General features: G+C 70.0%; 73 protein-coding genes, 1 tRNA gene and 1 riboswitch. Of the genes, 21 read left to right on the top strand and 53 right to left on the bottom strand.

The genetic code is table 11. From position 1 onward, the window contains the following. Positions 1-660 precede the first annotated feature (660 nt). The 3 genes from IWX63_RS07380 (at position 661) to IWX63_RS07370 (ending at position 3,210) form a co-directional block, all read left to right on the top strand. Positions 661-1,437, top strand: coding sequence for a CHRD domain-containing protein (locus IWX63_RS07380; protein WP_199277505.1), 777 nt, complete (start codon positions 661-663; stop codon positions 1,435-1,437). A 372-nt stretch (positions 1,438-1,809) separates the two neighbouring features. Further along, on the top strand, positions 1,810-2,247 hold the full coding sequence (locus IWX63_RS16770) for a sortase domain-containing protein (protein ID WP_334685711.1): 438 nt from the start codon (positions 1,810-1,812) through the stop codon (positions 2,245-2,247). A 210-nt stretch (positions 2,248-2,457) separates the two neighbouring features. Continuing rightward, positions 2,458-3,210: a GAF domain-containing protein gene (locus tag IWX63_RS07370; protein WP_199277503.1), complete on the top strand. Its 753-nt coding sequence runs from the start codon at positions 2,458-2,460 to the stop codon at positions 3,208-3,210. A gap of 79 nt (positions 3,211-3,289) precedes the next feature. On the opposite strand, the gene IWX63_RS07365 is transcribed toward IWX63_RS07370, so the two are convergent. The 4 genes from IWX63_RS07365 to IWX63_RS07350 all read right to left on the bottom strand — a co-directional run bounded on the left by IWX63_RS07365 (position 3,290) and on the right by IWX63_RS07350 (position 6,261). Continuing rightward, positions 3,290-4,066 (bottom strand): ANTAR domain-containing protein, encoded by a 777-nt coding sequence (locus tag IWX63_RS07365; protein WP_334685710.1) that lies wholly within the window; start codon positions 4,064-4,066, stop codon positions 3,290-3,292. A 184-nt stretch (positions 4,067-4,250) separates the two neighbouring features. Further along, positions 4,251-4,814: a recombinase family protein gene (locus tag IWX63_RS07360; RefSeq protein ID WP_199277502.1), complete on the bottom strand. Its 564-nt coding sequence runs from the start codon at positions 4,812-4,814 to the stop codon at positions 4,251-4,253. A 430-nt stretch (positions 4,815-5,244) separates the two neighbouring features. Further along, positions 5,245-5,418 carry a hypothetical protein gene (locus IWX63_RS07355; protein WP_199277501.1) on the bottom strand — a complete coding sequence of 58 codons (174 nt, stop codon included), beginning with the start codon at positions 5,416-5,418 and terminating at the stop codon, positions 5,245-5,247. Between the two features lie 69 nt (positions 5,419-5,487). Next, entirely contained in the window at positions 5,488-6,261 is a 774-nt protein-coding gene (locus IWX63_RS07350) for a trans-aconitate 2-methyltransferase (protein WP_199277500.1), read from the bottom strand. A 47-nt stretch (positions 6,262-6,308) separates the two neighbouring features. On the opposite strand from IWX63_RS07350, the gene IWX63_RS07345 reads away from it, so the two are divergent. From IWX63_RS07345 to IWX63_RS07335, 3 genes are all read left to right on the top strand, one after another. Beyond that, a complete protein-coding gene (locus IWX63_RS07345; RefSeq protein WP_199277499.1) occupies positions 6,309-8,852 on the top strand; it encodes a DEAD/DEAH box helicase in 2,544 nt (847 codons plus the stop codon). A gap of 58 nt (positions 8,853-8,910) precedes the next feature. Continuing rightward, a complete protein-coding gene (locus IWX63_RS07340; RefSeq protein ID WP_199277498.1) occupies positions 8,911-9,387 on the top strand; it encodes a GNAT family N-acetyltransferase in 477 nt (158 codons plus the stop codon). Positions 9,388-9,473: 86 nt separating this feature from the next. After that, a complete protein-coding gene (locus tag IWX63_RS07335; RefSeq protein ID WP_199277529.1) occupies positions 9,474-10,760 on the top strand; it encodes an alpha/beta fold hydrolase in 1,287 nt (428 codons plus the stop codon). 32 nt (positions 10,761-10,792) lie between these two features. Here IWX63_RS07335 and IWX63_RS07330 read toward each other — a convergent pair whose 3' ends face one another. The 5 genes from IWX63_RS07330 to coaE form a co-directional block, all read right to left on the bottom strand. After that, complete coding sequence (locus IWX63_RS07330; RefSeq protein WP_199277497.1) at positions 10,793-12,493, bottom strand: DUF5671 domain-containing protein; 1,701 nt, start codon at positions 12,491-12,493, stop codon at positions 10,793-10,795. After that, positions 12,490-12,954: a hypothetical protein gene (locus IWX63_RS07325; protein WP_199277496.1), complete on the bottom strand. Its 465-nt coding sequence runs from the start codon at positions 12,952-12,954 to the stop codon at positions 12,490-12,492. The genes IWX63_RS07330 and IWX63_RS07325 overlap by 4 nt, the downstream gene beginning before the upstream one ends. 200 nt (positions 12,955-13,154) lie before the next feature. Next, a complete protein-coding gene (locus IWX63_RS07320; protein ID WP_199277495.1) occupies positions 13,155-14,243 on the bottom strand; it encodes a TerC family protein in 1,089 nt (362 codons plus the stop codon). Positions 14,244-14,502: 259 nt separating this feature from the next. Next, the gene (uvrB, locus tag IWX63_RS07315; protein WP_199277494.1) at positions 14,503-16,578 is read right to left on the bottom strand and encodes an excinuclease ABC subunit UvrB; all 2,076 of its coding nucleotides are present in this window, start codon (positions 16,576-16,578) and stop codon (positions 14,503-14,505) included. Positions 16,579-16,659: 81 nt separating this feature from the next. Beyond that, a complete protein-coding gene (coaE, locus tag IWX63_RS07310) occupies positions 16,660-17,631 on the bottom strand; it encodes a dephospho-CoA kinase (protein ID WP_199277493.1) in 972 nt (323 codons plus the stop codon). Positions 17,632-17,685: 54 nt separating this feature from the next. Here coaE and IWX63_RS07305 point away from each other — a divergent pair, with 54 nt between their 5' ends. After that, positions 17,686-18,825, top strand: a complete 1,140-nt coding sequence (locus tag IWX63_RS07305) for a class I SAM-dependent methyltransferase (RefSeq protein WP_199277492.1) — start codon at positions 17,686-17,688, stop codon at positions 18,823-18,825. A 179-nt stretch (positions 18,826-19,004) separates the two neighbouring features. Here IWX63_RS07305 and rpsA read toward each other — a convergent pair whose 3' ends face one another. The 3 genes from rpsA to polA form a co-directional block, all read right to left on the bottom strand. Further along, a complete protein-coding gene (gene rpsA, locus IWX63_RS07300) occupies positions 19,005-20,483 on the bottom strand; it encodes a 30S ribosomal protein S1 (protein ID WP_199277491.1) in 1,479 nt (492 codons plus the stop codon). Between the two features lie 287 nt (positions 20,484-20,770). Continuing rightward, positions 20,771-22,093: a GNAT family N-acetyltransferase gene (locus tag IWX63_RS07295; RefSeq protein ID WP_334685709.1), complete on the bottom strand. Its 1,323-nt coding sequence runs from the start codon at positions 22,091-22,093 to the stop codon at positions 20,771-20,773. Between the two features lie 83 nt (positions 22,094-22,176). Beyond that, the gene (gene polA / locus IWX63_RS07290; RefSeq protein ID WP_442859111.1) at positions 22,177-24,825 is read right to left on the bottom strand and encodes a DNA polymerase I; all 2,649 of its coding nucleotides are present in this window, start codon (positions 24,823-24,825) and stop codon (positions 22,177-22,179) included. A gap of 184 nt (positions 24,826-25,009) precedes the next feature. On the opposite strand from polA, the gene IWX63_RS07285 reads away from it, so the two are divergent. From IWX63_RS07285 to IWX63_RS07275, 3 genes are all read left to right on the top strand, one after another. Beyond that, the gene (locus IWX63_RS07285) at positions 25,010-25,498 is read left to right on the top strand and encodes a hotdog fold thioesterase (RefSeq protein ID WP_199277489.1); all 489 of its coding nucleotides are present in this window, start codon (positions 25,010-25,012) and stop codon (positions 25,496-25,498) included. Positions 25,499-25,630: 132 nt separating this feature from the next. Further along, on the top strand, positions 25,631-28,255 hold the full coding sequence (locus tag IWX63_RS07280; protein ID WP_199277488.1) for a phosphatidylglycerol lysyltransferase domain-containing protein: 2,625 nt from the start codon (positions 25,631-25,633) through the stop codon (positions 28,253-28,255). Continuing rightward, positions 28,252-29,547 (top strand): alpha/beta hydrolase, encoded by a 1,296-nt coding sequence (locus tag IWX63_RS07275; RefSeq protein WP_199277487.1) that lies wholly within the window; start codon positions 28,252-28,254, stop codon positions 29,545-29,547. The genes IWX63_RS07280 and IWX63_RS07275 overlap by 4 nt, the downstream gene beginning before the upstream one ends. A 44-nt stretch (positions 29,548-29,591) precedes the next feature. Here the strand turns inward: IWX63_RS07275 and IWX63_RS07270 are convergent, their stop codons facing one another. The 3 genes from IWX63_RS07270 to IWX63_RS07260 form a co-directional block, all read right to left on the bottom strand. After that, complete coding sequence (locus IWX63_RS07270) at positions 29,592-29,975, bottom strand: response regulator transcription factor (protein ID WP_334685708.1); 384 nt, start codon at positions 29,973-29,975, stop codon at positions 29,592-29,594. 48 nt (positions 29,976-30,023) lie between these two features. Then, positions 30,024-31,046, bottom strand: coding sequence for a non-homologous end-joining DNA ligase (gene ligD, locus IWX63_RS07265; RefSeq protein WP_199277486.1), 1,023 nt, complete (start codon positions 31,044-31,046; stop codon positions 30,024-30,026). Positions 31,047-31,409: 363 nt separating this feature from the next. Beyond that, positions 31,410-31,491, bottom strand: a tRNA-Leu gene (locus tag IWX63_RS07260). 144 nt (positions 31,492-31,635) lie between these two features. Here IWX63_RS07260 and IWX63_RS07255 point away from each other — a divergent pair. After that, entirely contained in the window at positions 31,636-32,238 is a 603-nt protein-coding gene (locus tag IWX63_RS07255; protein ID WP_043445123.1) for an ANTAR domain-containing response regulator, read from the top strand. Between the two features lie 92 nt (positions 32,239-32,330). On the opposite strand, the gene pyk is transcribed toward IWX63_RS07255, so the two are convergent. The 11 genes from pyk to hisI all read right to left on the bottom strand — a co-directional run bounded on the left by pyk (position 32,331) and on the right by hisI (position 47,990). Beyond that, the gene (gene pyk, locus IWX63_RS07250; protein ID WP_199277485.1) at positions 32,331-33,821 is read right to left on the bottom strand and encodes a pyruvate kinase; all 1,491 of its coding nucleotides are present in this window, start codon (positions 33,819-33,821) and stop codon (positions 32,331-32,333) included. A 47-nt stretch (positions 33,822-33,868) separates the two neighbouring features. Then, on the bottom strand, positions 33,869-35,326 hold the full coding sequence (locus IWX63_RS07245) for a glutamate synthase subunit beta (RefSeq protein ID WP_199277484.1): 1,458 nt from the start codon (positions 35,324-35,326) through the stop codon (positions 33,869-33,871). Further along, complete coding sequence (gltB, locus tag IWX63_RS07240; protein ID WP_199277483.1) at positions 35,319-39,950, bottom strand: glutamate synthase large subunit; 4,632 nt, start codon at positions 39,948-39,950, stop codon at positions 35,319-35,321. The genes IWX63_RS07245 and gltB overlap by 8 nt, the downstream gene beginning before the upstream one ends. A gap of 331 nt (positions 39,951-40,281) precedes the next feature. Continuing rightward, complete coding sequence (gene lgt, locus IWX63_RS07235; protein ID WP_199277482.1) at positions 40,282-41,445, bottom strand: prolipoprotein diacylglyceryl transferase; 1,164 nt, start codon at positions 41,443-41,445, stop codon at positions 40,282-40,284. Then, positions 41,442-42,278: a tryptophan synthase subunit alpha gene (trpA, locus tag IWX63_RS07230; protein ID WP_199277481.1), complete on the bottom strand. Its 837-nt coding sequence runs from the start codon at positions 42,276-42,278 to the stop codon at positions 41,442-41,444. Before trpA ends, lgt begins: the two co-directional genes overlap by 4 nt. Continuing rightward, positions 42,275-43,597, bottom strand: coding sequence for a tryptophan synthase subunit beta (gene trpB, locus IWX63_RS07225; RefSeq protein ID WP_199277526.1), 1,323 nt, complete (start codon positions 43,595-43,597; stop codon positions 42,275-42,277). Before trpB ends, trpA begins: the two co-directional genes overlap by 4 nt. 220 nt (positions 43,598-43,817) lie before the next feature. Next, complete coding sequence (gene trpC / locus IWX63_RS07220; RefSeq protein ID WP_199277480.1) at positions 43,818-44,645, bottom strand: indole-3-glycerol phosphate synthase TrpC; 828 nt, start codon at positions 44,643-44,645, stop codon at positions 43,818-43,820. Then, entirely contained in the window at positions 44,646-44,894 is a 249-nt protein-coding gene (locus IWX63_RS07215) for an HGxxPAAW family protein (protein WP_442859110.1), read from the bottom strand. Positions 44,895-45,131: 237 nt separating this feature from the next. Beyond that, positions 45,132-45,977, bottom strand: a complete 846-nt coding sequence (locus tag IWX63_RS07210; protein ID WP_199277478.1) for a Trp biosynthesis-associated membrane protein — start codon at positions 45,975-45,977, stop codon at positions 45,132-45,134. After that, positions 45,974-47,527 (bottom strand): anthranilate synthase component I, encoded by a 1,554-nt coding sequence (locus tag IWX63_RS07205; RefSeq protein WP_199277477.1) that lies wholly within the window; start codon positions 47,525-47,527, stop codon positions 45,974-45,976. Before IWX63_RS07205 ends, IWX63_RS07210 begins: the two co-directional genes overlap by 4 nt. A 4-nt stretch (positions 47,528-47,531) precedes the next feature. Then, positions 47,532-47,990: a phosphoribosyl-AMP cyclohydrolase gene (gene hisI / locus IWX63_RS07200; RefSeq protein WP_199277476.1), complete on the bottom strand. Its 459-nt coding sequence runs from the start codon at positions 47,988-47,990 to the stop codon at positions 47,532-47,534. A gap of 83 nt (positions 47,991-48,073) precedes the next feature. On the opposite strand from hisI, the gene IWX63_RS07195 reads away from it, so the two are divergent. Further along, a complete protein-coding gene (locus IWX63_RS07195) occupies positions 48,074-48,715 on the top strand; it encodes a TIGR03085 family metal-binding protein (protein ID WP_199277475.1) in 642 nt (213 codons plus the stop codon). A gap of 47 nt (positions 48,716-48,762) precedes the next feature. Here IWX63_RS07195 and hisF read toward each other — a convergent pair whose 3' ends face one another. From hisF to aspS, 9 genes are all read right to left on the bottom strand, one after another. Further along, the gene (gene hisF, locus IWX63_RS07190) at positions 48,763-49,533 is read right to left on the bottom strand and encodes an imidazole glycerol phosphate synthase subunit HisF (protein ID WP_199277474.1); all 771 of its coding nucleotides are present in this window, start codon (positions 49,531-49,533) and stop codon (positions 48,763-48,765) included. 13 nt (positions 49,534-49,546) lie between these two features. Further along, positions 49,547-50,392, bottom strand: a complete 846-nt coding sequence (hisG, locus tag IWX63_RS07185; protein WP_199277473.1) for an ATP phosphoribosyltransferase — start codon at positions 50,390-50,392, stop codon at positions 49,547-49,549. Positions 50,393-50,465: 73 nt separating this feature from the next. Then, positions 50,466-50,729 (bottom strand): phosphoribosyl-ATP diphosphatase, encoded by a 264-nt coding sequence (locus IWX63_RS07180; protein ID WP_199277472.1) that lies wholly within the window; start codon positions 50,727-50,729, stop codon positions 50,466-50,468. Positions 50,730-50,800: 71 nt separating this feature from the next. After that, a complete protein-coding gene (gene ribH, locus IWX63_RS07175) occupies positions 50,801-51,286 on the bottom strand; it encodes a 6,7-dimethyl-8-ribityllumazine synthase (RefSeq protein ID WP_199277471.1) in 486 nt (161 codons plus the stop codon). 60 nt (positions 51,287-51,346) lie between these two features. Next, the gene (gene ribB / locus IWX63_RS07170; protein WP_199277470.1) at positions 51,347-51,994 is read right to left on the bottom strand and encodes a 3,4-dihydroxy-2-butanone-4-phosphate synthase; all 648 of its coding nucleotides are present in this window, start codon (positions 51,992-51,994) and stop codon (positions 51,347-51,349) included. Continuing rightward, positions 51,991-52,644 (bottom strand): riboflavin synthase, encoded by a 654-nt coding sequence (locus tag IWX63_RS07165; protein ID WP_199277469.1) that lies wholly within the window; start codon positions 52,642-52,644, stop codon positions 51,991-51,993. The genes ribB and IWX63_RS07165 overlap by 4 nt, the downstream gene beginning before the upstream one ends. Before the next feature lie 38 nt (positions 52,645-52,682). Further along, the gene (gene ribD, locus IWX63_RS07160; RefSeq protein WP_199277468.1) at positions 52,683-53,774 is read right to left on the bottom strand and encodes a bifunctional diaminohydroxyphosphoribosylaminopyrimidine deaminase/5-amino-6-(5-phosphoribosylamino)uracil reductase RibD; all 1,092 of its coding nucleotides are present in this window, start codon (positions 53,772-53,774) and stop codon (positions 52,683-52,685) included. Continuing rightward, the gene (gene pnuC, locus IWX63_RS07155; RefSeq protein ID WP_199277467.1) at positions 53,771-54,454 is read right to left on the bottom strand and encodes a nicotinamide riboside transporter PnuC; all 684 of its coding nucleotides are present in this window, start codon (positions 54,452-54,454) and stop codon (positions 53,771-53,773) included. Before pnuC ends, ribD begins: the two co-directional genes overlap by 4 nt. Positions 54,455-54,571: 117 nt before the next feature. Continuing rightward, positions 54,572-54,713, bottom strand: a riboswitch (FMN riboswitch). Between the two features lie 173 nt (positions 54,714-54,886). After that, positions 54,887-56,659, bottom strand: a complete 1,773-nt coding sequence (gene aspS / locus IWX63_RS07150; protein ID WP_199277466.1) for an aspartate--tRNA ligase — start codon at positions 56,657-56,659, stop codon at positions 54,887-54,889. Between the two features lie 136 nt (positions 56,660-56,795). Here aspS and IWX63_RS07145 point away from each other — a divergent pair, with 136 nt between their 5' ends. Further along, positions 56,796-58,064: an APC family permease gene (locus IWX63_RS07145; RefSeq protein WP_199277465.1), complete on the top strand. Its 1,269-nt coding sequence runs from the start codon at positions 56,796-56,798 to the stop codon at positions 58,062-58,064. Positions 58,065-58,098: 34 nt separating this feature from the next. Here IWX63_RS07145 and hisS read toward each other — a convergent pair whose 3' ends face one another. Next, complete coding sequence (gene hisS, locus IWX63_RS07140; protein WP_199277464.1) at positions 58,099-59,427, bottom strand: histidine--tRNA ligase; 1,329 nt, start codon at positions 59,425-59,427, stop codon at positions 58,099-58,101. 357 nt (positions 59,428-59,784) lie between these two features. Here hisS and IWX63_RS07135 point away from each other — a divergent pair, with 357 nt between their 5' ends. Further along, on the top strand, positions 59,785-61,548 hold the full coding sequence (locus IWX63_RS07135) for a DUF349 domain-containing protein (RefSeq protein ID WP_334685707.1): 1,764 nt from the start codon (positions 59,785-59,787) through the stop codon (positions 61,546-61,548). Between the two features lie 100 nt (positions 61,549-61,648). Further along, positions 61,649-62,302 (top strand): hypothetical protein, encoded by a 654-nt coding sequence (locus IWX63_RS07130; protein ID WP_199277462.1) that lies wholly within the window; start codon positions 61,649-61,651, stop codon positions 62,300-62,302. Positions 62,303-62,390: 88 nt separating this feature from the next. On the opposite strand, the gene IWX63_RS07125 is transcribed toward IWX63_RS07130, so the two are convergent. The 8 genes from IWX63_RS07125 to IWX63_RS07090 all read right to left on the bottom strand — a co-directional run bounded on the left by IWX63_RS07125 (position 62,391) and on the right by IWX63_RS07090 (position 71,771). After that, complete coding sequence (locus tag IWX63_RS07125) at positions 62,391-64,808, bottom strand: RelA/SpoT family protein (protein ID WP_334685706.1); 2,418 nt, start codon at positions 64,806-64,808, stop codon at positions 62,391-62,393. Between the two features lie 155 nt (positions 64,809-64,963). Further along, positions 64,964-65,962 (bottom strand): protein translocase subunit SecF, encoded by a 999-nt coding sequence (gene secF, locus IWX63_RS07120; protein ID WP_199277461.1) that lies wholly within the window; start codon positions 65,960-65,962, stop codon positions 64,964-64,966. Beyond that, positions 65,959-67,704: a protein translocase subunit SecD gene (gene secD / locus IWX63_RS07115; RefSeq protein WP_199277460.1), complete on the bottom strand. Its 1,746-nt coding sequence runs from the start codon at positions 67,702-67,704 to the stop codon at positions 65,959-65,961. Before secD ends, secF begins: the two co-directional genes overlap by 4 nt. Before the next feature lie 85 nt (positions 67,705-67,789). Further along, the gene (gene yajC, locus IWX63_RS07110) at positions 67,790-68,374 is read right to left on the bottom strand and encodes a preprotein translocase subunit YajC (RefSeq protein WP_334685705.1); all 585 of its coding nucleotides are present in this window, start codon (positions 68,372-68,374) and stop codon (positions 67,790-67,792) included. A gap of 100 nt (positions 68,375-68,474) precedes the next feature. Further along, positions 68,475-69,590 (bottom strand): Holliday junction branch migration DNA helicase RuvB, encoded by a 1,116-nt coding sequence (gene ruvB, locus IWX63_RS07105; protein WP_199277459.1) that lies wholly within the window; start codon positions 69,588-69,590, stop codon positions 68,475-68,477. After that, on the bottom strand, positions 69,587-70,216 hold the full coding sequence (ruvA, locus tag IWX63_RS07100) for a Holliday junction branch migration protein RuvA (RefSeq protein ID WP_199277458.1): 630 nt from the start codon (positions 70,214-70,216) through the stop codon (positions 69,587-69,589). The genes ruvB and ruvA overlap by 4 nt, the downstream gene beginning before the upstream one ends. 203 nt (positions 70,217-70,419) lie before the next feature. After that, positions 70,420-70,785, bottom strand: coding sequence for a hypothetical protein (locus IWX63_RS07095; RefSeq protein WP_199277457.1), 366 nt, complete (start codon positions 70,783-70,785; stop codon positions 70,420-70,422). Beyond that, positions 70,782-71,771 carry a hypothetical protein gene (locus IWX63_RS07090; protein ID WP_199277456.1) on the bottom strand — a complete coding sequence of 330 codons (990 nt, stop codon included), beginning with the start codon at positions 71,769-71,771 and terminating at the stop codon, positions 70,782-70,784. The genes IWX63_RS07095 and IWX63_RS07090 overlap by 4 nt, the downstream gene beginning before the upstream one ends. Positions 71,772-71,822: 51 nt before the next feature. Between IWX63_RS07090 and IWX63_RS07085 the strand changes: the two genes are divergently transcribed. Continuing rightward, positions 71,823-72,398, top strand: coding sequence for a TetR/AcrR family transcriptional regulator (locus IWX63_RS07085; protein WP_199277455.1), 576 nt, complete (start codon positions 71,823-71,825; stop codon positions 72,396-72,398). 69 nt (positions 72,399-72,467) lie between these two features. Here the strand turns inward: IWX63_RS07085 and ruvC are convergent, their stop codons facing one another. Genes ruvC through pdxT form a run of 3 tightly spaced genes read right to left on the bottom strand, consistent with a single transcriptional unit; the run spans position 72,468 to position 74,563 of the window. Then, positions 72,468-73,037, bottom strand: a complete 570-nt coding sequence (ruvC, locus tag IWX63_RS07080) for a crossover junction endodeoxyribonuclease RuvC (RefSeq protein WP_199277454.1) — start codon at positions 73,035-73,037, stop codon at positions 72,468-72,470. A gap of 36 nt (positions 73,038-73,073) precedes the next feature. After that, entirely contained in the window at positions 73,074-73,832 is a 759-nt protein-coding gene (locus IWX63_RS07075) for a YebC/PmpR family DNA-binding transcriptional regulator (RefSeq protein WP_199277453.1), read from the bottom strand. A gap of 2 nt (positions 73,833-73,834) precedes the next feature. Next, entirely contained in the window at positions 73,835-74,563 is a 729-nt protein-coding gene (pdxT, locus tag IWX63_RS07070) for a pyridoxal 5'-phosphate synthase glutaminase subunit PdxT (RefSeq protein ID WP_199277452.1), read from the bottom strand. Between the two features lie 101 nt (positions 74,564-74,664). On the opposite strand from pdxT, the gene IWX63_RS07065 reads away from it, so the two are divergent. Next, a complete protein-coding gene (locus IWX63_RS07065) occupies positions 74,665-75,936 on the top strand; it encodes a MurT ligase domain-containing protein (RefSeq protein WP_199277451.1) in 1,272 nt (423 codons plus the stop codon). Further along, positions 75,936-76,706, top strand: coding sequence for a type 1 glutamine amidotransferase (locus IWX63_RS07060; protein ID WP_199277450.1), 771 nt, complete (start codon positions 75,936-75,938; stop codon positions 76,704-76,706). Before IWX63_RS07065 ends, IWX63_RS07060 begins: the two co-directional genes overlap by 1 nt. 111 nt (positions 76,707-76,817) lie before the next feature. On the opposite strand, the gene IWX63_RS07055 is transcribed toward IWX63_RS07060, so the two are convergent. Next, positions 76,818-78,380 carry an alpha/beta hydrolase domain-containing protein gene (locus IWX63_RS07055; protein WP_199277449.1) on the bottom strand — a complete coding sequence of 521 codons (1,563 nt, stop codon included), beginning with the start codon at positions 78,378-78,380 and terminating at the stop codon, positions 76,818-76,820. A 205-nt stretch (positions 78,381-78,585) separates the two neighbouring features. Between IWX63_RS07055 and IWX63_RS07050 the strand changes: the two genes are divergently transcribed. After that, complete coding sequence (locus tag IWX63_RS07050) at positions 78,586-80,595, top strand: M3 family metallopeptidase (protein ID WP_199277448.1); 2,010 nt, start codon at positions 78,586-78,588, stop codon at positions 80,593-80,595. A gap of 28 nt (positions 80,596-80,623) precedes the next feature. Beyond that, positions 80,624-81,337 carry a GNAT family N-acetyltransferase gene (locus tag IWX63_RS07045; RefSeq protein ID WP_199277447.1) on the top strand — a complete coding sequence of 238 codons (714 nt, stop codon included), beginning with the start codon at positions 80,624-80,626 and terminating at the stop codon, positions 81,335-81,337. Between the two features lie 107 nt (positions 81,338-81,444). Here IWX63_RS07045 and pdxS read toward each other — a convergent pair whose 3' ends face one another. After that, a complete protein-coding gene (gene pdxS, locus IWX63_RS07040; protein ID WP_199277446.1) occupies positions 81,445-82,359 on the bottom strand; it encodes a pyridoxal 5'-phosphate synthase lyase subunit PdxS in 915 nt (304 codons plus the stop codon). Between the two features lie 272 nt (positions 82,360-82,631). Between pdxS and IWX63_RS07035 the strand changes: the two genes are divergently transcribed. Then, positions 82,632-83,456 carry a sigma-70 family RNA polymerase sigma factor gene (locus IWX63_RS07035; RefSeq protein ID WP_199277445.1) on the top strand — a complete coding sequence of 275 codons (825 nt, stop codon included), beginning with the start codon at positions 82,632-82,634 and terminating at the stop codon, positions 83,454-83,456. 29 nt (positions 83,457-83,485) lie between these two features. Here IWX63_RS07035 and IWX63_RS07030 read toward each other — a convergent pair whose 3' ends face one another. The 4 genes from IWX63_RS07030 to thrS all read right to left on the bottom strand — a co-directional run bounded on the left by IWX63_RS07030 (position 83,486) and on the right by thrS (position 87,601). Beyond that, on the bottom strand, positions 83,486-84,211 hold the full coding sequence (locus tag IWX63_RS07030) for a DUF4386 family protein (RefSeq protein ID WP_199277444.1): 726 nt from the start codon (positions 84,209-84,211) through the stop codon (positions 83,486-83,488). Positions 84,212-84,360: 149 nt separating this feature from the next. Beyond that, the gene (pgsA, locus tag IWX63_RS07025; protein ID WP_199277443.1) at positions 84,361-84,981 is read right to left on the bottom strand and encodes a phosphatidylinositol phosphate synthase; all 621 of its coding nucleotides are present in this window, start codon (positions 84,979-84,981) and stop codon (positions 84,361-84,363) included. Further along, on the bottom strand, positions 84,981-85,607 hold the full coding sequence (locus IWX63_RS07020) for an HIT family protein (RefSeq protein ID WP_199277442.1): 627 nt from the start codon (positions 85,605-85,607) through the stop codon (positions 84,981-84,983). Before IWX63_RS07020 ends, pgsA begins: the two co-directional genes overlap by 1 nt. After that, positions 85,607-87,601: a threonine--tRNA ligase gene (gene thrS, locus IWX63_RS07015; RefSeq protein WP_442859109.1), complete on the bottom strand. Its 1,995-nt coding sequence runs from the start codon at positions 87,599-87,601 to the stop codon at positions 85,607-85,609. Before thrS ends, IWX63_RS07020 begins: the two co-directional genes overlap by 1 nt. Positions 87,602-87,732 lie beyond the last annotated feature (131 nt).

The following is an 87,732-nucleotide window of genomic DNA, read 5'->3' as shown; positions in this document are numbered from 1 at the left end:
TAGGAACTTCCATCATCGGAAGGCCTCGACCTCTATCCCGCGACCGCCGCGCCCACCCCGACCACTCCGCCCGCACTCTCAATTACGAAGAGCCCCCAAACCTGCGAGTCACCCGCACGAGTCAATACGCTGGCAACAAACCGCCAACGCGTTGGCCCAGGGGTGGCTCACTGCCAGAAATGCGGTACTGGACACATTCCGGCACCAGCACTAGAAACAAGGGCCCTCTGTTCCTGCCAAATGCCCGCGGATTTCCTGCGGGCGGTTGACGGGTGTCTTGGATCAGTATTTCCTGCGACGGGTTTGAATTAGCGCCACGAGTTGGATGACTTTCGCGGTCCAAGAGGTAGCCGTGAGTTCTTCGGCAGGAGGCGTCGTTTGAGCCACCGTGTCGGCTACGTCGATCATTCACGTCACCGCACCCAGGCCCGCCTTAGCCGTCCCGGCCAGAGTGCGCAAGATCATGCGCAGACTTCCCATTACGGCTTCTACACCCCTATGGTGAGCAGGTAGCCGAAAAGGCACAATGACGCGCCAAAGTATTTTGGTAGGTATCGGTTTGTGGGCGAAACCATCCGTGCGACGTCGTGCTCCGAACTACGTACAGTGCGCGCCCGGATCCGGGCCCGTTCTCATCGCACCGTGAAGGATATCTATCCCATGAACAAGAAAATGCGCTTCCTCGCCGTACCAGCACTCGCCATCAGCGCCGTCGCTATGGCCGGCTCACCCGCTATGGCCGCCGACGCCACCTACTCCTCGACCTTGGGCCAGCTCAGTGGCACCACCGGCTCCGGCACGATCACCCTGGACGTCACCGGCGACAAGGCCATGGTCAACCTGCAGGTCTCCGGCCTCGCCCAGACCTTCATGGACGCCCCGTACCCCCACGTCCAGCACATCCACGGCGGAGCCAAGGGCACCTGCCCCACGACCGCCGACGACGCCAACGGCGACGGCATCCTCAGCACCACCGACGGCGCCGCGTCCTACGGTGGCATCCAGACGACCCTCACCACCTCCGGCGCTACCACGCCTGCCGAGGGCCTGAACCTGGCGCTCGGCGGCCAGGGTGGCAGCTACACCATCGAGCGTGAGATCACCCTCGACGCCGCAACCAAGGCATCCCTCGAAGCCGGCACCGCCGTCGTCGTCGTCCACGGCCTGGACCCCGCCACCGTCACCGGCACCCCTGAGGCCTTCAACGCACCCAGCGACCTCGACCCCAAGCTCCCCCTCGGCGCCACCTCGCCCGCACTGTGCGGCACCCTCGTGAAGGGCCAGATGGGCGCCATGCCTAACGGTGGCGCCGACACCGGTGTAGCCACCGAAACCGGCTCCAACACCGGCGCCCTCGCCCTCGGCGGCGGCCTGCTCCTGGCCGCAGCAGCCGGCGGAACCTACGTCGTCCGTCGCCGTACGGCCGACAACGCATAACAAGCCGGCACCAACCCATCCGCCCCGTAACGGATAACAGCACGCAACAGCAGTCCTAGCAGTACGAGCTGATCGGATCACGGAAGACACCTCATGATCAGCTCACCCAGCGACCGCCGCAGACACCATCTGGTATCTGCGGCGGTCGCTCTGTTACTCCTCACCGGCTGCTCAACCCCCACCAGTACCGGCAACGACACCAACACCGGCACGAGCCCTTCGCTGACCCCCACACCAGCGACAACACAGTCATCACCAGCCGCCCCGGCGACTGCGTCCTCACCTCCGGCGGTCACACCGCCGGCGAGGTCCGCACCAGCTCCCGGGACGGTCGCGCCCGCTCAACCGGCAGTCCTGCCAGCCTCAGCGCCCGTGTCGTTCTCCATTGCCTCCACCGGCGCCACCTCAGAGCTCCTCAGCACCGGACTAAGGGACAATGGGTCCCTGGAAGTACCCCCGGACGGGCCCGGCGCACCAGCGAGCTGGTACAACCAGTCCCCTACCCCCGGAGAACGCGGACCCGCTGTCCTCCTCGGACACGTCAACGCCACCGACGGCGGACCCGGGATCTTCGCTGACCTCCGCTCCCTCACCACTGGCGACACCATCGAGGTGCTGCGCGAAGACGGCAGCACCGCGACCTTTACCTTCGACCGCGGTGAGCAATACCCCAAGAACGAATTCCCCACCCAGACCGTGTACGGCAACACTCCAGGATCCGAACTACGGCTCATCACCTGCGACGGCTACGACCCCGCAACCGGGGAATTCGACGACAACTACGTCGTCTACGCCACCCTCGTCCCCTGACCGAGCCCACCATGTAGAAAAAACGCAGCCCAGACACCCGTCTTTCTTAGAATCCCTGCGTCAGCAGTCGCCCCCCTGCCGCCCGCGAGTAGACTCCATTTACTAATGGGTAGTGATTGTTCGGGTCTCGGCTGCACCTTGCTGGAGGGCCCATTCGATGACTAGGCGGACGGGTGTGAGGCTCTGATGGACGGGCACGTGCAAATCTGGATGACCACCTTCGGCCTGGCAGAAGGCAACCTGAGCATCGACGACGTGTGGGTCCGGTATTACGGGCTGGGAGGTGAGATCTCTGCCTTCGAGCTGCAGGCCTATCTGGCAGGCCTGTTATCTTTGCCACCGAGTGAGCGGAACCTCTTGGCCGAGGCGACCAATGAGTTGCTCGAGCTGACACCGGTACAATTCCGGGTGCCGGTCGACGCCGACGACGCAGCGGCGCAACAGGGTGGGGACTCAAGGCGGGCGCTCGGTGCTGCCGGCGCGTTCCTGTTCAATGCCGAAGAGCAAGAAGATGAGCGCCTGGCCGCCGTGGTGCGAACGCACCTGCTCGATTCCCTTCCTGAGGACCGGTTCGACCGATACACGCAGCAGGCCAGGGACTACTTCCAGGTCAGCTCCTCGACCATCGCCCTGCTCGATGACCGGCGCATGTTCCTCAAATCGGTGCTCGGACCCGTAGCGCAGGGCCTGCCGCGGGACATCACGTTTTGTCATACGACGATCCGCAGCGCCGGGCCTCTGATCGTCAAAGACGCACTCAAGGACGAACGATTCAGTACCAACCCCCTGGTGACCGGGGAGCCCTTCATCCGCTTCTACGCCGGCTACCCGCTGCGGGGCCCACACGGGTGGACCGTCGGCGCGCTCTGCGTCATCGACCAGAAACCCCGTGACTTCACCGCCAAGGACGGACGGTTCCTGCGCACACTGGCCGGCCTCGTGGAAGACGAAATCAACGACTGATCACCACCAGTCCTGCCAGGACGCCCTGCGGGTGCCCCTGGTGTTGCTTCTGCTCCAGTCACTGGGACTGGGACTGGGACTACCCTGAGGCACCGGAGGGGGTTGCGGTGAAGTGCGTGCGGATCGGGTCTGTCTGGCCGAGAGAGACCAGAATGCTCTCGGAGACGTCCTTGAGCTTCACATTCCTCGAGTTCGACGCACGCCGCAGGATGCCGATCGCCTCGTCCTGCCCGCACCGGTTCTGCGCCATGATCGCGCCGACCGCCATATCAATGGCGGTCCGGGACTCCATCGCGCTCTGGCGGTTCCGCGCCTCCTCGCCGAGGCGCGCGATACGCACCGCAAGACGCAGCGACCGCGACGCATCACGCGCGAGTCCCTCAGCGACCAGGATCCCCTTCTCGTCGAAGGTATGGGCTTCGGTGGAGTAAAAATCCAGACCCGCACTGGCTCCCGCATCGAGCCTGATCGGGACACCCAACGCGGACCGGATGCCATTCGCTGCGATGGCCTTCCTGTACTCCGGGAAACGTGGCTCCGTCAGGAAATCAGCGACATGCACGGTTTCACCCTCGCGGGCGGCGCGAAGGCACGGACCGTCATCGAAACCCAGCTGGATCTCGTCCATCCGCTGAGCTTCCTCACTGCTACTGGCGACCGACGCGATAGAGCGCGGCCGCAACAGTGTCACCGCGCAGAACACTTCCCCGTGCTCGCCGGAGAAAGCCTCGGCGGCAACAGTCACCAAACCGGTCAGGAACTCCTGGACGTCATCGCTGTCCATCACCAGGTCCTGCAACAGCGCGGTCACAGTGTCCTGCTCGACTTCGCGAGCAAGCTCCCGTTCATCCGCCACGATAAGCCTCCTGATTCTCCCGGTCCGAAACAACACGTACGCACACCGACACCGGAAAGGCGGAGCCACCCCCAAGAGTACGGGCACGGCATGCGGTGCCGTGGCCGTACCGGGCGCTGCGGGGTCACCGACGCTTCGATCAGCTGACCTCAGCTCGAGCTCTTCTCCACGGCGTCGCTGCGCTTCAAGCCCTGACGTGTTCATCGAGGTGCCGGTAGATGGTGCCGCGAGACACCCCGAAGGTCTCGGCGATCTGCTGCACCGTGTACGTCTTCTGTTCATACATCGCCCGCGCCTGCCGTGCCCTGTTCGGTGTCATCTTCACCCGCCCACCGCCCGTCCGTCCCCGAGCCCGGGCTGCGGCCAGGCCGTCCTTCGTACGCTCCACGATCAGGTCATGCTCGAACTCCGCGATCGCAGCCAACATGTGGAAGAACAGCCGCCCACCCGGGGTCGTCGTATCAATACCCTGCGACAAGGCCTTCAACCCGACCCCCCGCCGCTGCAGCCCGTCGGCGACTTCCTTCAAATTTCGCACCGACCGACCCAACCGATCCAACTTCGTCACGACCAGGGTGTCCCCCGCCCGCAGATACTCCAACGCGTCCTCCAGGGCCGGCCGCTTCGCCAACACACCCGAAGCGTGCTCGATGAACACCTTCTCGCACCCGGCGGCCTCCAGCGCGTCGGTCTGACCGTCCAGATTCTGCTCCCGCGTTGAAACCCGCGCATACCCAACAGCTGCCATGCCCCAAACTGTACCGTGGACGTGCCTAACAGCACGTAGGTCTCGGACACGACCCATAGAACACGACTGTGGGACTGTCCGAAAAACGGTGTATATGATCCGCGGTTCTCATCGGCGAGTGGTTCCTTCGAACGTCCAGCGAAGGGGGAAAGCGAACGCGTCAAGGGCGAGCTTCCATGGGATCACCCAGCGCGCTCTTCCACCGCTGATGGGGTCAAGGGACCGAGCCTCGCGGTCGGATCAACGAACGACTAAATCAGTCAGGGGAAGGAGCCCGTCAACGCCTACTGGGTCCCTGCCAACCCGTGCTCGCGCACGTGGGCGGCGAGCTGGTTGTAGTGCTCCCATTACACCTGCTCCGGGTCCGCCGTCGGTGCTTCTTGTTCGCCGGCCACGCCGGCTGGTCATGGATTACCCAGCACGCATCGAATCAGGATGGCTCCCGTTCGATCTGTCGGTCGACGGCGCGGACCACGCGTTTCACGGCGATCCTGCGCCAGGCGGCGATCACGGACACCGCCACGCCGCGGGAGTACATGAGCAGCCATTCCAGCTTGCCTTCACACGCCTCCGCAGGCAACGCTCGGCGCGGAGCGCGGGTCACTGGCGGAGTGGAAGCAGCGCGGCTGGTAGCCATTCCTACAAGGGCCCTCCCAGGAACCCTGGCTACACGTCAGGCGGGCCGGTGCCCGAAGGCGAAGATGCGGCGGAAACCGAACACCGTCCCGTGCTCCCCGGCAGGGTACGCGCGTCGCAGCAGGTCCCCGTAGCCGGCCTCGAACTCCTCGGCCTCGTCCGCGGACAACGCGTCCAGGATCGGCCGCAGGCCGGTGCCGCGCACCCAACCGAGGACGGCGTCCTCCCCCGGCAGCACCTGCTCGTAGGTCATCTCCCAGACATCCGCCTGCAGTCCCGCGGAGAGCAGGAGCCCGAGGTAGTCGGAGGGCTCACCGACGGCATCGTCATGGCGCAGGACGCCGTCGAGCCGGGAGGCCCACCGCGGGCTCGCCGCGTGGTCGCGCATCAGTGCGTGCGACGGCGCCGAGAAGTTGCCGGGAACCTGCACCGCGAGCCAGCCACCCCCGGGGAGCGCCCGAGCCCACCGATCGAGGAGGCCTGCGTGACCGGGCACCCACTGCAGCGCGGCATTCGTGACGCTCACGTCGTCCCCTCCCGGTGTGTAGTCGCGCAGGTCGCCGACCTCGAACCGCAGGGTCGGGAGCGCCGGCCGCTGCCGCGCGGCGTCGATCATCTCCACACTGGAGTCGATACCGACCACCTGGGCATCCGGCCAGCGGTGAGCGAGCGTCTCCGTCAGATCGCCCGGGCCGCACCCGAGATCGACGACGGTCCGTGGAGCCTCATGTCCCACCCGCGTGACGAGGTCGACGTACGGGCGCCCACGACGACCCGCGTGGCGCGCGTAGAGTCCAGGATCCCAGCGCATGGCCCACCCTAACCTCCACCGAACCGCACCGGTAGGCTGAATAGATCATGACAATCCAAGAACACCTCCCCCGGCACGACGACGGCCGACTCACCGCGGATGCGGTCTACGAGGCCTTCACCGGCTGGGCGACGGCACGCGGCCTGACCCTGTACCCGGCGCAGGACGAGGCCGCGATGGAGCTCGTCTCGGGCAACAACGTCATTCTGGCCACGCCCACCGGCTCGGGGAAATCCCTCGTCGCGATCGCCGCCCACCTGAAGTCCTTCGCCGAGGGGCGTACCAGCTACTACACGGCCCCCATCAAGGCCCTCGTGTCCGAGAAGTTCTTCGCCCTCTGCGACATCTTCGGACCGGAGAACGTCGGCATGATCACCGGCGACTCGGGCGTGAACCAGGACGCGCCGATCATCTGCTGCACCGCGGAGATCCTCGCGAACATGGCCCTGCGGGAGGGCGCCCAGGCGGACGTCGACACCGTGGTCATGGACGAGTTCCACTTCTACTCCGACCCGCAGCGCGGCTGGGCGTGGCAGGTCCCGCTGCTCGAACTGCCACAGGCCCAGTTCCTCCTCATGTCCGCGACCCTCGGCGACGTCACGCGCTTCGAGAAGGACCTCACGGAGCTCACCGGCCGGGCGACGGCGACCGTCACGTCCGTGGAGCGCCCCATCCCGCTCCACTACTACTACGTCGAGACGCCCATCCAGGAGTCCCTCGAGGAGCTGCTGTCCACGCGGCAGGCGCCCGTCTACGTGGTGCACTTCAGCCAGGCCGAGGCGATCGAGCGCGCACAGAACCTGATGAGCGTCAACGTCTGCACGCGGGAGGAGAAGGACCGCATCGCGGAGCTGATCGCGACCTTCCGGTTCTCCGCCGGGTTCGGGAAGACCCTCAACCGGCTCGTGCGCCACGGCATCGGCGTGCACCACGCCGGGATGCTGCCCAAGTACCGGCGACTCGTCGAGCAGCTCGCCCAGGCCGGCCTGCTCAAGGTCATCTGCGGTACCGACACCCTCGGCGTCGGCATCAACGTGCCGATCCGCACCGTGCTCCTGACCGCCCTGAGCAAGTACGACGGCGTCCGCACGCGCCTGCTCAACGCGCGGGAGTTCCACCAGATCTCGGGCCGCGCCGGCCGCGCGGGCTACGACACCGCGGGCACCGTCGTCGTCCAGGCACCCGAGCACGTCGTGGAGAACGCCAAGGCCATGGCGAAGGCGGTGTCCAAGTTCGGCGACGACCAGAAGAAGCTGCGCCAGGTGGTGCGGAAGAAGCCCCAGCAGGGCTTCGTCTCCTGGGGCAAGCCCACGTACGAGCGGCTCGTGGAGAGCGTCCCGGACCCCCTGACGTCGTCGTTCTCCGTCAGCCACTCCATGCTCCTGAACCTCCTCGAACGCCCCGGCGACCCGTTCACGGCCGCCAAGCGGCTCCTGACGGAGAACCACGAGACGCGCGCGTCCCAGCTCCGGCTCATGCGCCGCGCCATCGGGATCTACCGCGAGCTCGTCACGGCCGGCATCGTCGAGAAGCTGCCCGAGCCTGAACCGGACGGCCGCCGGGTGCGGCTCAAGGTGCACCTGCAGGCCAACTTCGCCCTCAACCAGCCGCTCTCGCCGTTTGCGATGGCGAGCCTGGAACTGCTGGATCCGGAGGCCCCAGGGTATGCGCTCGACGTCGTCTCGGTCATCGAGGCGACGCTCGAGAAGCCCCGCCAGGTCCTCAATGCGCAGGAGAAGAAGGCCCGCGGGGAGGCCGTGGCCGCGATGAAGGCCGAGGGCATCGACTACGACGCCCGGATGGCCCGCCTCGAGGAGGTCAGCTACCCGAAGCCGCTCGAGGAACTGCTGCAGCAGGCCTTCGACGTCTACCGCGCGTCCGCGCCCTGGCTCGGCGACTTCGAGCTGGCGCCGAAGTCCGTGGTGCGGGACATGTACGAGCGGGCCATGAGCTTCGGCGAGTACGTGGCGTTCTACTCCCTCACCCGGTCCGAGGGGATCCTCCTGCGCTACCTCGCCGACTGCTACAAGGCGCTGCGCCACACCGTGCCCGTCGAGGCGCTGCGCGAGGACCTCAGCGACATCCTCGAATGGCTCGGGGAACTGGTCCGTCAGGTCGACAGCAGCCTCCTCGACGAGTGGACGCAGCTGGCGGCAGGCCTCACGCCGGTCGCGGCGGCGGACGCCGTCGACCTGCCGGACGAGCCGCCGTCCGTCACCTCCAACGAACGGGCCTTCCGCGTAATGGTGCGCAACGAGATGTTCCAGCGGGTCAAGCTCTTCGCCGACGAGCAGGATGCGGCACTCGGCGCACTCGACGCCGATTCCGGCTGGACCGCCGACCGCTGGGCCGAGGCCCTGGACGGCTACTTCGGGGACTACGAGGACATCGACGACGGCCCCGACGCACGCGGACCGAACCTCCTGCTGATCACGAAGACCCCCACGGCGTGGAAGGTCCGGCAGATCCTGAAGGACCCGGAGGGCAACAACGACTGGGGCATCAACGCGGAGATCGACCTCGCGGCCTCCGACGAGGCTGGCAGCCCGGTGGTGAGGATCCTCGGCGTCGGGGGTCCGGCGGCCGTCTGACCCGGCCTCCGCGTCAGCCGGTCCTCCTCCGGCCCGGAGCCTTGGCTAGGCTGGAGGAATGACTACCATTCGGGAAGCACGGCCGGCGGACGTTCCGGTCATCCTCCAGCTCATCCACGACCTCGCCCTCTACGAGCGGGAGCCGGACGCCGTCCGGAATACCACCTCGTCGCTCGAGGTGGCCCTGTTCGGTGAGCGGCCCACCATCTACGCCCACGTGGCGGAGGCCCAGGGGGAGGTCCAGGGCTTCGCTCTCTGGTTCCTCAACTACTCCACCTGGGAGGGCGTCAACGGCATCTACCTCGAGGACCTCTACGTGCGCCCCGAGGCGCGCGGATCCGGGCACGGGAAGGCGCTCCTCGCGAACCTCGCCCGGATCGCCACCGAACGCGGCTACGCCCGGGTGGAATGGTCGGTCCTCAACTGGAACGAGCCGTCGATCCGCTTCTACGAGAGCCTCGGTGCGGCGGCACAGTCCGAGTGGAGCACGTTCCGCCTGACGGGCGACGCGCTCGCCGGCGTCGCTGCCCTGTGAGCGGGCAGGCCACCGCGCACGGCACCGCTGATCCCGACCACACCGCGGACCGCACCGCCGATCACGCCGTCGGACGGACGGCCGTCATGCGTGGCCTGCGCACCACCGGCCACATCTTCCGCGTCCCGCTCGACCACACGGACCCGGCCTCTCCCCGCATCGAGGTGTTCGCCCGCGAGTACTCGTCACTGGACCACAGCGACGACGACGCGTCCCGGCTCCCCTGGCTCCTGTTCCTGCAGGGCGGCCCGGGTGGCCGGGGCGTGCGCACCACGCAGCTCTCGGGCTGGATGAAGGCCGCGGCGCGGGACTTCCGCATCCTCATGCTCGACCAGCGCGGCACCGGGCTCTCGACGCCGGCCGACGCCGCCACACTCGGCGCCGTGGGGACACCGCAGGCGCAGGCCGACTACCTCGCGCACTTCCGCGCCGATTCGATCGTCGCCGACGCCGAACTGATCCGTTCCCGGCTCGGTAGCGCGCCCTGGACGGTCTTCGGGCAGAGCTACGGCGGCTTCTGCACACTCACGTACCTCTCCCTGGCGCCGGAGGGCATCGAGCGGGCCCTGATCACCGGCGGTCTGGCCCCCCTGTCGGGCTCGCCCGACCAGGTGTACCGGGCGACGTTCGCACGGGTCGAGGAACGCAACGCCGAGTATTTCGGGTGGTACCCGGAGGATCGGGAGCTCGTCACGCGCATCGCCGCCCACCTGGGCCGCGTGGAGGAGTTCCTCCCGAGCGGCGAGCGGCTGACGGTGCGGCGGTTCCGGATGCTCGGCTCCTTCCTGGGCGGGAACACGCGCGTCCACGGCCTCCACTACCTGCTGGAGGACGCGTTCACCACGACGCCGGACGGCCCCCGCCTGTCGGGGTCGTTCCTCGAGCAGGTCCACGGGCTCGTGAGCCGGGCGGCTCAACCGCTGTACGCGCTGATGCACGAGTCGATCTACTGCCAGGGGTCGGCTTCCGCGTGGTCCGCCCGGCGCGTCCTCGAGGAGTACCCCCGCTTCGGGGACGACGCCGCCGAGGTCCTGCTGACCGGCGAGATGATCTACCCGTGGTACTTCGAGGAGGACCCGGCGCTCCGGCCGCTGCAGGCCGTCGCCGACCTCCTCGCGGAGAAGTCCGACTGGGGTCCGCTCTACGACACGGACGTCCTGGCCACCAACACCGTCCCGGCAGCCGCCGCGGTGTACCGCCACGACATCTACGTCGACAGGGACCTGTCGCTGGCGACGGCTGCGTCGGTCCGGAACCTGCAGGTGTGGGAGACGGACGAGTTCCACCACGACGGCATCGCGGACGACGGCGAGGCGATCTTCGAGCGGCTGCTCTCCATGACGCGGCGCGGAACAGCGGGTTCGACGACGTGATCCGTGGCGCCGGCGTCGCGGGCCTGCTCCCCTTACGAGGCCCTGCCGCCCGGTTCGACGGGTATCACGTGGATCCCGATCTCCTCGTCGGCCGCCGGCGCGAGGACGACCAGCACATGACGGGCCGTGATTCCCGCCAGTGCCTCGGCCACGCGGCGGGCCACTTCATCCCGGGGACTCCCCTCCGCCGCAACCGCGTCCGTGCTGGCGTCGGTTCGTCGCCAGGCGGTGACCTTGGCGCCTGTCGCCTGCGCCACGGAGCGCGACAGCCCATCGTATGCAGGGCCGGCGACGAGTGTGACCCGCTCGATGGCAGGTCCCCTGCCCGGGGAGGCGTCCGCCGGCAGCACCCGTTCGCGCTGCCACAGGGCGAAGTGGTATCCGGCGACCAGGGCCGCTGCGACCAGGAGCCCGAGGGGTCCCCGGATCCGGTCCACCACGCTACCGCCTGACACGTCGCCCAGGACGAACTCGAAGAGCCTGTATCCGATGACCAGCAGCGCAATGAGAGCCACCACGGCGCTGACGCCGAAGACGGCGACGAGGTAGATGCGCCTGCCCGGAGGGATGGACCCGGCGTCCCTGGGCCGGCTGGCAGGCTGCCAGGACAGCCACCAGACCGGGCCTCCCACCGCGAGCGAACTGAGGCCGGCAAGCAGGAGAGTGCGCGATCCGCTGCCGACCAGCGGGGAGACGGTGATCGCCAGGGTTGCGTTGATGATCACGCCGATCCCCGAAGCCGCCGCCGCCAGGGCAACTCCGGAGGTCACCAGGACGCCCGCCCGTCGTGTCCGGATGGAATGACTGTCCGCGATGACCCGGTGATACCGCCAGACAAGAGCACCTATCGCTGCAGCGGCAACGGCTGGACCCAGGGGTGCCAGCACCTCGCCCATCGGGTCGGTCCGGTCGAATGCCGTCCTGAGGAGGACGAAGAGTGCGGTCCCCGCCGCCCCGAGCGCCAGAAGGCCGGCGGTGAAGATGCCTACCCCGACCAGTGCGATCTGCGCCAGGGGGGTGTACAGCCTGCGTCCCCCGCCCGGGTACCAGTGCCACCACCAGACGAGGGCGCCACCGGCCGCCCAGACAAGGGCCCGGAGAACAGGCTGCCACCAGGATCCTGTATCCGGGACCAGGCTGGTGAACCCCCGGAGCGCAACGTCGAGCAGGCCTCCGAGGGCGGCAATCGCGAAGAACGTGCCCAGCAGCAGCCCGTAGACCGATCCGACGACGACCGGGACATCGTCGAGGCTGGTCGGGGACTTCGTCGGATGCCGGAACATCCAGCGGTGCCATGCCCACACCAGGAGCCAGACCAGACCTGTGGACAGGGATGACGACCATCGCGATCCGAGCGGACCGATCAGGGACGCCGCCGTGGCGAGGAGCGCGGTCACGGAAACGATCAGGGACACGGCATAGACCGCTGACAGGTGGAGTCCCCATCCGACAGAGCTCCGCTCCGTCCCGTCGTCGAGCCGCCTCCAGACCACCCACCACAGGAGTGCGGCGAGTGGACCGCCGATCAGGGTGAACGCCAGCGCGCGGGCCAGCTCTGTCACATCGGCTGATACCAGAACGGCGTCCCCGCTGAGCAGGCGGTCCAGCAACCCGCTGAGCCCGACGGCGGTGATCACCACCAGCGCGAACAGCAGACCGTAGAGGATCAGGCGACGGAGTGCGAGTTGGCCCGGACCTGCCCTGGCGGCAGCAGACGCCCCGGGCTGGCTCATGGACCCACCGGCGTCCGCGTGCAGGCCAGGAGCTGATAGGGAGCCTGATCGATCCTCCACACTCCGTCGACCTTCTGCAGCGAGAAGCGGTCCTCCATCTCGTACTCAGAGGGTCCGAACGGGCCTCCCGGTTGGGAGACCACCACGGAGACCCGCACCAGGGCCGAGGTCTCCCGTTCGTTCGTGGAAATCAGGACGACGCGGGACGGAGGAGGTGGGTTGTCGACGACGGCTCGGCACTCGGTCCGTGCCGTCGTCGTCAGATAGGCGGTGGCCGCACCAGTATCGCCCTCCAGAACGGCGGTGCTGTAACGCTGGACGATCCCCGCCGGGGTCGAATCGTCCAGCGCAGGCGGCTCCCCGCGGCTGAAGACCACGGCCAGGGCGACGATCACCAGCACCGCGATCCCTGACACGATGGCAACCAGAAGACGGTCGGTCTGTTTCGCCACGGGGTTCATGCGGTCAGTATGGCCGCACTCCGCCGTGTCGGGGCGGGTCTGTCGGCCTCATTTGCGCGGCAATCCGCTGGTCGGATGATCGCGGCGCCGCGTACGTGACGGGCGAGGTCGGTGATCCGTCCGGTGAAGGGACGCCCGCCGTCCTCATCCCTCAGGACTGCCCCGGCGACGGACGGGCGCCCTCCGCCGGAGCAGGAGGACTAGCGGCGGTGTTCCTCGGCCTCGACCTCGTCGGCGGCCTGGCGGAGTTCGTCGTCGACCTCGGGCTCGGTGTGGGCACCGTCCGTGGTCTCGATCCCTGCCTCGGCCGGGGCTGTGCCGGTGACCCGGGAGCGGATGAGGCTGGCGATCACGGCGACGACGATGGTGGCCACGATGACGGCCAGGGACACGAAGGTCGGGATCTCGGGGGCCCATTCGATGTGCTCGCCGCCGTTGATGAAGGGCAGCTCGTTGACGTGCATCGCGTGCAGGATGAGCTTGATGCCGATGAAGGCGAGGATCACGGAGAGCGCGTGCTTGAGGTAGATGAGGCGCGTCATCAGGCCGCCGAGCAGGAAGTAGAGCTGGCGAAGGCCCATGAGCGCGAAGATGTTCGCCGTGAACACGATGAAGGCGCTCTGTGTCAGGCCGAATATCGCAGGGATGGAGTCGACGGCGAACAGGAGATCGGTCAGGCCGATCGTCACGAAGACGATCAGCATCGGTGTGAAGACCTTCTTACCGTCGACCACCGTGCGGATCTTGTTGCCGTCGTAGGAGTCCGACATCGGCAGGACCGAGCGGAGCTTCGCGATGAGCTTGTTGTCGCCTGCATTTTCCTCGTCCTCACCGGAATCGGTCGCCTGCTTGTAGGCCGTGTAGAGGAGGAAGGCACCGAAGATGAAGAAGATCCAGCTGAAGTTCTCGATCACGGCGGCACCGAGGGCGATGAAGATCCCGCGCAGCACCAGGGCGATGATGATGCCCACCATGAGCACCTCCTGCTGGTACTTCCTGGGCACGGAGAACCTGGCCATGATGATGATGAACACGAAGAGGTTGTCGATGCTGAGGCTGTATTCGGTGATCCAGCCGGCGATGAACTGCCCGCCGTACTCGGGCCCGGTGAAGACGAACATCAGGGCCGCGAACACCAGCGCGAGGCCCACATAGAATGCGACCCAGAGTCCCGCTTCCTTCATCGAGGGTTCGTGCGGCCGCTTGACCACGAGCAGCAGGTCGAACAGCAGGATCAGGCCGAGCACGATGAACGTGCCGACCTCGAACGCTACGGGCAATGCGGGCATGGAATACCTTCCGGGGGTGCTGTGGATCGCCGTGAGTCTCTCCGCCGCGGCTTCGAGCCGGCCGGCCGCTACGCCCGGCGTGGCAACTGTGCCTCGCGTGCTGACGTCCGTAGCGCTTAGGGATACTCCCTCACGTCCGGATAATGCTACCCGCCGAGCGGGAAGGCCGACGAACGGGCGCCCTCGGGTGCTCGTCCGCCGGCCGCCTTGACAGGGTGCACGACGTCCTGCTGGACGCCGGTCGGCGGTCTGCCTGGAATCAGGCGTGCCCTGCCGACTGCATCTGCCGCAGTTCCTTCTTCAGGTCCCCCACCTCGTCGCGCAGCCGTCCGGCCAGCTCGAACTGCAGTTCGGCGGCGGCCGCGTGCATCTGGTCGGTGAGCTGCTGGATCAGGTCCGTGAGGTCCTCCGCGGGTACGGAGGCGAGGCCCTGGTGCCGCCCGGCACCCTTCTTCGGCTTCCGGGACTTGCCGGCTTCCTCGAGCAGCGCCCGTGTGTCGGCGTCCTCACGGTTGATGGTGTCCGTGATGTCCGCGATCCGCTTCCTGAGCGGCGTGGGGTCGATGCCGTGCTCGAGGTTGTGGGCCACCTGGATCTCCCGGCGCCGGTTGGTCTCGTCGATCGCTCGCGCCATTGAGTCCGTGATGCGGTCCGCGTACATGTGCACCTCGCCGGACACGTTGCGTGCCGCACGTCCGATCGTTTGGATGAGCGACGTCGCGCTCCGGAGGAAGCCCTCCTTGTCCGCGTCGAGGATGCTGACGAGCGACACCTCGGGGAGGTCGAGCCCCTCGCGCAGCAGGTTGATGCCGACCAGGACGTCGAAGGTGCCCATCCGCAGTTCACGCAGCAGCTCCACGCGGCGCAGCGTGTCGACGTCGGAGTGGAGGTACTCGACCTTCACTCCGTGCTCGAGCAGGTACCCGGTGAGGTCCTCGGCCATGCGCTTGGTGAGGGTGGTGACCAGGACGCGTTCGTTGATCGCCACGCGCTTCCGGATCTCGTCCAGCAGGTCGTCGATCTGGCCCTTGGTCGGCTTGACGACCACCTCGGGATCGATGAGGCCCGTGGGGCGGATGATCTGCTGCACGAATCCGTCGGCCTTGCCCAGCTCGTACTTGCCCGGGGTGGCGGACAGGTAGACCGTCTGCCCGATGCGGTCCTGGAACTCGTCCCACTTCAGCGGACGGTTGTCCATGGCCGACGGCAGGCGGAACCCGTGGTCCACGAGCGTCCGCTTCCGCGAGGAGTCGCCCTCGTACATGGCGCCGATCTGCGGGATGGTCACATGTGACTCGTCGACGACCAGCAGGAAGTCGTCGGGGAAGTAGTCGAGCAGGCAATGGGGCGCCGAGGCGGGATCGCGACCGTCGATGTGCCGCGAGTAGTTCTCGATGCCGTTGCAGAATCCCATCTGCTGCATCATCTCGAGGTCGTAGGTCACGCGCATCCGGAGGCGCTGCGCCTCGACGAGCTTGTTCTGCGCCTCGAATTCCGTGAGGCGCTGCTGCAGTTCGTCCTCGATGTCCTTGATCGCGCGCGTCATGCGATCCTCACCGGCGACATAGTGGGAGGCAGGGAAGACGTACATCTCCTCCTCCTCGCGGATCACGTTCCCGGTCAGCGGGTCGAGCGTGTAGATGTTCTCCACCTCGTCCCCGAAGAACTCGATCCGCAGGGCGTGCTCCTCGTACATGGGGATGATCTCGACGGTGTCCCCGCGCACCCGGAACGTGCCGCGGTGGAAGTCCATGTCGTTGCGCGTGTACTGCATGCCCACGAACTGCCGCAGCAGTGCGTCCCGGTTCATCTGGTCGCCGCGGCGCAGGGTGACCATCTTGTTGATGTACTCCTCAGGCGTCCCCAGCCCGTAGATGCAGGAGACGGTGGCGACGACGATGACGTCGCGGCGCGTCAGCAGCGCATTGGTCGCGGAGTGCCGGAGGCGCTCGACCTCCTCGTTGATGGAGGAGTCCTTCTCGATGAAGGTGTCCGTCTGGGGGACGTAGGCCTCGGGCTGGTAGTAGTCGTAGTAGGAGACGAAGTACTCGACGGCGTTGTTGGGCAGCAGCTCGCGGAACTCGTTGGCGAGCTGCGCGGCGAGCGTCTTGTTCTGCACCATGACCAGGGTGGGGCGCTGCACCTGCTCGATCAGCCAGGCGGTGGTGGCGCTCTTGCCGGTACCGGTGGCACCGAGCAGGACGACGTCCTTCTCCCCCGCGTTGATGCGCTCCGCCAGTTCCTTGATGGCCGTGGGCTGGTCACCGGCCGGTGTGTACTCGCTGATGACCTCGAACGGGGCGACCACACGCTTGATTTCCTGCGCAAGACTCATGGCTCAACGGTAGTCCCTGCCACCGACACTTCGCCGCCGATCTGCTGGCGGCTGAAAGCCTCCCGATCCCTCCGAACGGGCTCAGGCGGAGGCGGGTGCAACCCCCACCATCACCGTGACGTCGATCGCCGGGTCGGCCGCCCGATGGAGTGCTGCCGGGGGGGTCCGACCGGGGCCGGCGGTGCGCTCGTCCCGCGGGAATCCCGCCGCTGCGACGGCGTCCGACGCCGACTCGAGGCCCCCGGCCTGCGGGACCAGGACATGAAGGCCCGCGCGCACGACGACGTCGGTTCCGGCGGGCGTCCCGCCGGGGCTCCCATCGGGGACCACGGAACAGCCCGGCGGGAGGGCGGCGTCCAGCTTCCCCCGGATGCGGTCCGCCAGCCCGCTCGTCCCTGCGAGGCCCGCGGTCGGCCGTGGAGCGCTCCGACGCGCAGGCGTTCCTGCGGCCAGGTTGTCGCGGAACGGCAGGATGCGCATCCGCCACAGGCCGTCCGTCGACGCGAGGAGTTCGTCGACCCCGCCGTCGTTGAGAATCACGGCATCGGCCGCGCGCAACCGTTCCCCACGGGACGCCTGCGCCGCGATGCGCCGCTCGGCATCGCCCCGTTCCATGCCGCGGTGCTCCACCATCCGCTTGAGGCGCAGGGCGTCCGGGGCGTCGACGACGACGACGAGGTGGAACCGCGCGGCCTGACCGGTCTCGACCAGGAGCGGGATGTCCTCGACGACGACGGCATCCTCCGGTGCCTCCTCGATCAGGGCCGCGGCCGCGGCCCGCACGCGTGGATGCACGATGGCGTTCAGCCGCTCGCGGGCGGCCGAGTCGGCGAAGACGAGCCGGCCCAGGGCGGGCCGGTCGAGCGCGCCGTCGGCTCCGAGGATCTCCGGCCCGAAGGCGGCCACGACGGCGTCGAGGCCTTCCGAGCCCGGCTCGACCGCGGCGCGCGCCAGGACGTCCGAATCGACCAGCACGGCGCCCAGGTCCGCGAGCCGGCGGGCCACCACCGACTTCCCGGCAGCGATGCCCCCTGTCAGTCCGATACGCAGCATGAACCAACCCTAGTCCGCGCCGTGTCCAACGGCACGGCACCTAGGATTGATCCGGTGACCCCGTTCAGCCTCGACCACCTGCGCCGCCGCCCCGACCTGGAAACACCCGAACTCGTCGCCGTGGACGCAGCGGACCGGCTGCTCCTCGACACCGCCGCGGAACGACTCCGCCTCCCCGGTGACATCGCGACCATCAACGACGCCTACGGTGCACTCACCCTCGGCGCCGCCCATTTCTCCGACCGGGGCGGCGTCCGCGCCTTCCAGGACGGTCTGGTCCACGAGCGGGCGCTCGCGCTGAATGCCACCGACCAGGGGCTTCAGGGCGCGTACCGGTCCCTTCCCCTCGACGCCGGACTGCTCGACGGCGTGTCGACGGTCCTCCTGCGCCTCCCCCGCTCGCTCGACGAGCTCGACGAGATCGCGTGGACCATCGCCGCCCATGCCCGCCCGGATGTCGTGGTCCTGGCGGCGGGACGCGTCAAGCACATGTCGGTCTCCATGAACACCGTGCTCGGCCGCTACTTCGGCGACGTCACGGCCGGCCTGGCCCGGCAGAAGGCACGGGTCCTCACGGCGGCGGGTCCCCTGGCGGTGGGCGCGTCCTCCTTCCCACGCAGCGCGCAGCACGACGTCGGGCTGGCCCGTCCGCTCGAACTCCTCGCCTGCGGGGCGACGTTCGGCGGGCCGGCGCTCGATCCCGGCACGCGCCTGCTCCTCCCCCACCTCCGCCGGCTCCCGCCGGCCGGCGCGTCGGGGGCCGCCGACGTCGTCGATCTGGGCTGCGGGAACGGGGCCATCGCAGCCTTCGTTGCGCTGACCCATCCGGACGTCCACGTCCTCGCCACGGACCAGTCCGCCTCGGCGATGGCATCCGCTGCAGCGACGGCGGCGGCCAACGGCGTGGCCGATCGCATCACGGTGAGCAGGGACGACGCGCTCTCGGCACTGCCGGACGCCTCGGTGGGGCTGATCATCCTCAACCCGCCCTTCCACCTCGGCAGCACGGTGCACGCCGGCGTCGCCCATCGGCTCTTCGATGCCTGCGCGCGTGTCCTGAGGCCCGGCGGGGAGCTCGTCACGGTGTGGAACAGCCATCTCCGCTACCGGCCCGTCCTCGAACGGACCATCGGGACCACACGCCAGCTGGACCGCTCGCCCCGCTTCACGGTCACGGTGTCGACGCGCCGGTAGGCCCCTCAGCGGCACGGGGGGATCGAGTCCGGGTCCGGCCTCGAGAGCGCACCTCCGGTGGGTCGTAGCGCCCCGGATCCACCTCACGTACACGCTCGACCGGTCGCCCCCCGCCATACGGAGAAGGCCCCCGTCCAGTGGACGGGGGCCTTCAACGGTACTGCGGTCGACGCGGGAGCTTACGCCCCGGTCAGCTTCTCGCGGAGAGCGGCAAGCGCCTCGTCGGAAGCGAGCGTTCCCGAACCGGAGCCGGAATCGGCGACGACGGGCTCGGAGGAGTAGCTCGTCGAGTTCGACTCGACCGGCTCGTTCGCCGCAGCGGCGTCGTCGGACGCGTGCTGGACGACCTGCTTCTTGTGCGACTCCCAGCGGGACTGGGCCTCCGCGTACTGGGCTTCCCAGGCAGCGCGCTGGTTCTCGTAGCCCTCGAGCCATTCGTTCGACTCGGGGTCGAAGCCCTCGGGGTACTTGTAGTTGCCCTCTTCGTCGTACTCGGCGGCCATGCCGTAGAGCGCGGGATCGAACTCGGTGCTGTCGGCGTCAACGCCCTCGTTGGCCTGCTTGAGGCTGAGCGAGATGCGGCGGCGCTCCAGGTCGATGTCGATGACCTTGACGAAGAGCTCGTCACCCACGGAGACGACCTGCTCGGCCAGTTCCACGTGGCGGACAGCGAGCTCCGAGATGTGCACGAGGCCTTCGATGCCGTCCTCGACGCGAACGAACGCGCCGAAGGGGACCAGCTTCGTGACCTTGCCCGGGACGACCTGGCCCAGGGCGTGCGTGCGGGCGAAGGTCTGCCAGGGATCCTCCTGCGTGGCCTTCAGCGACAGGGAGACCCGCTCGCGGTCGAGATCGACCTCGAGGACCTCCACGGTGACCTCCTGGCCGACTTCGACAACCTCGGACGGGTGGTCGATGTGCTTCCAGGACAGCTCCGAGACGTGCACGAGGCCGTCGACGCCGCCGAGGTCCACGAACGCACCGAAGTTGACGATCGAGGAGACGACGCCCGGACGGACCTGGCCCTTCTCGAGCTTGTTGAGGAACGTGGAGCGCACCTCGGACTGGGTCTGCTCGAGCCACGCACGACGCGACAGCACGACGTTGTTGCGGTTCTTGTCGAGCTCGATGATCTTCGCTTCGATCTGCTGGCCGATGTACGGAGCCAGGTCGCGGACGCGACGCATCTCGACGAGGGACGCGGGCAGGAAGCCGCGCAGACCGATGTCCAGGATGAGGCCACCCTTGACGACCTCGATGACGGTGCCGGTGACGACGCCGTCCTCTTCCTTGACCTTCTCGATGTCGCCCCAGGCGCGCTCGTACTGAGCACGCTTCTTGGAGAGGATCAGGCGGCCTTCTTTGTCTTCCTTGGTGAGAACCAGAGCCTCGACCTGATCGCCCACGGAGACGACGTCCCCGGGATCGACGTCGTGCTTGATGGAAAGCTCGCGGGAAGGAATGACACCCTCGGTCTTGTAACCGATGTCGAGCAGGACCTCGTCGCGGTCGACCTTCACGACGGTACCTTCGACGAGATCTCCGTCGTTGAAGTACTTGATGGTCGCGTCGATCGCTGCGAGGAAGTCCTCAGCGGTGCCGATGTCGTTGATCGCGACTACGGGGGCACCTTGCTTCTCGGTGGTGGTGATGGTCATGTAGTTGGGGCTCCGTTGTGGAAGATTACTTGCTCCGGTCACGCTGGACCCCGCGGTTCCGGCTGCGCCGGATGCGGTTTCCTGTGTCCGGATGTGGACGAAATGGAAAGGACCTCGGTGAGGTCCAGGAAAGGTAGCGCACCCTCATGACCCGCCGGCTCAACACCGGAAGACACCAGAGCGCACCACGCGCCTGTCTAGTCTAGCCCCGGGGTGCAAGACCGTCAAAGCAGCGCCGGGGCCCCGGCGTCCGGCGGTCGGGACGGCACAGGGGGGTGCCGCAAGCCCTAGAAATGCGTGATGCAGTAGGGCTCCTGCGGGCGGCCGAACAGGGTATCGAGCACGTCGACGGCATCGTCCGTGTGCACGGTCAGTCCCCCGGCCGCCGCGAGCGTGGACGCCTGCACCCCGCCGAGGTAGAGCGAGCCCAGCGCGTTGACGGTCGCCGTGATGTCCGGGGTGGCCGAATCCTCCACCCGCTCGACCTCCCCGACGCCGTCGACGACGGTCAGCACGTAGGCGCCGTCGGCGATCCCGTGGTCGTCCAGCACCTCCAGGACGATCCTGCCGCTCCCGCGGTAGGACCGCTTCCCGAGGGCCGCCGGCACGTCCAGCAGCCGGACCCAGAGCACGTCGTCGGTGCCCTTGACCTGGTAGCAGCGCCGGTCCCGCAGCGCCCAGGGCAGGGCGTCGTCGCGTCGTGCGCCGTCCCAGGTGATGCGCTCCACGAGGTCCAGCGATCCGAGGTACCGCCAGAGCTCGAGGTAGGCCGACGGCGTGGAGGCCACGAGGTCCACGACCTTCATCGTGTACGGCGTGGTCTCCCAGCCCGCGAACCGGTAGCTCACGAACCCTGCGGGCTTCCCCGCGGCGTCGTAGTGCACCGCCATCCGCACCGCGCGGTCCTCGACGGGCCGCTCGCGGCCCCAGGCGCCGGCGATGCGCCGCGCGACGGCGTACTGCCGGCCCACCGAGCCGAAGGTCACGGCCTGAAAGCCCTCGAAGATCTTCTCGGCGAGGTCCACGGCGTGCTCCCGGGCGACGAGCGCCGTGGTCCCGCTTCTCGGCGCCGTCACCTCGAAGCGTTCGCGGACGTCGACCTCGATGGTCTGCGTGAACGTGGCGCAGCCGAAGCCGAACCTCCCGTAGATGGTGGCCTCGGACGCGGTGAGGATCGCCAGCGCGAGTCCGCGCTCCTTCGCCTCGCGGAGGTCGCGCGTCATCATGGACCGGAGGATCCCGTTGCGGCGGTGGCTGGGGCGGACCGTGACCGCGGTGATCTGGTGCGCATCGAGCTGTGCGGCACCGACATTGAGCGGGTGCACCATGGTGCCGTAGGTGGCCACAGGGTGCCCGGGGCCGAGAGCCTCGGCGGGCTGGGAGCTGTCATGGACACCCCACAGCACGCGCTGGTCGGCCTGGTACGCCGCGAGGTAGCGCGGGACGTCCTCGGGATCGAGCGTCCCCTCGTGGAAGCCGATGCTCTCGCCGTCGAGCCACTTCGCGAAGCGGCCGTCCGTCGAGGCGTCCTCGTCGGCGCCGGGAGTGAAGATCTCGGTCCTCAGGGTCGGCTGGTGGGCGGGCTGGGCGGGGTCTGTGTACTGGCTCACAGTCCACCAGCCTAGACGGGCGCGTCCGGCTTGCACCAGCACGGCTGCGGGCGCGCCGGACGGCGCCGCACCCGGGCCGGGTATCAGTGCGCGGCGTCGTGCCAGCTCGCCCCGGTCCCCACCGAGACGTCGAGCGGGACGGAGAGGTCGGCGGCGCCGCCCATCTCCTCGCGGACCAGCGCCTCGACCTCCTCCCGCTCCCCTTCGGCGATCTCCAGCACGAGTTCGTCATGGACCTGCAGCAGCATGCGGGACGCCAGTCCGCGCTTCGTCAGCGCGTCGTCGACGCCGAGCATCGCCTTCTTGATGATGTCCGCGGCGGAGCCCTGGATGGGCGCGTTGAGGGCCGCGCGTTCGGCCATCTCCCGCAGCTGGCGGTTGTCGCTCGACAGGTCCGGCAGGTAGCGGCGCCGCCCCTCGATGGTGGAGGTGAAGCCGTCCTTGCGGGCCTGCTCGACGATGCCCCGCAGGTAGTCGCGCACCGCGCCGAAGCGTTCGAAGTAGTCGCGCATGAGCGTGCGCGCCTCGTCCACGGAGACGTTGAGCTGCTTCGAGAGCCCGAACGAGCTCAGCCCGTACACGAGCCCGTAGGACATCGCCTTGACCTTCGAGCGCATGGCGCTGGTGACCTCCTCGGGCGCGACGCCGAAGATGTGCGAACCGACGAACCGGTGCAGGTCCTCGCCCTCCTGGAACGCCGAGATGAGCCCCTCGTCGCCGGAGAGGTGCGCCATGATGCGCATCTCGATCTGGGAGTAGTCGGCCGTCATCAGGCTCTCGTACTTCTCGCCGTTCCGGCCCTGTCCGACGACGAACACCTCGCGGATGCGGCGCCCCTCGTCCGAGCGCACCGGGATGTTCTGCAGGTTCGGGTTCGTCGAGGACAGCCGGCCGGTCGCCGCGATGGTCTGCAGGTAGGTGGTGTGGATGCGGCCGTCGTCCCCCACCGCCTTCCGCAGGCCCTCCACGGTCTGGCGCAGCTTCATGGCGTCGCGGTAGGCGAGCAGCTGCTCGAGGAACGGGTGACCCGTCTTGGCGATGAGGTCGGTCAGGGCGTCGGCGTCCGTGGAGAACCCGGTCTTGATCTTCTTGGTCTTCGGCAGCCCGAGCTCGTCGAACAGGACGATCTGCAGCTGCTTGGGCGAGCCGAGATTGATCTCCTTGCCGATGATCCGGTAGGCCTCCGCGCCCGCGGCGCTGATCGTCTTCGAGAAGTCGTCGTACAACCGGTCCAGGCCCTCGACGGAGACGGCGACGCCGGTGAGTTCCATGCGGGCGAGCACTTCGGCGAGCGGCAGTTCTAGTCCGCCGAGGAGCTGGTTCGCCCCGCGCTCCACGAGCTGCCCGGCGAAGTGCTCGCTGAGGCGCAGGGCGGCGTAGGCCGCCACCACGGCCGGCGACGCGACGTCGTTGCCGCCGAGGTCGAGGGCCTGCTGTCCCGAGGAGTCGGTGGCGGACGCCGTGATGGACAGGCGCAGGTGGTACTGGGCGAGATCCGCGAGGTCGTAGCTGCGGCGATCGGGCTGGATGAGGTACCCGGAGATCGCGGTGTCGTCGATCTCCCCCGCGAGCAGGAAGCCGCGGGCGGAGAGCAGCTTGGACACGGTCTTGAAGTCGTGCACGATCTTGGGCGCATCCCGGTCCGACAGCCAGGCGCCCAGCACCTGCTCGGCGTCGGCGTCGAGCGGTTCGAGCGGGATGAAGGCGGCGTGGAGGCTGGTGACGACGGCGAGCCCGACGACGTCGGTGGCGCCCGCCGTCGTCTCCGTCGCCGGCGCGACCGAGGCCTGCGCCTGGTTGGTGGCGTTGAACCAGTGGGTCAGGCCGGCGGCGTCCTGGAGGACCTCGTGAGCGGGCGCGTGCTGCTCATCCGCCTCGTCCTCGGTCTCCTCCTCCCCGAAGAGGTCGAACAGGCGCTTGCGCAGCGTGTTGAACTGCAGCGCGTCGAAGAGGTCCTCGACGGCGGAGCGGTCCGGGTGCTGCGAGACCATCGCCGCCAGGTCCACGGGCAGGTCGAGGTCCGTGAGCAGGCGGTTCAGGCGCCGATTCCGCTTCACGTCCTCGATGTTGGCACGCAGCGAATCCCCGACCTTGCCGCCGATCTTGTCCAGGTTCTCGAGGATGCCCTCGAGGCCGCCGTACAGCTTGATCCACTTGGCCGCCGTCTTCGGGCCGACCCCCGGCACGCCGGGCAGGTTGTCGGCGCTCTCCCCCACCAGCGCGGCGAGGTCCGAGTACTGGTGCGGCGGGACGAAGTACTTCTCCTCGATGGCCTGCGCGTCCATCTGCGGGATGTTGGTCACGCCCTGTTTCGGGTACAGCACGGTGACGCGGTCGTTGACGAGCTGGAAGGCGTCGCGGTCACCGCTGACCACCTGGACGTCCCAGTCGGCGGCCGCCGCCTGGCTGGCGAGCGTGGCGAGGATGTCGTCGGCCTCGTACCCGTCCATCGAGATGGTGGGGATGCGCATGGCCTCCATGACCTTGATGATGAGGTCCACCTGCCCGTGGAACTCCTCGGGCGTCTTGGAGCGGCCGGCCTTGTACTCCGTGTACTCCTCCGACCGGAAGGTGGGGGTGTCGAGGTCGAAGGCCACCGCGACGTGGCTGGGCTGCTGGTCCTTGATGAGGTTGATGAGCATCGCCGTGAAGCCGTACACGGCGTTCGTGTGCTGGCCGGTATCGGTCGAGAAGTTCTCGGGCGGCAGGGCGTAGAAGGCGCGGAACGCCATGGAGTGGCCGTCGATGACGAGGAGCCTGTTGCGTGAGCCGTCGCTGCGGCGGCCGGGATCCTGCGCGCCTGCCGCCGTCGGGGATGCTGCTGTGGGTGCCTCCGCGGCGCCGTCGGCGGGAGGGGCGATGGTCAGGGTGGCAGCAGGTTTGGTTGTTTCACTCACAGGTGCCAGCCTAGTTCCCATGACAGACAACCGCACCCGACCCGACGCCGTCCAGCCACCGTCCAAGGAGCGTCTGGCCGAACTGGTCGCCGCCGGTATCCCTGCCGGGATGCACGGCTGGCTGGGTCGCTACGGGGTGGGCGCCCTCACCGTGAAGATGGGCATCGTCTTCTCCGAGATGAGCGCCGAGCGCATGGTCGCCACGATGCCGGTCGAGGGCAACCAGCAGGTGGCCGGCATCCTGCACGGCGGCGCCCATGTGGTGCTCGCGGAGACCCTCGGCTCGTTCGCGGCCGGGCTCCATGCCGGCCCGGGCAGGCACGCCGTGGGCATCGAGGTCGGCGCGACCCACCACCGCAGCGCGGACTCCGGGCTCGTGACCGGCACCGCCACGGCCATCCACCTCGGGAGGACCCTGACCACGCACGAGGTGGTGATGACGGACGAGCAGGGCCGCAGGCTCTCCACGGCCCGCATCACGAACATGATCCGCGACGACCGCGGCTGAGCGGTGCACCCCGGCGTCCTCCGGATGACCTGCAGGGAGCATCCAGCAGACGCCCAGCCGGGGCTCGGATACTGAGGGAAGCACGACGGCACCCGGCTCGATCGGGACGGCCGACGTCGCAGAAGGACGAGGATGCGCCTGCACCAGCACGACGACGGACCCCCGGAAGCGCGGCACCCTCGCGGCGCCGCGCTCCGAGCCGGGGTGGCGCCCTTCCGGTCGTGGGCGGCATCGCTGGCGCATCGGGCGCCGCTCACCCTGTCCGTCCTCGCGGCTCTCTGGATCCTCGGACTTGGAACGGGATCGCTGCCGAACGGCCCCCCGACCGCACTCGCGCCGTCGGTCCTGTTCAACCCCGGGTCCATCGCGCAGAATCCGCTCGCACTCGTCCTGTCGCTCGCCTGGGCCCCCGACGCGGGCGCCTATCTGGGGTCGAGCGCGGCACTCCTGACCCTCGGGGTCTTCGCGGAAAGCCGTCTCGGGACGTCCCGGTTCGCCGCCACCGTCGTCGCCACGCATCTCCTGGCACTGCTCGGGTCCCTGGTGGTCGGCGCTGCGGTGGCACCGCTGTTCCCGCGCTGGGCGGCGCTCTTCGTCACGTCGGAGCTCGGCGGACCGGCCGTGGGACTGCTCGGGGCGGCCATGGCGGCGACCGCGGACCTGGGACCCCTCTGGCGCCGTCGGCTCAGGATCCTGGGCGTGCTCCTGCCCCTGACCCTCGTCCTCTACAACGGCGCACTGCTGTCGGTAGCGCTGCTCACGGCGGCGCTGATCGGTCTCGCCGCCGGACCGGTGCTGCTCCGACATCGGGTGCGCCACGCGGCCGCGCCCTCGATCCGGGAGTCCCGCGTCCTCGTCGCGCTCATCTGCGCCGCCGTCGCCGTCGGACCCGTGCTGGCCGCCCTGTCCCCCCACGCCACCGGTCCATTCGCCGTCCTCGGCTTCCTCTTCACCTCCGTGGAAGGAGCGACGCCCGAGGCCGTGCGGGCGGTGTGCGAGCCGGGCGGCGTGGTGCGCGAATGCGCGGAGGCCAAGCTGCAGGCCCGGGCCGGTCTCGGCGGGGTCGTGATGTCCTGCCTGCCGTCCGTGCTGCTGCTCGTCCTCGCCGACGGTCTGCGCCGTGGTCGCCGTTTCGCCTGGGCGGGGACCATCGTGGTGCAACTGGGCCTCGCGCTGCTCTCGGTCCAGACGTTCGTGACGTTCCTGCGGCACGGCGCGAGCGGCGACCTCGCGCCCCTGCTGGCGGGTGCCCGGCCTGAACGCGTCATCGTCGACCTGGTCGTGCCCGCGCTGCAGCCCGTCGTGATCGTGATCCTCCTCGTCGTCGTCCGGCGCCTCTTCACCCTCCGCGCGGCGCCCGGCACCTACCGGTCCATCGCGCTGCGGATGGGCGGGGCCCTCGTCCTCGCCTCGGTCGCCTACCTCGGGCTCGGCCTCGCTATCGCCGACCAATTCAGTCCCGTCGCCACGCTGCCGGCCCTCGTGGCCGACTTCCCCCAGCGGCTCCTGCCCATCGCGGTCACACTCCATGTATACCCGGCGTTCCTGCCGTCGGCCAGCGCCGCGATCCTCCTGTACGAGTGGATCGGCATCGCCTTCTGGGGCGTCGTCGCGGTGCTCCTCCTGAGGTCGTTCCGGTCCGTGCGGCGCAGCGCGGACGACGCCGACCGCGACAGGGCGCGTCCCATCGCCGCACGGGACGGCAGGGGTTCCATGACCTGGATGGGTCTGTGGCCCGGCAATTCCTACTGGTTCGATCACACCTCCTACGTCCCGTACCGCGTCGTCTCGGGCGTCGCGCTCACCCTGGCCGGGCCGGTCGGTCCCCGCGCCGACACGGAGCGTGCGCTTCGCGGCTTCTCCGACCACTGCGCCGCGCAGGGCTGGACGCCGTGCTTCTACTCGGTCACCGGCGAGGTCGCCGACCGGTTGGGGCGCGTGGGATTCCGCCGACTGCAGGTCGCCGAGGAGACGGTCATGGACCTCGGCGACCTCGCGTTCACCGGCAAGAGGTTCCAGGACATCCGGACCTCCCTCAACCAGGCCCGGAAGAACGGCGTCCACGCAGAATGGCTGGATACCCGGCGGATCCCGCTGGTGATCCTCGACCAGATCCGCAGCATCTCGGAGGAGTGGGTGGCGGACAAGTCGCTCCCCGAGATGGGATTCACCCTCGGCGGCATCGACGAGCTGCTCGACCCGGCAGTGCGCTGCTCCGTCATCATCGACGCCGACCGCACCGTCCACGCGGTGGCCTCCTGGCTGCCCATCCACGACGACGGCCGGGTGACGGGCTGGACACTCGACTTCATGCGCCGCCGCAGCTCCGGCTTCAAGCGAAGCATCGAGGTCCTCATCGCGCAGGCCGCACTCGACCTCCAGGCGGAGGGCTACAGCGAGCTGAGTCTGTCCGGAGCCCCCCTGGCCCGGGCGGACGGCAAGGACACGTCCCCGTCCGCCGTCGACGCACTCGACCGGGTCCTGGGATTCATCGGCCGGGCGCTCGAACCGGTCTACGGATTCCGGTCGCTCTTCGCCTTCAAGTCCAAGTTCGGGCCCCGTTACGTCCCGCTGTACCTGTGCTATCAGGACCCCGCAAGCCTGCCGGCGATCGGACAGGCCATCACCAGGGCCTACGCCCCGGACGTGGCGATCGGCGACGTGTGGCGGCTCATCACGGCGCTGACGCGGCGGACGAAGCGTACGACGACGGCGGCAACCGGCGCATCGTCGAAAGGAACGGAGAAGCCGCGGTGAATCCCCTCGACTGGAACCTCATCGGCAGCCCTGCGATCGCGGTGTTCGCGGTCCTCGGTGGTGCCGCCCTGCTGTGGCTCGGCGTCGGGCCTCGCCGCTACCTGCTCCGCTCGACGCTCCCTGCCCTGCTGGGCGGTGCGATCGGCGGGCTCGCCCTGTGGTTCGTCGCGGAGAAGGCGATGAACCTCTGGGGGGCGCCGCAGCCCGTGTGGTTCTACGTCCTCGGCGGGCTCGGGATCACCGCCGTCCTGCTGGCCGCGCGCAGGGTCCGCGTGTCGCCCCGCTGGTGGAAGCGCAGCCTCACCGTGATCGCGCCCATGGTGGTCCTCGCCGCGGCAGCCGGCGGCGTGAACGCCTATTTCGGCTCCTTCCCGACGCTGCGCGCGGTCGCCGGGGGCCAGGACATCCCGGTACTGGGGGCGATCGCGACCCCGACGGACACCGGGCCCGTCACGACGCCGGCCGACTGGACCGCGCCCGCCGACATGCCGGCCGAGGGCAAGGTCTACCAGGCCACGATCCCGGGGACGGTCTCCGGCGTGAAGACCAGACCCGCCTACGTCTACCTGCCACCGGCCTACCTGGCGTCGACCCCGGCCAATGTCCCCGTCCTGGTCCTGATCCACGGCGACCCCGGTGGTCCGGGTGACTGGATCACCGCCGGCCGGCTCCCGGCCGTGATGGACGCCTACGCCTCAGCGCACGAAGGGCTCGCGCCGATCGTCGTGATGCCGGACTCGACCGCCGGCACGGGGCCGACGCCGTCGCTGTGCCTGGACAGCAACTACGGCCGTGCCGGCACCTACCTCGCCGTCGACGTCCCCACATGGGTGAAGGACACGCTGAAGGCGGGGACGCACGCCGCAACAGACTGGGCGGTCGGCGGGTTCTCCTACGGGGGGACCTGCGCCCTGACCCTCGCGACCGGGCATCCCGCCAGCTATCCGACGTTCCTCGACATCTCCGGGGAGGACAAGCCGACGATCGGGGCCGGCCAGGACGCCCTCATCCGCAACTACTTCTCGGGGGATGCCGCGGCCTTCGCCGCCCAGAACCCCCTGGACATCATCCGGTCCACGCCCCTGCCGGGCACCGCCGGCACCATCACCGTGGGCGCCGACGACAGCTTCTACCGCCCGCAGGGCGAAGAGGTGGCCGCCGCGCTGAAGAAGGCCGGTGTGGAGGTCCGTCTGCAGACCGTTCCGGGCGGGCACACCTGGGAGGCCTGGAAGGCGGGACTGCAGGACAACGTGGACTGGCTGATGACGCGCTACGGCGTCCTGCCCGGGTGACACCGGGGCGTCGGCACGGCGCCACCGGGTGGTGGCGTGCCGACTCAGGCCTGCTGCGCCGCGAGCCCCTCCTGGATGTGCCGGCGCAGGTCGGCCGGACGGAACGGTTTGCGCAGGTAGCGGTCGGCGCCGGCGTCGTAGCCGCGCTTCTCGTCGGACGGGTCGGCGCGCGCGGTCAGCATGACGATGAACGTCGTGGAGAAGCGACGGATCCGTCCCGCCACCTCGAATCCGTCGATATCCGGCAGCCCGACGTCGAGGGTGACGACGTCGGGCCTGATCCGGCGGACCATCTCCACGCCGGCCAGGCCCGCGGGCGCGGTGTGCACCCGGAAGCCCGATCCCGTCAGGACGGTGTGCAGCAGATCCCGGACGTCGTCGTCGTCCTCGATGACCACGGCGGTGCGGGGGAGATCTGTGGCGGTCATTCCCCGAGTTTACTCCGGCGAGGTGCCGCATCCGGCGCCGCCATAGGGTCAGTCCCGGTGTCGCGCACGGCTCGGCTGCACCCTCATGGGCTCACCGGGCATCTTCGGGAAGTCCGGCGGGAACGGGAGCTCGCCGAGGCCGTTCCCGATGTCGCGGTCCCACCAGCCGCGGAGTGCGTCGATGCTGCCCGGCTCGGCGTGCAGGTCCTCCCACGGGTCGCCGACCGTCCTCAGCCGGTCCGGGACCGTCGCGATCGTGAAGGCGGCGGGGTCGACGTCGTCCAGCTCGTCCCAGGTCACCGGGCAGGACACCGGGGCGTGGGGCAGGGCCCGCGGACTGTAGGCGCCGGCCATGGTGCGGTCGCGGTTCGCCTGGTTGTAGTCCACGAAGATGCGCGCCCCGCGCTCTTCCTTCCACCAGGCCGTGGTCACCTCCTCCGGCATGCGGCGCTCGAGCTCGCGTCCGGCGGCGATGACGGCATGGCGGACCTCGAGGAACTCGTGGACCGGTGCGATCGGGGCGAAGACGTGCAGGCCGCGGTTGCCGGAGGTCTTCACGAAGGAGTTCAGGCCCGCCTCGCCGAGGACGGCCCGCAGGGCATGGGCGGCGGCGACGACGTCGGCGAAAGTGGTGCCCGGCTGGGGATCGAGATCGATGCGCAGCTCGTCGGGCAGGTCCGGCGCCTCGGCCCGGGAGGCCCACGGGTGGAAGACGACGGTGTTCATCTGGGCCGCCCAGACCGCGGACGCGGGCTCGTCGAGGACGAGCTGCGGGTGCGAGCGTCCACTGGGATAGGTCACCACGACGCTGCGCACGTACCCGGGAGCCCCCTTGGGCGGGTTCTTGCTGAAGAAGAAGTCGCCGTCCACGTCGCCGCCGAAGCGCTGCAGCGACACGGGGCGGTCGCCGTTCGCCCTCAGGAACGCGGGCGCGACGCCCACGAGGTACCGTGCGAGGTCGAGCTTGGTCAGCCCGGCCTGGGGCCAGAGGACACGGGAGGGACTCGACAGCCGGACGGACCGCACGCCGTCCGGTCCGTCGACGTCGAGGATCATCGCTTCGCTGGCCATGGCCTCAATGTACCCCCGGCGTACCCTCCGGCGTCCGGGCGCGGGCAGCAGCCGGACGGGCGGGATCCGCAGAACGGGTCGGTCGGGCGTTCAGGGTTCCGTCGTGTGATCGCGGGACCCGCCGGCGGAGGCCTTCAGGACATGCAGCGTGTACGCAGGGCACATCGGATCGTCGACCAGCCGGACCAGCGGCCGGGCCGTCCAGACGCACGTGCAGCGGGTGGCACTCATCGGGGCTGCTTGCTCATGGGGGTATCGTCGCGCGCAGCGTCCGCGGAGAACAGCAGTGTGCTTGGGAAGGTTCCGGTGTTACGGAACGGCAGCAGACTGACGGTGCGGCCGTACACGAGACGAGGATACGGGTGCCCGAAGTGGGACTCGAACCCACACACCTCTCGATACTGCATTTTGAGTGCAGCGCGTCTGCCAATTCCGCCATTCGGGCCGTGCGTGCCACGGCCGCTGGCAGGAATGACTTCCTGGTCCGCCGGTGCGCGAATCCACTCTACATGCCGATAGGCTGTTTCCGGGCACGGAAGCAAGGCCTCCCCCGGACCCCCCGCAACGCCGTCATCATCAAGGAGCAACAGTGTCTGAACCCACCGAATCCACGCCCGCCGGACCCGCACGCCGGGTCATCGTGGCCGAGGACGAGACGCTCATCCGGCTCGACATCATCGAGATCCTGCGTGGGGAGGGCTACGAGGTCGTGGCCGAGGCCGACAACGGCGAGAAGGCCGTCGCGCTCGCCCAGGAACACAAGCCGGACCTGGTGCTCATGGATGTGAAGATGCCCGTCATGGACGGCATCACCGCCGCGGAGCAGATCGTCAAGGCGCGCATCGCACCCGTGGTCCTGCTCACCGCGTTCAGCCAGAAGGAGCTCATCGAGCGGGCGCGGGACGCCGGCGCCATGGCCTACGTGGTCAAACCCTTCACCCCCGCCGACCTCATCCCGGCCATCGAGATCGCGATGTCGCGGCACGAGGAGATCAAGGCCCTCGAGGCGGAGGTGACCGACCTGCAGGAGCAGTTCGCCACCCGCAAGCTCGTCGAGCGCGCCAAGAGCCTCCTGACCACCAAGATGGGCCTCACCGAGCCCGAGGCCTTCCGCTGGATCCAGAAGACGTCCATGGACCGCCGCCTGAGCATGCGCGAGGTCGCCGAGACGATCATCAACCAGGTCAACTGAGGGCCCGGTCGGCAACCCCGGCCCGGACACGACGACGAAAGGACCCCCACCCGGCACGGGTGGGGGTCCTTTCGTCTGTCCTGCGGGTCAGGCTACTTCTTCTTGAGCGGCCAGGGGCCGACACCTTCCTTGATGTAGGACGTGTGGTCCTCGGGGAGCTGACCGGCGTCCGTGATGTCGCCGACGCGGTGGACCTTGAGGGAGTTGGTCGACCCGGCCTGCCCGGGAGGGGAACCGGCGGCGATCACGACGAGGTCGTCCACCTCGACGAGGCCCTGCTCGAAGAGGACGCGGTCCACCTGCGCGGTCATTTGGTCGGTGTGCTCCACGAACGGGACGAGGCGGGGCTGGACGCCCCAGATGAGCGACATGGCGTTGAGCGTCGACTCCACCGGGGTGAACGCGACGACCGGCTTCTTGGGGCGCAGGCGGGAGAGGCGGCGCGCCGAGTCGCCGGACTGCGTGAAGGTGCAGATGTACTTCGCGTCGAGCTGGTCGGCGATCTCGACGGCGGCACGGGTGATGGCACCGCCGCGGGTCTTCGGCTTGCTGCCGAGCGGCGGCACCCGCTCGAGGCCGTGGCGCTCGGTGGACTCGATGATGTCCGCCATGGTGCGGACCGTCTCCATCGGGTACTTGCCCACGCTCGTCTCGCCCGAGAGCATGACGGCGTCCGCACCGTCGAGCACGGCGTTGGCGCAGTCGGAGGCCTCGGCGCGGGTGGGGCGCGGGTTGTCGATCATGGACTCGAGGACCTGCGTGGCGACGATGACGGGCTTCGCCCAGCGGCGGGCGAGTTCCACGGCGCGCTTCTGCACGATCGGGACGTCCTGCAGCGGCATCTCCACGCCGAGGTCCCCGCGGGCCACCATGATCGCGTCGAAGGCATCGATGATCTCTTCGAGGGCGTCGACGGCCTGCGGCTTCTCGATCTTGGCGATGACCGGGACGCGGCGTCCCTCCTCGTCCATGATCTCGTGGACACGCTTGACGTCGCCGGCGTCGCGGACGAAGGACAGCGCGACCATGTCGACGCCGGTCTGGAGGGCCCAGCGGAGATCGTCCTCGTCCTTCTCGCTGAGGGCGGGCACGTTGACGGCCACGCCGGGCAGGTTGATGCCCTTGTTGTTCGAGACCATGCCGCCGACGACGACCTCGGTGGTGACCTTCACGTCGTCGACCGCCGTCGCGCGCAGGGAGACCTTGCCGTCGTCGATGAGCAGCAGGTCGCCGACGCTGACGTCCTGCGGCAGTCCCTTGAACGTGGTGGAGGAGATCTCCTGGGTGCCCTCGATGTCCTCGATGGTGATGGTGAAGACGTCACCGCGGGCGAGCGCGTGCGGGCCGTCGAGGAACCGGCCGAGGCGGATCTTCGGGCCCTGGAGGTCCGCGAAGATGCCGACGGGGCGGCCGAGCTCCGCGGAGGCGCGGCGGACGTTCTCGTAGGTGCTGAGGTGCACGGCGTAGTCGCCGTGGCTCATGTTCATCCGGGCAACGTCGACGCCCGCCTCGAGCACGGCGAGCGTGTTCTCATAGCTGGCGATTGCGGGGCCGAATGTTGCAACGATTTTTGCGCGTCTCATGAAACCTAGCCTAGTCGTGTTGGTCGGGAGTGAGGTGGAGGAGCCGTTCAGAGGACGGCGATGGAACGGTCGCTCGGCGCGACGGGCGCGGGTAGCCTTGTGGACCCCATGAGCCACTGGTCCACCGCGGCTGCACAGGCGCGGCCTTCGGCGATGGCCCAGACGATCAGCGACTGGCCCCGGCCGGCGTCGCCCGCCGAGAAGACGCCGGGCGCGTTGGTCATGTAGTAACCGTCACGCGCCAGGTTCCCGCGATCGTCGAACTCGGCCTGGACCTGCTCGGTGATGCCCGCCGGCTCGGCGCCCGTGAAACCGAGCGAGAGGAACACGAGGTCCGCGGGGATCTCGCGCTCCGAGCCTGCCTTCGGGACGCGGCGGCCGTCGACGAACTCGGTCTCCGCGACCTTGATGCCGCGCAGCACCCCGTTCTCTCCGACGAACTCGACGGTGGAGGCGAGGAAGCGGCGCTCCCCGCCCTCCTCGTGGGCGCTGGCGATGTCGAAGAGCGTGGGGAACGTGGGCCACGGCTGGTCGGGACGCCGCTCGGTGGACGGCTGCTGGCCGATGGCGAGCGTCGTGACGGATGCCGCCTTCTGGCGGTGCGCGGTGCCGAGGCAGTCCGCCCCGGTGTCGCCGCCCCCGAGGATGACGACATGCTTGCCCTCGGCGTGGATCTGCTCGTCGACCCGCTCGCCGGCGACCACGCGGTTGGCCTGCACGAGGTAGTCCATCGCGAAGTGCACCCCGGCGAGGTCCCGCCCGGGAACGGACAGGTCGCGCGGCACGGTGGCGCCGGTGGCGACGATCACGGCGTCGTAGCGCCGCTTGAGCTGACCCCAGCTGATGTCCTTGCCCACATCCACGCCGGTGCGGAAGCGCGTCCCCTCGGCCTTCATCTGGTCCAGGCGCCGCTCGAGGTGGATCTTCTCCATCTTGAAGTCGGGGATGCCGTAGCGCAGCAGGCCGCCGATGCGGTCGTCGCGCTCGTACACCGCCACGGTGTGGCCGGTCCGGGTGAGCTGCTGCGCGGCAGCGAGGCCTGCGGGTCCGGATCCGACGACGGCGATGGTGCGCCCCGTGAGGCGCTCCGGCGGGTGCGGTTCCACCCAGCCCTCCTCGAACGCCAGGTCGGCGATCGACACCTCGACCTGCTTGATCGTGACCGGTTCCTGGTTGATGCCGAGCACGCACGACGACTCGCACGGTGCCGGGCAGAGCCTGCCGGTGAACTCGGGGAAGTTGTTCGTCGCGTGCAGCCGCTCGATCGCCTCGCGCCCCTTGTCACGGAACGTGAGGTCGTTCCACTCGGGGATGAGGTTGCCGAGCGGGCAGCCCTGGTGGCAGAACGGGATGCCGCAGTCCATGCAGCGGCCCGCCTGAGCCTTCAGGACGCCCTTCTCCTGCGCTTCGTACACTTCCTTCCAGTCCATGATGCGTACGGGGACCGGCCGGCGTGGCTGGGTCTGGCGCTCTCGCACCTTCAAGAATCCGCGTGGGTCAGCCACCGGTTACCTCCAGGATCTTGGTCCATGCCTCTTCGCCGTCGGGGTCGAGGCCCTGTTCGACGGCGGTGGCGCGGGCGTCCAGCACTGCGGCGTAATCGCGCGGCAGGACCTTGGTGAATCGTGCGATGGTGTCCTCGAAGGAGTCGAGGAGGCTCTCGGCGAGGTTCGACTCGGTCTCCTCGACATGCCGGATCAGCAGCTGCCGGACGATCTCGACGTCCTCGGCGTCGAGGCCCACGAGCAGAAGGTCTCCGTTCTCGAGGCTCTGCCGGTTGACCCGGGCGCGGTCGAGGTCCAGCACGAAGGCCGTGCCGCCGGACATGCCCGCCCCGAAGTTCCGGCCGGTCCGTCCGAGGATCAGGGCCTGGCCGCCGGTCATGTACTCGCAGCCGTGGTCGCCGATGCCCTCGGCGACGGCGGTGGCCCCGGAGTTGCGGACGAGGAAACGCTCCCCCACCTGGCCGCGCAGGAACATCTCACCGCTGGTGGCACCGTAGCCGATGACGTTACCGGCGATCACGTTGTGGTCCGCGCGGAACACGTTGGCGCGGTCCGGGCGCACGATGATGCGCCCGCCGGACAGCCCCTTGCCCACGTAGTCGTTGGAGTCCCCGAGGAGCCGCAGCGTGATGCCGGCGGGCAGGAAGGCGCCGAGCGACTGCCCGGCCTGGCCGGTGAGGGTGACGTCGATCGTGTTGGTGGGGAGGGTGTCCAGGCCGAAGGTGCGGGTGACCTCGTGGCCGAGCATGGTGCCCACCGCCCGGTCCGTGTTGACGACGTCCACCGAGATGCGCACGGGTGCGCGGTGCTGAAGCGCATCGGCGCTCATCTCGATGAGCTTGTTGTCGAAGTGCTGGTCCAGGTCGTGGTTCTGCTTGAGCATGTTCCGCATCGGCTCCGCCGAACCGAATTCGTTGCCGCGCAGGATCGGGTCGAGGTCCAGGCCGTCGGCCTTCCAGTGCTCGATCGCCGCCCGGGCGTCGAGGAGTTCGCTGTGGCCGATGGCCTCCTCGAGGGTCCGGAAGCCGAGCTCGGCGAGGAGCTCGCGGACCTCCTCGGCGATGAACTCGAAGAAGTTGACCACGAACTCCGGCTTGCCCGTGAAGCGACTGCGGAGTTCGGGGTTCTGGGTCGCGACACCGACGGGGCAGGTGTCCAGGTGGCAGACGCGCATCATGATGCAGCCGGAGACCACGAGCGGCGCCGTGGCGAAGCCGAACTCCTCGCCGCCCAGCAGCGCCGCGATGACGACGTCGCGCCCCGTCTTGAGCTGCCCGTCCACCTGGACCACCACGCGGTCGCGGAGGCCGTTGAGCATCAGCGTCTGCTGGGTCTCGGCCAGGCCGAGCTCCCACGGGATGCCGGCGTGCTTGAGCGAGTTGAGCGGGCTGGCACCGGTGCCGCCGTCGTGCCCGGACACCAGGACGACGTCGGCCTTGGCCTTCGTGACGCCCGCCGCGACCGTGCCGATGCCCACCTCGGAGACGAGCTTCACGTGGACGCGGGCGCTCGGGTTGGACCGCTTGAGGTCGTAGATGAGCTGGGCGAGGTCCTCGATCGAGTAGATGTCGTGGTGCGGCGGCGGGGAGATCAGGGCCACGCCGGGCGTGGAGTGCCGCGTCCGCGCGATCCACGGGTAGACCTTCTGGCTCATGAGCTGTCCGCCCTCGCCGGGCTTGGCCCCCTGCGCCATCTTGATCTGGATGTCGTCCGCGTTGGTCAGGTACAGGCTCGTGACGCCGAACCGGCCGGAGGCCACCTGCTTGATGGCGGAGCGCCGCTCCGGGTCCAGCAGGCGCTCGACGTCCTCGCCGCCCTCGCCCGTGTTCGACTTCGCGCCGAGGCGGTTCATCGCGATGGCGAGCGTCTCGTGGGCCTCCTGCGAGATGGAGCCGTAGCTCATGGCGCCGGTCGAGAAACGCTTCACGATCAACGAGACGGGCTCGACCTCGTCGATGCTGATCGGTTCGCGGGCGTCGCCGCGGAGCCGCAGCATCCCGCGCAGCGTCATGAGTTCCTTGGACTGGTCGTCGACGCCCCGGGTGTAGGCCTTGAAGATGTCGTACCGGCGCTCACGCGTGGCATGCTGCAGCCGGAAGACGGTCTCCGGGTTGAACAGGTGCGGCGGGCCCTCGCGGCGCCACTGGTACTCGCCGCCGTTGTCGAGGCCGCGATGCGGGTCCTCGATGCCGTCCTCGGGGTAGGCGCTGTCGTGCCGGGCCGCGGTCTCGGCGGCGACGACGTCCAGGCCGATCCCGCCGAGCTGGGTCTGGGTGCCGTGGAAGTACTCGTCCACGAGCTCCTGCGACAGTCCGAGCGCCTCGAAGGTCTGGGCCCCGCAGTAGGAGCTGACGGTGGAGATGCCCATCTTGGACATGATCTTCAGGACGCCCTTGCCGAGGCCCTTGATGAGGTGCGCGACGGCGGCCTCCGCGGTGACGCCGGTGATGTCGCCGTTGCGGACCAGTTCCTCGCAGCTCTCCATCGCCAGGTACGGGTTCACCGCGGAGGCGCCGTATCCGATCAGCACGGCGACGTGGTGGACCTCGCGGACGTCGCCGGCCTCGACCACGAGGGACGTCTTGGTGCGGGTGGCGCTCCGGAGGAGGTGATGGTGGACGGCGCTGGTCAGGAGCAGGGACGGGATGGGGGCCCACTGCGCGTTCGAGTCGCGGTCGGAGAGCACCACGTACTCGACGCCACGGTTCAGCGCGCTGGAGACCTGCTCGCAGATCTCCGAGAGGCGTGCGCGCAGGGCGGCCTCACCGCCGTCGTGCCGGTACAGCCCGCGGACACGGACGGTCAGCCGGTCGCCGTCGTCGGTCTCGAGGTTGGCGATCTTCGCCAGCTCGTCGTTGGTGATGACCGGGAACTTCAGGGCGATCTGCCGGGATCGGACGCGACCGGTGGACAGCAGGTTGCCGTCCGGGCCGATCGTGACGCCCATGGAGGTGACGAGCTCCTCGCGGATGGAGTCGAGCGGCGGGTTCGTGACCTGCGCGAAGGACTGCACGAAGTAGTCGAAGAGCAGGCGCGGGCGCTTGGACAGCACCGCGATGGGCGTGTCCGAGCCCATGGCGCCGAGGGGCTCTGCGGCGGTCTTCGCCATGGGACCGAGCAGGATGCGCAGTTCCTCCTGCGTGTAGCCGAACGTGCGCTGGCGACGGCTGATGGACGCCTTGGTGTGGACGACGTGCTCGCGCTCGGGGAGGTCCTCGAGCTGGATCAGGTTCTCCTTGACCCACTCGCCCCACGGGTTCGCAGCGGCGATCTCCGCCTTGATCTCCTGGTCTTCGATGAGGCGGCCAGCCTCGGTGTCGATGAGGAACATCTTGCCCGGCGAGACGCGGCCCTTGCGGACCACGCGGGAGGGTTCGACGTCGAGCACGCCCACCTCGGATGCGAGGATGACGAGGCCGTCCTCGGTGACCCAGTAGCGCGCGGGGCGCAGGCCGTTGCGGTCGAGGACGGCGCCGACGAGGCGGCCGTCCGTGAAGGACACGGCGGCGGGCCCGTCCCACGGCTCCATGAGCATGGAGTGGTACTGGTAGAAGGCACGGCGCGCCGGATCCATGGTGGCGTGGTTCTCCCACGCCTCCGGGATCATCATCATGATCGAATGCGTGATCGGGCGTCCGGACAGGGTCAGGAGCTCGGCCACCTCGTCGAACGTCGCCGAGTCCGAGGCGCCCGGGGTGCAGATGGGGTAGAGCTCCTCAGGGTCGTCCCCGAGCAGGGGATTGGACAGCTGCGACTGCCGCGCGCGCATCCAGTTGCGGTTGCCCTTCACCGTGTTGATCTCGCCGTTGTGGGCGATGGTGCGGAACGGCTGGGCGAGCGGCCACGAGGGGAAGGTGTTGGTGGAGAACCGCGAGTGGACGATGCCGAGGCAGGTCTTGAAGCGCTCGTCGGAGAGGTCGGGGTAGAACGGCTCGAGCTGCGCGGTGGTCAGCATGCCCTTGTAGACGATGGTCTTGGAGGACAGCGACGGGAAGTACACGCCGTACTTGTTCTGGGCGCGCTTCCGCACCCGGAACGCCCTCGCGTCGAGGTCCGACGCGATGCCGTCCGTCGGTGCGAGGAACAGCTGGACGAAGTGCGGCATGCAGGCGCGGGCCATCGCGCCGACGAGGTCGGCGACGATCGGCACGACCCGCCAGCCGAGCACCTCGAGGCCCTCGGCCTCGGCGAGCGATTCCAGCCCGGCGCGTGCGGTGGCCTGCTCCTTGCCCTCGGTGGGGAGGAAGGCGGTGCCGACGACGTAGGAGCCGGCGGGCGGCAGCCGGAAGTCGACGACGGCCCGGAAGAACTCGTCGGGGACCTGGGTCAGCAGGCCCGCGCCGTCGCCGGTGCCCTCATCCGCCCCGACGGCGCCGCGGTGTTCGAGGTTCCGCAGTGCGGTGAGGGCCGCGTCGACGATGTCGTGCCCGGGCTCTCCGCGCAGGGTCGCGATGACGGCGAGGCCGCACGCGTCCTTCTCGTTCTCGGGGTTGTAGAGACCGGAGGCCTCCGGGACGGACGCGAACCGTGTGAACGGCGAGGTCACGGCCTCGGGCGCGTCACCCGTCCCGGGCGTCGCCCGTGGTGCGGCCTCGGTCGGCTTTCCTGGCGTCAAAGCAGTCATCAGATAAGGATCCTTCCCCCATGATGGAGCGTCGGGAGGGGACAGCCTTGGCCCCGGGGCGCCGCTGTCAGGGAGCGGTCGCCGTCGTGTGTATCTCGAGTCCCACCACGTCCGCCGGCAGACCCGACGCTGTTGGCGGGCAAGCGCTGTGGGCGTCCGGCGCCTGTGGCGGCGATGCAGGTGCGGGTCCGGAGGGTGATCCGGCCGCCGCACCTGGGGTCCACAACGGTGTGGTGTTGCGTCCTTGAGGGGCGGTGGCCCGGGGACTGCAGTCGGGGACCGATTCCCGCGGCTCCGCTTGCGCGGGGCCCCGAGTACGCCGATCGTCTACTCAGGAGCCGTCTGTTTCGGACAGGTTACCACGGTCATTCCGCCCGCTTTGCCCCGTGTCCGAGGCGTGGCCACCTGTGGCTGAAGCGTTACGGGAGGTGCCTCGCGGGGCTGCTCCGGAGAGGCCCGTCGGGCCCGATCCGGCGGCCGGGCTCGGCTCAGCGGAGGCGTCCTCTCCCCCGGCGGGAGGCGTGCCGTCCGCCGTGTCGTCGGCCGTCGCGGCATCGCCGCCGGCACCGGTCCCGGCGCTGCTGTCGGCGTCGCCGTCCGAACCGGCGACGGCGGCCGGCTTCGGCTCACGACCTGGCAGGTAGACCGCCAGCTCCTCGACACGATCCCGCGTGACCGACAGGTAGACGAGGACGGCGACCGACACGAGGAACACGGCGATGCTCGTCCAGACGTTCAGGCGCTGGGTGATCCCGAAGAGCGTGATCATCTCGGCGTCGTCGATGCGGAGCGCCTCGATCCAGACGCGGCCGAGGGTGTAGTAGGCCGCGTAGAGCCAGAACATGCGGCCACCGCGCAGGGTGATCTTCCGCGAGAGCAGCAGCAGCAGGGCCACGCCGGCGAGGTTCCAGAGGAGCTCGTAGAGGAACGTGGGGTGGAACAGCGTGCCGGGTTCTGCGCCCCGCGGGAAGTTCGGGTTGTCGGCGTCGATCTCCAGGCCCCACGGCAGCGTGGTGGGACCACCGAACAGTTCCTGGTTGAACCAGTTGCCGAGGCGTCCGACGGCCTGGGCGAGCAGCACCCCGGGCGCGGCGGCGTCGGCGAAGGCGGAGAGCTTGACGCCGGCGCGGCGGGCGCCTATCCAGGCTCCGACGGCGCCGAGGGCGATCGCACCCCAGATCCCGAGGCCGCCCTGCCAGATCTGCGGGATGCGCGCGAGGTCCCCGTCCGGGCCGAAGTAGGCGTCCGGCGAGGAGAACACATGGTAGAGCCGCCCGCCGACGATGCCGAACGGGATGGCCCAGATGGCGATGTCCCACACGGCGTCCGCATGCCCGCCGAAGGACACGAAGCGCTTCTGCGTGAGGAGGAGCGCCAGGATGATGCCGGCGAGGATGCACAGGGCGTAGGCGTGGATGGTGATGGGGCCGAGGCTGAAGCTCGCCCATTCCGCGGGCGGGCTGGGGATCGACGCGGCGAGGCTTCCGCCGATCACGCGTGCGCCTTGCCCGTGCCGGTGCTCAGTTCGCGGGCGAGCTCGGCGACGGCGTCCACTCCGCCGTCGCGCAGGGCGGCGACGAGGGCGGTGCCCACGATCACGCCGTCGGAGTACGCGCCGATCTCGCGGACCTGGGCCGAGGACGAGACGCCGAGTCCCACGCAGACCCGCTCTGCTCCGGCGGCGTGCGCGGCGTCGACGACGGCCCGTGCTGCAGCGCCGACCGAGGTCCTCGCCCCGGTCACGCCCATCACGGACACGGCGTAGACGAATCCCCTGCTGGCGTCGACGGTGTTCTGCATGCGCTGCGGGGAGGTGGAGGGGGCCACGAGGAACACGCGGTCGAGGCCGAGTTCCTCGGAGACCGCGATCCACTCGGAGGCCTCGTCGGGGATGAGGTCCGGCGTGATGAGTCCGGCGCCGCCCGCTGCTGCAAGCCGCTCGGCGAACTCGCGGACGCCCATCCGCATGACCGGGTTCCAGTAGGTCATGACGAGGACGGCGGCGTCGGTCGCACTCGTGATGCCTGCGACGACGTCGAAGATGCGGGGGACGGTGAAGCCGTTGCCCAGCGCCTCGACCGTCGCCTCCTGGATGACGTGCCCGTCCATGACCGGGTCCGAGTACGGGATGCCGATCTCGATGAGGTCCACGCCGTTCTTCGCCATGGCGATGCCGGCGTCGATGGTGGTCTGGACGTCGGGGAAGCCAGCGGGCAGGTAGCCGATGAGCGCGGCGCGGCCCTCGCTGCGTGCCTTCTCGATGGCGGCCGCGGCCTTGGAGCCGGTGGCCGGTCCGGCCGAGGGACCGGTGGTGGGATGCGTGGTCACAGCTGTTCACCCTCCTGGGCGATTTCCTGCTCGGCACTGTCGTCCGGAAGGAGGTCGAAGTATTCGGCGGCGGTCGCCACGTCCTTGTCGCCGCGGCCCGAGAGGTTGATGACGACGATCTTGTCCGAACCCTTCTCCCCCGGTCCGAGGTCCGCCGCGAGGCGCAGGCCGACCTTCATGGCACCGGCGAGGGCGTGTGCGGTCTCGATGGCCGGGATGATGCCCTCGGTCTGGCTGAGGATCTTGAAGGCCTCCATCGCCTCGGCGTCGGTGATGGGCTCGTAGTGCGCCCGGCCGATGTCTGCGAGGTAGGCGTGTTCGGGGCCGACACCCGGGTAGTCGAGGCCCGCGGAGATGGAATGGGACTCCATCGTCTGGCCGTCCTCGTCCTGCATGAGGTAGGACCGTGCTCCGTGCAGCACCCCTGGGCGGCCCAGCGTGATGGTGGCCGCATGGCGGCCGGTCTCGACGCCGTCGCCGCCGGCCTCGAAGCCGTACAGGGCGACGTCGCGGTCGTCGAGGAAGCCGTGGAACATGCCGATGGCGTTGGAGCCGCCGCCGACGCACGCGCAGACGGCGTCGGGGAGCTTGCCCGTCTGTTCGAGGATCTGCTCCCTCGCCTCCTCACCGATGACCTCGTGGAAGTACCGCACCATGGACGGGAACGGATGGGCGCCCGCCGCGGTGCCGAGCAGGTAGTGCGTGGTCTCGACGTTCGCCACCCAGTCGCGCAGCGCCTCGTTGATGGCGTCCTTCAGGGTCTGGGAGCCGTTGGTCACGGGGATGACCGTCGCGCCGAGCAGCTGCATGCGCGCGACGTTCAGGGCCTGGCGGCGTGTGTCCTCCGCGCCCATGTAGACGACGCACTCGAGCCCCAGCAGGGCTGCCGCCGTCGCGCTGGCGACACCGTGCTGGCCGGCGCCGGTCTCGGCGATGACGCGGGTCTTGCCCATGCGCTTGGCGATCAGGGCCTGGCCCAGCACGTTGTTGATCTTGTGTGATCCGGTGTGGTTCAGGTCCTCACGCTTGAGGAAGATGCGCACGCCGCCGCAGTGCTCGGCGAAGCGCTGCGCCTCGGTCAGCAGGGAGGGACGGCCGGCGTAGTTCCTGTTCAGCTCGGCGACCTGCGCGGTGAACTCGGGATCGGCCTTGGCCTTGTCGAAGGTGTCCTGCAGTTCGTCGAGGGCGGCGATGAGCGACTCGGGCATCCAGCGGCCGCCGTACGAGCCGAAGTAGGGCCCGGGTGCGTGGCGGAGGCTCTCGTCATGGCTGAGGAATGCCTCGGCCGTCCCGGCGTCGATGGAGTCCTCGGCGTGCATGCCTGCGCCTTCGAGGCCCGTGTCCTGGTGCATATCGGTCATGACTTCAGCGTTCCTGTCCTGTTGGTCCTGACTCGGCCGGCGGTGCCACCCGGGTCCCTGGCGGACCGGGGGTGACCGGTCCGTGTGCTGCTCGCTGTCCTGTCCTGCGCGTCACACCGGCCTCGGGACCCTGCCGGGTCCCGGTGCGATCGGCGGGGGTCCGGCGTGTGGAGATCCGTCAGCCGTGTGCCGGCGTGTCCATGCCCTGCCAGGCCTCCATGCCCGCGCGCGTGAACCCGCCGATGGTCGCCGCCGGGTCGCTGTGGCGGACGAGGGCCTCCCCCACCAGGACGGCATGCGCACCGCTGGCAGCGTAGTCGGCGACGTCGGAGGCGTCGCGGACCCCTGATTCGGCGATGACGACCGTCCCCGACGGGATGAGGTGCGCCAGTTCCGCGAAGACTCCGCGGTGGATGTCGAGGGTCTTCAGGTTGCGGACGTTCACGCCGATGATCGCGGCGCCGGCGGCCACGGCCCGCCGTACTTCGTTGGCCGTGTGCGTCTCCACGATCGCGTGCATCCCGAGCCGGGTGGTGAGCGCGAGGAACGCGCCCAGGTCCTCGTCGGTGAGTGCCGCGACGATCAGCAGGACGACGTCGGCGCCGTGGGCGCGCGCCTCCCAGATCTGGTACTCGTCGACCGTGAAATCCTTACGGAGCACGGGGAGCGCCACCGCCGCGCGGACGGCGTCGAGGTCGGCGAGCGATCCGCCGAAGCGCCGCTGCTCGGTGAGCACGGAGATCACCGCCGCACCCCCCTGCTCGTATCGGGCCGCCAGTGCGGCCGGGTCCGCGATGTCCGCGAGGGCGCCCTTGGACGGGCTGCTGCGCTTCACCTCGGCGATGACCATCACGGTTCCGCCGCGTCCGGCACCGAGGGCCTCGAAGGCATCGAGCGGCGCCGGGGCCGCGAGGGCGGCCGCGCGCACGTCGTCGAGGGGCAGCGCGCGCCGGCGCTCCGCGAGGTCCTCGCGGACGCCGGCGATGATGTCGTCGAGGACCGTCATCTAGTGGCCGTTGTTCTTGAGCTTCGATCCACCCACGCCGTAGCCGATCTTGCGCATGATGAAACCGACGATCAGTCCGACGACCATGATCCCGATACCGCCCCAGAACAGGAGGGTCCCGAAGTCGTGGTTGCCCTCGGTGCTCGCGAGGATGTAGGCGAAGGATGCGATGGCGGCGCCGACCAGCATGATCAGCACGCAGGTCCACGCGGCGGGGCTGTTGCCGTGGCCGATCGTCTCGTCACCCATCTGGGCGTGGCTGGCCGGGGTGTTGCGGGTGGCGCTGGCGCGGGTCTCGGATGCCATGGGTAATCTCCTTCGAACGGGTCGTGTCCCATTCTGCCATTGATGGAGCGGCACGGCGGCACGCCGCGGGCTCCGGCAGGGCTGGTGGACGGGGCTGGTGGTCTGGTCATGGCGGGGTCTGCGTCCGGGCCCCACCGGGCCGGGATCCGCCGGCGGACCGCGTCGGGCCGGTGCTGCCGGTCAGCGCGTCGGGTCGTTGCCGCGCGAGAGCTCGTCCCAGCTGTCGATCTCATCGGCGTGCGCGCTCCCTCGCTGTGACCGCGCCGGTCGTTGCCCGGCCTGCTCGGGTTCCGGCTCGCCGGTCGAGGGGTCCATCCGGGGGTCCGTCGGAGAGCTCGGGGAGGCGTCCGGTGCCGTGCCCGGGTCGACGGCGGCGTCCGGACGGGCACCAGGCGTCGCATCCGGGGAGGCGTCCGTTGCCCCGGGCACGACGCCGGGCGGCACGTCGCCCGGCGAGGAAGCCGGCGCTCCGGGCTGCGCGCTTCCCGGGGCGGCGTGGACCGTGCGGGATGCCCCGGCGTCGTACCGCCGGTTGACTCCCCAGGTCCGCCCGGCGAGCACCACCCAGGCGGCGGCGAGCACCAGGAGGACCCCGGCCGCGGCGGCGAGCCAGGGCATGGCCGTGGACGCTGCGTCGGCTCCTGCCAGGCCGCTCACACCGATCGCCGTTCCCACGGCGGGTTCGGCGGCGGAGGAGGGATCCAGCGCGACTGCTGCGCTGGACATCGCGATGCCCACCCCCGAGAGGACGAGGATGACGGCGATGATCCAGCGGGCCACACGGCCGGCGATCGAGACGGCGAGGGCAGCGGCCAGCGCGACGAGGGCGAACGCCGTCACGGGCGTCGCCGCGTCGCTGCCGGCGATGGCGAGGTCGGGGGTCTGGACGGCGTCCTGCGGCAGGCGCACCGTGAGCCAGGTCTGCGTCGTCGTGCCGAACGCGATCAGCGCGAGCACGACGATCCCCAGTACGACGATGCCGCGGCGCGTGAAGCGACCCGCGGAGCTGCGCTCGGCGGCGCTCACAGGACGTCCGCCGTCGCCGGGCGCAGCCCGGCCGCGGTCAGCGCCGCCCGGAGCGGCGCCGCAGCCTTGTTGACCGTCTCGAGCGCCTCCGCCTCGAGCACGGAGTCGGCGACGATACCGCCGCCGGCCTGCACGTACGCCTTGCCGTCCCGCAGCAGGGCCGACCGGATGGCGATGGCCATGTCCATGTCGCCCGCGAAGTCCAGGTAGCCCACCACGCCACCGTAGATCCCGCGCCGGTGCGGTTCCACCTCGTCGATCAGGCGCAGGGCCCTCGGTTTCGGCGCTCCGGAGAGCGTGCCGGCCGGGAAGGTCGCCGCCAGGACGTCGTAGGCGCTCTTCGTCGGCGCGAGCCGACCGACCACCGTGGACACCAGGTGCATGATGTGGCTGAACTTCTCCACCTCCATGAACTGCGTGACGTCGACACTGCCCGGGGTGCACACCTTGGAGAGGTCGTTGCGGGCGAGGTCGACGAGCATGAGGTGCTCGGCCTTCTCCTTGGTGTCGGCGCGGAGTTCGACGGCCAGGTCGCGGTCCTCCTCCGTGGTCCTCCCCCGGGGCCGCGATCCGGCGATGGGATGGGTGATGACCTCGTCCCCGGTCACCGTGACGAGGGCCTCGGGCGAGCTGCCCACGATCGAATAGCCCCGCCCGTCGGCGTCCTCGAGGCTGAACAGGTACATGTAGGGGCTGGGGTTCGTGGTGCGCAGGATCCGGTAGACGTCCAGGGCGGAGGCGTCGCACTCGATCTCGAAGCGCCGGCTGATGACCACCTGGAAGACGTCGCCGTCGACGATTGCCCGCTTGCCGCGCTCGATCGCCGCCAGGTAGTCGGGCTGGAACCACGACTCGCGGACACGGTCCATCGACGCCTCGGCGCTCCGGGCGTCGGCCGCCATCACAGAGACGGCGAGCTCGGCGGGTGCGACGAGCTTCGCGAGCATCTCCTGGACACGTGCGACGGCGTCGTGCCAGGCCTCGTCGACGCGCTCGTCGGTGTTGTCGAAGTTGATCGCGTTGGCGACCAGGGTGAGGGAACCTGCCGAGTTGTCGTGGATGGCGAGGTCGGACACGAGGCACATCGCGAGCTCGGGCAGGAGGAGATCGTCCTCCGGGGGGCTCGTGAGCCGCTCCCAGTGCCGGACCGCCTCCCATCCCACGAAGCCGACCATCCCGGAGGTGAACGGGGGGAGGTCCTCGAAGCGTTCGGTCCGCAGCGCCTCGACCGTGAGGCGCAGGGCCTCGACGGGGTTCCCGCCGACGGGGACGCCGGCCGGGGGTTCACCCAGCCAGTGCGCCTGCCCGTCCCGCGTGGTGAGGGTGGCGCGCGAGTGCGAGCCGATGAAGGAGTACCGCGACCAGACCCCGCCGACGGCGGCGGATTCCATGAGGAATGTCCCGGGCTGCCCGGCGGCGAGCTTGCGGTAGATGCCGATCGGGGTGTGCGCGTCCGCGAGGACGGTCAGGTGCACGGGGACCACACGGCGGGCCCGGGCCAGCTCGCGGAATTCCTCGAGGGTGGGGCTGATCGTGCCCAGTTGCTGCATGGAGTCAGAGTCCTTCGGAGTCGGGACGATCGGCGGTCTCGACGGGCAGGGCCCTGCCGTCGAAGCATGTGCGGGTGCCCGTGTGGCACGCGGCGCCCTCCTGGTCCACGGTCACGAGCAGGGCGTCGCCGTCGCAGTCGAGGGCCACGCCCTTGACCCACTGCCGGTGCCCGGAGGTATCGCCCTTGCGCCAGTACTCCGCGCGGGACCGCGAGTAGAACGTCACGCGACCGGTGGCCAGGGTGCGCCGCAGCGCCTCCTCGTCCATCCAGCCGAGCATCAGCACCTCGAGGGTGTCGTACTGCTGGACGACGGCGGCGACGAGCCCGGCGTCGTCCTTCTTGAGCGCGCGGGCGATCGCGGGATCGAGGACGGGGCCGTCTCCCCCGGCGCCGGGGGCGATCGGATCGGCGGAGTCGGCGGAGGTGCCGGCGTGGTTCGGGGAGGAGGAAGAGGAGAGCATCAGTCCTGATTCTAGTGCGGGCGACGCACGAGCGGCGGAGGGCCCTGCCCCCGAGCGGGCCCTCCATGCTACTTTCAGCAGTGATGCACTACGTAACCCCGTCCCGCGAGGTCCTGGCCGAGACGCTCCTTGCAGCCGGCCCCGACGCCCCCACCCTGTGTGAGGGGTGGCAGACTCGCGATCTGGCAGCGCACCTCTACCTCCGGGAGCACCGGCCCGCCCTGGGTCTCGGGATGGTGATCCGGAAGCTCTCCCCCGTGACGGAGCGCGCCACGCGGGAGACGGCGGAACGGGCGGCCTCGCCCGCGGCCTACGAAGCCCTCGTGAGCCGCTTCCTGGCAGGCCCGCCCGCGCTGTCGCCGATGCGCGTCGGCGCGATCAACAGGAGCGCCAACCTGATCGAGTACTTCGTGCACACGGAGGACGTCCGTCGCGCCACGACGCGCTGGGCGCCACGGGCCCTCGACGTCGAGTACGCGAACGCCCTCTGGGAGGAACTCGTCAAGCGTGCGGCGTTCCTCTACCGGGGCGTGGACCTGGGGATCGTGCTGGTGCGCCCCGAGGGGGCCCGGCACGTCGCCAGGCGCGCACCGGTGTCGGTGGCGATCGTCGGCGACCCGGGTGAACTGCTCATGCACGCGCACGGACGCGGCCAGGCCCTGGTCACCTTCGAGGGTCAGCCGGACGCCGTCGCCCTGCTCCAGAGCGCCGACGTCGGCATCTGAGCCCCGGACCGGAGCCGGACGCCTCCCGGCGTCCGTACCCGGCACCCCTAGCGGACGGGGAAACCTGCTGCGCGGATGGCCGCCTTGACCTGTGCGATCGCGTCCACCGGGCCGAAGTGGAACACCGATGCGGCGAGCACCGCGTCGGCGCCGGCCGCCACCGCGGGCGGGAAGTGCTCCGGCTTACCCGCACCGCCCGAGGCGATCAGGGGCACCCCGACGGCAGCGCGCACGGCGCGGATGAGTTCCAGGTCGAAGCCCTCCTTGGTGCCGTCGGCGTCGATCGAGTTGAGCAGGATCTCCCCGACGCCGCGGTCCGCGGCCTCCTTCGCCCAGGCCACGGCGTCGATCCCCGTGCCCTTGCGGCCACCGTAGGTGGTGACCTCGAAACCGGACGGCGTGCGCGCGTCCCGCGTCCGCCGCGCGTCGAGGGACAGCACGAGGACCTGCGCGCCGAAGTGCGCGGTGATCTCGTCGATGACGGCGGGGCGGGCGACGGCGGCGGTGTTGATGGACGCCTTGTCCGCGCCGAAGCGCAGAAGGCGGTCGACGTCGGAGATCTCGCGGACTCCCCCGCCCACGGTGAGCGGGATGAAGACCTCCTCCGCGGTGCGGGCGACGACGTCGAACGTGGTCTCGCGGTTGCCCGAGGAGGCGGTGACGTCGAGGAAGGTCAGTTCGTCGGCGCCGGCCCGGTCGTACCGGTGCGCGAGCTCCACGGGGTCGCCGGCATCGCGCAGGTCCTCGAAGTTGATGCCCTTCACCACGCGCCCGGCGTCGACGTCGAGGCAGGGGATGACGCGGACTGCGACGGTCATGGCTGCCGTTCCCCTAGATCCGGCAGGCGTGGATGGTGCTGACGAGGATGGCGCGCGCGCCGAGCTCGTACAGCTCGTCCATGATCCGGTTGGTCTGGTGGCGCTTGACCATGGAACGGACGGCGACCCACTCGGAGTCGCGCAGCGGCGAGACCGTCGGGGATTCCAGACCCGGCGTCAGGGCCGCGGCCTCGTCCACGAGGTGCTTCCGGATGTCGTAGTCCATCATCACGTACTGGCGGGCCACGAGGACGCCCTGCAGGCGCCGCAGCAGCACGTCGAGGCCGGCGGGTGCCTCGGCGCCCGACCGGCCGATCAGCACGGCCTCGCTCTGCAGGATGGGCTCACCGAAGATCTCCATGCCGGCGGCGCGGAGCGTGCTGCCGGTCTCGACGACGTCGGCGATGGCGTCGGCCACGCCGAGGCGCACCGAGGACTCCACGGCGCCGTCGAGGCGCACGACCGATGCGGTGATGCCGCGCGCGGCGAGGTAGTCGTTCAGGAGTCCCTCGTAGCTGGTCGCCAGGCGTCGGCCCTCGAGCTGCTCCAGCGAGGAGAAGTCCCCGACGGGTCCGGCGAAGCGGAAGGTGGAGGCGCCGAAGCCGAGCTGCATGAGCTCCTCGGCCTTCACCTGGGCGTCGAGGAAGAGGTCGCGGCCGGTGATGCCGACGTCGAGCGTCCCCGAGCCCACGTACACCGCGATGTCACGCGGGCGCAGGAAGAAGAACTCGATCTCGTTCTCGGGGTCGACGAGCACCAGCTCGCGGGAGTCGCGGCGCTGGCGGTAGCCGGCCTCGGCGAGCATGGACGAGGCGGCCTCGGAGAGGGCGCCCTTGTTGGGGACTGCTACACGGAGCATGAGGGATCTTTCGCTGGTCGGGAGGACGGGACGGGCAGGAGCCGCGGGCGGGTGCGTGGGGCGCCCTGTGCGGCTACAGATGCTTGTAGACGTCCTCCAGCGTGAGTCCCTTCGCGATCATCAGGACCTGCAGGTGGTAGAGCAGCTGGGAGATCTCCTCCGCGGCGTCCTCGACGGACTCGTACTCGGCGGCCATCCACACCTCGGCGGCCTCTTCGACGACCTTCTTGCCGATGCCGTGCACGCCCGAGTCGAGCTCCGCCACGGTCCGCGAGCCCGTGGGGCGCTCGACCGCCTTCGCACTGAGTTCCTCGAACAGGGAATCAAAGGTTTTCACACCTCCTAGGTTATCGGCTCGCGCAGCCGCCGCCGCACGCGGGCCGGGCCCTGTGACGGACGCCTCCGTGCTCATCGCTCCGACGCGCGGAGCACGGCGGCCGTCGCCAGGGCGGCCGAGACGGCCTCGTGCCCCTTGTCCTCGGAGGAGCCCGGCAGTCCGGCCCGGTCCAGTCCCTGCTGCTCGGTGTCACACGTCAGCACCCCGAAGCCCACCGGTACCCCGGTGCGGACGCTGACGTCCGTGAGGCCCGACGTGGCCGCCTGGCACACGTACTCGAAGTGCGGCGTGCCGCCGCGGATCACGACGCCGAGGGCCGCGACGGCGTCGAACCGGGGCGCGAGGCGCGCGGCCGCGACGGGCAGTTCGAAGCTGCCGGGCACCCGGACCTCGGTGACCTCGGCGCCGGCCTCCGCCGCGGCGCGGCGGGCGCCGTCGAGCAGCCCGTCCATGATCTCGGTGTGCCAGCTCGCGGCGATGATCGCAAGGCGCAGGGGCGCGCCGTCCTGGGTGGACAGTGCGCTGATGTCGATGCTGGGTGCTCCGTGGCCGCTCATGGTTCTCCTTCGGTTCGTGTACTGCCGGGATGCTGCGGGTGCAGCAGGGTGTCCTGCGGGTCAGGCGCTGTCGCGGCGGTCCTCGCGTGCCCGGAGGTGCGCGACGAGGTCCTCGATCGAGACGAGGGGGAGTCCGTGCTCGTCGGCGAAGCGACGCAGCGCGGGCAGGCGCATCATGTCGCCGTCGTCGTGGACGAGTTCTGCGATGACGGCCGCCGGGCGCTTGCCGGCCAGGACGCTGAGTTCCACACCGGCCTCGGTGTGCCCTGGACGCTCGCGGACGCCGCCGGGCGCCGCCCTCAGCGGGAAGACGTGGCCCGGCCGGGTGAGGTCCAGGGGGCCGCTGCCCGGATCGGCCAGCACCTGCGCCGTGCGGGCGCGGTCCGCGGCGCTGATGCCGGTGCTCACGCCCGTCGCGGCGTCGCACGAGACCGTGTAGGCCGTGCCCTTCGAGTCCTCGTTGACCGCCGTCATGGGCGGCAGGAGCAGGCGGTCGGCGTCGTCGGACCGCAGCGGCACGCAGAGCACGCCCGACGTCCAGCGCACCGTCCAGCCGACGAGGGCGGGCGTCGCATCCTCCGCGGCGAAGACGATGTCGCCCTCGTTCTCGCGGTCCTCGTCGTCCACCACGACGACGGCGCGGCCGGCCGCGATGGCGGCGACGGCGTCGCCGATCGGATCGAGGCGCACCGGTGCGGTCCCCGTCACGGCGTGCCCCCGGCGGCCCGGTCCCGCCGGGCGTCCACGGCGGCGAAGCCGAGGAGGCGCTCGGCGTACTTCGCGAGCACGTCCATCTCGAGGTTCACCGGATCGCCGATCGCCTTCGCGCCGAGGCCGGTCTCCCGGAGGGTGGTCGGGATGAGCCCCACCTCGAACCACTGCTCGCCGTCCTCGGGGGGGCTCACCGCGGTGACGGTCAGGGAGACGCCGTCGATCGCGACGGACCCCTTCTCCGCGGCGTAGCGTCCCAGGGTGGCGGGCAGTCCGAAGCGGAGACGGTGCCAGGCGCCGAGATCCTCGCGCTCCAGCAGCTCGCCGATGCCGTCCACGTGGCCCTGGACCACATGGCCGTCGAGGCGCCCGCCGGCGGGGACGCATCGCTCGAGGTTGACGGGAGCGCCGGGCTGCAGCCCGCCCGTGGTGGTGCGGCGCAGGGTCTCCCCCATGACGTCGACGCCCACGCGGCCGCCGTCGAGCGTGACCGCCGTCAGGCAGACCCCGTTGACGGCGATGGAGGCGCCCGGGGCGAGGTCACGGCCGGTTCCGGGCGCCTCGAAGACGAGGAGCGCGCTCTCGCCGTCGGGCGTGACCTCCAGGGAGACCACGCTGCCCTGCTCGGACACTATTCCTGTGAACACTGGTACTTCCTTCGCGAGTGGTGGGCGGGTGTGCCGGGTCAAACGGCGGTCGGCGGTGGAGGCCCGAAGTGCAGCCTCACGTCGGGGCCGAACTGCCGGACGGCGGGACCGCCGGCGTCGTCCAGCGCCCAGCGGACGGCCTCGGCGAGGGTGCCGACGCCGAGGTCCGGGAAGGCGGGAGCCCCGTCGCCGAGGATCAGCGGCGCCACGTAGCTGAACAGCTCGTCCACCACCCCGGCCCGGAGGAACGCGGAGGCGACGCGCGGGCCGCCCTCGACGAGGATGTGCCGCACTCCCCTGGCGTGGAGCTCGCCGAGTGCCGCCTCCACGTCCCGGGTGGCCAGGTGGAGGAAGCCCTCGCCCCGCACCTGGGCGTCGTCGGGCACGGGGGTGTGCCCCAGGACGACGCGGAGGCCGGGGTTCTGCGCCGGCGCGGCCGGGCCGGCGTCGTCCTGCGCGGCCTGCGCGGAGCCGGCGCGGGCCGTGAGGCGCGGATCGTCGGTGAGGACGGTCCCGGTGCCGACGAGGACAGCGTCGGCGAGGGAGCGGATCCGGTGGCCGTCGGCGCGGGCGTCCGCGCCCGTGATCCACTGGCTGGAGCCGTCGCGGGCAGCCGCGCGCCCGTCGAGGGACTGGGCGGACTTGAGGGTGACGAAGGGGCGCCGCGCGAGGACGGACGCCGTCCAGCGCTGGTTGAGGTGCCGCGCACGGGCGGCCTCGAGGCCCGCGACGCAGTCCACGCCGGCGTCCCGCAACCGCCGGGCCCCACCGGCGGCGGCACCGTTGACGTCGTCCGCCGCGTACACCACGCGGGCGACGCCCGCGTCGATGAGTGCCTCGCTGCACGGACCGGTCCGGCCGGTGTGGTTGCACGGTTCCAGCGTCACGACCATGGTGGCGCCGCGCGGGTCGTTGCCGCGCCGGCGGGCATCGGCGAGGGCGGAGGGCTCGGCGTGCGGCGTGCCCGCCCCGCGGTGGTGGCCCTCACCGAGGACGGCGCCGTCGGCGGAGAGCAGGACGGCGCCCACCAGGGGGTTGGCGCCGCGCACCCCGCGGCCGGCGAGGTCGAGGGCGCGCAGCATGGCGGCTGCCTCCGCGGGGGTGGCCCGGGTGCCGGGGGTCGTGCTCATCGCAGCGTCGGATCCGGGAGGAGGGTTTCGATGCTCGGCTTCGCGGTGCGCTGGGCGCGTGCCCACACGAAGAAGCCGATGAGGGTGAACGCCCCGTAGAACACGTACATGAAGGCGCTGGCGTAGTAGCCCGCGCTGAACAGCAGGGGAACCCCGACGATGTCCACGGCGACCCACACGAGCCAGAACTCCACCCATCCCTTGGCCATGCCGTAGGTGGCGAGCAGGGACCCGACGAACGTCCAGGCGTCGGCCCAGACCGGCTCGTACGAGCCGAGCACGCGGAACAGGGGGGTCAGGGCGAAGGTACCGACGATCATGAACGAGACCATGCCGATGCGCGCCTTCGTCCCGGCCCAGCGTGGCTCGACGGCCTGGCCGCCGTGGTCGCGGCTGGCCCTCCACCGGCGCCACCCGTAGATCGAGACGGCGATGAACATGACCTGCCGGCCTGCCTGCCCCAGCAGGTTGGCGGCGCTCGCGGCGCCGAAGAGGGATCCGAGGAAGACGGTGAGGAGCAGCACATTGCCGATGATCCCGACAGGCCAGGCCCAGACGCGCCGGCGCATGCCTCCGAAGGCGCTGAGGAGACCGAAGATGTTGCCCACCACTTCGCGCAGCAGGACGGAACCGCTGCCTACGGGGATGCGGGCTTCGAAGAGCCACTGCAGAAAATCCATGCCGATCCTTCACCGGGTCGACGGCTCCGGGCAACGGCAGCAGAAGGGACGTCCCGCCGCGGCTCGTGCCACGACAGGTGCCGCAACCCGACGACGGGCAGCGGTGAGTCCCTGCTGTTCGTGCTTCTCCCATCCAGACTTTGACTGTCGGTCCCGGAATTCCACCGGCTCAACCGCCGCCATCCCGCGGGTGCGGGACGTTGGGCGGGTCGCGGACTATCACCGCCGGTTCGGACTTACACCGACCCCGGAGCACGTACTCCCCCGATTATTTCACAGCGCATCGGAACCCTCCGCCCAGCGGTCACAATTCGTCCGAGAGCGCAGGAGCCGTGCTGCCGGGCCCCTCCCGAGAGACCCCAGGACGCAGTGACGGCGGATGCGATGAACCCGCACCCGCCGGCGCTGCATTTTTGGGGAGAGGAGTGCGGATCAGCCCTCGGCGGCAGCCTTCGGCTTGGCGTCGACGCCGGCCTCCTTGCGCTGCTGCGCCGTGATCGGCGCGGGCGCCGCGGTCAGGGGGTCGAACCCGCCGCCCGACTTCGGGAACGCGATGACATCGCGGATGGAGTCAGTCCCCGCGAGGAGCGATACCACGCGGTCCCAGCCCAGGGCGATGCCGCCGTGCGGGGGCGCACCGTACTTGAAGCCCTCGAGCAGGAAGCCGAACTTCTCCTGCGCCTCCTCCTTGCCGAGGCCCATGACCGCGAAGACGCGCTCCTGCACGTCGCGCTGATGGATTCGGATGGACCCGCCGCCGAGCTCGTTGCCGTTGCAGACGATGTCGTAGGCGTACGCGACGGCGTTCTCCGGATCGGTGTCGAACGTGTCGAGGAACTCGGGCTTCGGGGAGGTGAAGGCGTGGTGGACGGCCGTCCACGCACCGCCTCCGACGGCGACGTCGCCCGCGGCGACGGCAGCGGAGGCCGGCTCGAACATGGGAGCGTCGACGACCCACACGAAGGCCCAGTCGCCCTCCTTGATGAGGCCCGTCCGTCGGCCGATCTCGACCCGGGCGGCACCGAGGATGGCGCGCGACGACGCACGGTCGCCGGCAGCGAAGAAGATGCAGTCCCCCGGGTTCGCGCCGGTCGCACCGGCCAGGCCCTCGCGCTCGGCGTCGGTGAGGTTCTTGGCGACGGGACCGCGCAGGCTGCCGTCGTCGTCGATCAGGACGTAGGCGAGGCCCTTGGCGCCGCGCTGCTTCGCCCACTCCTGCCAGGCGTCCAGCTGCCGGCGCGGCTGCGACGCGCCGCCGGGCATGACGACGGCTCCCACGTAGGGGGCCTTGAACACGCCGAACCCGGTGTCCCTGAAGAACTCGGTCAGTTCTGTCAGCTCGAGTCCGAAGCGGAGGTCGGGCTTGTCCGAGCCGTACCTCGCCATCGCCTCGGCGTAGGTCATGCGGCGGATCGGCAGGGGGATCTCGACGTCGATCAGCTTCCACAGCGCGGCGACGAGCTGCTCGCCGAGGGCGATGATGTCGTCCTCCTCGACGAAGCTCGCCTCGATGTCGAGCTGGGTGAACTCCGGCTGGCGGTCCGCACGGAAGTCCTCGTCCCGGTAGCAGCGTGCGAGCTGGTAGTACTTCTCGAAGCCGCCGACCTGCAGGAGCTGCTTGAACAGCTGCGGGGACTGCGGGAGGGCGTACCAGGAGCCGGGCGCGAGGCGCGCGGGCACCAGGAAGTCGCGGGCGCCCTCCGGGGTGGAGCGCGTCAGCGTGGGCGTCTCGATCTCGACGAACCCGTCCGCGTGCAGCAGTTCGCGCGCGATCCGGCTGGCCTCGGAACGGAGGCGCAGGTTCGCCTGGGGGCCCGGCCGCCGGAGGTCGAGGTAGCGGTGGCGCAGGCGCGCCTCCTCGCCCACCTCGACGTGCTCGTCGATCTGGAAGGGCAGGGGGTCCGAGGTGTTGAGGATGGTCACGGTGTCCGCGATGACCTCGATGGCGCCGCTGGGGAGGGCCGGGTTCTCGTTGCCCTCGGGGCGCTGCTGGACCTCGCCGACGATCTGGAGGACGTACTCGTTGCGCAGGGACGAGAACACGTCCTCCTCGCGGACCACGACCTGCGCGAAGCCGGAGGCGTCCCGGAGATCGAGGAACGCGACGCCGCCATGATCCCGGCGACGGGCGACCCATCCAGCCAAGGTGACCGTTTGTCCTACGTGCTCGGGCCGAAGCGAGCCGAGTTCATGCGTGCGGAGCACAGCATTCCTTCCCACAGATACGTTCGATGAGTCGCAGGCGAGCTTCGCCTGCCTAGAGTTGGTTCAAACCGGTCCAACTTTACCGGTCCGGCCCTGACCGGCCGGACAGCCTGGTCCGGAACCATCGAGGAGGACCATGACCGAGCAGCCGGGACTCCGCCGTGCGATGGGCGGCTTCGATGCCACCACGGTCGGCGTCGGCGCGATGATCGGCGCCGGCGCCTTCGTCGTCTTCTCCCCCGCCGGCGCCGCGGCCGGGGCGCTGCTCCCCGTCGCCGTGGTCATCGCCGGCTTCGTCGCCTACTGCAACGCCGCGGCGACGGCGTCGCTCGCCGTCCGCTACCCCTCCAGCGGCGGGACCTACGTCTACGGCAGGGAACAGCTCGGGCCCTGGCCCGGGTTCCTCGCCGGGTGGGGCTTCGTCACCGGCAAGCTGGCCTCCTGCGCGGCGATGGCCCTCACCTTCGGACTGTACGCCGCTCCGGGCGCGGAGAAGGCCGCCGCCGTGGCCGCCGTCGTCGGCCTGACGGTGGTGAACCTTCTCGGCGTGACGCGGACGGCCGTTGCGACGCGCGTGATCGTCTCGCTCGTCGTCCCCGTCCTGGCCTTCGTCATCGTCGTGGCCTTCACCGCCCCCGCAGCCCCCTCGACTGCCGGCGGCTCCGGTGGGTCGGGGGGCGCGGCCGGCGTCCTGCAGGCCGCGGCCCTGCTGTTCTTCGCGTTCGCCGGCTACGCACGCATCGCGACCATGGGCGAGGAGGTCCGGGAACCGCGCCGGAACATCCCGAGGGCGATCTTCGGCGCCCTCGGATTCACCCTCGTGCTGTACGTCCTGCTGGCGCTCTCGCTGCTCCATGCACTCGGCCCGGAGGCCCTCGCGGACTCGACGGCGCCGCTGCGGGACGTCGTCGACGCGGAGGCGCCGCCCGGCGGGGCCGCCGGAGTGCTCGGGACGGTGGTCACCGTGGCGGCGGCGCTGGCGAGCCTCGGTGCGCTGCTCGCCCTGATCGCCGGCGTGGGCCGCACGAGCCTGGCCATGGCCCGCACCGGGGACCTGCCGTCGGCGCTCTCCCGCATCTCGAGGCGCTTCGCGGTGCCCTGGGTGGCGGACGTCGCGACCGCCGCCGTCGTCGTGGTCCTGCTGCTCGCCACCGATGTCCTCACCGTCGTCGGGTTCTCGAGCTTCGGGGTGCTCGTGTACTACGCGATCGCGAACATCGCCGCCTTCACGCTCGCCGACCGGCAGTGGTACGCCCCGCGGTGGCTCAACGCCGTCGGGGCGGCGGCCTGCCTCGTGCTCGCGTTCACGCTGCCGGCGACGTCGGTGCTGACCATGCTCGCGGTGCTCGCCGCGGGAGTCGCCGTGCGGGCTGCCGTGCTCGTTCGCCGTCGTCGCCGGGACTGAAGCGTACGACCCCGACGCGCGGGCGACGGGTCGGTCAGGCCCTCGCGACGACGGGCCGGAGGTCGTCCGCGGGCGGGGTCCACGTGGCGGGGTCCGCCGCCACCTGGTCGCCCGACCGGATGTCCTTCACCTCGTGCGAGCCGTCGGCGGAGGTGAACCAGACGAACGGGATGCCGCGGCGGTCGGCGAACTTGATCTGCTTCCCGAACTTCTCGGCGCCGGCCGCCACCTCCGCGGAGATGCCGCGCTTCCGGAGCGCGGTCGCGACGTCCTGGGCCTGCGACCAGGCGTCGTCGTCCGCGAGCGTCACCAGGACCGCCGTCGGGACCGCGCGGGAGACCGTGGCGAAGCCCTGGCTGAGGATCCGCGAGACGATCCGGGTGACACCGATGGACAGCCCGACGCCGGGGAAGGTGCGGTTGCCCTTGCGGGCGAGCGAATCGTAGCGGCCGCCGGAGCAGATGGAGCCGAGACCCTCGTGCCCGTCGAGCACCGTCTCGTAGACGGTCCCGGTGTAGTAGTCGAGCCCCCGGGCGATGCTGAGGTCCGCGACCACCCGGCCCGGCGCACGCCGCGACGCCTCGCCGACGACCTGCCGGAGCTCCTCGAGTCCTTCCTCGAGGAGCTCGTTCGTGACGCCGAGATCACGGACACGGTCCACGAAGGAGGTGTCCGCGGTGCGGATGCCTGCCAGCTCGAGGGCCAGGCGCACCTGCTCCTCGTCTGCTCCGACCTCGTCGCGCAGCAGCGCGCCCACCTTGTCGGGGCCGATCTTCTCGAGCTTGTCGATGCTGCGCAGGACCGCCGCGGTGTCCTCGAGCCCGATCGCACGGTAGAACCCCTCCGCGAGCTTCCGGTTGTTGACGCGCAGCGTGAAGGCGGGGATCGGGAGGGCGCCGAGGGCCTCGACGACGGCGAGGGCGAGTTCGACGTCGTACCGGAACGGCAGGACGCCGTCGCCGACCACGTCGATGTCCGCCTGCGTGAACTCACGGGCGCGGCCCTCCTGGGGCCGCTCACCGCGCCAGCACTTCTGGATCTGGAACCGGCGGAAGGGGAAGGCCAGGTGGCCGGCGTTCTCGACGACGTAGCGTGCGAACGGCACGGTGAGGTCGTAGTGCAGGGCCAGACCGCTCTCCGAACTGGACGCCTCGTCGGCCTGCAGGCGGGAGACGGCGTAGACCTCCTTGTCGATCTCGCCCTTGCGGAGGAGGTGGTCCACGGTCTCGACCGCGCGTGTCTCGATGCTGGAGAACCCGTGCAGCTCGAACGTGCGCTGCAGCACCTCGAGCACGTGGAGCTCGATCAGGCGCTCCTCGGGGAGCCACTCAGGAAAGCCGGACAGTGATGCCTTGCGGGCCATTAGGGGGATCTCCTCGTGCGGGGTTTTCCGGTCCTCGCCCCGACGGCGGGACGATCCGGTTCTGCGGCCTCAATCCTAGGTGCCGGGTACCCTCCGCGGGAAAAGCGCGGGCCGGGCGGGTGCGGTTCGTCCAGCCCGGTGCGCCGGCCTCCCGCCATGCCGCGGAACGGGGGCCAGTGGGTAAAGTAGCCTCAGGGCAGGTTCCCGGTTTCAAGGTCGGGGCGGGGTGCGCAGCGAGGTCGGCCGGAAGGCCCTTGCCGCCGGACTCCGACCGGCATGACCGATAGACTCCTAGACCCTGCACGAAATGGCCCCGGCGTTGCTCACGGCCATCCGACGAGCGAAAGACTTCTAGCGGTGACAGACAGTCAGCAATCCGACGACACGACCATCGGCCAGGACTCGCAGCAGGATGCTGCGACGGGCGACGGCACCAACACACCATCCGTCGTGGCAGAGCCCGGCACGGCTGCGCAGGAACCAGTTGCAGAGGGGTCGACCGAGCAGGTCGAGCACCCGGACGCCGCGATAGCCGAGACGCCTGCCGAGGATGCGGCCGCTCCGACCATCGAGGCGCCAGCGGAGCACCCGGGCGCCGTAGCAGCCGAGGCGCCGGTCGAGCCCGCAGAGCCCGCCCAGCCTGCCGCCCCGTCGGACGCCGCAGCAGCCGAGGCGCCGGAAGAGTCTGCTGCACCCTCGGACGCCGCCCCTTCGGGCGTGCCGGTCGACACTCAGCCCCTCGCCGAGGAGGCGACGCCGCCCACCACGCCGCAGCCGACCGCGCCCCGCCCGCCGCTTCCCACGAAGATGGCACCGCGCCCGTTGAAGGCCCCCACGTCGGTGGCAGCCCCCGTCGCCCACAGCACGCCCCTCGCCGAAGCCGGCAGGTTCGCCCGCGTCGAGGAGGACGGCCACGTCTTCCTGCTCGTCGACGGCGAGGAGCACCCGGTCGGCCAGTACCCGGACGCGACGCGCGAGGAAGCCCTCGCCTACTTCGTGCGCAAGTACGACGACATCGTGAGCCAGGTGGCGCTCCTCGAGCAGCGGGTGCAGGTCAAGGCGCCGGCGTCGGACATGGCCAAGACGGCCAAGCACCTGCGCGCGCAGGTCGGCGAACGGAAGGTGGTCGGCGATGTCATCGCCCTCGAAACGCGCATCGACGCCCTGCTCGAGGCCATCGGCGGCCTCGAGAAGGCCGAGCGCGCCGTCCAGGACGAGCTGAAGGCCAAGGAACTCGCGGCGCGCGAGGCGATCGTCGCGGAAGCGGAGGAACTCGCGAACCGGGATCCCTCCACCGTGCAGTGGAAAGCCAGCAGCACCCGGATGAACGAGCTGTTCGAGCTCTGGAAGGCCGCCCAGAAGAACGGGCCGAGGCTGGGACGCGGCACGGAGGATTCGCTCTGGAAGCGCTTCCGGTCCGCCCGCACCATCTTCGACCGCCACCGCCGCGCCTACTTCTCGCAGCTGGACAGCGACAACGCCGAGGCCAAGCAGGCCAAGGAGGCGCTCATCAAGCGCGCCGAGCAGCTGTCCGGCTCGACCGACTGGGGCCAGACAGCGGCCGAGTACCGGCACCTGATGGACGAGTGGAAGGCGTCCAAGCGCGCCAGCCGCAAGGACGACGACGCCCTCTGGGCTCGCTTCCGTGCCGCCCAGGACCGCTTCTTCGAGGCGCGCAAGTCCGCGAACGAAGCCGTCGACGAGGAGTACGCAGGCAATCTCGTGGCCAAGGAGGCCCTGCTGCGGGAGGCCCAGCAGATCCTGCCGATCAGGGACCTCGCCACCGCGAAGAAGGCCCTGCAGTCCGTCCGCGACCGGTGGGACGAGGCCGGCAAGGTCCCGCGCGCCGACATGGGGCGTATCGACGCCGGCCTCCGCAAGGTGGAGGATGCCGTCAAGGCTGCCGACGACGAGCAGTGGACGAAGACGAACCCGGAGACGAAGGCGCGCACCAACAGCGCCCTGAGCCAGCTCGAGGCGACCATCGCGCAGCTCAAGGACGACCTGGCCGTCGCCGAACGCGCCGGCGATGCCAAGAAGATCGCCTCGGCCCGGGAGGCGCTGGCAGCCCGGGAGCAGTGGATGGACATGCTGCAGAGGTCGGCGCAGGACTTCTCCTAGCGCCCTCCGCCCCCGCGAGCCCCGAAAGCCCTCCGGAACCCTTGTCCACATCGGTCCCGGAGGGCTTTTGCGTGGGCGGTGCAGTCCCCATGCTGAGGTGATGGCTCCCCTGCACAGTGCCTCCGCCGCAGCACCTCCGGAACGCTACCCGGAAGCGGCGCACCCCCCGGTCACGTCGACCGGCGGCGCCCTCTTCCACGCCGGGGACATCTTCACCTCGGCCGAGCTGCAGGCCATGCGTCTCGAGGGTCTGGTGCACCTCGTGATCGGCGAGTCCTACCTGCGCAGCGACTTCCGGGAGGATCCCGCCACGAGGTCGCGGGCCGCTGTCCGGAGCGTCCCGCCATCGGTGCGACCGCGGGTGGCGCTGGGGCGCTCCTGCGCGGCCTGGATCTACGGGTGCGCCCCTCGGCCGGCCGTCATCAGCCTCGTGACGGATCACCGGCGTCGCACCACGGCGTTGCCGCCCTTCAGTGCCGCCGTCATGCACCAGGCGGCGCTGGGTCCGTTCGACGTGAACACGGTGGGCGGGGTGTCCGTGACCACCCCGCTCCGCACCGCCCTGGACATCGCGGTGCACGGCGAGGACCGCGATGCCGTGGCGATCCTGCGGTCGATCAGCAGGGACCGTGACCTCGACTGCCCGCTCCGCCTCGTGGAGGCGGCGCTCGTCAACGCCTCCCGGGTACCGGGCAAGACGCGGGCCCTGTCGAGGGTGCGGGCCGCCCGACGGCCGCCGGACGGCAGAGGATGAGCCGGGCGCAGGATGAACCGGGCACAGGATGAGCCGGCCCGGATGGGCCGGCGCAGGTTCAGCCGTCGTCGCCGCCCCGTGCGTGCCGTCAGGAGCGGCGCTGCGAGCCGGTGGTCCGGTACACGTCGAACACGCCGTCGATGCGCCGGACGGCGCTGAGGATGTGGTTGAGGTACTTGGGGTCACCCATCTCGAACGCGAAGCGCGACATGGCCACCCGGTCAGAGGACGTGTTCACGTTGGCCGCCAGGATGTTCACGTGGTTCTCGGCGAGCACGCTCGTGACGTCGGAGAGGAGGCTCTTGCGGTCGAGGGCCTCCACCTGGATCTCGACCAGGAACACGCTCGACTGCGTGGGAGCCCAGTCCACGGGCACGATCCGGTCCGGCTGGTCGCGCAGCTCCTCCACGTTGCGGCAGTCGCTCCGGTGGACCGACACACCCGAGCCCCGGGTGACGAACCCGATGATCGGATCCGGCGGGACGGGGGTGCAGCAGCGGGCGAGCTTCACCCAGACGTCGCCGACCCCGCGGACGGTCACGCCGGAGTCGGAGAACTTGGGCCGCCGGGGCTGGGTCGCGACGACGGTCTCGGCGATGGTCTCCTCCGCACCCTCATGGCCGCCCATGAGTGCCACGAGGTGCTCGATGACATTCTGGGCGGAGGTGTGCCCGTCACCGACGGCGGCGTACAGTGCCGAGATGTCCTGGTGGTGGAGTTCCTCCGCCACCGTCATCAGGGCGCTGTGCGTCATCATGCGCTGCAACGGCAGGTTCTGCTTGCGCATGGCGCGCGTCAGCAGGTCCTTGCCCTTGTCCACGGCCTCCTCGCGCCGCTCCTTGGTGAACCACTGCCGGATCTTGTTCCGGGCGCGCGGGCTCTTGACGAAGCCCTGCCAGTCCTGGCTCGGCCCCGCGCCCTCGGCCTTCGAGGTGAAGATCTCCACCGAGTCACCGTGGTTGAGTTCGCTGTTCAGCGGGACGAGCTTCCCGTTCACCCTCGCCCCGATGGTCCGGTGGCCCACCTCGGTGTGCACCGCGTAGGCGAAGTCCACCGGTGTCGACCCGGCCGGCAGCGCCATGACCTCGCCCTTGGGGGTGAAGACGAAGACCTCACGCGCGTTGATCTCGAACCGCAGGGAGTCGAGGAACTCGTTCGGGTCGGAGGTCTCCTGCTGCCAGTCGACGAGGCTGCGCAGCCACCCCATGTCCCCGCCGTCCTGCGCCTCGAGCTGCCGGCCGCCGCTCTTGTACTTCCAGTGGGCGGCGACGCCGTACTCGGCGCGGCGGTGCATGTCGTGGGTCCGGATCTGGATCTCGACGGGCTTGCCGCCCGGACCGATCACTGTGGTGTGCAGCGACTGGTACATGTTGAACTTCGGCATCGCGATGTAGTCCTTGAACCGCCCGGGCAGGGGGTTCCAGCGCGAATGCAGGGAGCCGAGGGTCGCGTAGCAGTCGCGCACGCTGTCCACCAGGACCCGCACGCCCATCAGGTCGTGGATGTCGTCGAAGTCCTTACCCCGGACGATCATCTTCTGGTAGATGGAGTAGTAGTGCTTGGGCCGCCCCGTGATCGTCGCCTTGATCTTGACGGTGCGCAGATCCTCCTCGATCTGGTCCCGGACGAGGCTGAGGTGCTTCTCCCGCTCAGGGGTCCGGTCCCCCACCATGCGGACGATCTCCTCGTACACCTTGGGGTGCAGGGCGGCGAAGGAGAGGTCCTCGAGCTCCCACTTGATGGTGTTCATGCCCAGCCGGTGCGCGAGCGGGGCGAAGATCTCCAGGGTCTCCCGCGCCTTCCTGGCGGAGGAGGCGGGCGAGACGAAACGCCACGTGCGCGCGTTGTGCAGCCGGTCCGCCAGCTTGATAACGAGCACGCGGATGTCCTTCGCCATGGCGACGACCATCTTCCGCACCGTCTCGGCCTGCGCGGCGTCCCCGAAGGACACCTTGTCGAGCTTGGTGACGCCGTCCACGAGCATGGCCACCTCGGGACCGAAGTCGCGCTTGAGCTCCTCGAGGGTGTATGAGGTGTCCTCGACGGTGTCGTGCAGCAGGGCGGCCGCGAGCGTCGTCCCGGTCATGCCCAGCTCGGCGAGGATGGTGGCGACGGCGACGGGGTGCGTGATGTACGGGTCGCCGCTCTTGCGCGTCTGGCCCTCGTGGCTGCGCTCCGCGACGAGGTAGGCACGCTGGATGAGGTCGAGGTCTTCCTTCGGGTTGTTGGCCCGGACCGTGCGCAGGAGCGGCTCGAGGACCGGCGAGTAGCCGGAGGACCCGCGGCCGGTGAGCCGGGCGATGCGCGCGCGGGTCCGCCCACGCCTGCCGGGAGCCACCTGGTCGGCGCTCGTCGCGGACGGTGCGGAGTTCGGCGATTCGGGCTGCACGAGGCCGCGGGACGGTCCGGGGCGCGCAGCGTCGGTGGCGATCGGACCCTGTCCGCCCGCCGTGGAGGCGCCCGGGCCGCCGTCGGGCCCTCCCGTGGGGTTCACCGCTTCAGCCATGTGCCATCCCTCAATCTCGATCCCGGGCCCCTGGGGGCCCGCGATGCCACCGGTCATGCGACGGTCCAATTCTAGCCGGGCCTGGAACGGCATCGGCCGCAGGTGACCCGGACGGGTCTCCTGCGGCCGATGCCGGTGCTGCGTCGTGAGGCGGCTCAGGCGGACGCCGCTTCCAGCGAGCGTCGGCTGAGCACCTTCTCCTCCTGCTTCTTCAGCTCGGGCTCGTTGAGCCGGAGTGCGGCGTAGAGCGGCGCGGCGATGAAGATGGTCCCGAGGGTGCCGAGGATGATGCCGATGAACAGGGCCAGCGACAGGTCCTGGAGGGTACCGGCGCCGAGCAGGAAGGACCCGATGAAGAGGATCGAGGCGACCGGGAGGATCGCGACGACGGACGTGTTGATCGACCGGACCAGCGTCTGATTGACGGCGAGGTTGACCTGTTCGGCGAAGGTCCGCTCGGTGGAGGTCTTCATGTCCGCGGTGTTCTCGCGGATCTTGTCGAACACCACCACGGTGTCGTACAGGGCGTAACTCAGGATCGTCAGGAAGCCGATGATCGCCGACGGCGTGACCTCGAAGTTGCTCAGCGAGTAGAGCCCGGCGGTGACGACCATGACGACCACCAGGGCGGCCATCGCGGCGAGTGCCATCTTCCAGGTGCGGAAGTAGACGGCCATGAGGATCGCGGCCAGCAGGACGAAGACCCCGAACCCGATCAGGGCCTGCCGGCTGACGTCCTCACCCCAGGTGGGTCCCACGTAGCTCGAGGTGACCTGGTCCTCGCCCACACCGTATCCGTCGGCGAGGTTGCCCCGAACGCTCAGCGTCTGGTCGTCGGAGAGCCGCTCCGTCTGGATGCGCATGGTGTCGCCCGCGATGTTGGTGACACGCGGTACGGCCTCGGGGACGACGTCGGTCACGGCCCGCTCGCCGACCGCGACGTCCGTGTTCCCCGTGGAGGACACGGTGAACTCGGAGCCGCCCCGGAAGTCGATGCCGAGATTGAAGCCGCCCTTGACCACGGGGATGATGATCGAGATCAGGAGGGCGATGCCGGCGATCAGGAACCAGAGGTTCCGCTTGGCAACGAAGGGGTAGGAGCGCTTCCCCGAGTACAGCTCGTTGCCGAAGGTGGCAAAGTTCGTGCGGCTCATTCGTTGGTCTCTTTCTGGGAAGAACCGGTGCGGCCCGCGAGGGCCTTCTGCTGTTCCGCACGGCGACGCTCGGCGATGGTGAGGCGCCGCTCGGCCTCGGCCGAGGCGCCCTTGTTCTTGGTCCGTGCGACGGCGACCGGCTTCGCGGTGCCCTCGCCCGGCTGGCGGAGGCGGCCGGCGCCGCGGTACAGCGGGATGCCTCCGAGGCGGCTCGGATCGAGGCCGGACCAGGGGTGGCCCTCGCCGAAGAACTTCGTCCTCGCCAGGAGCCGGAGGACCGGGTGGGTGAAGAGGAAGACGACGATGAGGTCGGCGATGGCGGTGAGGCCGAGGGTGAACGCGAATCCGCGGACGTTGCCGACGGCGACGAAGAAGAGCACGAGCGCGGCCAGCAGGTTCACCGCCTTCGAGGCGAGGACGGTGCGCTTGGCACGCCGCCAGCCGTTCTCGACGGCGGAGACGAGGCCGCGTCCCTCACGGAGCTCGTCACGGATGCGCTCGAAGTAGACGATGAACGAGTCCGCGGTCTGGCCGATGGCGACGATGAGGCCCGCGACGCCGGCGAGCGAGAGACGGTAGTTCTCCGTCCAGCCGAGGATGCAGATGGCCAGGTAGGTCAGGATGCCGGCGACGACCAGCGACGCGATGGTGACCAGGCCGAGGAGACGGTACTGGAACATCGAATACGCGGCGACCAGCAGGAGCCCGATCAGGCCGGCGATGAGCCCGAGGCGCAGCTGGTCGGCGCCCAGCGTGGCGGAGATCTGCTGTTCGCTCTGGATCTCGAAGCTGATCGGCAGTGCACCGTACTTGAGCTGCTCCGCGAGGGCCGCCGAGGACTCCTCCGTGAAGTTGCCGCTGATCGACGGGTTGCCGTCGGGGATGACGGCGTTGGTGGTCGGCGCGGACACGATCCGGCCGTCGAGGACGATCGCGAACTGGTTCCGCGGATCGCCTTCACCGAAGGCGTAGAGGCGCTCGGTGACCTCGCGGAAGATCTTGGTGCCTTCGTCGTTGAAGTCAATGTTCACGGCCCAGGAATTGAGGGTCTGGCCGCCCGCGCTGCGCTCGAGCCCATAGCTCGCCGTCGTGATGTCCGTACCCGGCACCTCCACGGGGCCGAGGATGTACTTGCCCTGCGTGTCCGGCTCACAGGCGACCATCGGCTTGTCGGCGGGTGCGGGTTCCTCCGCCGGTTCCAGTGCCGCCGGGTCGAGGCAGTTGAGGGCCTCAAACTCCTTGTACAGCTCGGGGGTGATCCAGTTCGGATCGCTCGCGTCCTTCGGCTCGGCGGCCGGCGTGGGGAGCTGGTCCTCCGGCGTGGGCGTCTCGGCGGCCGGGGCCTGGCCGGGCCCGCCGGCGAGGACGGGGCGGAACTCCATCTGGGCGGAGGCCTGGATGAGGTCGCGTGTCTGCGCGTCGGGGGTGCCGGGCAGCGACACGATCACGTTCTGGCCGGACTGGGTGCTGATCTCGGCTTCCGCGACACCGGACCCGTCGACGCGCTGGCGGATGATCTCCACCGCCTGGTCGAGCTGTTCCGGCGTGATCTCGCTGCCGTCCTGGACGCGGGGGGCCAGGATCATCTGCGTCCCGCCCTCGAGGTCGAGGGCCAGGCGCGGGCTCCAGCTCGCGGTGCTCCAGTGGGCGCCCGCTCCCAGCAGGGTAGCGAGCAGTGCTGTCAGTACGCCCAGCCAGACGAGTGTCCGCTTGGCTGCCGTCCCGGGGCCGGTACGAGGCATGGTGGCATGTCCTTATGCAGTGGCGCGTCGGGTGCGCCGGTGGATCGTGAGGGCGCCGGTACAGGTACCGGCGCCCTACGGAATGCTAGTTGTCAGGGTTCGTTCTGGGGTCGCGGGCGTCGCGCGCGTCGCGGTTTTCCCGCTGCGATTCCCGGTTGAGGCGCTCCAGCGTCTCCTCGGGGGTCTCGACGCCGGACGGGGAGCCCGGCGTCGCCGCGGCGGTGGACCCCCCGGCCGGGCGGCGGTCGACGCCGTCGATCGAGGACACGTCGTCGGGCACCGCGGTGCCGTCGTAGCCGGTCCGGTCGGTCGGATTTGACAGGGCGGCGTCCGTGTCCGCGTCCTCGGTGGCGAGGGCGGGTTCCTGCTGGACCACCTTGGAGAGCGCCTGCGTGTGGACGGTCGCAAGGGTGCCGGGCGACAGTTCGAGGACGGCCTTGTTGTTCTCCTGGTCGATCGACACGATGGTGCCGAAGAGACCGAACTGGGTCATGACCTCGGTGCCGGGTTCCATCTGCGTGCGCATGTCCTTGACCTGCTGCTGCGCCTTCCGCTGCCTGCGGAACATGGTGAAGATGAGGAAGGCCAGGGCCAGCGGGAGCAGCAGACCGAAGACGTCGAAGCCGCCGCTCTGTCCGGTGGTGGTTTGGGCGACTACGGGTGCAAGCACTGGAGGATCCGTTCCTGGGGCTGGGGTATGGATGGCAGGACTGTGCCGCGGCACACATCGTGAAACACCAGTGTAAAGCCGTTTCCTGAGCGTCCCCGCGTCAGGAGTCCGGCTGCGCCCAGCTGTCGACGGTCGTCTCCGCGGCCATCAGGTCCTCGGGCGTGACGGAGAACAGGTCCTCGGGCATCGCGGCGGCGACGTTCGGCGGCATCTCGATCCCCAGGTGGCGCCACGCGGCCGCCGTCGCGATCCGGCCGCGCGGTGTGCGCCCGAGCATGCCCTCGCGGACCAGGTAGGGTTCGGCGACGGTCTCGACCGTCTCGGGTTCCTCGCCGACGGCGATCGCGAGCGTCGACAGGCCCACGGGCCCGCCGTTGAACTTGGTGATGAGTGCGGTGAGCACACCCCGGTCCAGCCGATCGAGGCCCCGCGCGTCCACCTCGTACATGTCCAGCGCCGCACTCGCGGACCGGGCGTCGATGAGGTCGATGCCGTGCACCAGGGCCCAGTCCCGGACGCGCCGGAGCAGGCGGTTGGAGATACGGGGCGTGCCACGCGACCGGCCGGCGATCTCCGCGAACGCGGCCGAGTTGACCTTCATGTCCATCAGCATGGCGGAGCGGCGGAGCACGAGCTCGAGTTCCTCCGTCGAGTAGAACTCGAGGTGCCCGGTGAAGCCGAAGCGGTCCCGGAGCGGGCCGGGCAGGAGCCCCGCGCGTGTCGTGGCGCCCACGAGGGTGAAGGGTGGCAGCTCCAGCGGGATCGCCGTGGCGCCGGGTCCCTTGCCGACGATGATGTCGACGCGGAAGTCCTCCATGGCCATGTAGAGCATCTCCTCGGCGGGCCGGGACATGCGGTGGATCTCGTCGAGGAAGAGGACCTCGCCCTCGGTGAGGGAGGAGAGGATGGCCGCGAGGTCGCCGGCGTGCTGGATGGCGGGACCGGACGTGATGCGCAGCGGCGCGTTCATCTCGGCGGCGATGATCATCGCCAGCGTCGTCTTGCCGAGGCCGGGAGGACCGGACAGGAGCACGTGGTCGGCGCTGCGTCCGCGCAGGCGGGACGCCTCGAGGACGAGCGAGAGCTGCCGGCGCACGCGCTTCTGGCCCACGAAGTCGTCGAGGTTCTTCGGCCGGAGAGCCGCCTCGACGGCGCGGTCCTCGGGGTCGGCGGCCGGCGCGACGAGCGGCGCCTCCTCCGGGTGCTGGTCCGTCATGTAGTCACCCTCGTCCGAGCCGAGCTGCGGGCGCCGTCCTGGCCGAGCCTGCGCAGCGTGAGTTTCAGGATCTGGCCCACGTCACCGGTCGCGGCGATCTCGGGCGCCTCGTCGACGGCGGCGTCGATGGCCGCTCCGGCATCCTTCTCCGACCAGCCGAGGCCCATCATGGCCGTGAGGACCTGGCCCTGCCAGGTCTGCTTGGACACCCCGGGCTTCGTGTCGAGCGGGACCAGCTTGCCGGCGAGCTCGAGCACGATCCGGCGGGCGCCCTTGGGACCGATCCCCGACACCTTGCTGAAAGCCTTGTCGTCACCCGAGGACGCGGCGACGCGGATGGCCTCGGGCGTGTGGACGGCCAGGACGGCGAGTGCGAGGCGGGGCCCGACGCCGCTGACCGCCAGGAGCGTCTCGAAGACCTCGCGCTGGCCCGCGTCCTCGAAGCCGAAGAGCGTCATCGAGTCCTCGCGGACGATCATGGCCGTGGCGACGGAGGCCTGCTCCCCCAGGCGCAGCCCGGCCAGGGTCTGGGGGGTCGCCTGGACCTGCATGCCGAAGCCGTTGACGTCGAGGACGGCGGAGTGCAGGCCCACGTGGGTCACTGTTCCGCGGAGGGAACTGATCATGAGGAGCTCCAAGGGCACTGGCGGGCGGGACCGCCGGGCATCCACCCGACGTCGAACATACGTTCTAATCCTCTACGGTACCGGCGAAACGGTCCGCGATCGAGCCGCCACACCGGATCCGCCGCCGCGCGGGATGCGCAGGGTCCGGGCTTGCCCGTGATCCTTTCCCCTGATCCGGCCGACACCTGCCCGCGCCACCCTGGTCACGGAAGGGCCTGCGCGATCCCCAGGACGGTGAGCGTGTGCACGGCGGCGATTGTCAGGTTCGCGAGGACGACGGGGTGACGCAGACCGTTCCGCACGGTGAGTGCGGTGAGGCCCTTGTAGACGACCTGGACCGTCAGCAGGGCCGCTACCGCTCCCGTCAGCCACGGTGCATCGGGCAGCACGAGGCATGCGCCCATGAGTACGGCCGACGACGTGAGGATCGCCAGATAGATGGCGAAGAGGATGTCACGGGCCGGTGTCCTCTCCCCGAACACCTCACGGAACCCCGGCGCCTCGCGGGCCAGGAGGACCGTCACCGGGACGAGGACGAGCATGTTCAGTCCGAGCGAGACGAGGATCACCGGGGGCCCCCGGACGCGGCATAGGTCGGCAGGTACTCCTCGACCGCGTCCTCGAGCCAGGCCCACAGCCGCTCCCGGCGATCGGTCGCGAACGTGACCGGTTCCGCACGGGTGACCCGGCCGATCTCCACGTAGCCGTCGTTCAACGACCCGTGCGCGTTTCCGAGGGCCAGCCGGACAGCGTGGCGGGCGGTGGCCCGTGGCGTCGAGGCTCCCGGGAGGACGCTCATCGCCGGCATCACGTTCTTCCAGACCCAGTACATGGGGGCCGGCATGTCCCGGCCCAGCCCGGTCCCGGCGACCAGCCCGGGATCGTAGGTGTTGAGTCGACGCCCGGACGCAGCGAGTCGCTCCGCCCATCCGTGGGCGAGGGTCACCAGCGCGAGCTTGCTCGAGGCGTAGGCGACGCCGCCTTTCCGGCGCTCGTCGGCGAATCGGGTCGGACCATCGGCAGGAGGTTCTACCCGGGCGAGATCGTCGGGATCCCGCCACTGCGGGTCCGGGATGAGGTTGAAGCTCGCTTTCCTGCCGCGATGGGTGGAGGACCCCATGAGAACCGCGTGGGCACCCGCGGCGAGGAGCGGTTCCAGCCCGCGCAGGAGCAGGTGCTGTGCGATCACGTCGACGGTGAAGGTCAGCTCATGCCCCTGCGCTCCGGCGTTCCGCCTGCTCGTGAACTGTGCGCCGGCGTTGAGAAGGGCGACATCGATGAGGCGCACCTCGTCGCGTCGCTGCGCAGCGTGGACCTGCTCCAGCGCAGTGCGGACGGAGCCGAGGTCGCCGAGATCGGCGAGTGCACCGATGGCGACGAGCCCCGCTGCGCGGGCGCGCTCGAGCGCGTGCCCGAGGCCGGCAGCATCGCGGGCAAGGAGCACGAGGTTCGGCCGTGAGGGGTGCCCGAGGAGCTCCTCGAACAGCCGCGCGCCGATGCCGCTCGTGAAGCCGGTCAGGACGATCGTCGGCGGTGTGACGTCAGTTTGTGACATGGCAAGGAATATAGTCGATGTCACAAAGTGACACAAGGGTAGGATCGGTGAATGCCCCGTTGGCCCGAAGACTCCCGCCGCCGCCTCGTGGACGCGGCGATCAGCCAGTTCGTCGACCACGGCTACGCGGAGTCGACCGTCGAGAACATCGCTCTCGCGGCCGGCGTGACCCCGAGGACCTTCTTCCGCTACTTCGCGGACAAGGAGGAAGTGCTCTTCGCCGACGACGACGGCCTCCTGCCCCTGCTGATCGGTGTCATCGCCGAGGACACCGGTCCCGTCCGCGCGGACGTGCACATGGGGAAGGCGCTCGGGACGCTCGCGTCGGCGGTCGAGTCCCGGCGCGACCTGTTGAAGCGGCGCCGGCGCATCATCGATTCGCACATCGCACTGTCCGGACGGGAACTCGCCAAGCAGGCCCGGTGGCAGGAGGACGTGACGGTGGCCCTGATCGATCGCGGGTTCCCGCCCGAACAGTCCGACGTCCTGGCGGCCATCGGGTTCGCGCTGTTCCGGCAGTGCCTCCATGCCTGGCTGGCCGACGACGAGGGCCCGGGCCTGGAGGTGCGGATCGGGGTAGCACTCTCCGGGGTGCCGTCCGTCCTGGACGTCCGCAGCTCGCGCTGAGCCGACGGCGACCCTCGCGATGCGGCGGCGAGGGCGGAGGCGCGAGTCGCCACACCGCGGATGGTCGGGCTAGCGGCGTCGGGCCCGGGCCTCCGCCTCGGCCCAGAGGCGCTGCGCGGGGGTGACCAACCCGCCGGCCGCGGCCGCACCCTGAGTCCCCACGCCCCGGCGCCACGCGTGCGTGATGGCCAGGGCCAGGGCATCGGCGGCGTCGGCGGGCCGGGGCGGCGTGTCCAGGCGCAGGATCTTGGTCACCATCTTCGTGACCGCGACCTTGTCCGCCTGCCCGTTGCCCGTGACCGCGGCCTTCACCTCGGTGGGCGTGTGGAGGGCCACCGGGATGCCCCGCCGGGCGGCGGACACGATGACGACCCCGGACGCCTGCGCGGTGCCCATGACGGTGCTGATGTTGGTCCCGCTGAACACGCGCTCGACGGCGAGGGCCTGCGGCTCGTGCAGGTCCAGCCAGGTGTCGACGGCCTCCGCGATGACCAGGAGCCGCTGATCGAGGCTCTGCCCGGCGTCGGTGCCGACCACGCCGACGGCCACGAGGGTGGAGCGCCGGTTCGGCTCGATGTCGACGACGGCCAGCCCGCAGCGGGTCAGCCCGGGGTCGACGCCCATCACGCGGAAGGTCACGGGGCTGTCCGCCGCCCGGGGCCGGGAGGGACGATGTCAGTCGTCGTTCTCGAGCTCGGCCAGGACCTCGTCCGGGAGGTGCGCGTTCGAGTAGACGTTCTGGACGTCATCGAGCTCCTCCAGCGCGTCCACGAGCCTGAGGAACTTCCGCGCGCCGTCGGCGTCCAGGTCCACCTGCATGGACGGGACGAACTCGACGTCGTCGGTCTCGTACTCGATGTGGCTCTCGTCGAGCGCGTCAACCACGGCCCGGAGGTCCTGCGGCTCGGAGATGATCTCGAACGACTCGGCGGATTCCTTGACCTCGTCCGCACCGGCATCGAGGACGGACAGGAGCAGTTCGTCCTCGGTGAGGTCCTTCTTCGGCAGCGTGATGACGCCCTTGCGCGCGAACAGGTAGGCCACGGAGCCCGGATCGGCGACGGTGCCGCCGTTGCGGGAGATGCCGAGGCGCACCTCGGAGGCCGCGCGGTTCTTGTTGTCCGTGAGGCACTCGATGAGCAGGGCCGACCCCTGGGGGCCGCGGGCCTCGTACATGATGGTCTGGTAGTCGACGGCCTCGCCGAGCAGCCCTGCCCCGCGCTTGACCGCGCGGTTGATGTTGTCGATGGGGACGGAGGTCTTCTTGGCCTTCGAGACGGCCAGTTCGAGCCCCGGGTTGCCTGCGACATCGGCGCCGCCGGCGCGCGCCGCGACCTCGATGTTCTTGATCAGCTTGGCGAAGGACTTCGCGCGCTTGGCGTCGATCGCAGCCTTCTTGTGCTTCGTTGTTGCCCATTTGGAGTGCCCCGACATACCTACGCTTCTCCTCTGATCATCCGAATAAACAGTTCGTGGACCCGCCGCTCACCCGTGACCTCCGGGTGGAAGCTCGTGGCCAGCAGGTTCCCTGAACGCACTGCGACAATTCTAGCGACCGGCTCCAAGTCCGTGCGGGCACCGTCCCCGTCCGGGGCGGGCCCGGGCTGCGGCGTCTCCGACGCGGGCACCTGCGCCAGCACCTCGACGCCCTCGCCCACCTTCTCCACCCACGGCGCGCGGATGAACACGGCACGCACCGGATCCCCGCCGTCCGCGCTCCCGGTCGTGGCGAGCCCATCGAAGGCGAGATCGGCCTCGAACGACTCGCGCTGCCGCCCGAACGCGTTGCGGCGCACCACCATGTCGAGTCCGCCCAGGGTCTGCTGCGGGTTGCCGAGGCGGTCCGCGGACGGATCCGCGAGGACGTCGGAGAGCATGATCATGCCGGCACAGGACCCGTAGACGGGCAGCCCGCCGGCGATCAGCCCGCGCAGCGGTTCTGCCAGCCCGAAGGTGCGCGTGAGCTTGTCCATCGTGGTGGATTCCCCGCCGGGGATGATCAGGCCGTCGATCCCGGCCAGCTCCGAGGCCCGCCGCACCGGCACGGCGCGCCCGCCCAGCGATTCGATGGTCGCGATGTGCTCACGGACGTCGCCCTGGACGGCGAGGACGCCGACGACGACGCCGGACGGGGGCGTGGGAGCCGGGGAGGACGGGGCTGTCATCCCCCAATTCTAGGTTCTCCGGCCCAGGCCTCCCGCGGGCGTGAGGAGCGCCTCCCCGCCGCGTCCCGGGAAGGCGGGCGGGCCTGCGATAATTTGGAGGCATGAATCCCCTTCCAGTCCTCGTGGGTAAGGCTGCGCGCTTCGCCTCCCGCCTGCGCGGCGGCGGCTCCGCGTTCCCGGGCCTCGTGGTCGAGCGCCTCGACCCCGGCTTCATGGGCCGCGCCCTGTCCACCCTCCCCCGCGGCGTCGTCGTCGTCAGCGGTACGAACGGCAAGACGACCACCACCAAGATGGTGGTGGAACTGCTCGAGGGCCAGGGCCTGACGGTGTTCACCAATCGCACGGGCAGCAACTTCACGCGCGGCGTCGCGGCGGCCCTGCTCGGCGAGGTCGACTGGCGCGGACGCCTCACGGCCGACGTCGCCGTCCTGGAACTGGACGAGGCGCACGCCGTGCACTTCGTGAAGCTCGTCCCGCCCCGGTACTCGCTGCTGCTGAACGTCCTGCGCGACCAGCTCGACCGGTTCGGGGAGATCGACGCGACCACGCGCCTGCTCGAACGGATCGCGCTCGCCACCACGGACACGGTGGTGCTGAACCGGGAGGATCCGCGGGTCGCGGGCCTGGCGTCGTCGATCACGGCGGCCGACGTCGTCTACTTCGGCCTCGACGCCTCCCTCCGGAGCACCTTCCCTAACGACGACGAACTGCGCGGCGCCGCGGGCACCGCGCCGGCCTCGGCCCTGCCCGCCGACGTCGTCCTCGCGTCCGTGGACGGGAACTCCGCCTGCTTCGAGGTGGAGGGCACGACGACGCGCACCGATCTCCGGCTGCGCGGCGTCTACAACATCTTCAACGCGGCGGCCGCCCTCGCGGCGGCCCGCGCGGTCCTCGGCGGCAGTGCGGACGCCGAGCGGCTATTCTCCTCCCTCGCCGCCGTCGAACCGGCGTTCGGCCGGGGCGAGAGCCTCGTCGTCGACGGCCAGGCCCTCGAACTGGTGCTGGTCAAGAATCCGAGCGGCTTCCGCCTCGGTCTCAAGTCCTTCGACCCCGCAGGCTGCGCGACGATGATCGCCATCAATGACAACTACGCCGACGGACGCGACATGTCCTGGCTGTGGGACGTCGACTTCGACTCGCTGGGCCTCGGCGGGGTGGACGTCGTCAGCGGGGTCCGCGCCTACGACATGGCGCTCCGCCTGAAGTACGACGACGTCCGCGTCGGCGCCGTCGAGCCCGACACGACCGAAGCGCTCCGGCAGTTCATCCGGGGCTCCGCGGGACGCCCGAGGCGCATCTTCTGCACCTACACCGCCATGCTCGCGGTGCGCCGCGAGCTCTCCAAGATCACGAAGGTCGAGGTGGTCTCCTGATGAGTGACGCCCCATCCGCCGGCGCCCTCACCGAGGCGCCCGCCGATCCGCAGAAGGGATCGCTGCGCATCCTGCAGCTGTACCCCCGCGAGATGAACATCTACGGCGACTACGGCAACGTCCTCGTGCTCAAGCAGCGCCTGGCCTGGCGTGGCTACGGCGCGGAGGTCCTCGAGCACAATGCGGGCGATCCGTTCCCCGACGACGTGGACATCATCGTCGGGGGCGGGGGCCAGGACAGCGGCCAGGTGGTCATCCAGGAGGATCTCCAGGCCATCGCGCCGCGGCTGCGGGATCTGGCCGAGGACGGCACCCCGATGCTCCTGATCTGCGGGCTGTACCAGCTCTTCGGCAACACCTTCCGGACGTACGAGGGCACCGTGATCCCCGGTATCGGGGTGCTCGACCTCGAGACCCGCGGCGGCTCCGAGCGGCTGATCGGGAATGTGGTGGCCACGAGCGAGGAGTTCGGCGAGATCCACGGCTACGAGAACCACAGCGGGCAGACGTTCCTCGGCAGCGGGCTCCGGCCCCTCGCCACCGTGGTCAAGGGCGCCGGCAACAACGCCGAGGAGAAGCACGAGGGCGCCCGCTACCGGAACATCGTGGCGAGCTACCTGCACGGGTCGCTGCTGCCGAAGAACCCGGCGATCGCCGACTTCCTCCTGCGGACCGCGGCGGTCCGGAAGTTCGGTGCGTTCGACGACGGCGGCGTCGACGACTCACTCGCCGAGCTCGCCCGCCGGCACGCCGGCGCCCGGCCCCGGTAGGAGGACGCGGGCGGAACGCCCGCCCCCGTCCGGGAAGGCCCTGGAAGCGCAGACCACGAAGGCTCCCGCGGTGGCGGGAGCCTTCGTCGTCCTACCCGGCGTCGACCCTGATCAGGGGATGTCGCTCCGTGCCGCGTCGCGTCGCAGGTCGCGGGCGTCGTAGCTGGTCAGGAACCCCTCGTCCTCGAGCGTCCGCACGCTGTCCTTGACCGCCTTCACGTAGCTGCCGTGATTCCGGTACAGGCCGTCGAGCACCTCCTGGGACAGCGGCCGCTCGTAGCCCGCGATGAAGCAGAACGACGCCCCCGTCGCCGTGCCGTACCAGGTGCTGGTCGGCGCGTCGAGGAACGGCGAGCGGAGACCGCCCTGGACGTTGCCGAACTCGTCCAGCACGGGTGCCCCGTCCCGCACCAGGATCGGCTCGGCACGCGGCGGGGCGACGCCCTCCCGCACCCAGAGGTCGAGGTTGCGGAGTGCTGCGTTGAAGAAGATGGAGCTGGGGAACCTGCTGCGCGGTCCCTCGTTGCACGACGCCGGCGGCACGTCCCGGCCCGCGGCGATGATGTCCGCGGAGGACGCCGAGTACGTCAGCTCGTCCGGCGTCGCGTGTCCGGCGCCGGCCATCTCGTAGTGCCGGTACAGGTCGCCCGGCTCGTCGCTGTCCGCGCGCCGGGAACCGATGCCGCGCAGGTAGTCGGACTGGGACATCATGCGCATGATGGGCACGCCGACGTCCTCGAACTGGCGGCGGGTGTCGGTGGCCGGAGGCGCCGGCTCGCACTGGTTCATCGGGTAGGCGCCGGCGAACGCACCACCGGCGACGGCGACGATGTAGGCGTCGTAGACCGGCTCACCGTCCGACTCGACGACGAGCGGGTGCACGCCGTTGATGTAGTTGACCAGGTACCCGCCGGTCTGGGAGTAGCCGAAGCCGTAGGCGTGCTCCACCTGGGAGTGCCGTGCCCCGTACCGGAGCGGGTTCGCGGCGTCGCTGCTCTTCAGCCACGCCCCCACCTGGGAGTAGATGTCCCAGATCAGCCCGTTCTCGGTGGTCCTGTCCGAATCGGCGGCGACCGTCGCACAGTTCCGCGGATCATCCAGCGGCAGCGGGTTCGCGAAGGAGAGGGACGCGTACCGCTCCGGGTCGAAGGTCTTCAGTGCGTCGACGGCGATCGGCTTGGCGGTGATCCCCACCCAGGCGTCCCCGTTGGCCACGATCTGCTCCTGCGCCATGGCCCAGCCGATGTTGAGGTCGAAGAGGTTGCTCGGGTTGAGCATCTCGACGACGACGTTGCCGCTGAACTTCTGGCCCTTGGCCGGCTTCCGGACGAGCACGCGGGTGGTGTACGGGGCGTCGTCGGTGCGGATCTGGGCGGGTCCGGCGGACGGCCACGTGTAGACGTTCGAGGTGCCGCTGACCAGGTACTCCTCCTCCACGTAGCCGAGCCGCGACAGGTCCTGCGGCACCTCCTGGTGGTCGGCTGCCCCGAAGGGGTAGGACTCCGCGGTGGAGGCGAGGGGGCCCCGCACGGAGGGGACCGGCGTGGTGCCGTCCGGCGCCGGTTCGACCGTCGGCGGGGGCGGAGCCGCGCCCGCGGGACCGGCGGACACGCCGAGACCGGTGAGCGCGAGGGACAGGGTCAGCAGGATGGACGTTCGGGAACGGGTTCTCATCAGTGCTCCTTCTCGAGGCCGGGCTGCGTTGCCCGGCGCGCTCCGCGTCGCAGCGGCTTCGGTGCCGTGCGCCCCCGCCCGGGGTTCGCCGGTCCGGCAGGACGGGCGATCATCAGGCAGCGAAGCATTCCGACAGTAGGTAGGTACGTGCGACGGGGTCAAGGGTGGTGCGCGTACCTGCAACAACGTGCAAAAGTTAGTTCCCATGAGCAACCCTTTCCTTGAGCCCAGTACCCTCGACTACCAGCTGCCCCCGTTCGCGGCCATCCGGGACGAGCACTACCTGCCCGCGTTCGATGCCGGTTTCGCCGAGCACCTCGCCGAGATCGACAGCATCACGGGCTCCGGGGAACCGGCCTCCTTCGAGAACACGCTCATCGCCCTCGAACGCGCGGGCAGCACGCTGGACCGCGTCGCGCGCGTCTTCTTCAGCAACTCGGTCAGCCACGCGACGGAGGCCATCCAGGAGCTCGAGCAGCAGATCGCGCCCCGCCTCGCGGAGCACGAGGACAACATCAAGCTCAACCGCGCCCTGGTCGAGCGCGTCCGGCAGATCCCCCTCGAGGGGCTGGACGCCGAGTCGACGCGCCTCGTGCAGGAGTACCTCCGGAGCTTCGTGCGGGCGGGGGCGGAGCTCGACGACGACGCACAGGCCACCCTGCGCGGGCTGAACGCGGAACTGTCGGCGCTGAGCACCGAGTTCTCGCAGAAACTGCTGAGGGACACGAACGATTCAGCCCTGCTGCTCGACTCACCCGAGGAACTCGACGGGCTCTCCGCCGATGCGATCTCCGCCGCGGCGACCGCGGCGTCGGAGGCCGGCAAGGAGGGGAAGTACCTCCTGACCCTCATCCTGCCCACCGCGCAGCCCGCGCTGGAGTCACTGACGGACCGGGACGTCCGCCGCCGCCTGCACGAGGCGTCGGTGACCCGCGGAGCACGCGGCAACGAGGCCGACACCCTCGCCGTCGCCGCCCGCATGGCCACGCTCCGCGCCGAGCGCGCCGCGCTCCTCGGCTTCGACTCGCACGCCGCCGCGGCGACGGACAGCCAGACGGCGCCGTCGCTCGAGGCGATCCTCGACCGCATGCGGGAGCTCGCGGCTCCGGCGGTGCGCAACGCGCGGACCGAGGCCGCGGAACTCGAGGCTGAGGCGGGTCACGGAATCGAGCCGTGGGACTGGGCCTACTACGCCGCGAAGGTGCGGAAGGCGAAGTTCGACGTCGACCTGGACGCCCTGCGCCCCTATTTCGAGCTGGAGCGCGTCCTGACCGACGGTGTCTTCTACGCGGCGAACCGCCTGTACGGCCTGACGTTCACGGAGCGACCCGACCTGGTGGGCTACCACCCCGACGTGCGCGTGTGGGAGGTCTTCAACGAGGACGGGGCCGGGCTCGGACTGTTCCTCGGCGACTTCTACACGCGCGACACCAAGAGCGGCGGCGCGTGGATGAACTCCTTCGTGGACCAGTCCCGGCTCGACGGCACGCGCGCGGTCGTCATCAACAACCTGAACATCTCGAAGCCCGGGACCGGTGAGCCGACGCTGCTCTCCTACGACCAGGTCGTGACCACCTTCCACGAGTTCGGCCATGCCCTGCACGGCCTGTTCTCCGATGTCACCTACCCGCTCTTCGCCGGGACGTCCGTGCCGCGCGACTTCGTCGAGTACCCGTCGCAGGTCAACGAGATGTGGATCCTCTGGCCCGAGATCGTCGCACACTACGCGCGCCACCACGAGACGGGGGAGGCACTCCCCCAGGACGTCATCGACCGCATCCACGCCGCGGGCGCCTGGGGCGAGGGCTTCGAGACGACCGCCTACCTCGGCGCGACCCTGCTCGACCTCGCCTGGCACTCCATCCCCGCGGGCACGGTGATCGAGGACCCGCTGGCCTTCGAAGCCTCGGCGCTCGCGGACGCCGGCATCGACTTCGCCCCGGTCCCGCCGCGGTACCGCACGTCCTACTTCAAGCACATCTTCGCCGGCGGGTATGCCGCGTCCTACTACGCGTACATCTGGAGCGAGATGCTCGACGCCGACACCGTCGAGTGGTTCAGGTCCTCGGGCGGTCTCACCCGGGAGAACGGCGACCACTTCCGGCGCGAACTGCTCTCCCGCGGCAACAGCATCGATCCGCTGGAGGCGTTCCGGAGGTTCCGGGGCCGCGACGCCGACCTCGAGCCCCTGCTCGTCCGCCGCGGCCTCGCATGAGCGGACCCTCCGCCGGCGGTACCGCGTGGTGAGCATCGCAGCGTGCCAGCGGCTGCAGTCCGCCTGGTACGCGGCCCTCGCGACGGCGACGGGCGGGAAGACCTTCTCCACGCACGGTGCCACCTGGGTGTGGCTGCCGGCGCGGAGCGAACTCATGATGATGTTCCCCGAGACGGTGCGCGCCCACGCCGTCCGGCCCGCCCTGGCCGAGGGGGCCAGGCTCGGCGCCTCCTCCGTGAGGGTCTGGCTCAACGGCGCGGTGGACGCCGTCGAGCTCGGTGACCTCGGATTCAGCCCGAGCTGGCAGCCGTGGTGGATGGCGGCGCCCGTCTCCGCCGTCGTCGGGCCCGGGGACGACGCCGCGGTCCTCACCACGGAGGTGCCTGACTACTCGGGGCCGCTGCGGCAGGAACTGCGGGTGATCCGGGCCGAGCCGCGGCAGGCGTGGCACGCCGTGACGCGCGATCCCGAGCACGGCAACGTGTCGGGTGCCGCGTACTCGTTCTACCCGGCCGGGGTCGCCGGGCTGACGGGGCTCGGAGGCATCCACCACCTCGAGGTCCTCCCCGCCTACCAGCGGCGGGGGCTGGCCACGGCGCTGCTCAGCGCCACGGCGCGCGCCGCGGGTGAGGCGGGCGCGGTCGATGTCGCGGTGAACGCCACCCCCGCGGGCCACGCGTTCTTCTCCCGGCGGGGGTTCGTCCTGCTCGGCCGCGGGAAGACCTACGCCCTGGGTCTCTGACTCCGCCCTGTTCCCGAGGCTCGTGCTGCACGCCGTCCCCGGCCGTGCCTGACGACGCAGAAGGGCCGCAACCTCTCGGCTGCGACCCTTCGTGAGGCTCCGGTGGACTACCAGCCGCGCTCCGCCAGGCGGTGCGGCTGCGGGATCTCGTCGACATTGATGCCCACCATGGCTTCGCCGAGGCCGCGGGAGACCTTGGCGATCATGTCGGGGTCGTCGTGGAACGTCGTCGCCTGGACGATGGCGTTCGCACGCTCGGCCGGATTGCCCGACTTGAAGATGCCGGAGCCGACGAAGACGCCGTCCGCGCCGAGCTGCATCATCATGGCGGCGTCCGCGGGGGTCGCGATGCCGCCCGCCGTGAAGAGCACCACCGGCAGCCGGCCTGCGGCGGCGACGTCCTTCACGAGCTGGTACGGGGCCTGCAGTTCCTTCGCGGCCACGTACAACTCGTCCTCGGCCATCGAGGACAGGCGGTTGATCTCCGAGCGGATCTTGCGCATGTGCATCGTGGCGTTCGAGACGTCGCCGGTGCCGGCCTCGCCCTTGGACCGGATCATGGCAGCACCTTCGTTGATGCGCCGCAGGGCCTCACCGAGGTTGGTGGCACCGCACACGAAGGGAATCGTGAACTTCCCCTTGTCGATGTGGTTGGTGAAGTCGGCGGGCGTCAGGACCTCTGACTCGTCGATGTAGTCGACGCCGAGGGACTGCAGGACCTGCGCCTCCACGAAGTGGCCGATCCGTGCCTTGGCCATGACCGGGATGGAGACGGCCGCGATGATGCTGTCGATCATGTCGGGATCGCTCATGCGCGACACACCGCCCTGGGCACGGATGTCCGCGGGCACCCGCTCGAGGGCCATGACCGCGACCGCGCCGGCATCTTCGGCGATGCGGGCCTGCTCTGCGGTGACGACATCCATGATGACGCCGCCCTTGAGCATTTCGGCCATACCGCGCTTCACCCGGTTTCCACCGGTCTGTGCTGTGGTTGCCGAGTTTCCTTCAACGGTGGACACAACTTGCCCCTAAAAGGTAGATAAAAGCTGACACTTCATGATACGCGTCCGGCACGGGTCCCTCGGCCGCCGCCGTCGTGCAGGACCCACGGCCGCCGGCCGCAGGTTTCCGGGCGTAAGCAGACAAAGCTCAGCCTTTGGGCAGGATTGGCCTAAGGCGCCCGTGCACCGAGAAGCCGCTGATAGCTTCGACACGACACCTGCCGCCCCCGGCAGCCCCTCACCGGGCAGCCAGGAGCAGCAATGCGACTAAGCAGCTGGGGAGCTTGCTCATGCATTCACGGGACCGTGAAGAACTCATCGTCGACAACCTGCCACTGGTCGGGTATCTCGTCTCTTCCTTGTGCGCCCGCGCCACACATCTCTCGCGGGAGGATCTGGCGTCCGTCGGCGCGATCGCGCTTATCACGTCGGCGGACTCGTTCGATCCCACGCTCGGGGTGCCGTTCGGCGCCTATGCGCGGCGCCGCATCACCGGTGCGTTCGCGGACGAGATGCGGTCCAACGACTGGGCTCCGCGGTCCGTCCGACGGCGGATCGGTGACACCCTGGGCGCGCAGGACGCCCTCGCGGCCTCCCTCGGGCGCAGGCCGACCACCGACGAGCTAGCCATGACGCTCGGCGTCACCCGGCAGGAGGTCCATTCGGCGCTCGACGACGCCGCCCGGTCCGTGCACGTGCTCGACGAGACGGTGCTCGACCTCGTCCCGTCGCTGGACCAGCTTCCCGAGGCGTCGCTCCTCGCCGACGAGCAGATCCGTCACCTGCGTGCCGCGGTGGTCCACCTTCCCACGCGCATGCGGCACATCATCGAGCAGGTCTTCTTCGAGGGCCGCTCGGTGACCGACGTCGCAGCCGAGCTCGGCACGACGCACTCGGCGGTGTCGCAGCAGAAATCCGAGGCGCTCCGGCTGCTGCACGACGGGCTCGCCACCCACTACTCCGACACCCCGGGCGCGTCCCCCGCAGCGACCTCCCGGGTGGCACCGAAGCGGCGCGCCGAGTACCTCTCGGCCCTGGGGACCGCGCTGACGCCCCTCCGCGATCACGCGGCCGCGTTCACCGGCGTCCGGCCGGCCCTCGCCTCCGCGTCCTGAGGCACCAACCGTCCGGCTCCGCCCCGGTATCACCGGACACCGTGCTGATCATGTGTCGGCCTCCGGTCGGGCAACCGCAGGAGCGCGACGCCCACGGCGGTGAACCACGCCCACAGGAGGGGGCCGTACACGGCGTAGAGGCCCGGCACGGCGAAACCGAGCACCTCGCTGAGAAGGCCGAGCGAGCCGGTGACGATCCCGAGCCATCCGATCCAGTGGGGCAGCGCACCCCGGGTCATGGGCAGTGAGATCAGGAGGAGCCCCAGCGGCGTGAGGGCACCGGCGAGCGAGACCGTGTTGTTCTCCGCCACGAACGCCTCGGCCGCGGCACTGAACGAGGACCGTGCTGCCGCGTCGGTCTCGGCGGTGAACCGGTCGCTCAGGTACACGAGGGACAGCGTGCCCTCGGTCGTCACCGGGACGGCGAGCAGCGCGGTCCAGGAGGCGGCCCCGACCGTGAACCCGAGGACCGCGAGGCTGGGACTCGCGGGGAACAGGGCGACCAGGAGGGCGACGAAGACGATCAGTCCGAAGAGGGACGGGACGAGCCAGAGGAGCTGCTGGGCGATGTACGACGCCCGGTGATCGGCGATGAAGCGCGGCGTCGCCTCGCCGCCGGAGACCGGCGGCGGGTCCAGCGTGAAGAGGACGAGGGTGGCCAGGTAGGACACGACGAGGAGGAGGATCCCAGCGATCCCCGCGACCCGGAACAGCGGCCGCCAGGCGGGGGCTTCGGGCCAGGACGGTGACGACATGACCCGACGCTAGGAGCGGCGGCCCGGCGGCCCTAGGGACTTAGGCCCTGTCCCGTCCCGCCGGCCCGAGGGTGCACACGGGGGTCCTGGCGACGGGACCCACCCCACCTGGGCACCCGGGGCGCCGACACCGGATCGGCCGGCCGGCCTCAGGACGCCGGCTTCGGCTCCCGTGACTGCCGCCGCACGGTCCTGATCCGCTGGTAGACCGTGACGAGGCTCGCGACGGCGAGGATCACGAGCACCGCGAACAGGAAACCCTCGGGCAGCCCGAGCCCCGTGAGCCCGGTGACCACGAGGACGGAGACCAGGCGTTCGGCGCGCTCGGCCACCCCGACGTTCGCGGTGAACCCCAGCGACTCCGCCTTGGCCCGCGCATAGGACACGATCATGCCGAGCACGAGGCAGGCGAGGGCCGCGATCGCGACGGCCGTGTTCTGCCCGCCCGTGAAGAACCAGATGGCGACACCGGCGAAGAGGGCGCCGTCGGCGATGCGGTCGAGCGTGGAGTCGAGGAAGTTGCCCCAGAGGCCGCCATGGCCCTTGATCCGGGCCATGATGCCGTCGACGACGTCGGAGAACACGAACAGGGTGATGAAGACCGTGCCCCAGAACAGCTGCCCGAGCGGATAGAACACGAGCGCGCCGCCGGCCACGCCGAGGGTGCCCGCGATGGTCACGGCGTCGGGGGTCACGCCCCATTTCAGGAGCAGTCGCGCGAGGGGCGTGAACAGCCGGGTGAAGAAGCCGCGCGCGTACCTGTTGAGCATCAGGAGGCCGGCCCGGTGGGGTCACCGTCGGCCCACGCCGCGGCGACCTGTCCGCGCACGTCGCCGAGTGTCTGCGTGATGGCCTTGGTCTGCGCGATAATCGGCAGGAAGTTGCCGTCCCCGCCCCAGCGCGGCACCACGTGCTGGTGGAGGTGGGCGGCGATCCCGGCGCCACCGGTGGCGCCCTGGTTCATGCCCAGGTTGAACCCGGAGGGGTTGGAGACCCGGCGCAGCACGCGCATGGCCGTCTGGGTGAGGGCGGCGATCTCCGCGGTCTCGTCGTCGTCGATGTCCGTGTAGTCGGGCACGTGCCGGTACGGGCAGACCAGGAGGTGCCCGGCGTTGTACGGGAAGAGGTTGAGCAGCACGAAAGCGTGCGTGCCCCGATGGACGATCAGGGCGTCCTCGTCGCTCAGCTGCGGCGCGCGGCAGAACGGGCACGACTCCTCCGTCGTCACCTGCTCCTGTCCGCCCTTGATGTAGGCGAGGCGGTGCGGGGTCCACAGCCGCTGGAAGGCGTCGGGCACGCCGGCGAGTTCGAACCCGTCGGTGACCTCATGGTCACCGGGGTAGGCAGCCGCCGGCTGCCCGAGGGAGGTCGTGTCCGGACTGTCGGCGTCGGCCATCAGACCGTCGCCTCCCTGCTGCGAACCGCCTCCACGATCCGGCGGACCGCCTCGTCGACGGGCACCTGGTTGTCCTGGCTGCCGTCCCGGAAACGGAAGGAGACCGCGTTCGCCTCCTGGTCCTCGCCGCCCGCGATGAGGACGAAGGGCACCTTCTCCTTGCTCGCCGTCCTGATCTTCTTCGGGAAGCGGTCGGAGCCGGCGTCCACCTGCGCGCGGATGCCCTCGGCCTTGAGCTTGTCGACGACGTCGAACAGGTAGTCGTTGAACGCCTCCGCCACGGGGACGGCGAGCACCTGCACCGGTGCCAGCCAGGCGGGGAACGCTCCGGCGTAGTGCTCGGTGAGGACGGCCATGAAGCGCTCGATGGAGCCGAACAGGGCCCGGTGGATCATGACCGGGCGCTGCCGGGAGCCGTCCGCCGCCTGGTACTCGAGTTCGAAGCGCTCGGGCAGGTTGAAGTCCAGCTGGATGGTGGACATCTGCCAGGTCCGGCCGATCGCGTCACGCGCCTGGACGGAGATCTTCGGGCCGTAGAACGCGGCTCCCCCGGGATCGGGCACCAGCTCGAGGCCGGACGCCTCGGCGACCTCGGCGAGGGTGCGGGTGGCCTCGTCCCAGATCTCCTCCGAGCCGACCGACTTCTCGGGGTTGCGCGTGGAGAGCTCGAGGTAGAAGTCGTCGAGGCCGTAGTCCTTGAGCAGGCCCAGCACGAAGTCCAGCGTCCCGGTGAGCTCGTCCTTCATCTGCTCGCGGGTGCAGTAGATGTGGGCGTCGTCCTGGGTCATGCCCCGGACACGCGTCAGGCCGTGGACCACGCCGGACTTCTCGTAGCGGTAGACCGAGCCGAATTCGAACAGGCGCAGCGGCAGTTCGCGGTAGGACCGTCCGCGGGACCGGAAGACCAGGTTGTGCATGGGGCAGTTCATCGGCTTGAGGTAGTAGTCCTGCCCGGGCTTGCGCACCGTGCCGTCCTCGTTCAGCTCCTCGTCGACGTGCATGGCCGGGAACATGCCGTCCCGGTACCAGTCGAGGTGCCCGGAGACCTCGTAGAGGTGCCCCTTCGTGATGTGCGGCGTGTACACGAATTCATATCCGGCGTCGGTGTGCCGCTGGCGGGAGTAGTCCTCCATCGCCTTGCGGATGGTGCCGCCCTTCGGGTGGAACACGGGAAGGCCGGAGCCGAGCTCGTCGGGGAAGGAGAACAGGTCCAGTTCCGTGCCGAGGCGCCGGTGGTCGCGCCGTTCGGCTTCGGCCAGGCGCTCCTGGTAGGCCTTGAGGGCGTCCTTGGTGGGCCATGCCGTGCCGTAGATCCGCTGCAGCTGCTTGTTCTTCTCGCTGCCGCGCCAGTAGGCGGCCGCCGAGCGCGTGAGCGAGTAGGCGTTGGAGATGAGCTTGGTGTTGGGCAGGTGCGGACCGCGGCAGAGGTCTTTCCACACGACGTCGCCTGATTTGCGGTCCACGTTGTCGTAGATGGTCAGCTCGCCGGCACCGACCTCGACGGAGGCGCCGTCCTCGTCCGTCGCGCCGCCCTTGAGGCCGATCAGCTCCAGCTTGTACGGCTCGTCCTTCATCGCCTCGCGGGCCTCGTCCTCGGACACGACCCGGCGGACGAAGCGCTGGTTGGCGTTGACGATCTTCAGCATCATCTTCTCGAGCTGCTTGAGCTCGTCCGGCGTGAAAGGTTCCTCGACGTCGAAGTCGAAGTAGAAGCCGTCCGTGATGTACGGGCCGATGCCCAGCCTGGCTGCGGGACGCAGCTGCTGCACGGCCTGGGCCATGACGTGCGCGGCGGAGTGGCGGAGGACCTCGAGCCCCGCGGGGTCCTCGAGCGTGACGCCCTCCACGGCGGCGCCGTCGGGCAGTTCCTGGTCCAGGTCCCTCAGTTCGCCGTCGACCCGCATGACGACGACGTCGCGCCGCCCGCCGAACAGCTCCGTACCGGTGGTGCCCGTCGTCGCCTGCGTCTCTTCGCCGTCGACGATGAGTTTCATGGGCTGGGGCGCTGACACGGAGGGTCTCCTCGGGGAATCGGAACAGGGGTGCCCGACAGGGCGTGACGGCACCCGGTGAGCCCGGGGACCGCCGTGCTGATCGTATCGGGTGGGCACAGGGCCGACCAACA

The organism is Arthrobacter sp. CAN_A2, assembly GCF_015752045.1.
Lineage (GTDB): Bacteria > Actinomycetota > Actinomycetes > Actinomycetales > Micrococcaceae > Arthrobacter_D.
This window is presented reverse-complemented; position numbering and strand designations above follow the sequence as displayed.

Excerpts from the sequence above, each read along its gene's own strand:
- IWX63_RS07035 (WP_199277445.1), top strand. The coding sequence starts at position 82,632 with ATGCATTCACGGGACCGTGAAGAACTCATCGTCGACAACCTGCCACTG.
- secF (WP_199277461.1), bottom strand. The coding sequence starts at position 65,962 with ATGAGCCGCACGAACTTTGCCACCTTCGGCAACGAGCTGTACTCGGGG.
- IWX63_RS07075 (WP_199277453.1), bottom strand. The coding sequence starts at position 73,832 with ATGTCGGGGCACTCCAAATGGGCAACAACGAAGCACAAGAAGGCTGCG.
- hisG (WP_199277473.1), bottom strand. The coding sequence starts at position 50,392 with ATGCTCCGTGTAGCAGTCCCCAACAAGGGCGCCCTCTCCGAGGCCGCC.
- IWX63_RS07060 (WP_199277450.1), top strand. The coding sequence starts at position 75,936 with ATGAGTGACGCCCCATCCGCCGGCGCCCTCACCGAGGCGCCCGCCGAT.
- IWX63_RS07350 (WP_199277500.1), bottom strand. The coding sequence starts at position 6,261 with ATGCGCTGGGATCCTGGACTCTACGCGCGCCACGCGGGTCGTCGTGGG.
- IWX63_RS07030 (WP_199277444.1), bottom strand. The coding sequence starts at position 84,211 with ATGTCGTCACCGTCCTGGCCCGAAGCCCCCGCCTGGCGGCCGCTGTTC.
- polA (WP_442859111.1), bottom strand. The coding sequence starts at position 24,825 with ATGGCGTTCCGCGCCTTCTACGCCCTGCCGCCCGAGAACTTCTCGACC.
- hisF (WP_199277474.1), bottom strand. The coding sequence starts at position 49,533 with ATGACCGTCGCAGTCCGCGTCATCCCCTGCCTCGACGTCGACGCCGGG.
- pdxT (WP_199277452.1), bottom strand. The coding sequence starts at position 74,563 with ATGACAGCCCCGTCCTCCCCGGCTCCCACGCCCCCGTCCGGCGTCGTC.
- IWX63_RS07320 (WP_199277495.1), bottom strand. The coding sequence starts at position 14,243 with ATGCCCGCATTGCCCGTAGCGTTCGAGGTCGGCACGTTCATCGTGCTC.
- coaE (WP_199277493.1), bottom strand. The coding sequence starts at position 17,631 with ATGCTGCGTATCGGACTGACAGGGGGCATCGCTGCCGGGAAGTCGGTG.
- IWX63_RS07345 (WP_199277499.1), top strand. The coding sequence starts at position 6,309 with ATGACAATCCAAGAACACCTCCCCCGGCACGACGACGGCCGACTCACC.
- IWX63_RS07130 (WP_199277462.1), top strand. The coding sequence starts at position 61,649 with ATGGCTCCCCTGCACAGTGCCTCCGCCGCAGCACCTCCGGAACGCTAC.
- pnuC (WP_199277467.1), bottom strand. The coding sequence starts at position 54,454 with ATGGATTTTCTGCAGTGGCTCTTCGAAGCCCGCATCCCCGTAGGCAGC.
- IWX63_RS07125 (WP_334685706.1), bottom strand. The coding sequence starts at position 64,808 with ATGGCTGAAGCGGTGAACCCCACGGGAGGGCCCGACGGCGGCCCGGGC.
- pyk (WP_199277485.1), bottom strand. The coding sequence starts at position 33,821 with ATGAGACGCGCAAAAATCGTTGCAACATTCGGCCCCGCAATCGCCAGC.
- secD (WP_199277460.1), bottom strand. The coding sequence starts at position 67,704 with ATGCCTCGTACCGGCCCCGGGACGGCAGCCAAGCGGACACTCGTCTGG.
- IWX63_RS07370 (WP_199277503.1), top strand. The coding sequence starts at position 2,458 with ATGACCACCTTCGGCCTGGCAGAAGGCAACCTGAGCATCGACGACGTG.
- gltB (WP_199277483.1), bottom strand. The coding sequence starts at position 39,950 with ATGACTGCTTTGACGCCAGGAAAGCCGACCGAGGCCGCACCACGGGCG.
- ruvB (WP_199277459.1), bottom strand. The coding sequence starts at position 69,590 with ATGACGGACCAGCACCCGGAGGAGGCGCCGCTCGTCGCGCCGGCCGCC.
- IWX63_RS07330 (WP_199277497.1), bottom strand. The coding sequence starts at position 12,493 with ATGAGCCAGCCCGGGGCGTCTGCTGCCGCCAGGGCAGGTCCGGGCCAA.
- trpB (WP_199277526.1), bottom strand. The coding sequence starts at position 43,597 with ATGCACGCCGAGGACTCCATCGACGCCGGGACGGCCGAGGCATTCCTC.
- IWX63_RS07205 (WP_199277477.1), bottom strand. The coding sequence starts at position 47,527 with ATGCAGCAACTGGGCACGATCAGCCCCACCCTCGAGGAATTCCGCGAG.
- ribH (WP_199277471.1), bottom strand. The coding sequence starts at position 51,286 with ATGAGCGGCCACGGAGCACCCAGCATCGACATCAGCGCACTGTCCACC.
- rpsA (WP_199277491.1), bottom strand. The coding sequence starts at position 20,483 with ATGACCATCACCACCACCGAGAAGCAAGGTGCCCCCGTAGTCGCGATC.
- IWX63_RS07085 (WP_199277455.1), top strand. The coding sequence starts at position 71,823 with ATGCCCCGTTGGCCCGAAGACTCCCGCCGCCGCCTCGTGGACGCGGCG.
- thrS (WP_442859109.1), bottom strand. The coding sequence starts at position 87,601 with ATGAAACTCATCGTCGACGGCGAAGAGACGCAGGCGACGACGGGCACC.
- IWX63_RS07325 (WP_199277496.1), bottom strand. The coding sequence starts at position 12,954 with ATGAACCCCGTGGCGAAACAGACCGACCGTCTTCTGGTTGCCATCGTG.
- IWX63_RS07280 (WP_199277488.1), top strand. The coding sequence starts at position 25,631 with ATGCGCCTGCACCAGCACGACGACGGACCCCCGGAAGCGCGGCACCCT.
- IWX63_RS07340 (WP_199277498.1), top strand. The coding sequence starts at position 8,911 with ATGACTACCATTCGGGAAGCACGGCCGGCGGACGTTCCGGTCATCCTC.
- uvrB (WP_199277494.1), bottom strand. The coding sequence starts at position 16,578 with ATGAGTCTTGCGCAGGAAATCAAGCGTGTGGTCGCCCCGTTCGAGGTC.
- ruvA (WP_199277458.1), bottom strand. The coding sequence starts at position 70,216 with ATGATCAGTTCCCTCCGCGGAACAGTGACCCACGTGGGCCTGCACTCC.
- IWX63_RS07215 (WP_442859110.1), bottom strand. The coding sequence starts at position 44,894 with ATGGGTGACGAGACGATCGGCCACGGCAACAGCCCCGCCGCGTGGACC.
- IWX63_RS07285 (WP_199277489.1), top strand. The coding sequence starts at position 25,010 with ATGACAGACAACCGCACCCGACCCGACGCCGTCCAGCCACCGTCCAAG.
- IWX63_RS07145 (WP_199277465.1), top strand. The coding sequence starts at position 56,796 with ATGACCGAGCAGCCGGGACTCCGCCGTGCGATGGGCGGCTTCGATGCC.
- IWX63_RS07020 (WP_199277442.1), bottom strand. The coding sequence starts at position 85,607 with ATGGCCGACGCCGACAGTCCGGACACGACCTCCCTCGGGCAGCCGGCG.
- IWX63_RS07360 (WP_199277502.1), bottom strand. The coding sequence starts at position 4,814 with ATGGCAGCTGTTGGGTATGCGCGGGTTTCAACGCGGGAGCAGAATCTG.
- ligD (WP_199277486.1), bottom strand. The coding sequence starts at position 31,046 with ATGGCCAGCGAAGCGATGATCCTCGACGTCGACGGACCGGACGGCGTG.
- ribD (WP_199277468.1), bottom strand. The coding sequence starts at position 53,774 with ATGAGCACGACCCCCGGCACCCGGGCCACCCCCGCGGAGGCAGCCGCC.
- IWX63_RS07380 (WP_199277505.1), top strand. The coding sequence starts at position 661 with ATGAACAAGAAAATGCGCTTCCTCGCCGTACCAGCACTCGCCATCAGC.
- hisI (WP_199277476.1), bottom strand. The coding sequence starts at position 47,990 with ATGCTCTCCTCTTCCTCCTCCCCGAACCACGCCGGCACCTCCGCCGAC.
- pgsA (WP_199277443.1), bottom strand. The coding sequence starts at position 84,981 with ATGCTCAACAGGTACGCGCGCGGCTTCTTCACCCGGCTGTTCACGCCC.
- IWX63_RS07270 (WP_334685708.1), bottom strand. The coding sequence starts at position 29,975 with ATGACCGCCACAGATCTCCCCCGCACCGCCGTGGTCATCGAGGACGAC.
- IWX63_RS07055 (WP_199277449.1), bottom strand. The coding sequence starts at position 78,380 with ATGAGAACCCGTTCCCGAACGTCCATCCTGCTGACCCTGTCCCTCGCG.
- IWX63_RS07335 (WP_199277529.1), top strand. The coding sequence starts at position 9,474 with ATGCGTGGCCTGCGCACCACCGGCCACATCTTCCGCGTCCCGCTCGAC.
- hisS (WP_199277464.1), bottom strand. The coding sequence starts at position 59,427 with ATGGCCCGCAAGGCATCACTGTCCGGCTTTCCTGAGTGGCTCCCCGAG.
- trpC (WP_199277480.1), bottom strand. The coding sequence starts at position 44,645 with ATGACGGTCCTCGACGACATCATCGCCGGCGTCCGCGAGGACCTCGCG.
- IWX63_RS07195 (WP_199277475.1), top strand. The coding sequence starts at position 48,074 with ATGCACTACGTAACCCCGTCCCGCGAGGTCCTGGCCGAGACGCTCCTT.
- IWX63_RS07050 (WP_199277448.1), top strand. The coding sequence starts at position 78,586 with ATGAGCAACCCTTTCCTTGAGCCCAGTACCCTCGACTACCAGCTGCCC.
- IWX63_RS07065 (WP_199277451.1), top strand. The coding sequence starts at position 74,665 with ATGAATCCCCTTCCAGTCCTCGTGGGTAAGGCTGCGCGCTTCGCCTCC.
- IWX63_RS07090 (WP_199277456.1), bottom strand. The coding sequence starts at position 71,771 with ATGTCACAAACTGACGTCACACCGCCGACGATCGTCCTGACCGGCTTC.